Source organism: Actinoallomurus bryophytorum, assembly GCF_006716425.1.
GTDB lineage: Bacteria > Actinomycetota > Actinomycetes > Streptosporangiales > Streptosporangiaceae > Actinoallomurus > Actinoallomurus bryophytorum.
The window spans coordinates 7,010,318-7,125,660 of record NZ_VFOZ01000001.1 but is presented as its reverse complement, the minus strand read 5'-3'; the positions used below and the strand labels follow the sequence as shown (position 1 = coordinate 7,125,660).

Genomic DNA, 115,343 nt, shown 5'->3' with positions numbered 1-115,343 from the left:
GACGCCTTCGCCGCGGTCGACTACTTCGAGGATTCCGGAATGCCCTTCATCGTCGCGGTCAACGGCTTCGACGGCGTGTTCACCCACACTCCCGAAGATGTGCGGGACGCGCTCACGATCGGCCCGGACGTACCGATCGTGACCTGCGACGCGCGGAGACGCGACTCCGCCAAGGCGACGCTCATCACGCTCATCGAACGCGCCCTGTCGATGAGCGACATCCCCGTCGACCGCTGAGGCTCACCCGCGTCAGCCGGGGACGTCCAGCGCACCGGCCGGCTCCGGGTCGGGCCCGCGCGTGCCCGGAGCGGGCGTAAACCGGCCACAACGGGACACATTTCTTGCGGAATGTGCGAATCGATTGTCATCCGCGACGTTTGTGTCCGCGTCCCAACAGCAGATGAACGGGACGGGGACAACAATGAAACGAACGGTCGTACTCGCCACCGCGGCGCTGGTCGTCACCGTACCTCCGGTGGCGGCGCACGCCGCGGTCAAGAAGGCCAAGCCTCCACTCAGCTGCGAGACGCGGACGTTCACATCCACCTCAGGGGCGAAGTTCAACGACCCCGAGGATCCCGGCGCCCAGATGGCGATCATGGGACCGATCATCGCCTCGATCGACGGCGCGGGCTGCGGGCAGACGGTACGGGTCGCCATGTTCAGCATCAGCGACGGCGAGCCGGGGCCCGCCTTCGCCGCCGCCCTGGTCGCCGCGCACCAGCGCGGCGTCATCGTCAAGGTCCTCATGGACCGGCACTCCGACAACGCGACGTGGCAGTCACTGGTGGCGGAACTGGGCAACGACCCCAGGGCCGCGAGCTTCGCCGCGCTGTGCCCGGGCGGCTGCCTGTCGCACTACACCGGGTCCTACCTGCACGCCAAGTACTACATGTTCAGCGGCGGAGGTGACGCGAACAAGACCGTCACGGTCAGCAGCGCCAACCCGAGCGACGCCCAGGCCTCCACCGCCTGGAACAGCAGCCAGACGGTCAAGGGCAACGTCGCGTTCTACGACTCGTACGTGAAGTACTTCACCGCGATGGCCAAGGGCGCGGTCAACGGGCCCGGCCCGCTGTCGCCGGGCTACTACGACACGGCGAACGGGGTGGGCGCCCGCAAGCTGTCGCCGCCCGCCTACCAGTGGCCCAGGACGCGGAGCAGGAGCGACGCCTGGATCGACCTCCTCAACAAGGTCAAAGCGCCGGCCGAGGTCAACATCGCGATGTTCCAGTGGACGGCGCACGGGTCGCCGGGTGGCGCGAACTACCTCCAGCTGCCCAAGAAGCTGGTCAGCCTGGCCGGCACAGGCGTCAAGGTCCACATCCTGATGACCGCGAGCCAGGTCGACGACAGCGTCCAGGCGTACGTGACGGCGCACCCGAAGAACATCGACGTGCACGACACCAGCAAGGGGCAGGACGCCAACGGCAACGCCCTGCACTACACCCACGACAAGTACATGACCATCAGTGGCACCTACGCCGGCGTCCAGAACGCGAAGGTCGTGGTCGTGGGGTCCGCGAACTGGACGATCAACGCCTCGTGGCACAACGACGAGACCGACGTCGAACTGACCGGCTCCGCCGCCTACGACGGATTCCTGGCGGACTGGCAGCGCCAGTACGACCGCTGCTGTGGCACCACGACGCTGAGGCTCAAGGCGGAGCAGCGTGCCGAGGGAACGGCACGGGAGATCCCGGTCGACCCCGGACAGGTCCTCGAGTAGGGGCGGCCCGGCACGCGAAGAACCCGCCCTCAAGATCGGTAAGTCACCGTCGATGGCGGCCAAGAGTCAGGACAATGCACGAGGCGTCCGGCAAAGGTCGCTTAGGTCGGCGAAGGACTTACCTTGGATGACGTGTGGCCGTACCTGCGGCGCCGTGTCGTCGCGGTGCTGCTCGCCGTCGTGTTCGCCGTGGCGGGAACGGTGGGTCTGGCCACGGCCGACCGCGGCATCGAGCGGCGATCCGCCGTGGTGGACGGGGTGCCGCTGGAGGTGAGCCGGCCCGCCAACGCGACCGGCCGCCTCCCCGCCGTGGTGGTCGCGCACGGCCTCGCCGCCAGCAGGCAGCTCATGCGGGGTTTCGCGGACACGCTGACGCGCCGGGGGTATGCGGTCGAGCTGGTGGACCTCACCGGCCACGGCGCCAGTACGCGGCGGCTGCCCGGTGCGGGAGACGGGCAGGCCGCCGAGGCACGGCTCGACCGCGACCTGGATGTCGCCGTCGGTCATCTGCGGGCCATGCCCTGGGTGGACGGCGAGCGGATCGGCCTCATCGGTCACTCGATGGGCGCCGCCGCGGTCGTACGGTATGCCACCGCACACCCCGCCATCCTCGCCACCGTGGCGATCTCCCAGGGCCCGATGGAACTGACCGCCTCCGCCTCCCGCCCTCGCGACCTGCTCCTGCTCGCCGGTGGCCTGGAGTTCGCCGGCTACCGCGACGGCGCCGCCGGCGCGCTGCGGGCCGCCTATCCGCAGGGCCGCATGGGAGTGACGTACGGAGACCCGCGAGCCGGCACCGCCCGCCGCGCGGTCCTGGTCGGCGGCGTCGAACACGTCGGCGTCCTCTTCAGCCCGCGTACCCACCGTGAGGTCGGGGCCTGGCTCGACGCGTCCCTCGACCATCCGGCCTCGGGCTCTCCGGGCATCCATCCCGTACAGCGCGCCGCGTCGGCGATGCTGCTGCACGCGGCGGCGCTGCTGAGCTTCGGCGCGATCGCCTCCGCGGTTCTGGGACGGCCGTCAGGGCCGGAGCGCGAGGGCCGCCGGGTCCCTCTTCCACTCGCGCTCGGCGTCCCCGCGGTCGCCGTCGTGGTGGCCGTGGTCGTGATGGGGCTGATCCCGCGGGGCTGGCTGCCACTCGCGGTGGCGGGCCCGGTCGCCGGGTTCTTCGGCGTCATCGGCGTCATCGGCCTGGCCGCCGTACGGCTCACCGGGCGGCGGCCGGGCTCCTCGTACCGCGACGGGCGATCGCGGATCGTGGCCGCCGTGGTCCTGGTGGCGTTGACGGTGGTGTCCTTCGCCGTACCGGCCCAGCTGGGCTGGGCACACGCCGTTCCCGTCGGCCCGCGCGCCTGGGCCCTCATCCCGATCGTCGCGTGCGCCGCGGTGTTCTTCGGCGGAGTCGAGGCACTGTGCGACGGGTACGGCCCGCTCGCCGCGACGGCGATCCACGCCTGGATCGCGGCGGGGGCCCTGGCGGGCCTCTGCGCGGCCGTCCTCCTCGGCACCGCTTCGTCGTTCGTCCTGCTGGTGGCGCCGTTGCTCGCCGCCCTGCTGGTCTGGCAGGGCGTACAGGCGTCGGCCCTGCGTGCGCTCCGGGCACCGGCATGGCTGACCGCCGTCGTCGGCGGCGTGCTGCTGGCCTGGCCCATCGCCGTGACCATGCCGATCGCGTGAGCGCACACCCGAGGGCCTTCTGACGCGCATCGCGCCAGAAGGCCCTCGGCCGTCTCACATCAGCGTCCTTCTCAGTGGGCCGAGAAGGTGAAGGTCGTGGCCGTCTGGTAGGTCTGACCGGGCCGGAGCACGGTGGACGGGAAGTTGGGCTGGTTGGGTGAGTCGGGGAAGTGCTGGGTCTCCAGCGCGAGTCCGTCGCCCTGCCGGTACTGGTGGCCGCTGGTGCCGTACAGCGTGCCGTCGAGGAAGTTCCCCGAGTAGAACTGGATGCCCGGCTGGTCGGTGGAGATGCTCAGCACCCGGCCGCTGTCCGGATCGGTGACGCGTGCGGCCAGGCGGAAGCCCGAGCCGTCCAGCACCCAGTTGTGGTCATAGCCCTGGCCGAACGCGAGCTGCTGGAAGTTGTCGCGGATCCGCGCGCCGACCGGCGTCGGTCGCCGGAAGTCCATCGGCGTGCCGGCGACCGGTGCGATCTGCCCGGTCGGGATGAGGGTGGAGTCCACCGGTGTGTAGTGGCTCGCGTTGAGCTGCAGCCGGTCTCCGTAGATGCCGCCCGTGCCCTCGCCGGCCAGGTTCCAGTAGGAGTGGTTGGTGAGGTTGACGACCGTGGGCTTGTCGGTGGTGGCCCGGTAGTCGACGCGCAGCGTACGCGCGCTCAGCGAGTACGTCACGGACGTCTTGAGAGTGCCGGGGTAGCCCATCTCGCCGTCCGGGCTCGTGTAGTCGAGCCGCAGCGAGACTCCGTCGCCGGTCTTGGCGGGCGTGGCGGTCCAGACCTTGGTGTCGAAGCCCTTCGTGCCGCCGTGCAGGCTGTTCGGGTCGTTGTTGATCGGAAGGTGGTACGTCTTGCCGTCGAGCGTGAACGTGCCCTTGGCGATCCGGTTGCCGTACCGGCCGATCAGCGCGCCGAAGTACGGGCCGGGGTTGTTCTTGTCGACGTAGCCGGCCAGATCGGGGAACCCGAGGACGACGTCGGCCTGGTGACCATGCCGGTCCGGCGCGTCGAGCTGCTGCACGATCCCGCCGTACGTGATGATCCGGGCGCGGAGCACACCGCTGGTCAGGGTGTAGCGCCAGACCTGGGTGCCGTCGGCGAGTGTGCCGAACAGGTCCTTGGTGATGTCCGGTCTGGGCGCCGCCTCGACGGCGGGCGTCGAGAGCGAGGTCATCAACCCGGCCATGGCGGCTAAGCCGATGAGCCGGGCCTTCATTGAGCGGATGAGCATGCTCGGTCCTTTCTCGGGCTATGCATCACAGGGATGCGCATCCGCCGCCCGCCCCCGATCGGGCGGTATCCGTCCTGCCGTGGTCGCGGCGTGGTCTTGGTGCCGCCGAGGTGTTCGATATTTCGAACAATGTTCGAGATCTGCGCCCTGAAGGTAAAGTCCGCCGTAGTGCCTGTCAAGAACCCGCCGTGCGGTCGTGAAACCCGCGCCTCTGCCCACGGGCCCCTTCCGCGTTCGACCGCGCCCCCGCATCCGCGCAGACGCATTCGTTTGGGGCTGGCCCTCGCCGGCGCCTCTATCCGTGCCTTTGCCGGGACAATTTTCCGCTGGCAATAAATGGCGCGAAAGGCGCAGCGATAAGGGCAATTCGTACAGTCGTCGCAGTCCGTCAGCCCTCTGGCGGCGGCCAGTGAAGATCCATTTTTGATGTCGGCCAAAATCACTACATTTCGGTCATCCCTGAGTTCGGGGCTGGTGATGCCGACTCGCGAAGTTTTACGCTCGGCACTCAATCAACTTTGGAGCGTAAGCATGATCGCGAATATCGGACAACGTCATGCTGGGCCATCTCCCGCCTCTGCTCGCTTTTTTCGCAATTCTCGGTGACCGCAGCACCGTCATCCGTACGGAATCGGTCGCCCTCTGATAACCGAGCCAGACGATGTTCGCCGCCTCGGCTGAAAGTGATCCACCGCTGAACCGCGCCTTTACGGCGCGCCTCCGACCCGCCCAGCACGAGGGATGGGCGCTCGGGTTCTGGTCCCCTCGCAGGAGTCCAACGGAGGACTACATGCAGAACAAGACCGTGATCGTGATCGGTGCCACCACCATGGCGGTCGTAGTGCTCGGCTTCGTGGCGGTGTTCATGGCCATCAGCGCCGGGGCCGACCGCAGGGTCGCTCCGATCGCTCCCGTCGCCCAGACCAGCCAGGCGGCCACACCATCGCCCACGAAGACGACCAAGCCGCGGCCCCGTGTCACCGTCACCAAGCACGAGATCGTCCCCAGGACCGTCGTCCGCCCGCACTACTACTACGGGGGCGCCGATGAGGAGTTCCTGTCCGCCATCGCCCGGGACGGCATCTCAGCACCGGACGACTGGGCGATCGACGCCGGCCGCACGACCTGTGGAGCCGGCTACGACTACGCCTATCAGTACCTGACCGACGGAGGCATCTACAGCTACCACGTCCAGACCTTCCTCGACGACTGGCTCAGCACGCATGGGGGCTGCTAGGGCGCGTCGCCCGGGATCGGTGGCGTGTCGTCGACCTGTCGATGGCGAGGTCAGCCCGGCCGGACGCTCCTGCCGCTCGCGGCGAGGAACTCCTCGACGTCGAGTGTGGCATGGGAGATCAGCCGGTAGCGCCGCACCATCGCCTCGTAGGCGTCCTCGCCACCGATCGCGGCCGTGGCGTCCGTGAACGTCGTCACGTGGTAGCCGCGCTCCATCGCACTGCGCACCGTCGACTCCACGCACAGGGTGCCGATCATCCCGCCGACCGCGACGTACTCGACGCCGTGCTGACGTAGCTGGACGTCGAGGTCGGTGTTCGCCATCACGTCGATGTTCTTGTGCGGGACGATCGTGATCTCGCCGGGGCGCGGGCCCAGCCGGGGGTGGAAATCAGCGCCCCAGCTGCCGGCCTCGAACATGCGCTTCTCGTACATCTCCTGATGGATGCCGGATAGATGCCTCCAGGTCGTGAAGTCCTCTTCGGTGTAGGACATCGGGCAGAAAAAGACCGGCATCCGTCGTTCGCGTGCCCCCGCGAGCAGGCGTCCGAGATTCTCCAGAACGCCGATCCGCGCGAACTCGTCCTTGAAGAGTGGGTATCCTTTTCCGCCCTCGGAGAAGATATCGTTCACGGTGTCGATCAGGACCAGGCCCGTGGTTTCCGGTTCATAAATCACGCTCGACATGGAGTAGGTCCCTTCTGGGGGACGACACTTGCGAGCTCTTATAATGCGCCGATGTACACAGCCGCGGATACCTCATGAGATAGCGCGTCCAATAGCCCTATCCTCACGTACTCACAGTACGCGCGGCACTGTTCACGGCTTCGGCTCACCCCTGGCGAGCGACGGCACGCGGAGCGTGTTTCACTGAAGTCATGAAGGTTGGTGTCACGACGTTCATCACGGACGAGGGCATCCGGCCTGTGCCGCTCGCCAGGGCGTTGGAGGAGCGCGGTTTCGACTCGCTCTTCCTGCACGAGCACAGCCACGTCCCGGTGAAGCGAGAGACGCCGTTCCTCATGGGCGGCGAACTGCCCAGGGTGTACTACCGCACGCTCGACCCGTTCGTCGCGCTGACGGCGGCCGCGACGGAGACCGACGACCTGCTGCTGGGAACCGGGATAGCCCTGCTGGCCCAGCGCGACGTGATCCACACCGCCAAGGAGGTCGCCAGCCTGGACCTGCTGTCCAGCGGCCGAGTGATCTTCGGCGTGGGCACGGGCTGGAACCATGAGGAGATGCGCAATCACGGCACGGATCCCCGCACACGGGGGACGCTGCTGAACGAACGGCTGGCCGCGATCAAGGAAATCTGGGCCAGGGACGAGGCCGAGTTCCACGGCGAGTACGTCGACTTCGACCCGATCTTCTCCTGGCCCAAGCCGGTACAGCAGCCACATCCGCCCCTCTACATCGGCGGTGACGGCAAGGCGGCGCTGACCAGGGTGGCCGCACACGGTGATGGTTGGATGCCGCACTCGGTCGACGACCCGGCCCAGGCGCGGCCCCAGCTGAACCGGCTGACCGAGGTAGCCGGGAAGGTGCCGGTCATCGTGGCGTCCGTGCCACCCCGCTCCGAACTCATCACCGCCTACGCGGACGCGGGAGCCGACCGCCTGGCACTTTCGCTGCCGACCGAACCGGAGGCCGAGACTCTACGCCTGCTGGACACGTTCGCCACGCTCACCGACGACTACCGGTAGCCACGCTGCGACGGGTCGCCTACGGGAGGTATCACCTGGTTGATGCGGAGATCACGACTGGTCACACGTCCGCTCCCTTGAGGCGATAACGACACCTTTGAACGTGTCCATGATCTTCTGTACGTTGCCGATGTACGCGACGCCATCGGGTGCACGCGTCTCTCGAACGGCAGGAGCGGGCGCAAGTGGCGGTCATCGCGGGTGTTCTGGTCGGCGTGGTGGCGGCGCTGCACGTCTGCTTCCTGGTCTTGGAGATGTTCCTTTGGCAGCGCCCGCGCGGTCGCTCCGCGTTCGGCCTGGACGAGGAGTCGGCACGGATCACCGCCCCGCTGGCCGCCAACCAGGGGCTCTACAACGGCTTCCTCGCCGCCGGTCTGGTCTGGGGCCTCATCGCCACCGGCTCGACAGGATTCCAGGCCAAGGTCTTCTTCCTGTGCTGCGTCATCGTGGCAGGGGTGTACGGGACCGCGACCGCCTCCCGCAAAATCCTCTACGTCCAGGCCGTCCCCGGCGCGCTGGCACTGGCTGCGGTACTGATCGCCGGATGATACCGGCCGAATGCGACGAGGATAAGTCGGCCTTTAGCCGGGCTCTTGCAGGCCGGCTGCTCCAGATCACCGCACTCCTCACTGCATGAAATGACGTTAGGGCGAACCGCGGACACCCCGCGGTACGAGCTGGGGAGTCCATGCGGGCTACTCGACGAGCGTGGAAGAGTCCGATGTCATGTCCGACCTGCGGAGCCAGATACTGCCCGCGATCACCGCGCTGTCCGGAGTAGCGATGACCTTCGGCGGCACGACGCTTCTGGAACAACAGAAGTGGCGGCGCTCTCGCCGCGTCGACCTGGCGGTACGCGCCCTGGACGTCTTCACTGACCTGCTCCGGAACCTGAACGACATCGTTTGGACGCGCAATTGGCGGCGTTGCACCCCCTCATCGCCGATGTCGACCACGCCATCAAGGCCGAGGAGAGCGTCGCCACTACACGCGGCCATGACCTCGTGGAGCCGCCCAAGCGCTCATGCAGCTACGCGACTCGGTCGTTTCACATCTCCGGAGACCTGAAGCCCTACGCATCGAGCGCCGAACCCCTACCGCACAGCCGTAAACGGCTCGCTCTTCTGACGGAGACCGGCGCCACTCGGCGCATCCGGTGGCGATGTCCGCCCGCCGTTCGCTCGACACGGCGTAGGTGGCCTTTGAATCGCCACCGGCCCAGCCGCCAAATGCATCGGCCCCCGTCCTTTGAAAGGACGAGGGCCTTGCCCTGCCATGAGTGGCGCGAGCCGGACTTGAACCGGCGACCTCTGGGTTATGAGCCCAGCGAGCTACCGAACTGCTCCACCGCGCAGGAGCACGCTACATGATCACGACACGTACCGCGAACGCCACGGGGCCGCGGACCTACTAGCAGGAAGCTAGAGGCCATCCCCGCCGAACCGGCTGTTCGCCACCCCGCCCACCTACTGAAAACCTGCGGCTGGCCAGCAGTCCGCGCTTCCCTGGAAAGCCTCGTCACAGCGGCCGTGAGGTGGTAGCCGGTGTACGAACAGCGCCGCGAACTCTTCATCCGACCCCAGCCCGTTGGGGGGCGTGGGGGCGGAGCCCCTCACATCGGGGGGTCCGGGGGGGCGCTCCCCCGGGCTAGATCTTCCTGAGGATTCTTCCGCCGAGACGGAGCCAGGCGACCTCTCCGCCATCGCGGATGAAGCGGACGAGGAGGCCGTGCTCGCCGCGCCCCTCGTCGGGACCGACGAACCGCACGCGTCCCGTGTCGGCGCCGGCCAGCACCACACCGTCACCGACGGCGTCGACCCGGATCTCGTCCACCTCGTCGGTGTAGACGCCGAGGTGGGCGCGCGCGTCCGGTGCCCGGACGTAGGCGGGTCGCGGGTCGGCGGGCAGGCCGAGCGCGGCATCGGTCGCCGCCGCGAGAGCCGGCCCGGCGAGCTCGGAGTTGGCGAGGACCACGAACGCCCGCCCGCTGTCCGGAAGGACGGTCAGGTTCGCGGCGTAACCGCGGGTGAGACCCGCATGCCCGACCGCCCGGCCTCCGCCGGGCAGGTCGCGGATGTTCCAGGCGACACCCACGTGCTCACCGGCGCCCACGCCGTCGGCGAGCGGCTCTCAGCTCGGCCGCGGCTCGGCCGTGATGTGCCGGACGAACGCGAGCAGATCCCGCGCCGTGGTCATCAGCCCGCCCGCACCGTTGCGAGCCCGCGACCGCCCCCAGGGCCGTACGACCCGCGACGGCGTGCCGTCGTGGCCGAGCGCGACCGGATGGGTGATCGCCTCGTCGGTGAAGAACGTCGAGCGCCGCATGCCCGCCGGCTCGAACACGAGACGACGCGCGGTGTGCTCGTACGGCTCGCCCGCCACGAGCTAGGCGATGCGGGCCAGGATGACGAAGCCCGCGTTGTACCCGTAGAAGCGGCGCAGCGGGAAGAGCTGCGGAGCGTCGGCCAGGTCCGTCACCGCCCGTGCGAGCGCGCCGTCGTCCAGTTCGCCGGCCGGCCGGGCCATGGCGTGGTCGGGCGCGAAACCGGCTCGGTGCGTGAGGAGATCGCGTACGGTGACCCGCTCGGCGACCGCCGGATCGGCCAGCCGGAAGTCCGGCAGATGGTCGCGTACGGCGGTGTCGATACCGACCCCCAGACGGACGAGCAGAGTGCCGGTGCCCAGCTTGCCGATGGAGGCGACGCGGAACAGCGTGTCCTCGTCGACCGGGACGGGGTCCTCGACACTGCGAACGCCGTACGAGGCGTAGCTCTCCTCCTCACCGTCGAGCGATCCGGTACAGACACCTGGCGCCACGTCGTGGAGTCGGCTCTCCATGCCGAGCATCTCAGGAGCCCGGCGACCGGCCGCCGTCGGTAGCGGTGACGACCGTCGCCGGAAAAATGGCCAGGTCGGGTCAGGAAACGCATTCTCGCTTTTCTCCCTGTTCTAATTTCGGTGCGCGAGAGCGCGAATAAGTGTTCTGCCGCGAATGGATCGGCGAGGAGGGCAGTGATGGCATTGAGCCGTCATGACCAGGGGAGATTCTGTTCGTTCAGGCGGAAGCGGCGGTCGACGCGTCTCGCGACGGTCATCGGCTCGGTCGTGGCATTACTGCTGTCCAGTGCCGGTGCGCACGCGGTCGCGGACGGGCGCTCGTCGCTCGCGGCCCAGGCCGTGGGGCAACAGTTCTACGCCCTGGACTGGAACATCGCGGGTGCGACGACGCACGACGGCAATCCGAACCAGCCGAACAATTATGGCTCGCTCGCCGTCGTCGACCGGCTCGCGAGCTTCGCGTCGGCCTGGCGGCCATCGGTCATCTCGGTGAATGAGGCGTGCGACAGCCAGATCGACTATCTGCGGGAAAGGCTCGCGGACGCCGGCATCCAGGTGCAGGCCTGGAAGTTCAACCAGACCCAGCTCTCACCGGCATGTGTGCTCAGCGGTGGATCGTACGCGGGGAACGCCCTGCTCAGCATGGTGCCGGCAAGTGACCCGGCCGACATCTACTTCGATGAGGACACCGGCCACATCGTCAGCGGCCGTACCAGCCGCGGCGGTGCGTGCATGACGCTCCACCTCACTCAGAACGTCCGGACCTGTTCTTTCCACCTGGCGCAGAGCCATCCCGCCGCGGTCATCGAGGCGCAGCAGTTCGTCGCGACCTACGGCAGTGACATCGCCGCCCATCCGTACCTGCTTCTCGGCGATTTCAACGCCACTCCGAACGAGCTGCTCGGGACCATGTACGACCCGAGCGCCGGCGGTTCCGGGCCGTTCTACGAGGCCGACATGGATTCGCCGAACCATGGCATTCCCACCGAGGCCGGAGGAAAGCTCGATTATGCCTTCGTGAGCAGTGGCCACTTCGCACGGAACGCGCTCGGAACGGCGATCGTGGATCCGGGCATCTGCCGGGTCGAGAACGCCTTCGAACCCCCCTGGTGGGTCCTCTATCCCCATCCCTGCTCGGACCACAAGGCCATTGTCGCGAGCGTGACTCTCGGCGGGAGCGGTCTGGGTAACGCCGGCAGCAGATGACGGCACCACCGGCCGACCACGCGAACGGCCCTCGGATACCGACCGATGGACGTTGCCCATAGACCTTCGGCCGCTGCCGGCGTCGTCGCCGGGCGGGCAGGCTCGATCCCATGCTCAAGCGTTGCCTGCCCGCCATCGCGCTGTTTCTCCTCGCCCCGGCCGTGGGGGAACTGCTGCTCGGCAATCTCGCCTTCTCCCAGCTGCCGCTGTTCCTGCCGGTGCTCGCTCCGATGTACGGCGGGGGCGCCCTGCTCATCCGTGAGGTGACCCGCCGTGCCGGGCGCGGGCCGGTGACCATGCTCATCCTCGGCGTCGCGTACGGGCTGGTAGAGGAGGGGCTGGCGGACCAGATGCTGTTCAACCACTTCTACGCCGGACACGACGAGATGGGCGCCACCTACATCCCCGCCCTGGGCATGGGCGGCTGGCTGACCATCGGCGTCTTGACGATGCACGCAGTCTGGAGCACCAACGCCGGTATCGCCCTGGTCGAGGCGCTGTTCCCCGAGCGAGCCGAGACGCCGTGGCTGGGCCGTACCGGTCTCGGCGTCACAGCCGCGATCTTCACCCTGGGCACGGCCGTGGTCATGTGGGGCAGCTACAACGACGAGCACTTCTTCGCCCGGCCCGGGCAACTCATCGCCACGGTCGTCGCGATCGTGGCACTCGTCGCCGTGGCCTTCCGTGTCAGGCCGCGAGCCCTCCTCGACGGCGCTGCCCCGAGACCGTGGGTCGTCGGCGTGGTCGCCTTCGCGGCGGCGAGCCTGTTCCTGAACACGGCCGACCTCCCCGGCTGGTGGAGCGTCGCGGCGGCCACCGCACTGCTGGTCGTCACGGTCACCGTGACGAGCCGCTGGTGCCGGCGGCGCGGATGGGGCCGCGGTCATCGGCTCGGGCTGGCCGCGGGTGCCATCCTGACCTACGCCTGGGTCGGTTTCGGCATGACCCCGGAGACCGCCGCGAAGACGACCGGGGACTACGTCGTGAACGTCGTGCTGGCCCTCGGGTCCGTCGCTCTGATCGCACTGGCGGCGAGGCGGCTGCACGGGTTCCGGCCGCCGCTCGCGGCCGACGAGGAGAAGGCCGAGGTCCGATTCTGAGTAGAGCCGGCCACCAGCTCGCTCGGGTTCGTCACCGGGGGCAGATGGCGACGTTAATCTGCCTGGCCGCGGCCCGCCACGAGGTGCTATGCGCGGCTGGATGGGACGTCGAGGCCGACGGTCTCATGGGTGCGTCCCCCGTCACGGTGGTGGTCAAGGCCGGTGCGCACGCACGGTGCTGCGCGCGCTGCGGTTCCTCGGCTTCGGCGAGCGGGCGGTCGTCACTGTCGCGTGCGACGACCAGGACAACGTGCGGCTCGACGTGCTCGAGCAGGCGCTCGGCGCGATCAACGGCCCGACGATTGTGGTGGTGGAGTGCGGCAACGTCAACACCGGCGCCTTCGACGACTTTGCCGCGGGGGCCGACCTGATCGACGCGCATCGGGCGGCCGGCAGTCCGGCCTGGGTCCACGTCGACGGGGCGGTGATGCTCCTGGCCGCCGCCTCTCCGGCCATGGCCGGTCAGGTGGCCGGGCTCGACCGGCTCGACTCCTGGTCGACTCCTGGTCGACCGACGGGCACAAGCTCCTCAACGCCTACGACTGCGGCATCGCGATCTGCCGCAACGCGGCCGCTCATCGCACCGCGATGAGCACGCACGCCGCCTACCTCGAACAGGGGACGGGCGCCCGTGACCCGATGGACTGGGGCCCGGAGTTCTCCCGCCGCACCCGCGGAGTGGGGGTCTACGCGACGCTGCGGTCGCTGGGACGTGACGGTGTCGCCGAGCTGGTCGAGCGGACCGTACGGCTCGCCCGTCGTCTCGCCGACGCGCTCGCGGCGAGTGGCCGGGCGGAGATCGTCTCATGCGCATCTCGGTGTCGGACTGGGCCAGCGACGAGGACGACATCGACATCGTTGTCCGAGGAGACCCTGCGCTCCCTGTGGGAACGCCTCGACGAACTCGAGCACGCCCTCGCCTCCCTCACCTATGAGCTGTCGCCCGGCGTCATCCAAGGAGACCCGCAGCACGGAAATGCGTTGTTCGACGGCGACCGGACAGTTCTTTGTGACTGGGACAACATCACGATCGGCCAACGGAGTGGGATCTGGTGACCATCGAGGTGCACTGCCGACGGTTCGGGTACGGAAGACGGCACTACGAGGAATTCGCCGAGGCGTACGGGTGGGACGTCACCCGGTGGAGCGGATATCCCATCATCCGCGACCTTCGAGAACTCCGCATGATCGCCACGAACGCAAGGAAGGCCACCTACGAGCCCGGCAAGGCCGCTGAGATCATGCGCCGCGTGCGCGGATTCAACGCCAGGGAACTCCAGCGACAGTGGAACATCCTGTAACCAGAGCTCCCTAACAGGTCGTAACAGAAAGATCAGCGGATGAGTCTGCGCCAGCAGATGATGGCGGCGCCGAGGGTGAGGAAGGCTTCGTGGATGTCGTCGCGGATTCCAGCGGATGCGCAGGCGCCGGAACCAGTGCAGCAGGGCGATGGTGCGTTCGACGACGTAGCGGTGGGTGCACAGGCCGGACCCGTGTGGTGTGCCGCGGCGGGCGATCACGGGTTTGATGCCCTTGGCCCGCACCAGACGCCGGTACTTGTCGTGGTCATACCCGCGGTCGGCCAGCAGCTCACCGGGACGCTGCCGGGGCCGTCCCACTCGTCCGCGTACGGGTGGGATCTTCTCGATCAGGGGCATGAGCTGGGTGACGTCGGTGCGGTTGCCGCCGGTCACCGACACCGCCAGTGGGGTGCCGTGCCCATCGGTCAGGACATGATGCTTCGAGCCCGTTCGCGCCCTGTCGTCCGGGCTCGGCCCGGTTTTGGGCCGCCCTTGAGCGCCCGTACGTGCGAACCGTCGATCACCGCCCGCGACCAGTCCAGATGGCCGGCCGCGTGCAACTCGGCCAGCAACTCCTGGTGCAGCCGATCCCACACCCCGGCCTCGTGCCAGTCCCGCAACCTGCGCCAGCACGTCATACCAGAGCCGAACCCCACCTCCTGGGGCAAGAACTTCCACCGGATCCCGGTATGCAGCACGAACAAGATCCCGCACAGCACCTTACGATCATCCAGCCGCTTACGCCCCGGATACCGGCTCCGCCGCTCGACCTTGGGCAACAGCGGCTCGACCCGCTCCCACAAGCTGTCGGGCACGATCCACGGTGGATCCTCACCTTCCTCACGCCGGTGATCAACTCACCGGCGCCCAGCCCTATTCCAAGATCATTTTGTTACGACCTCTAAGGGCGCCGAGACCATGAACACCATCTTCAACAAGCAAGCACAGTCCGCGTGACGGTAGCTCCCGGTTTGGCTCCCGCCGACCCCTCAAAGATCAAAAAGGGCTCCGGATCCAAGATCCGAAACCCTCTGAACTGCTCTCACACGGGTGGGCGATACTGGGTTCGAACCAGTGACCTCTTCGGTGTGAACGAAGCGCTCTCCCACTGAGCTAATCGCCCCGGACGGGTTGCCCCGTCGCCAGCACAGATTAGCGCATCCCAACCCCTCTTCGCGCGCCGGCAGAGGCGAGGAGGCGGCGTCAGAACGGCAGGTTCAGGCCGAACACCGCGAGGTACACGATCACCCCTGCCGCGATCACCAGGCCCGCGGCCACGGCCAGGATCGTGTTGCGGCGGCGGGTCTCAGGGTTCAGGGCCTTGTCCTTGGCCTTGTTCGCCTTGTCCTTCGCCCAGACCAGCGCCGCCTTCGCCCAGGCGAACTCCGTGGCCAAGATGGCGAAGCCGACGAAGATCGCGGCCCAGCCGGGGCCTGGCAGTACAAGCATCGCGACGCCTGCGAGCAGTACGGCCATACCCACCGTGAACACCGCGATACGCCATGCATTGTTCAACAATGTGTTCCGTCGGACGCGCTCGCGCCACCTCGTCAAGTGCTCAGACACGCCTCGACCCTAGCCCGCTCCGCATCGACCTTAGCCCGCTCCGCTTCCACGCAGGTCAGAGCGGGTATCAGGACGGTGAGGCCGGTCAGATCGGGTTCGGGGGGCGGAATGTTCTTAGGAGTTTTCGCAGTTACGGGTCATAGACCGAAGGGGACACCCGTTGGAGGGAGCGACGTCCTCACCGAGTGCCCGCGATGCGGGTCCGACGCCTGAAGGAATGGCCCGATGAACAGCAGCAGCACCGTCTCGGCCGAGGTCGGCCTTCGGCTCGTCGTTCCCGACCGTACGACGGTCCCGCTGCTCGCAACGCTGGAGTACGCCGCCGACGATCCCTATGCCATCCGTGTCGCCTTCCACGTCGGCGACGACGATCCGGTGGAGTGGATCTTTGCTCGCGAGCTGCTGACCGTCGGTGTCGTGCGCCGGGTCGGGGACGGGGACGTTCAGGTGTGGCCCGCGGACGATGTCGCGGAGCGCGCGCTCAACCTGTCTCTTTCGTCACCCTTTGGTACCGCGCACTTCGAGGCTCCGCTCACGCCCCTGACCGACTTCCTCAACCGTACGTACGAGATCGTGGCCGCAGGCCGGGAATCGGACTTCATAGACATCGAGGCGGAACTCGACGACCTGCTCTGGCACTCCTGACGTAAAGCTCTGCCACTCCTGACGTAAAAGACGTCAAAGACCGTACGGCCCCGTGCCAAGCGCCTCCCAGCGCTGGCCCACACCCAGGCGCGGGGCCGTACGCCCCGATCACGGGTCGAGGTCGGCCGCTCCCCGTGAGGCGAAGACCTCGATGGCCTTGCGCGTGACAGGGCCCGGGGCGGCCGGGAAGACGGCGCCGTCCACCGCCCGGATCGGCTGTACGTCTCGGGTCGTCGAGGTCAGGAACGCCTCATCCGCCTCGGCGAACGCCGGAAGCGGCACGTCCACCTCCTCCCCGCCCACCCACTCCAGCACCAGCGCACGCGTGATGCCGGCCAGGCAGCCCGAGGACAGCGGCGGAGTGATCAGCCGGCCGCCGCGGACGAGGAAGACGTTCGAGCCGGTGCCCTCGCACAGGTTGCCGGCCAGGTTGCCGAAGATGGCCTCGGCGCCGCCGCGCGAATGGGCGTACTCGAGGGCCTTGGCGTTGTCGCCGTACGACGTCGTCTTCAGGCCCGACAGGGCCCCGCGCTCGTTGCGCGGCCATGGCACCACGGAGACGTCACCGGTGGCCGGGAAGGGCTGCTGTGACGCGGCGGCGACGATCGCGGTCGAACCGGAGGTGCCGCGGTCCGAGCCCAGCGGGCCGACGCCGCTGGTGTAGGTGATGCGGATCCGGGCGAGATCCCAGGCAGGGGCGGCGGCGAGCACGTCGAGCGTGCCCTGCCGGATGGCCTCCAGGTCCGGCGAGGGCAGGCCCAGCCCGGCCGCCGAGACGGCCAGGCGGTCGAGATGGCGGGTCAGCGCGAACGCCTCGCCGCGTACGGCCTTGATCGTCTCGAACACGCCGTCGCCCACGAGGATTCCGTGGTCGAACACGGACACCCGTGCGTCCTCGGGCGCGTGCAGCGCCCCGTTGATCCATACCGGACCCGAACTCATCGCGAAGCTACCTCCAATAGCCGAGCCGCCTTCAGCTCGGTCTCCCGCCATTCGCGCAGGGGGTCAGAATGCCACGTGATGCCCGCCCCGGTGCCGAACCTGAGCAGATCGTCCTCAGCCCAGAAAGTCCGGATACCGACGGCGAGAGCGCCACGCCGGGACTCCGCGTCCACCCAGCCGATGGCACCACAGTACGGCCCGCGCGGCACCGGTTCGAGTTCATTGAGAAGGGTCAGGGCACTCGACTTGGGCGCCCCGGTGATCGACCCGGGCGGAAACGTCGCGGCGATGAGCTCCGGCCAGCCGGCACCGTGCGGCAGGCGGGCCCGTACGGTCGACACGAGATGCACCAGGCCCGGATGCTCCTCCAGCTCGCACAGCGCCGGTACCGCGACCGAGCCGACCTCGGCGACCCTGCCCAGGTCGTTGCGGACCAGGTCGACGATCATGACGTTCTCGGCGCGGTCCTTCGGCAGCAGGTCCGACGGGGTACGGCCGGTGCCCTTGATCGGCCGGGACTCCACGATGTCACCGTCCCGCGAGAGGTAAAGCTCTGGCGAAGCCGAGGCGATCTGCATGCCCGGTAGCCGCATGACCGCGCCGTACGGTGCCGGGTTGCCGGCGGCCAGGGCGTTCCCGAGGCCGAGCAGGTCGGCTCCGGGCAGCGGCGCGGACATGACGCGGCACAGGTTGGCCTGGTACACCGTTCCCTCGGCGATCGCGGCGCGGATCGTCTCGACGCCCGAGACGTACGCCGAACGGTCGAGCGAGCTGGTCCAGGCGCTGCGCGAGGGCCCCCGCCAGGGCGCGTACGGGAGTGGCGCCCTGCGTACGTCGCCGAACCGGGCGCAGGTGATCTTGCCTTCGTAGGTGATCACGACGGCCCAGAACCCCGTGGAGTCCAGCGCGGTGAGGTCGCTGGTCACGTCGGTCAGGTCGGTCGCCAGCACTCCCCCGGCATGGGCGAACATGACACCAGTCTGCCGGTCACCAGGTGTCGAGCGGAATCCGGCGTTCCCCTCGCGGTGCGTCGCGGAGCGCCGTGGTGATCCAGTGACGGGTGGCGGCCGGGTCGATCACGTCGTCGATCTCGTAGACGGTCGCCGCGGACAGCGCCTTGCCGCGCTCGTAGGAGCGCGCGACGAGCTCGTCGAACAGCGCGTCCGGGTCCTCGGCCGCCGCCAGCTCCTTGCGGTACCCCAGCCGTACGGCGCCCTCCAGGCCCATGCCGCCCAGCTCTCCGGTCGGCCAGGCCACGGTCGCCACCGGCACCTTGAGGCTGCCGCCGCCCATGGCCTGCGCGCCCAGGCCGTACGCCTTGCGAAGGATGACCATGACGAGAGGGACGCTCAGGTTCGCCCCGATCACGAACATGCGGGAGAAATGGCGTACGGTCGCGGTCTCCTCGGCGTCGGGGCCGACCATGAAGCCCGGTGTGTCGCACAGCGACACCAGGGGCAGCCCGAAGGCGTCGCAGAGCCGCATGAAACGGGCGGCCTTGTCCGCGTCGTCGGCGTCGATCGCCCCGCCGAGGTGGGCGGGGCTGTTGGCGATCAGGCCCATCGGCACGCCCTCGATCCGGACCAGCGCCGTGACGATCCCCGCGCCGAACGCCCGCCGAAGTTCGAGCACCGAGCCCGTGTCGGCGATCGTCTCGATCACCGTGCGTACGTCGTAGACCCGTTTGCGGTCCTCGGGGACGAGGTCGCGCAGAAGATCCTGGTCGGCGCTCTCCCAGTCCTCAATCGAGCCCTGGAAATAGGCGAGGTACCGCTTGGCCACGCGTACGGCCTCGGCCTCCCCGGCGACGGGGACGTCCACGACGCCGTTCGGCACCTGGACCGACATCGGCCCGACCTCCTCCGGCGCGAAGACCCCGAGGCCACCACCCTCGATCATCGCCGGGCCGCCCATGCCGATGTTGGAGTCCTCGGTGGCGATGACGACGTCGCAGCAGCCGAGAAGAGCGGCGTTGCCGGCGAAGCAGCGTCCCGAGGCGATGCCGACGAGGGGCACCTGTCCGCTGAGCCGCGCGAACAGGTGGAACGCCATCGTGTCCAGGCCGGAGACCGAGGTCGTGTCGGTGTCGCCGGGACGTCCGCCGCCGCCCTCGGCGAACAGGACGACGGGCAGCCGCCGGCGTTCGGCGAGCTCGAGCATCCGGTCCTTCTTGTAGTGGTTCATGGCGCCCTGGGTGCCGGCCAGGACGGTGTAGTCGTAGGCCATGACGACGGCGGGGCGGCCGTTCACGTCCCCGACCCCGGCGACCATGCCGTCGGCGGGGGTCCGCTCGATCAGGTCCTCCATCGACCGCCGTGCGCGCTGGGCAGCGATGGTCAGCGCGCCGTACTCGGTGAACGTCTCGCACAGGTCGGCGATGTTCTCCCGCGCCGTACGGTGCCCGGTGTCGCGCCGGCGTCGTACGGCGTCCGGGCGCGCGGCGTCCAGGCCGATCTCGTGGCGGCGCAGCACCTCGGCCAGGTCGGCACGCTCCCCCGGCGCGGCGTCCGCCGGGGCGGCGGCGGGGGCGACGTCGCCCTCCTCGAGGGACAGCAGGACCTCGTCCTCGCCGACGACCTCGCCCGCGGCGGTCGCGACCTCACCCACGACCCCGGCGACCGGCGCCACGACCACGTACTCCATCTTCATCGATTCCAGTACGAGCAGTGGCGTTCCGGCCGGAACGGACTGGCCCGTCGCCACGTCGATACTGACGACGATGCCTTGTACGGGTGCCGTCACAGGGGTGGTGTCCATGCGCTGCAACCTCTCTCTGATGTCAGGCACACGTACTACCATCAACGGGGCACAACCCCGCCGCCCCGTGCCCCGAACGACCAAGAAGGGACCGCATGATCGACCAGGTCCCCGGCTACCGCATCCTGGAGCGGGCGGGCGAAGGCGGATTCAGCGTCGTCTACCGCGCCCACCAGCAACGTCTCGACCGCGTCGTCGCGTTGAAGGTGCTGTCCGTCGACGCGGTGGACGGCGACACGATGCGCAGGTTCGAGCGCGAGTGTCAGATCACCGGCCGGCTCACCGCCCACCCCAACGTCGTCACGGTCCTCGACACCGGGATTACCAGCGCGGGCCGGCCCTACATCTCGATGGACTACTTCGAGCGCGGATCGCTGCGCGACCGGCTGTCCCGCGAGGGCCCGCTGCCGGTGCCGGACGTGCTGCGGATCGGGGTGAAGATCGCGGGCGCGCTCGCGGCCACGCACGAGGCCGAGGTGCTGCACCGCGACGTCAAACCGCAGAACATCCTGGTCTCCCGGTACGGCGAGCCGGCGCTGGCCGACTTCGGCGTCGCGCGGCTCGTCGACTCCTCCGAGGCCACCCACACCAACGCGTTCACGCCACATCACGCCGCACCCGAGATCGTCAACGGTGAGGCGCCGGGCGTGGCATCCGACATCTACGCGCTGGCCTCGTCGATGTACCAGCTCCTGGCGGGCACTCCGGCGTTCCGTGCGCGTTCGGGCAGCGGGATCGGCCCGCTGATGATGCGCATCCTCAAGGAGCCACCGCCGCCGATCCAGCGGCCTGACCTGCCGCCCCAGGTCTTCGACGTCATCACGAAGGCGATGGCCAAGGCCCCGGGCGACCGTTATCCGAGCGCGATCGCGTTCGCCACCCGCCTGCAGCACCTCCAGATGGAGCTCCGGCTGCCGGTGACCGAGCTCGCCGGCAGTGACTCCATGCCCGGCCCTCCGGTGCCGCCGTCCCCGGAGGTCGACCACTCAGGCTTCACCGGTCCCGGCTTCGACCGGCTGGTCGAGTCGTTCGACCCTCGTCTGCCGGCCGGGCATCCTGACGCCGCGGCGATGCCGGCGCCCCCGCAGGGCTTTCCGCCGCTACCACCGGACACACGTCCCACGGCGCCGCGCCCGGTGTCGCAGACGACGGCTCCTCCGGCGGCACGGCGGCCCGGCACCGGGCCGCGTGAGCGAACGCCGGGCAGGCCGCCCGAGACCGTCGAGCCCGACCCGCGGCCCGCCGCGCCGCCGACGGACGGAGGGGGCCGCCGCACCGGCCTCATCGTCGGGATGGTCGCCGTCGTCTTCCTCGGCACGACCGCCGGCGTCGGCGGCATCCTCCTTCTCGGCGGCGAGGGCGGCGGCAAGCCCACCCCGGGGCCCACCTCGGCGGCGCCGACGTCCCCCAGTGCGGCGCCCACCGCCTCCGTCCCCGCCTCGGTCATGCGCGCCGCGAGGCCGAGAAACGTGCGCGCGGTCGCTCGAGGCCCCCTGGTCAGCCTGCGGTGGACGCTGGCACCGGACAACAACAACCCGGTCTGGGTGCAGCAGAACGACGAGACGGGCCCGCAGAACCCGCAGGGGCTCCCGCCGCGCACCATGCACACGACGGTCAGCGGCCTGGACCCGGCGAAGGGCTACTGCTTCACGGTCGGCTCGTTCGTCGCCATGGGCCAGCCCGCGACGATCTCCTGGGCCAAGCCGGTCTGCATCCGGGGTGCCACGGTCCAGTAGGAGGGCCTCAGCGCTGGGCGCGCAGGCCGCGCGGATGCAGCCGGCGGCCGATCCGCCGCATCGGGCCGGCGGCGCCCGCGACGAGACTGCCGATCTGGTCGGTGTGCCGCCAGGCGACCTCGGCGGCGAACAGGTCCGGCGGTGCCCCGGCGTACTCCGCACGGTTGACCAGGTCGGCCAGGGGCCGCAGGTAGGGCTCGGTGCCACCCACCGTACGCGCGCCGAAGCCCGCGACCTCGTGTGCGGTCAGTGCGGTCGCGGTCGGCAGGCCCACCGCGTGCAGCGTCTCGACGGTCTGTTCCCAGGCTCCCGCGATCCGGTCCGCGGGCGTGGCCCCGGTCCGCCTGCGGCGCCGCCTCAGCACGGGCAGGATCAGCACGGCCACCAGGTAGACCACCGGGATGAGCCCGGCCGCCGCCAAGGCGTACACCCACCACGGCGTCGGGTGGTGCGGCGGCGTCTTGACGGCGGGCGGCTGCGGAGGCGGCGGTTTGGCACCGCTGCCGGCGCCGTTGCCCTTGTTCTTGGACGCGGCGTTCTTCTGTGCCGCCTCCAGCTTCTGCTGCGTGTCCCCCGCCGGTACGGAACCGGACTGCTGTGAGCGCCCCTCCTGCTCCGGCGTCGGGTAGAACGGCACCCAGCCGAGACCGGCGAAGTCCACCTCGGGCCAGACCAGCACGTCACCGGAGCGCACCTGGAACATGCCGTTCCCGCCGACACCGGGACGGAAGCCGACGACCACCCGGGTGGGCAGCCCCACCGAACGCGCCAGGACGGCGTACGCGGTGGCGAACTGCTCCGACGTGCCCCGTTTCGTCCGGTTGAGGAAGTAGCTCAGATCCGCATAGTTGTGGCCGGACAGGCCGGCCACGTCGTACTTGGCCGCCGTACGCAGGTAGTCGGCGAGTGCCGCCGCCTGCTGGAAGCCGGTGCTCTGGCCCCGTGTCACCTGCTCGGCGAGCTTCTGGAAGGCCGGGACCTGGGCGTTGCTCGCGGTCGTTCCCGGCGACTCCGGCAGGGCGGTGGCGGCCTGCGCCTCGGCGTCGCGTGCGGGCTCGGCCGCGGCGAGCTCGTCGGCGTCGTAGTCGCGCGCCGTCGAGACGACGGAGTACGCCTGGCCGGGGCGCAACTGCCGCGCCGAGGTGAGCACGCCGTTGACGGGGTCGACCGTGACACCCAGACCAGTGATCGTCCGGGGCCGGTCCGCGGCCGGCACCCAGACGCCCGGCAGGTTCTGGATCGTGAAGCGCTGGTCGACGCGGGAACCGGCCGCGCGCCCCTTCGCGTACTCGGCCTCCGGTATCCGGTTGCCGGCCGGGACGTACTTCGCGCCGGAGGTCCAGTTGGTGCCGTCGAACCGGTCGAGCACGGCAAGCCGCCAGTTCTCCGGCGCGGTCGTGTGCACGGTGAACATCTGCTGGTCCGGTGTCTGCAGCCATGCCGAGACGCGGTCGAGGGGGCTGATGCTGTCCCGCTGCTGCGGCGGCGGCGCCTCGACGGACGTCCTCGGGTCGTACGGCGTGCCCGCGACCGGCAGGACCGGACCCGCGTACACGGCGACCAGCGCCACGGCGGACGCCATGGCCATCCCGGCCGGCACCCGGCCCACTCGCCCGGCGCCCCGTACGACCACGAGCATGGCGGTGAGGCCGACCAGGCCCGCGGCGACCGGCAGGTTCGACCCGGGACCGCCCACGCCGAGCAGCAGCGCGACGCCGAAGACGGCCACGGCGGGAAGGGCCGGTAGCGCCTTCGTCCTGGACCGCAGTACGGCCTCGGCTCCGGCGACGCCCGCGAACCAGATCAGAACGTGCGGAAGGACGAGCAGCTCGGGCCGGCCCGGGGCGGGCGTGAGCGTGGTGAGGGTGGCCTTCCAGGAGTTCCGGAGGGATCCGCCGATGACCCCGAAGTCGCCGTGGAAGAGGGTCAGGCCGACGACGAGCGCCCAGCCGGCGACCGTCGAGACGATCGAGAGCCACAGCGGCAGGGTACGGCGCCGCGGCCAGGACACCAGTGCCGACAGGACCACCGGGGCCACGGCCGCGACAACGGCGACCGGGCCGATGTCGCCCAGCACGAAGACCCGGTGGAAGCCGAGCCCGGCGACGGCCGCGAGTGCCGCCACGCCGCTGAGCGCGAAGGCCAGCCGTACGGTGGAGACCCTCTCGCGGCGCGGGGCGGGACGCCGCTTCTCCGCGGGAGGGGCGGCCGCCGGCTGCGGGTTTTTGCCGTTCTGGTCGGTGGCTGCGGGGTCCGGGGGGACCGTCGGTGCGGCGGCGGTTCCGTTCTCCTGAGCGGGGTCGCTGCCGTTCTGGTCGGTGAGGGGTGCGTCCGCGGGGTCCGGGGGGACTGTCGGCGGGGCGGCGGTTCCGTTCCCCTGAGCGGGGTCGGGGTGTTCCGGCTGGAGGGGTTCGGGGTCCGGCCGTTCCGGCGGCGTGGTCATCGGATCGCCCCCGCCCATGCGGCGCGCAGCTCGTCCAGGTTCGCCATCTCGATCAGCGCGATCCCGGGGAGTCCCGGCCCGGGGGCCTCCGGGCGGATCCGGATGCACACGACCCGGTCGAAGCGGCGCCGCAGCGTACCCGCGCGCGAGATCTGCCCCCGCGCTCCGGTGAGGACCACCAGCGACCCGCCCGCGCGTACCCGCCGGGCGACGTCGAGCGCCTCGTGGGGTACGTCGTGCGCGGTCAGGCGTGCCAGGCGGTCCAGGATCAGCTCGATGTCGTGCGCGCCGCCGCGGGTCTCCACGAGCGGGCCGTCGCCGGTCACGACGCGTACGGGGAAGCTCCTCGCGGCGGCACCGGCCGCGACCGAGGCGGCGGCGTCGACCGCGAGCTCGAAGTCGTCCGCGTCCGGGTAGGCGTTCTCATTCGTGTCGATCACGATGGTCGTCTGCGGCAGGCTCGCGTCGACGAGCTGGCGGACCATGAGCGTGCCCGTACGCGCGCTCGACCGCCAGTGGATGTAGCGCAGGTCATCGCCGACGACGTACTCCCGCAGCGCGTGGAAGGTCACGGTGCCGGCCGGGGCGGTGTCGGTGGTCGGGCCCTCCAGGTGGTGGTTGCGGCCGGACGGCAGCAGCGGGAGCACGACGGTGCGCGGGCGTACGAGCAGCGTCTGCCGGTCGCCGTACTCGCGTACCCGTCGCGCCAGGCCGAACGGGTCCGCGCGTACGAGGCGCAGCGGGCCGACCGCGATCTCCCCGCGCCGTTCGGTGGGCAGGGAGTAGGTCACCGACTCGGTACGGTCCGGGCGCAGGCCGGGCAGCTCGACGTCGATCTCCCCCGCCCCGCACGCGTCGTGGGCGCGCATCCCGGAGCGCCGGAGCCGTCCGGTGTTGGTGACGTACAGGACGCCTCTCGCCGACTCACCGCGCGCGACCTTGAGCGGCGTGATCTCCCGCCGTACGGTGAGGCGGGGCCGTGGCAGCGTCCACAGCAGCGCGATCACCACGGACACCACGCCACCGGCCGCCAGGACGACCGGCTCGGGATATCCGAGCCAGGCGCCGGCGGCGTACAGCACCACCGATACGGCCGCGATTCCCCAGCCGAGCCGCGTCAGCACGTTCAGACCCCGGCCGCCTGAGGGACGGGGACCCGGCCGAGCGCCTCGGCGACGAGCTCGGCGGGGCCACGCCCGCGCAGCTCCGCCTCGGGCGTGAGTATGAGCCGGTGCGCGATGACGTGTGTCGCGAGGGCCTTGACGTCTTCCGGCACGACGAAGGAACGGCCGGCCGCCGCGGCGCGTACGCGCACCGCCCGCAGCAGCGCGAGGCTGGCCCGCGGGCTGGCACCCAGGCGGATGTCGGGGTGCTGACGCGTGCTCGCGACGATGTGCACGATGTAGTCGTACAACGGCGGCGCGACGTGGATGCGCCCGGCAAAGTCGATCATGTTCTTGATGTCCTCGCGGCCCGCGACCTTGGACAGCTGGTCGACCATCGGCCCGGTCGGCATGCCGGCCAGCACCGCGACCTCGGAGCCGTGGTCCGGATAGCCCATCGAGATCTTCATCAGGAACCGGTCGAGCTGCGCCTCGGGCAGCGGGTACGTGCCGTCCATGTCGACGGGGTTCTGCGTCGCGATCACCATGAACGGCCGTGGCACCGGCTGCGGCCGCCCGTCCACGGTCACCCGCCGCTCCTCCATGACCTCCAGCAGCGCCGACTGCGTCTTGGGCGAGCCACGGTTGATCTCGTCGGCGACGACGATGTTCGCGAAGATCGGGCCCGGGTGGAACTCGAACTTGCTGGTCGCCTGGTTGAAGATCGAGACACCGGTGACGTCGGAGGGCAGCAGATCGGGCGTGAACTGGATACGCGTCCACTGCGCGTCCACACTCGCCGCGACCGTACGCGCGAGCGTGGTCTTGCCCGTTCCCGGCACGTCCTCCAGGAGAAGGTGACCCTCGCTGAGCAGGCACAACATGGCCAGCTCGACGTTCTCCCGCTTGCCGCGGATGACCCGCTCGATGTTGCCGACCAACGCGCCGAACAACCGGGCGAACCGGCCCGCCAAAGCCTCCGCGTCAGGTGCCCCGTACACCTCCGCCGTCATCAACACTCCCAGATGGTCGGACCGGCCAGCTCCTGCCACGGGCTGTGCGGCGTGTCGGGCAGGTAGCCGATCATGTAGCCAGTGTGACCGCCGTGGGTCAGGTAGTCATAGAGCTTGCCGCTGAACGCCGCCTTGCCGTTGGGGTGGTCGTACTGCGCGCCCATTTTCTGGCATTTGACCTGGACTGACTGTGAGTTGGCGTTCACGATCGTCTCGACCTTGGCGCTGTCCGCATCAGCCTGCGAGTAGATGTAGCTCTCATCCACGGTGTTACCGCCGTTGTGGATGCCGTAGGTCGCCGTCGGCCCGACAAGACTTACGGTCCTGCTTGCCGTCTTGGACCCGGCGGGATTGCGGGCCGTCACCTGGATCGTGTACGTGCCGTTCTTGGAGATCTGGGAGAACGTCACCGACGTCGCGGTGCCATTGTTCGACGCCTGCTTCGGCCCGGTCACCTGCACCTCGTACGTGACCTGCGTGGCCCCGCTGTCGGGTGGCGCCTGCCAGTTGACCCTCGCACCTTGCTGCGTGGCGGTACCCGTGACGCCACCCGGCGCGTCCGGACCCGTACAGGACATGGTCTCCGGGGTGTAACCGGAATCGATCTCGGATGCGTGGTCCTGGTTCTGGTACATGGCGGCGACCGCGAAGCGGTACGAATCGCCACAGGTTCCACCGCTGACGGTGAAGGTGTAGTTGGGCCCGTTCGCGTCGATCTGTTGCGGATCCGCGGTCAGGCCCACCGGCATGAGGAGCTTGTAGCCCGTCGTCTTGCCCCCGCCGCCCGGCTGGAAGTCGACCTTGATGGTGCCGTCGGGCTGCGGCGTCGCCCGCAGGTCGGTCGGCGGGTTCGGCGGCGTGACCTTGGGCGGGTCGGGCTTGTGCGTGACGGGGGGCAGCTTGGGCGGCGCGGGCAGGCGCGGGTGGCTGCCGCCACCGCCGGGCCGTGGCTTGCCGCGGTCGCCGCCTGGGGTGCCCACCTTCGGGATGGGGTTGTTCTGGCTGCCGGGTACGTCCGGGGAGTACTTCTGGATCGGCTTGTGGCCGCCGGACCCGTCGACCACGACGGCCTTGGCGCTGTCGGGACCGTTGACCCACAGCAACCCGTCCTTGACGAACGCATCGAGCTGGCCGGGGTGCCCGGTCACCGGGACCTGCTGCTCCATGCGGTTGTTCGCGGAGTCGTAGACCAGCAGGCTGCCCGCACTCTGGTCGGGGATGTAGACGCGCTGCCCGAGTGCCTGCGGAGCGGCCAGCTTGTGGTGCGGCGGCAGCTTCAGCGCGACGCTGCTCAGGGAACCGTTGCCGGAGTTGAGCACGATCAGCTGCCCGCCGGCGAGCAGGGGGACGAGCTGGCCGTCGGTGCTGGCGGGCGCGAGCACCGTGCCCTTGGCCGCCCGTGCGACGGATGAGGGCAGGCGCACCTTCGCCTGGGTGCCTCCCGCTCCAAGGATCACGGCCTGTGCCGCGGTGAAGTCGGTGATCACGGCAGAACCGGCCGCGATGGTGAGTGCGAGGTCGTCGCCGGCCTGGCCGATGCCGATCGGCCGCGCGGCCTGCCCGGCGCGTACGGGCGCGGCCTGTCCGTCGGCGGGCACCGGGACCCAGAGGACGGAGGCGGCGTCGATGGCGGAGGCGCCCAGCGGACCGGTGAGGCTGAGCGGACCGCCGATCGTCGCGAGCGTCATCGGGTCGAGCCGCTGAACGCTGCCCTTCTGCTGGTCCAGCGCGTACGCCGAGCCGGAGCCGGAGACGACCTGCATGCCCGCGGCGGAGCGGTAGGTGGCGCCCTGGACGACGTTGAGGTGGGCCGGGTCGACCCGGCTGACCACGCCGGTGACCTCGTCGACGATGAGAACGACGCCGCCCTGCTGGATCACCTTCATCGGGTGGCCGGTCGAGCCGGACAGCGTGACCTTGCCGTCCACCTTCCCGGACAGCCCGTTGACGTGGACCAGCTCACCCTTCTTGGTCGAGCTGAGCCAGCCCCCGACATCCGCGAGGTGGTACTTCGCGCTGGCCATTCCAACCCCGAACACCACGGCGGCGGCACAGAGCACACCGACGACGGCTATCGCGATATGGCCGGTCAGCCGGTCACGACGGAAGAACCTGCGCTCCCCGTTCACCGTTATATACACCTCCGCGTCGCGCATCGGCCCGTCGATGACGCAAGGGTCACCTTAATATGTCCTAGCGACTCAAATGTCGCGAGCGCCCAATTGGTGACACACTTCTCTGACCAGCGACGCAGCGTGACCGAAAAGGGCCTCCAACACTTCTCTCTGCTTTCGCGGGGAGCGGTGCCCGTACGGCGTTCGCCCCTGCTTCGACACCGCTTTCGACGTACGACATCGAGCGTCCGGTTCCACGTCGGATGTCATATTTCCTGACTACTTCCACGGGAAGCCGAAGACGCCGACGAGGCCTGCCGCGTCCCCTTACCTGTGAGCAGGGAGGGAACGCACTCACGGTCGTGTGGAGGGCACCGTTCGGACACGGTCGTCGTTCGGGCGCGGGCGGCAGTCGGGCGCGGGCGGCAGTCGGGCGCGGGCGGCAGTCGGTCCAGTCCGCCCGGCGAACCTCCGCTGCGAGGTGCGTACGGCCGCGACATGGCACACCTCCCCTCACCTAGCACCTACCGTGTGCGGAGTCACTCGGTACGCGCGTCTGCGGAGGCGCTCGTCGGCTAGATGAGTCCACGGCCCCGGCATCGCCCCGAGGTGGTCGCACCACCGCGACTCCGAACCGGGTTCGCCCGACTGCCCGGCCTGAGCGCTTTGATCACGCGGCCATCTCGACGCCTCGACAGCCGGCACCAGCCCCCGCATATGGACACTCACCATGCCCCGCCGACGAGCTTCCCAGGCGTGAACGTGCGGTAGCCGCACTCCCCCGGTCCCCGTCGAACGGAGCCGCAAGTCGCCGCGCTGACACGGTCGGCCGCGAGTACGGTCACCGGAACGACCTCGGAGCCACAGGCTTCGGACAAGCCACGACGTTACGCCCACGATGTTCAGACGGGCGCCGAACGACCGTCACCGCGGCGCCACGACAGGCGTTACCGAGTTGGGGGTTGGGCTGAGTATCCGCTAGTGTTTGGGAGGTCGCCGGAGGGCATGAGCCCCCTGGTAGCACGCGGACGTGGCTCAGCTGGTAGAGCATCACCTTGCCAAGGTGAGGGTCGCGGGTTCGAATCCCGTCGTCCGCTCGGAGAGGTCTTGTCGAAGACCTCACTCGGTGGAGTGGCCGAGAGGCGAGGCAACGGCCTGCAAAGCCGTGTACACGGGTTCAAATCCCGTCTCCACCTCTGAAGCACTCAGCTTCATGAGGGCGATTAGCTCAGTGGGAGAGCGCTACCTTGACACGGTAGAGGTCACTGGTTCAATCCCAGTATCGCCCACCACATCTCCCCAGGTCAGACCGTGTGTCTGGTCTGGGGATTCGTCGTTTCGGTGCAGTTCGGCGCACGGTCGGGAGCAAATCGGGAGCAGACTGCTCCACGGGGCCCGGGACACAACCCATTCGTGGGTTTGTGGTCACCGGGAGCAGCTGCTCCCGGCCCAGGATCTCTCGGCTGCGTGCATGGGTTGCGGTCATGCCCGGACGCGTTCACTGGGTGAGTTTGGTCCTGTGGGGCTCGAAAACTTCGATCAAGGCTGGCGACCTGCGGCGTTACCGCACGATCATTACAGCCCGTACGGGAGGATCAGCGCTTGTGCTGGCCTCATTCCTATACAAGTCGATCATCCGGTTCGCTCAATTCGTGATTCTGGGGTTTCGCGCCGACGTCGACAAAGAGGTGGAGATCCTGGTTCTTCGCCATCAGCTTGCAGTGCTGCGCCGGCAGGTCGGCAAGGTCAGGACCGAGCCAGCCGATCGGGCCGTGCTCGCGTTGCTGTCCCGGTTACTGTCCCGCGCACGCTGGCCGACGTTCTTTGTGACACCGGCAACGCTCCTGCGCTGGCACAGAGATGCGGTCCGGCGAAAGTGGACCTACCCGCCTCGTCATGGTGGGCGACCGCCGGTAGCCGCCGAGATCCGGGCGCTGGTTCTGCAGCTGGCGACCGAGAATCCCTGCTGGGGGCATCGCCGCATCCACGGAGAACTCCTCGGACTGGGTTACAAGGTCGCCCCCAGTACCGTGTGGCTGATCTTGAAGCGAGCCGGGATCGATCCAGCACCTCGCCGGACCGGCCCGACCTGGACTCAGTTTCTCTCCGCACAGGCCAAGAGCATGCTGGCCTGTGATTTCTTCACGGTCGACACGGTGTTCCTCAAAAGGATCTACGTGTTGTTCTTCATCGAAATCGCCAGCCGCCGAGTCCACCTCGCCGGCCTCACGACCAACCCGAACGGCGCGTGGGTGATTCAACAAGCCCGGAATCTACTCATGGACCTGGACGAGCGTGCTATCCGGCTGCGGTTCCTCATCCGCGACCGGGACGCCAAGTTCACCGCCAGCTTCGATGACGTGTTCACCTCGGCCGGCATCAAAATCATCAAGACGCCGCCGCAAGCACCGCGGGCGAACGCGATCGCCGAACGCTGGGTGGGCACCGCCCGCCGCGAATGCACCGACCGAATGCTGATCTTCGGCGAACGCCACCTGCGGGCCGTGCTCACCGAATACAGCCGGCATTACAACCAGCACCGCCCCCACCGATCGCTCCGACAAATCGCACCAGAACCTCGCCCCTGCGTGGTCGACATCCAACCCGCACGCGTCACCCGCCAGAAGATCCTCGGCGGCCTGATCAACGAATACTCGCAGGTCGCGTAGCGGAATCAGAGTTTTCGAGCCCCACACCGTCCGCCGCCACCGCCAATCACCGACCCAGACCAGATCTCGGATCTGGAAATACGGCGGCACCAATGTCTGGGTGGAATCCTCCACGAGTACAAGCATGCCGCCTGAGCAGCACGGATGAGGTTTTCGGCAAGCGCAGCGCTGGCTTGCGTAAACCGCTTCGAGGCTTACCTAGCAAGCCTCTTGAGTTCTTCAACCACCAAAAAAAGCGCCTCAACATAAGTACGATACTCGCCAACGAGTTGAACATCCTGAGTTGTTTTAGGGTGCACAAAATTGAGCGATCGTCGCAACTCATCTACTTTGACTATAATTTCATCTAGATCTGATATTTCTCGCGGGGATATATCGCGACTGTAAACACGCGAGGCCCATCCGGCAATATCGCCATCTATGGTAAGAAGCTCAGAATTCCAGTCTTTCAGCTCCTCCAGTAGTGGATAGTCTGGATATGGCATAGCACGAAACGCTAGCCAGGCACGCCCAAAGGCGGAAGTATTAGTCATGCCAGGTCACAATTTTCCCATCTGGAGTATAGATCCCTTCACCTCCACGCAATCCACCTCTGATCTTGATTCCCTCCCGACCATCCCATAGCTTCCACGGAACACGGTTCGGGGAATCCTGCGGTGTACGATCCCAGAGAGATTTGGCTTCTTGGGTATACTCCGCAAAACTTCTTCCCTTTCCATGCTTATCAAGGTGATAGTTGGCGGAGTCTTCAACGGTCCGCGATCTACCTCTATCCCAATGCTGCAGCGCATCGGCATCGGTCCCACAAAGTTCATTGTGGACGAGGACCGGTGTCGCCCCTACTTCCACGTAGAAGGTGTGAAGCTTGGCGATGGTAAGGTCGCGTACTACTGGATGGCTAGGGTAGCGGGTTGCCGCTACAACTTGAACTGGCCCACCGGAGGGGGTTCGAAGCGCTGTCCGGGGGGCGAGTTGGTCCGCGCGGGTCCAGGCGTGGCGAGCCGGGTCCCAGAACTTGTGGTGTTCGGTGGCGATGATGATGCCGGTGTGATGGCCTCGTTTACCGTCCGTGTCGATAGTGATCTTGATGAGGCCGGTGTAGTTGGTTCCACCGAATGCCGCCAGGACGGGCTCGGGACGAGTTTTCCCTGTTTTGGGGTCGGTCGCCAGAACCTTGTCGCCTGGTTTGATTTTTTCGATTGGTTTGTGTTTGCCGTTGGCGAGGCGTACCTGGGTTCCGGCGACGAAACTGTTACATGCGCGTCTGAGTAGTTTGAATGCTTTACTGGCTTTGATGAATTCTTTGACGCTGGTGAATAGTTCGCTGGCCAGCCCCCAGAGACGTTTGCCAAGCTTAAATCCTTTCGCCAACCTCCATGGCGCACCGTATTTTGCCAGAACTTTACCGATGAGGCCGCCGACCGAGGAGCTGAGAACGTTGATGGCGGTATTGACGCAGGCTCCCGTGTCTCCGTGTACGAAGCAGTTGAAGCCGTCGGTGATGCCGAGTTCTTCCGAAAGGATTCGGAGCAGGCCCATGGCGGCGTTGCGGATCTGGGCTTTCGCTGCGGCGAGTTTTGCCTTTGCCGCGGCGGCTGCAGCCGCCGCCGCGTCGTCGTTACTACTGCTACCGCCGCTGCCTTTGGGTGTGGGGGGTTTGCCGGACGGAAGGCCGGAACAGTCGAGGTATGAACAGGGGTTGATTATCTGGGGTATCAGCCCGGTGGGGTCGCTGAATGTGGCGGGGTTGTTACGGGCGTAGCTGTAGGGGTTGCGTTGTTGTGGGTCGTCGAGTTTTTGGAGTGGGTCGGGGCTGATGAAGCGCGCGGCGGTGGGGTCGTAGTAGCGGGCGCCGATCTGGTCGAGCCCGGTTCCTGAGTCTTCGACGTGATTCAGGAATCCGTGTTCGGTGGCGGTGATGTCGTCGCGGTCGCCGCGGTGGGCTCCGTAGGGGGTGTAGCGCTGCCGGTGGGCGGCGCCGGTCCAGCCCTCGATGGCGATTTGCGCGGAGCCTTGGGTGTCGGCCAACAGCCAGGTCGGGGCGGCATCGCCGGTCTTGCGGAGGGCGACGGTGGCATCACCGGAGGTGTAGTAGCGGGTGGCGGTCACCGTGCTTCCGGTGGCCTGCAGTTCCATCCCGTCCAGGTACAAGGTGGTGCTGGTGGGGTCTTTGCGGAGCAGCCGGTTGCCGTCGGTGTCGTAGATGTAGCTGGTGGCCTGACCGCCGGTGGTGGTCTTGGACAGTTGAGCGAGTTCGTTCCACTCCAGGCCAGTGCTGACACCGCCGATGGTGCGGGTTTTCTGGTTACCGGCGGCATCGTAGGTGTAGGTGTCGGCTCCGCCCGTGCTGGTGGTGATGGAGGTCTGGGCGTTGGGGTGGGCGACGCCGGCGCCTGGTGTGGCGTAGAAGTAGGTCTTGGTGACCCCGTCGTCGGCGAAGGTCTTGATGTTGCCGAGCCGGTCGTAGGTCCACGCCTGCTTGTACGGATCGGGGCCTTCGTTGTTGGCGGCACTCGAGCCGGTTGAGCAGGTGTTGGTGGTGGTCCAGGCATCCTTCAGCCGGTCCCAGCCGTCATAGCCAAAGCACTGGTGCTGCGGTTTGGCCACCCCGCCCACCACGGTGGTGCGATCGACCAGATCGGTGAGATTGTCGTTCAGGTCGTAGCTGTAGCCGTCGTCTTGGACCGTGGTCGGGGTGGGCGTGTCCGCGCCGGAAGTGGTGGTGAGAGTTTTGGGCAGGTACCGGTCCCAGGTGTAGTCGTAGGCGCGGGTGATGCCCCCGGCCGGGCCATAGGAGCGGCCAGCGATGTTGCGAGCGCCGATGTTGTAGGCCGTGGATTTGACGTAGGTGTAGCCGTCGGACCAGTCGCTGGTCAGCGTGTTTGGTAGGCCGAGGTCGTTGTAAGTGGTGGTCACCTTCTCGGCGGGCAGTCCTCCGGCACCCGGGTAGGTGATCGAGGCGGGTGCGCCGCCGGTGGTGTAGGTGTAGGCGTAGTCGTAGGTGTTGGCCAGGGCGCCTTCGCTGCCGGGGATGGTGATGCGTTTGCCGGTGGGCCGGTATCCGTCGTCGTAGCCGAGGATCTGGCTGGTGTAGGCGTTCCCGTCCGAGTAGCGGGTGGCGGAGGTGAGCTGGCCTTTGGCGAGGGTGTCGTAGGTGAACGCGGCGAGCCGGGTGCCGGTGTTCTCCTCCCCGGCCCAGACGTCGGTTTGGCGGTCCAAGCTGTCGTAGGAGTAAGTGATCTTCTGCCCGCGCGGGTCCGTGGCGGACTTCATCCGCCCGGCCAGGTCATAGGTCGTCGTCGCGGACCCGGAATCAGGGTCGTTCTCGCTGATCCGGCGATCCAGCAGATCATAGGAGTAGCCGGTGACGTTCCCCGACGCGTCGGTGATTCCGGTCAGGTTCCCGACCTTGTCGTAGGTGTAGGAGGTGTCGTAGGTGGCGCCATCGGACCCGAACTCCCGGACCTTCGTCGTATTCCCGGCCACATCCGTCCAGTACGTGCGCTGTGAGCCCTGAGGCGGAGTGACGGTGTAGGAGTCCCCTGCGTATGCGGTGGTGGTGTGCCGCCACATCGTCCCGTTGCGATAGGCCTTCACATCCACGGGGCGTTGCATCGGGTCGTAGTCGGTGGCGGTGAACGACGGGATCTGCGCGTAGTCCACCGCGACCATGCCCGCCCCGGCGGCACCGGTGTCGTCCTGGTACGGCAGTGAGGTTCCGAACACCAGGCCCCGGGAGTCGTAGACGGTCGACACCAGCGACCGGCTGGAACTCGTGCCCTTTTCCTGGGTCTGGCGCACCCGGCCGAGCCCGTCGTTGTAGGCGTAGCTGGTCAGGTAGGTGGTGCCGTCCTGGAGCTGTGAGGTGCTCACGCGCATCGGCCCAGTCGGCTGGGACCCGCCGGCCTGCCCCGGTATCAGGTAAGCGAACTGGTACGACGGGGTGTGGGCCGCATCGCCCGGCAGGGTCACGGAGGTGATGCGCCGGATGTCGTCGTAGGCGAGCGTGGCGGTCTTGCCGTTGACATCGATCGTCTGGTTCGGTTGCCCATCGGCGCGTGAGGGATAGGTGGTCGTCGTGCCGCCGAGCGGATGGGTCTCGGCGACCGTCAGCGGCCAGTTCACCGCCGGGGAATAGGTCGTGGTGCTGGTCCGGGCAGCGATCTGCGCCGATGTGGCGGCCGGGTCGTGCGGAGCCGAATCCGTCAGCACCCGGCCGTAGTCGTCATACGTCGCATCGCTGACAGAGTAATGGGAGGCGTCCGCCCACGTTTGTGTCTGCGTGGCGTTCCCATCATGGATCCCGGCGTCATTCGCCGCCGCGCTCGTAGCGCCGTCATAGTAGGTGACCGTTTTGGAGAGCAGGGTGTCGGTGGCATCGCAGTCGTCGCCGGCCCGGGTTTCGGCGCTGTCGGTGAAGTCCCACAGGTAGAAGTCGGCGTCGTCGCGGACGGCGTAGCCGAACTTGGTGCAGGTGTTGTCGGAGACTCCTAGTTCGCCGTAGTCATCAATCTGCAGGGGCGCGCCGTAGTAGTCGCTGTAGCGGGTGTGGGATTCGACCTGCCGGAAGGTGCCGTCAGTGAGTTTGGTGCGGCCGTAGGCGCCGGTCTGGCGGGCCAGGTAGGCGTTGTGCGCGCCGGGCCCATCCCAGGTGTCGCGGTAGTAGGTCGCCCAGTCGAACCGCTGAGAGGCGATCTCGGCATAAGTGCGGTTGGCCGGATCAGCATCCCATGCGCTCGTCATCCGCCAGTGACGCTCTTGGACCTTGTTGCCGCGCAACGCCAGATGATCGGTGTGATCGATGCTCTCGTAGTCGGTGCGGACCGCCGTCTTGTGGGTTCCGTCGTCGTTGGGGTCGTTGTCCAACCCCTGAAAGTACGTGGTCGTGGCCACCGACAGTTCGTCAGGGTTGGCGGTGTCGTTGCCCTCGATCGTGCGGACCGCTCCGTAGCCGCGCCAGTCGTTCCAGTCCCAGGCCGTCTGCGGCTGTTCGTAGTCGCGGTTGTGACCCCATCCGGGTTTGGACAGGTCGTATTCATACCGGGTGACCTTGGTAGCGGCACCCGTCACGTTGTCGACCTCATCGACGCGTTTGAGGAGGAACTTGTGCCAGGCGGCGTGCTGTTCGGCGCCGCCTTCGGGTTTGTACCGGGAGGGGAAGCAGTCTTCCTTGTTGTTGTCCCAGTTGTTCTCTTTGTTGTTCTTCCAGGTGGTGAAGCCGGCGTCGCCGGGGTTTGGGCAGGGGTTCTGTCGGCCGAGCGTGACGTTGATCTGCCCGCCCATACCGTTCAGCACCGTGCCGATCCGCGGCATCCACATGCGGGCCTGGCCGGCGGATTCGTTGTAGTCGACGCGGTTCCACTTCCACTGTTCTTCGACGTTGAAGTTGACCACCGGCAGGGCGACCTCATCGACGTCATCGCCGAACGCGCCGACGAGACGGATGTGATCAAGCCACAGCACGGCGTCGGTGGTCCCGGTCGGGTTGGCGTATTTGAACCGCAGGAAGATCTTCGAAACGTTGTCCCAGTCCGCCGCCCCGGTGTCGTTCAGCGCTCGCGTATAGGTCGTGATCTTATCCAGCCGGTACGTCGAGAAAAACGTCGGTGAGTACTTGGAGCAGGATGAGGACGAGCACATCTGATCGACCGGGACATCCGGATAAGAATCAGGGCTCGAACTGAACCCCGGACACACCTCTGACGAGTACGGGTCGTTGTAGGGGTCGTCTTTTACAGTGCGCTCGACACACCGGTTCACGACCGTGAAATGCACCCACCCGGTGAGCTGGTCATCCGCGGCGTTCGTGTTCGAACCGTAGTACATGTCCTCCAGATAGCCGCCGCGGTCGTAGGAGTGAATGTTGCCCGAGGCGAACCGCTTATAGTTATTGACCTCATTCACCCAGTAGTAGTACTGGCTGTTCTCGTTACGGTCGATGACCCGGTCGAGATTCCACCGCCACGTCTGATTCCTCGACTCCGGAGCCACGTCGTTGTGCGGCTCCCCCGCATCGTCCCCAACGACCGGCACCACCCAGTTCGAATGCGTCGAACGCGTGGCCCCGTCCGCGCCCGGGCCCTCCCCGTAGCCCATCCAGTATTGGGTGCCATCCCCAAGGGTGATTCGCCACCACTCGTGGGTCTCATCGGCGTTATGGCCATCGAAGCGATGCTCGATCCGCCATTCGGGGTGGTCGACGACCTTGTAATCCCCGCCTGCGGTCTTGACCATCTCCCCGCCCTGACCGGCCACCGAGATCACATACGAGGCGCCGTCCGCGGCGTTGGTGCCCGACTCGCCGTCATGCTTATCCGGGGACTCCCAGCACAGATCACCCCACGTGTCGTGCCCGTCATCGGCGCACGAGCGGTACTTACGCTCGATGTACCCGACACCCAGCTCCCAGCCCATTCCCACCCAGGACGCCTGAGTGTTGGTGCCGGCCGTACGGCCATCCACCGATCCCGAGTCGTAGGAGAACGCCAATGACGGTGCGGAACCGCCTACTGAGGGCGGGGTCGGCACGGGATAGGAGTAGGTGAAACTCCCTGTCCCGCCCCCGGATGCCCATTTGCCGGAGGGGCTCAGATCGGTGGCGCGGTAGTCACCCGCCGATCCTGAGGCCGAGGTCGTCAGCGCGTATACCGCACCCGTACCCTCGCCGTCGGCGGCCCGCTGCTGGGCGGCTTCGGTGGTCAGGCCAGAGACCGGTGCTCCGGTGTCCACATCCGCGCTGATCACGCCACGATTCAGATCATTGACCACACTTTCGACCTGCAGCGGCGCCGCGCTGCAACGCGGTTCGGCCGGAGTGGTGACCGCGCACCCGGGCAGCCGCACCAGCTGCAGCCGGTCGGCGAAGTTACCCGCGAACGCGTGCCGGAACCCCGAATAATCCAGACTCACCCGCACCGGCCCGTCAGCGGCCAGCCCATCGCTGCGGGAGATCCGGAACGCGTATCCGACTCCGCCCACCGCTTTGACCCAGTCCTGGCCGAGCATCTCCATCCGAACCCGGCGCGGTGGATCCTGAACGGCCTCCCCATCGGCCCTAGCCGAGGCGGCCTTACTCTGCGACGTCTGACCCTGCACCCGCATCGCACCCTGCGCGGCCGCAATGGTCACCGGCAGACTCCCCACCCGGGCCGGCTGCCCTCCGCTCACATCCACCTCAGCGGTACCCGCGCCCGGAAATGTGGGCTTGCGCTTGGCCACCTGCCCCGGATTCAAGGTGTACGCGTCGATCGGATCCGGTGACGGCGAACGCTCCGTCACCGCCTTACCGTGAACCACAGGCTCTTTCTCGCGCGCCGCCGTATCAGCTCGCGCCGGTGAGGGCACCTGCACCGCCACCAACGCCACCAACACCGCGACCGCCGCAACGATCGCCACCAGGCAACGAGACCGGCCAAACGACACGAGCCACCTCCGCGCGCCGAGACGCCGGCCCCCGCAGGCGTATTCGTGATCAACACAAGAGGTAACACCGCGACCTTTACCGGCACAATGTCCAGGTTTGGCCTCCGCTTTACGTTTCCTACTTGCTTCGTTCTCGAGCCCGCATGCCGGCCGACTGCTCCGGGCGCACCTCCGGGCGACTACGGAAAGCGAAAATGGCACGCCCAGCGACCTGAGCATGCCGATCCATGCTCTCCCTCACGCCGAGGCTCACGGCCGTCAAAGCCCCAAGCCAGCTACCGCGGAGCGATCGAATCGTTGTCACCGCGAGCCGGGAGTGATCTATGTCACCTTGCCGGATGTTGTACTCCGGGTGACGATCCGGGCGACCTCGTGCCGTGTATCAGGCGAAGGGAAACCCGTTGCGCCGACTCCTACGCACCATCACCAGCGCCCTGGCCACCACTGCGATCCTGCTGGCCATCGCCTGGCCGGGCGCAGCACAAGCCCCGACACCAGCGACCGCGCACAAGCAGGCGCCACAGACCCAGGCGGCCACACGCAACGAGCAGAGCTACGCCTACGGCTCCCACGTACGGCAAAAACTCGATGCCTACTGGTACAGCTCCAGCACCACCCAGCCCGCCGTCGTGATCCTGCACGGCGGCTACTGGTACGAAGACACCAGCTGGGTCACCTGGTCCCGCTACTTCACCGACCACGGCTACGCCGCCTTCTCCGCCGACTACCGCCTCGACTTCGACGCAGGATGGCCCGCCCAGCGCACCGACGCACTGGCCGCCATCGACTACGTCAAAGCCCACGCCACGACCTTCGATATCGACCCCAACCGCATCATCGTCCTGGGATCCTCAGCGGGCGGGCACCTGGCCACCGTCGTCGGCACCTATGGCGCCGCCGGCGCCCGCGTCAAAGGCATCGTCGCCCTCTCCCCCGTCGCCTCCCCCTATCGCGCATGGAACGACGGCAACCACGAAGACAGCACCGCGGCCGAACGCAAACTCCGCGACAACGCCGCGATCCTCGCCCGCTGCTACCCCGACCCCGACGACCTCGACACCACCATGCACCCATCCTGCTGGGACACCTGGAAAGACATGGTCGCCAAAAACCGAGCCTCCGGCGCCGACGACGCCCCCATGTACCTCATCCACTCCGAAAACGACTTCGTCCCCGTCACCCACTCCACCGACCTCGAAACAGCCGAAGAGACCGCCCACGACATGCCGAGCAACGGCATCACCGTACAAACCGTCCCCGGCTCATCCGCCCACGGCGGAGCCCTCCTCGACGAACCCGGCATAATCGACTCCATCCTCACCTGGATGAACCAACACGTCTAAGGTCGGCGGGGTTCATCTGACGCCGCAGCACAGCTCGTCATCACACCAGGGCGGGCACTGCCTCGCTGACAACGGACCGCAAACCGACGAAGCGCCTCCCCTGGCCGCCGTCCGGCTCGAAAACCCACCTGTGCCGCTCGAATATTGGATTCGAATGCTGACCGGCAGGTTCAGACGGGAGGCAGTCTGGGCATTTCGTGGGCACTCGATCGGCACACCCCTACCGGTCGCGTGCCCACGTTCTGTCCCCGCCCGAGAGCCGGCCCTAGGACAAAACTGTGTCCGGCTCCGGATGAACTCCGCCGCCAAAGCGAACGAGTTCGGGCGATCGGATCGATAGAGCCAAACCTCCACACGGGGGAATGCGAATCATGCAGAACGTCGTCTCAGGCCCCGAAGAACGCCTATAACAAACCGCGCTCCCCCGGGTTCGCTGCTCCCGCTGCTCCCGCCCGGAGCGGGGGCCACGGGAGCAGACATGGTTCCCGAACCGTCCCGAACAAGCGCCAACTAACATCGACGTACGGCGCTGACCTGCGACGCCTCGAAAAACTGCAGGTCAGCAATTGATCGGCACGACCTTGACACGGTAGAGGTCACTGGTTCAATCCCAGTATCGCCCACCAGGTTTCACCTGGTCAGCAACCCGGACACCAGATGTGGTGGCCGGGATTTGATCGTCTGACCATTAATTGACCGTGGCCCATGTTACGACGCCGTCGCCCGACTGATGTCGGCGCGAGTCCGGGCGAACGCCTCGAGTGCCGTCTCATCAGCATCCGGCAAAATGTGCAGGTAACGTTCGGTAGCACGCAGACCAGCATGGCCGAGACGTTCCCGGACGGTCTGCCGGTCCGCTCCCCCTGCCGGCATCCAGGATGCATGAGCGTGTCGCAGGTCCCGGGCTCGGACCCTTCGATCGATACCAGCCGCCATGGTCGCAGGATCCCGGATCTGCCGTCGAAGCCGCCCGAGATCATGCCTAGGGTCGCGGTGGCGCGGTCAACCCGGCCCACCATCGTTAGCACCACCCCGGCGGCCAGGCTGAACGCGACAGTCAGCGCCGTGACGGCGGCCAGCAGGACGGCCGTTCCGCGCCGCGTGGTGCAGCGCCACGACTCAGGGAGGCGCCGATCACCATGCCGAGCACCGCGTGACAGCCGCGGTTGATCCGAGACGGGACCTGATCGACCACGAGCCCGCTCATCGCACCGCGAACCCGACGGTCAGCGGCAAGCAAATGTAAGGCGGCACGACGGATTCGGCGACCTCGCCGGCCACGGAGACCATGAGGGCGACGGCCACCCATGTCCAACACCGATGCGACGAGAATCGTGTGATCGGTGCGGATTCGGCCCTGCGCGCCCGCTGGGCGTATCGGCTTCACCCGACCGTCGTACGCTGGCACTATGCGGATCGATGACCGGTATCCACTGGTCGAGGCAAGGCCCCGATGAAAGTCCGGCGCCCCCGTGCACGGATCACTCACGATAGGTTCGCCCGGGCCGTCCGCGCCATCGTCGAGCCCCTCCGCCGACGCGTGACGAGCGCGGAGTGGGAGCCTGAGTCCGACGAGCCCGAGGGCCCGCAGGGCGAGGTTGGCGGCGAAGACGCCTTTGAGTCCTTGCTGGCGGCTCTGGAGTTCTGCCAGATCCAGGTCAGGAATCTCGCGGACGAGCAGGTGGCGGTCCGCCGGATGGCGATGCTGGCCGCCCAGGAGGCACCGCCGGAGAAGATCTTCCGCGCGGTGTCCCGCGAGATCGGCGAGCTTCTCGGGACCGACTACGTGGTCATCAACCGCTACGAGCCGGATGACACCACCGCGTCGGTCGGCCACTGGAGCCGTCCGAGCAGCCCCGACGTCATGCCGCCGCTGGCCGGACACTGGCCGATCGAGAACGGATCCGCGACCGAGATCGTGGCTCGGACCGGCGAGCCGGCGCGGATCGCCGACTACACCCACGCCGAGACCGAGATGGGTGAATGGGCGCGCGAGCGCGGCCTCAGGTCCGTCGTCGCCTGCCCCGTCATGGTCAAGGGGCGGGTTTGGGGGATGATCGCCTCTCTCAGCACCGAAGCGCAGCCCGAGGACACTGAGGCGCGCATGCTCCAGCTCGGTGTGTTCGCCAGCGCCGCCATCGACAACGCCGAGATCGGTGCCGAGCTGCACGCCTCCCGTGCCCGCGTCATCGCGGCCTCCGACGCGACCCGCCGCCGCATCGAACGCAATCTTCACGACGGGGTGCAGCAGCGGCTCATCTCCCTCGGGCTTCAGCTACGCACGGCGGAGGCGTGCCTCGAACCCGGGCAGGACGTGCTCAGGAATCAGCTGGCCCGGACCACTCAGGGTCTGACGGACGTCCTGGAGGACCTGCGCGAGATCTCGCGCGGGCTCCACCCGGCGTCGCTCTCGCGTGGTGGGCTGCGGCCCGCCCTCAAGTCACTGGCGCGCCGTTTCGCGATACCGGTCGAGCTCAACGTGAGCATCGACGGGCGCCTGCCCGAGCCCATCGAGGTGGCGGTCTACTACATCGTGTCCGAAGCACTGACCAACGTGCTCAGACACGCGCACGCGAACAGCGTCCGTGTCGACCTGTCCATAGACCGGGGAGCGGTACGTGTCTCGGTCTACGACGACGGAATCGGCGGCACCGAGCTCGGCGGCGGATCAGGGCTCATCGGCCTGAAAGACCGGACCGAGGCCCTGGGCGGAACGTTCCAGCTCGAGAGCCCCCCGGGCGAGGGCACGTCGCTGCTGCTCAAGATCCCGCTGCCCGACTGAGGCTCGCGGCCGCCCGCCACTCCGGTGCGAGCACCGACCAGACCTCCGCGCCGGCCCGCCGTCCCGGTGCAGGTAGCTCCCGGAGCACGCCGTCCGTTCGCATTCCGAGCCGCCGGGCCACGGCGATCCTGGCCTCGTTCGCCATCATGACTCCGGCAGCAGTGCATGGTAGTCCGGTGGCAGCTGGACGGTGACGTCGAAGTACTCGTCGTCCCCTACCGCCTCGCGCAACGTGGCGAAGACCGCGCGGGCGTACTCACGTGCCTCGAACGGGTCCACGCCCGCCAGCTCGGCGATGCGGTCCACGAACCGGTCCAGCGGCATCCGTCGCGCGGTCCCGCCGCTCGTGACACGGCCGCGTCTGAGTAAATCGTGCAGCGCGACCGGAAGCCGCGAGATCAGGTCGTCCACCTCGCCGCCGGCGATGCGTTCGGCGAGCGCCTCCAGTACGGCCTCAGTGGCGCGGCGGGCCTCGTCGGCGTCGAGGCCGGCGCGTTCGGCGACCTTGGCCAGGAAGTCTTCGGCCGCCATGACGCGGAAGAACCTGCTCTGGGCCTCGGCGACCAGCGGCGCGAAGCCCCGGGGCAGTTCGGCGGCCATATCGGCGATCTCGTCGCGGCTGACCGCCCTCCCGAGCGCGGAGAAGACGGCGTGCGCGTGCCGCTCGGCAGTCTCGATGTCAACACCCTCGCGCTCGGCGACGCGGCGCAGGAACTCATCGATGTCGAAGCCTTCGGCGGCGCGTTGGGTGTAGAGCCAGGGCTTCATCTCCGCGGGAAGCTGTTCGAGGAGGTCGCGAGCCTGCCCGGGTGACAGGCGCTCGGCCAGCGTCATCAGGGTCGCCCGCGCGGCGCGTTCGGCCAGGTCGCCTTCGATGCCGCCTTCGCGCTGCGTGGCCTGGATGAACTCACGGTAGTCCACGGTCACTCCTCCCCGCTCAGGAGCCGGCCTCGGCGGCGTGCGACGAAGGACCACACTCCCACGAGCGTGTTTTCGGGCAACCGATCAGGGACCGCGCGTAACCGATGCCCAGCGGACTCGCATCGGCCGGCTCTCCTCAGCGGGTGGAGGTCAGTGGCCCTTGCCCTCACGGATCGCCGCGGCGATGCCGTCCAGAGCCGTCGCGACGGCGAGCGTCGCCTCGGCCTGCGCGGCCAGGAGCTTCTCGCTGCTCACCCTCGGGTCCAGGGTGAGCGCCTCGGAGACGAACAGGCGGGCGGCGCTCACATGATCCGCAACTGTTTCCATGCCTGGGACGCTATTCGCCGCGGGCCGGCGCGACATCCCTAATTCGGGTAGTGAACCCGGAGCCGGCAGGGTCAAGAAACGGTCCAGTGCGGCGCGAGGGCCGGTGGCGGGAACGATGAAGGGAAAGTCCCGAGCCGGAGGTGACTGCGATGACGATGCTGATCGAGACCGCCGTGGAACGCTACAGGTTCGTCTGCGGGCGCTGCGGGCACTCCTGGACGGCGGACTATGACGTGCAGTACGTGAGCGACGACGTCGGCGCGACGTTCGCCTTCTACCGGCTCGACGGTAGTCCGGTTCTGCCCCCCACCGGCGGTGAGATCATCTGTCCCAACTGCGGCGCCATGGGCGTCACGGCAATCCCCGAAGGGCGCCGCGACAGCCCGCCCGCGCGCTTGGACAGCGACCAGCCGCGCCGGCGGGTCACGACCAGCCCGGAACAGCGCCGTGCGTCGGTTCCGCACCTGTCGGCGGCGGGCGAGCGTGACGACGGCCCTGTGATGTGATGGAGGATCGCGAGCCTCGACCAGGTCTCCGCCGGCCGGGCCGTAGTCGGGATCGGGGCCGGTAGGAACCTTGAGGAGATGCGGAACCACGGCACCGACCCGAAGACCCGGATGGCGCTGCTGCGTGAGCGTGTGCAGGCGATGAAGGAGATCTGGACCAAGGACCAGGCCGAGTACCACGGGACGTTCGTGAACTTCGACCCGATCTTCTGCTGGCCCAAGCCCGTACAGCGCCCGCATCCGCCGATCGTCGTGGGTGGCAACGGGCCGAAGGCGCTTGACCGCACGCTGGAGTACGGCGACGGCTGGATCCGCGCCTCGTCGGCGAACTGGGCATCGACCAGTACGTCGTAGCGGTCGGCCACGATCGCGGGAACCGCGGCGAACGACTGCCGCTGCCACACTCGTGCGACCGCCGCCCAGATCAGGCCCAGCACGATGCCGAGCCCGACCGCGTAGAGCACCGATGCCGGGGTCCACGGGCTGACGATCAGGAACACCAGTCCGACCAGGAGGCCGATCCATCCGCCGGTTACCGCTCCGGTCACGAGTGCCCGGCCCTCCTCGTCAACGGTCAGGCGATCCAGACGCCGCCCTCCTGGCGCGCGTACACGGAGTGTGTGATGGTCTTACGGTGCGTAAGTATCTGCTGGTAGGAGTGCCGGGAAGCGGTAAGAGCACCCACACCGCCATGCTGACCCGCGACCTCGACCTCGTGCGGATCAGCGCCGGGGACATCCTCCGGTGGCATGTCGGCCACCACACCAAGATCGGCGCACGCGTGCGGCAGGCCATGGCGGCCGGTCGGCTCGTCGACGAGTCCCTCGTGGAAGGAGTCATGCGTGAGCGCCTGGAGCAGCACGACTGGAACCACGGGTTCGTCCTCGACGGGTTCCCGCGGAACCAGCGGCAGGCGGAGTTCTTCCTGGAGCGGTACGACCTCGACGCCGTCATCTGCCTCGACGTGCCCGACGCGCAGGCTCGCGACCGGGCGCTGTCGCGACGGATGTGCGGTGACTGCGGCCTCGACTACAACCTCATCGGGGGCCGGCCCCGCTGCGAGGGCGTCTGCGACTCCTGCGGTAGCCACCTCGAGACGCGGGAGGACGACACCCCCGAGGTGCTCACTGCCCGGATCGAGGACCACCGGGAGAGCATCGCCGCGCTGCTCGACCGGCTCCGGCGCAAGGCTCCGGTCTTCGTCGTCGACGCGAGCCGCGATCCGGAGACGGTCCAGGAGGAGATCCGTACCCTCCTGGGGCTCCCCTCGCACCGTTTCGGCCGTCAGCAAGGCGGGGATCAGCCCTAAATAGGCATAGTCAGGGGGGAATCATGCCTTATCAATCGGTCAATCCTTACAGTGGTGAGGTCGTCGCCACATTCGCGGAGATCACCGACGCGGAACTCGAGAACGCCCTGTCACGTGCCCGGTCGACGTACGAGGAGTGGCGTCGGCGGAGCTTCGACGAACGAGCGGCCGTCACCAGGCGTGCGGCCCGGATCCTGCGTGAGCGGCGGGACGAGTTCGCCCGTCTGATGACCCTGGAGATGGGAAAGCTGATCGGCGAGAGCGTCGAAGAGGTGCTCCTGAGTGCGGACATCTTCGACTACTACGCCGACAACGCCGAGGACTTCCTCAAGCCGGTCCCGATCGACACGCGTGAGGGCGAGGCGGTCGTCGTCAGCAGCCCACTGGGTGTCCTGTTCGGGGTGCAGCCGTGGAACTTCCCGTACTACCAGCTGGCGCGGTTCGCGGTTCCCAACGTGATGGCGGGCAACGTCGTCATGGTCAAACACGCGTCGAGCGTTCCCCGGTCCGCACTGGCCTTCGAGGACCTCTACCGCCAGGCCGGTGCGCCCGACGGCGTCTACACCAACCTTTTCGTCACCAAGGAGCAGGTCGGGAAGGTGATCGACGATCCGCGCGTGATGGGAGTGGCGCTGACCGGCAGCGAACAGGCGGGCAGTGTCGTCGCCACGCGCGCCGGCCAAGCGATCAAGAAGACCACCCTCGAACTGGGCGGCAGCGACCCGCTGATCGTCATGCCCGACGCCGATCTGGGTCCGACGGTCCACTGGGCCGTGTGGGGCCGCCTCAACAACTGCGGGCAGTGCTGCGTGGCCACCAAACGGCTCCTCATCCACGAGCAGATCGCCGACAAGTTCCTCGAGGAGTTCGGCGCGGCCCTGAGCGGGCTGGTCGCCGGCGACCCCATGGACGAGCGGACCACGCTGCCGCCGATGTCGTCCCAGTCGGCCGCCGACCACCTTAAGGCGCAGGTGGCCCAGGCGGTCGAGTACGGTGCCCAGGCGACCGAGGTCGGCCCGCCCGTGCCGGAGACCGGAGCGTTCGTCCGGCCGACGATCCTCACCGACGTGAGCCGTGACAACCCGGTCTACGGCCAGGAGCTCTTCGGCCCGGTCGCGATGTTCTTCAGTGTCCGCGACGAGGATCAGGCGATCGCCATCGCCAACGACACCGGCTTCGGGCTCGGTGGCGCGGTCTTCACCTCCGACATCGAGCATGGCAAGGAGATCGCCCACCGCATCGAGAGCGGCATGGTCTTCATCAACCATCCCACCTGGACCGCGCCCGAGCTGCCGTTCGGTGGCATCAAGCGGTCCGGTTACGGGCGGGAGCTGTCCTGGCTCGGCATCCAGGAGTTCGTCAACAAGAAGCTGATCGACGTCGTTCCGCTCGACGCCACGCCGTGAGAATGACCGGTCACGAGCGCTACCAAGGTTGAGGATGCGCCGGGCCGGGCGGACAGAGAGTGTCGTTGTAGGAGCACGTATCGAGCTTGGTACACCACGGCCACGGGCGGCCGTCCCGCTATCGCGTCCGACTCCGTCCGCGGCGTTGACCACGGACCGGAACACGGGGGGTGTGATGGCGCAGGACACGAGGGTTCACCCGGAGGCGGCGGTCCGGTGCGCGAACTGCGGGAAGCAGAACCGCGTGCCCACGGCCGCCGAGGGCGTGCCGCGGTGCGGCAACTGCCACGAACCGCTGCCCTGGATCGTCGAGGCCGACGACGACACGTTCGCCGACGTCGCCGAGCGCGCGTCGATCCCCGTACTGGTGGATCTGTGGGCGCAGTGGTGTGGTCCGTGTCGTCAGGTGACCCCCGCGCTGGAGCAGGTCGCGCGGGACCTTGCCGGCCGGTTGAAGCTGGTCGAGGTCAACATCGACCTCTCCCCGAAGACGCAGGCGCGCTTCGACGTACAGGCGGTGCCGACGCTGCTGCTGATGCGCGGCGGGAAGGTGCTCGACCGGCAGGCTGGAGCGGCGCCGGCCGCGGCGCTGCGCGCGTGGGTGGAGAAGGCCCTTGCAAGAGACACCTGACCTGCACGGCGCGTACCCACGCCTCGACGCCGGCGAGATCGACCGGCTCGCGGAGTACGGCACCCGCCGCCCGACCCGTTCCGACGAGACCCTCGTACGCGAGGGCGACCATGACTACGACTTCTATGTCGTCACCGCCGGCACGGTGGCGGTGCTGGAGAGCGGCGAGGTCATCCGGGTGCACGGCAGGGGCCGGTTCATCGGCGAGCTCGGCCAGCTCACCGGCCAGCCCGCGTTCTTCACCGCCGTCGCGCAGGAACCCGGCGAGGTGGTGCAGGTGCCGATCGCCCTCCTGCGCGAGCTGATCGCCGCCGAACCGTGGTTCGGCGACATGGTCCTGCGCGCCTATCTCGTACGCCGGTCGTTGCTGATCGAACTCGGCGCCGGACTCCGGATCATCGGTTCCCGGTTCTCCACGGACACCCGGCGTCTGCGTGACTTCGCCGCCCGCAACCGCCTGCCGTACCGATGGATCGACCTGGAAGAGGACCGGGAGGCCGAGTCGCTGCTGTGCCAGCTGGGCATCCCGCCCCACGACACGCCGGTGGTGATCCTCTTCGGCGACCAGGTGCTGCGCAATCCTAGCAACGCCGAGCTGGCCCTGGTCACCGGACTGCCCGTCCCCGACCAGACCACCGAGGAGGAGGTCTGTGACCTGATCGTGGTCGGCGCCGGGCCGGCCGGGCTCGCGGCCGCGGTCTACGGTGCGTCCGAGGGCCTGGACACGATCCTGTTCGACGCGATCGCGACCGGCGGCCAGGCCGGCACATCGTCCCGCATCGAGAACTATCTCGGCTTTCCGGGCGGCATCTCCGGTGGTGAGCTGGCCGAACGGGCGGTCATCCAGTGCCGCAAGTTCGGTGCCCGGCTCGGTGTCCCGGTCGAGACGACCGCGCTGGAGAGCAACGACGGGTCGTACGCCGTCCGGCGCGCCGACGGTGGTTGTGTCCGAGCCCGGTCCGTCGTGATCGCGACCGGTGCCCGGTACCGACGGCTGGCCGTACCGGGCCTGGATCGGTTCGAGGGCCAGGGTGTCTACTACGCGGCGACCGAGGTGGAGGCGCGGGCCTGCCGGAAGCGGCCGGTGGCGATCGTCGGCGGCGGCAACTCCGCCGGTCAGGCGGCGCTGTTCCTGTCCGGGCACGCGGCGGTGGTCCGTCTCTTCATCCGCGGCGGTGATCTCGCCGAGAGCATGTCCCGGTACCTCATCGACCGGATCGAGCGGAACAAGGCGGTGGAGGTCTACCTGCACACGCAAGTGTGTGAGCTGCTTGGTGACCGCGCGCTGGAGAAGATCGTCGTCCTGGACGGCCGTACCGGCGGGCGGCGCGCCTTCGAGACCAACGACCTGTTCGTGTTCATCGGCGCGGATCCGTGCGTCGCCTGGCTGGCCGGCAATGTCGACCTCGACGAGAAGGGCTACGTCCGCACGGGCCACGGTGACGCGCTCCCTCTGGAGACCAACCTGGCCGGCGTGTTCGCCGTCGGCGATGTGCGCAGCGGCTCGGTCAAACGCGTCGCCTCCGCGGTGGGCGAGGGCTCGATGGCGGTACGGCTTGTGCACGAGCACCTGGCGCGCTGACGCCCCGTCGGATTGCGGAATGCGGGACGAGTACGCGGCCGGTAAGGCTCGACAAGAGGAGGCGGTCCCATGCGACCGAGTGCGGTGGCCCGGTTCCAGCGGCTCTTCCGGGCCGCGGCCGGCGTCGACGTCGACAAGAACGACCTCAAGCGCTACGACGACTTCATCGACCGGAAGATCTACGACCTGCTCCTGATCGGCCAGGCTCACGCCAAGGCGAACGCTCGGGACGTCATCCAGTCCTCCGACCTGCCGGTCACCAAGGGACTTCAGGAGTCCATCCACGCTTTCCGAAAGCTCGACGAGGAGATCGAGCTGAGGCCCATTCTGGAGGAGCTGGCCAAGCGGCCGCCGCTCGACCTGGCACTCGCAGAGGAGACCGGGCAGGCGCTGCCGGAGATCGCCGGTGGGCTGACGCTCGCGCTCGCGCGCGCCTTCACGATCATCGAGCCGGAGCGGAGAAACCCCCAGACGGACCAGTGGGTGAGGGTGACCGCCCTCTTCGATCTTCTGTTGTGATCCCGGAAGCGTCGGCGATGGCAAAAATTCGCCAGAACTGGCAGATGTGAGGATGCGCCGGACGCCCACGGCGACAAACGTCGTATCGGTAGAGGGTTTCATTCCCTGGAAATTCGTGACCTAGGAGCTATGGACCTAGGAAATGAGAAATACGGCGCGGCTACGCCGTAGGGGCGCTTCGAGTACCACGTCTACCTGCCTCGGTGACATCGACACTGACGCCGTACGGGCGGAGCTGCCCGAGACGAACCAACATCCAGATCGCGGACTGATCGGGGTCATCCCGGCGTCCGCGGCGGGCGCCGTGATCCGGCCGATCGTTACGGAGGTAGGTCATGCCGAAGGCTGCGGGGATTGATCTAGGAACGACGAATTCGGTGATCGCGGCGATGGTGGATGGCCATCCGGCCGTGGTGCCGAACAGTGAGGGGTCACGGACGACGCCGTCGGTGGTGGCGTTCACTCCTGAAGGTGAGCGTCTCGTTGGGCAGTTGGCACGGCGTCAGGCGATCTTGAACCCGAAGGGGACGATCTATTCGGCGAAGCGGTTCATCGGGCGGCGGTTCGACGAGGTGTCCAGTGAGTTGACCGCGGTGACGTTCGATGTGGTACCTGACTCGGACGGCGCCGTGCGGTTCTCGGTGAAGGGAAAGCTGTACGCGCCGGAGGAGATCTCGGCGTTGATCTTGCGGAAGCTGGCCGACGACGCGGGCAAGTTCCTGGGTGAGCGGGTGACCGAGGCGGTCATCACGGTTCCGGCGTACTTCAACGACGCGCAGCGGCATGCGACGCGGGACGCGGGGCGGATCGCGGGGCTGGAGGTGCTGCGGATCATCAACGAGCCCACCGCGGCCGCGCTGGCGTACGGGATGGACAAGAAGGGCAACGAGACGGTTCTGGTGTTCGATCTGGGCGGCGGCACCTTCGACGTGTCGATCCTGGATGTCGGGGACGGTGTGGTGGAGGTCCGGGCGACCTCTGGTGACGGGCATCTGGGCGGGGACGACTTCGACCGGCGAATCGTGGACCATCTGGCCGAGGAGTTCCAGCGCGACACCGGCATCGACCTGCGCCAGGACCCCCAGGCGTTGCAGCGGTTGTTCGAGGCGGCCGAGAAGGCGAAGGTGGAGCTGTCCTCGGTGACCCAGACCACGATCAACCTTCCCTTCATCACCGCCGACGCCTCCGGACCCCAGCATCTGAACACCACGTTGATGCGCTCGACGTTCGAGCAGTTGATCTCGGATCTGCTGGAGCGGTGTGAGGGGCCGCTCCGCCAGGCGATGGGGGATGCGAAGATCACCGCCGATGACATCGACGAGGTGATCCTGGTCGGGGGCTCCACCCGGATCCCGGCGGTCCAGGCCCTGGTGCGGCGGTTGACCGGTGGCAAGGAACCGAACATGACCGTCAACCCCGATGAGGTCGTCGCGATCGGCGCGGCGATCCAGGCCGGGGTGCTCAAGGGCGAGGTCGAAGATGTCGTCCTGCTCGACGTCACACCGCTGTCACTGGGACTGGAGACGTTGGGCGGGGTGATGACCAAGACCATCGAGCGCAACACCACGATCCCGGCCCGCCGCAGCGAGACCTTCTCCACCGCCGATGACAACCAGACCGCGGTGGACGTGGTGGTGCTGCAGGGAGAGCGCGAACGCGCGGCGGACAACCGGACACTGGGGCGGTTCCGGTTGGAGAACATCCGGCCCGCCCCTCGGGGGGAGCCGCAGGTCGAGGTGACCTTCGACGTGGACGCGAACGGGATCTTGAACGTTTCGGCGAAGGACAAGGACACCGGGGCCGAGCAGGCGATCACGATCAGCGAGAGCACGAATCTCGATCAGAGCGAGATCGAGCGGATGATCCGGGACGCCGAGCAGCACAGCAGCGAGGACGCGCGGGTGCGGGAGGCGATCGATGCGCGTAACGCGCTGGACTCGGTGGCCTACCAGGTTGAAAAGCGCCTGAACGAGCTCGGTGACCGTGTTGCCGAGCATGAGGGGGCGCGGGCGCAGATGCTGGTCAACGACGCCCGCCAGGCGGTCAAGGAAGAAGCGCCGATCGACCGGATCCGGTCCCTGACCGCCGAGCTTCAGCAGGTCTACCACGGGCTCACCGCCGCCGCCGGCGCAGGCGGGCCCGAAGGCACTGGCGCGTCTGGTGGGCCCGGTAGGCCCGGTGGGCCCGGTGGGCCCGGTGGTGGACCGCAGCAGCCTCCGCCCGGTGGCGAGGACGTGATCGACGCGGAGTTCACCACTGATGAGTGACATGCGCAACGGCGGCCCCGGCAAGGGAGCACCCTCGCCGCAGGAACCGCGCGCGTGGCCAGACGAACTGGGCGGCCGGCCTGCCCAGCCGCAGGCCGGCGAGCCGCGCGAAGGCCCCCGGCCCGCTCAGGCGGAAGGCGACCGGTCCGGCCGGGCAGAACCCGGTGCGGAGGACGCGGCATCGAGGATTTCTGAGTTGGAGGATCGGTGGCGGCGGGCGTTGGCAGATCTGGACAACTGCCGTAAACGTGCGGTGCGTGCGCTGGAGGAGGAGCGCGGTGCTGAACGTGCGCGGGCTTCGGCGCAGTGGCTGCCGGTCCTGGACAACCTCGAACGTGCTCTGGAACACGCTGAGGCCGAGCCCGGGTCGGTGGTCCAGGGGGTGGCCTCGGTACTGGAGCAGGCTCGTGAGGTGATCGGCCGGTTGGGGTTCCCGCGTCAAGACGATGAGGGCGCCGCGTTCGACCCGTTCCGGCACGAGGCCGTCAGTACTGTGGCCGGCGCGGACGCGGCAGAGGGCACGGTCGTACGGGTGCTGTCGCCTGCCTACGGCGTGGGTGAACGGCAGTTGCGGCCGGCGCAGGTGGTGGTGGCCAAGGGGTCAGGCGATGGCGCCGCCCCGTGACTTCTACGCCGACCTGGGGGTCTCGCGGACGGCGAGCCAGGAGGAGATCCAGCGCGCCTACCGCAAACTCGCCCGCAAACTCCACCCCGACGTGAACAAAGCCCCTGAAGCCGAAGAACGCTTCAAGGATGTTTCCGAGGCCTACGCGGTGCTGTCCGACCCCGAGCAGCGTAAACGCTACGACGCGTTCGGCGCGGACTTCCGCCGCGTCCCCGAAGACGTCGACCCCGACACCTGGTCCCGTGCGGGTGCGGGTGGCGCCGGGGGTGGGGGCTTCGGGGGCTTTGAAGGAGGCGTCGGGGGCATCGATTTCGAGGACCTGTTCGGCGATGTGTTCGCCCGACGCCGGCACGGTCCCGGGGCGGGCCGGCGCAGCGGCGGTTGGGGCTCCATGCCCGGCGCGGACCAAGAAGCCCAGGTCGAATTGTCGGTGGAGGAGGCCTACCACGGCACCCGCCGCAAACTCACTCTCTCCGGCCCCGAAGGCACCCGCACCGTCGAGGTCGACATCCCGGCCGGCGTCACCGACGGCCAGCGCATCCGCCTGGCCGGCCAAGGCGCCCGCGGCACCGACGGCGGGCGATCCGGAGACCTGTACCTGGTGGTCTCCATCCGCCCCGACGACCGCTACCGCGTCGAAGGCCGGAACATCTTCACCCGCCTCCCCGTCACCCCCTGGGAAGCCGCGCTCGGCACCACCGTCGCGCTGGAGACCCCCGGCGGGGAGACCAAGGTCAAGGTCCCGCCCGGGACCTCCTCGGGCCGCCGGCTACGGCTGCGCGGACGCGGCCTGCCCAACCCCCGCGGACAACCCGGCGACCTGTACGCCGAAGTCCAGATCATGGTCCCGCCCAAGCTGAGCGACCAGGAACGACGGCTGTTCGAGCAACTCGCCGCCACCTCCACCTACAACCCCAGGGAACGGCCATGACACACGCACTCATGCGCCCACTACGCCTCGACCTGGACACCTTCGCCTGCCTGTGCGGCACCCACCCGGAACTCATCCGCCGCCTTGTCGCACTCGACCTCATCCACGCCGAACACGACACCCACGGCGCCCTGTGGTTCATGCCCGCACAAATCGCCGAAGTCGGCCGCATCCGCCGACTCCGCTCCACCCTCCCTCTCAACTACGCCTCACTCGGGCTTGTATGCGACCTGCTCGACCGCATCGCCGCACTGGAGTCCGCCATGCAGCATCGTTCGAGACGTCTGGGAGACCGATCATGGACATCAACAAGCTGACCGAGAAGTCGCAGCAGGCCCTCAAGTCCGCGCAGACCCATGCGGTGGAGAGGGGGCACAGTGACGTCGACGCCGAGCACCTGACCATGGCGCTGCTCGACCAGCCGGACGGTCTGGCACATCGCCTGCTCGAGCAGGCCAATGTCGATCCCAGTCTGCTGCGGACCGAGATGGAGAACCAGCTCGGCAGACGGCCCCGGGTCGCGGGACCGGGAGCTGCCCCCGAGCAGGTGCACGTCACGCCGAGGCTCGGACGGGTGCTGGAGAAGGCGTTCGAGGAGGCACAGCGGCTCAAGGATGACTACGTCTCCGTCGAGCATCTGCTGATGGCGTTGATCGACGAAAGCGTCATCACCGGGGTGCCAAGGGAGAAGTTCCTCGAGGCCGTCACGGCCGTACGAGGGAACCAGCGGGTGACCTCCTCCAACCCGGAGGCGGCCTACGAGGCACTGGAGAAGTACGGACGAGACCTGGTCGCCGAGGCGCGCGAGGGCAAACTCGACCCGGTCATCGGACGCGACACCGAGATCCGGCGCGTCATCCAGATCCTGTCCCGCAAGACCAAGAACAACCCGGTGCTGGTCGGCGATCCTGGCGTCGGCAAGACCGCCATCGTCGAGGGGCTCGCCCAGCGCATCGAACGCGGCGACGTACCCGAAGGGCTCCGCGGAAAGACCGTCTTCAACCTCGACCTGGGCGCGCTGGTCGCGGGCGCGAAATACCGCGGCGAGTTCGAAGAACGCATGCAGGCGGTGCTGGCCGAGGTCAAGGCCTCCGCCGGGGGGATCCTGCTGTTCGTCGACGAGCTGCACAATGTCGTCGGCGCCGGCGCCACCGAAGGCTCGATGGACGCGGGCAACATGCTCAAGCCCATGCTCGCGCGCGGCGAGCTCCACATGATCGGCGCCACGACCCTGCAGGAGTACCGCAAGCACATCGAGAAGGACGCCGCGCTCGAACGCCGCTTCCAGCCCGTCATGGTGGACGAGCCATCGGTCGAAGACGCCATCTCGATCCTGCGTGGCCTGCGTGAACGCCTCGAGGTCTTCCACGGCGTCAAGATCCAGGACTCCGCCATCGTGGCCGCCGCCGTCCTCAGCCACCGCTACATCGCCGACCGGTTCCTGCCCGACAAGGCCATCGACCTGGTCGACGAGGCATGCGCCAAACTCCGCACCGAGATCGACTCGATGCCCGCCGAGCTCGACGAGCTCACCCGCCGGGTCACCCGTCTGGAGATCGAGGCGGCGGCGCTGGAGAAGGAAGAGGATCCGGCGAGCCGGGCACGGCTGGAGGAACTGCGCCGGGAGCTGTCCGAGCTGCGCTCTCAGGCGGACGCCATGCGGACGCAGTGGGAGGCCGAACGGCACACTCTGCGGCGACTCCAGGAGCTACGGCAGGAGATCGAGCAGGTCCGCCGCGACGCCGACCAGGCCGAACGCGAGTACGACCTCAACCGGGCCGCCGAGCTACGCCACGGCCTGCTGCCCGAACTCGAACGCCGCCTGAATGCCGAAGAGGAACGGCTGCTCAGCAAACAGGGCGAGAACCGGCTGCTGCGCGAGGTGGTCACCGAGGATGAGATCGCCGCGATCGTCGCGCGCTGGACGGGCATCCCTGTCAGCCGCCTCAAGGAAGGCGAGCGGGAGAAGCTGCTGCGACTCGAGCAGATCCTGCATGAGCGGGTCATCGGCCAGGACGAGGCCGTACGGCTCGTCACCGACGCGATCATCCGCGCCCGTTCGGGGATCAAGGACCCGCGCCGGCCGATCGGCTCGTTCATCTTCCTCGGTCCCACCGGCGTGGGCAAGACGGAGCTGGCCAAGGCACTCGCCGAAGCACTGTTCGACACCGAGGACAACATGGTGCGCCTCGACATGAGCGAGTACCAGGAGCGGCACACGGTCAGCCGCCTCGTCGGCGCGCCGCCGGGCTACATCGGCTACGAGGAAGGCGGCCAGCTTACGGAGGCGGTCCGCCGCAAGCCGTACTCCGTCGTGCTGTTCGACGAGATCGAGAAGGCCCACACCGACGTCTTCAACACGCTGCTGCAGGTGCTCGACGACGGCCGCCTCACCGACGCGCAGGGGCGTACGGTCGACTTCCGCAACGCGATTCTGATCATGACCTCGAACATCGGCTCGGACCTGCTGCTGGAGGGCGTGACGCCCGATGGAGAGATCAAGCCTGACGTCCGGGACGGGGTCATGCGCGCGCTGCAGATGCATTTCCGGCCCGAGTTCCTCAACCGGGTGGACGACATCGTGCTGTTCAGGTCGCTGACCCAAGCCGAGCTCGAGCAGGTCGTCGACCTGATTTTCAACGACGTGCGTGAACGCCTGGCCGAGCGCCGTATGACGCTGGAGGTCGGCCCGGAGGCCCGGGCGTTCATCGCTCGCGAGGGCTTCGACCCTGTCTACGGGGCCCGGCCGCTGCGCCGCTTCATCGCCCGTGAGGTGGAGACCCGCATCGGGCGTGCCTTGCTCACCGGCGAAATCCAGGACGGCGCGGTCATCCGGGTCGAGCTGGAGAACGACCGGCTCGTCGTCCGGCACGAGAACCCGCCGGAGGCGACGGAGACCACCGCGGCATGAGCCGGACCGGTCGCCATGTGACGACCCCGCGGAGCCGGATCGGCTCTGCGGGGGCTGGTCATTCAGCGCGTTGTTGCAGGTCAGCTGGAGTTCGGGTGAAGGACGACCTTCGTCCAGCCGTTGTCGCGGCGATCGAAGTGCTCATAGCCCTCCGGCGCCTGGTCCAACGGCAGCTCGTGCGACACGATCCACGACGGCTTGGCCTGGCCCGTACGGATGAGGCGCATCAGCTCGCGGTTGTAGGCCTTGACGTTGCACTGGCCGTTTCCGATGCTCTGCCCCTTGAACCAGAACAGACCGTAGTCGAAGGCGACCTCGCCCTCCTTGTACAACGGGTCGGGGCTCTGCGGGTCCTGCGGTACGAACACCCCGACAACACCGATGGAGCCGGCGAAGCGTACCGATCTGACCAGGTTGTTCAAGGTCATGTTCGGATGCTCGTGCCCCTGCGGGTCGTGAGCCTGGTAACCGACGCACTCGCAACCCCGATCGACTCCGGCGCCGTCGGTCCGGTCGAGGATCTGGTCGACGGGCGAGCCCTTCGAGTCGTCGATGGGAATGGCACCGATCTCCTCCGCGAGCCGGAGGCGGTCCGGGTGCCGGTCGACGACGAAGACCTTGCTGGCGCTCTTGAGCTTGGCGGACAGCGCCGCCATCAGGCCGACCGGCCCGGCGCCGTAGATGGCGACCGTCTCCCCCGCACGCAGGCCCGCGAGCTGCGTAGCGTGCCAACCCGTCGGGAAGATGTCGGACAGCATGACGTAGTCGGTCTGCCGCTCCTCCGCCTCCGGCGGCAGGACGAGGCAGTTGAAGTCGGCGTAGGGAACGCGGAGCAGCTCGGCCTGCCCGCCGTTGTAGGGCCCCATGTCCGCGAAGCCGTACGCGGCCCCCGCCACATTCGGATCCGGGTTCGCGATGAGGCAGAAAGCGGTGAGCCCGTTCTCACAGTTCTCACAGAAGCCACAGCTGATGTTGAAGGGCATGCAGACCAGATCGCCGACCTTGACCCGATCCACCGCCTCACCGACCTCCACCACCTCACCCAGGTTCTCGTGGCCGAGCACGCGACCGGTCTCCAGGTCCGTACGGCCTTCGTACATGTGCAGGTCAGAGCCGCAGATATTGGTGGTGGTTATCTTCACCAGCGCGTCCGTCGGCCGTTCGATCCTCGCGTCCGGCACATCCTCGACCCTCACCGTTCGCGGCCCTTCGTACACCACGCCTCTCATAGCGAAACCTCGATCCCCTCGATTAGTGAAAAGCGGCCAGAAGCCGCACGTCATCGAGCACCCCGCCGGAAAACAATCCCCGCAGACATATCCCCCTTTTTCGAGTTTCTCATCCATACAGCCCATGTCAACATAGCGACGGATTATTTACTCTTTCCACCAGGACGTACTTTCCATTAACGCGCGACCCAACGAGAACAGCGGCGTCGCCGGTAAACGCGCGTGGCGTGCACACCCGATCCAGGAAGTGAGGGAATAGTCCGCCCAGGTAACTTTCCCTGGCTAACCAATTTACTGCGCGCGAGTCGCCACGCCGTGGACGGGATCGGGTAATGCCCGGAACGGGCTGGCCTGATTCAGGGCCCGATGCGGACGGCGTTCATTAAAGTAGCTTTCGTATTTCGGCGAGGACTTTGCGCAGGTGGCGTTCGTTCATAATGAGGATCCGGTCGAGAATCTCGCGGCCCAGCGTGCTTTCATCCCTCCACGCTGACGCCGGCCGTCGCGAGGACCACCGCGACCGAGACGCAGTAGATCTTGTCTCCGTGCTCGGTCGTGCTGTAGCTGCTGTCGCGCCAGGTGGACTCGGCCTGACTTGAGCCGGGTTCGAGCAGCTTGTACTCGTCCGGGCTCCACCGGCCCACAGGCGGCTGGTCGACGTCGGGCAGATCCGGCAGCCCCGGCAGCCCTGGCAGCCCCGGCAGGCCGATGCCGGACGGCGAGAGGTGCGCCGGCCGGGGAGCGAAGGCGGCCCAGTGCGGAGTGCCGTCGTCGCCGGTGGCCGGGGCGATCGTGATCGGCCGGCCGGCCCCCTCGGTGGTCACGGTGCCGTCCGGTTCGATGATGCCGAGTTCGAGCCCTAGATAGGGACCGGTCAGGAGCCGGGCGAACCGATCGCCGCGGGGATCGGCGGGATCCCGCATCGCGTCGACGACCGCCTCGCTGCTCACCGCGGGCGCCGGGGACGGCTCGCCCGCGGGCGGAGGCTCTTCGGCCTCGTTCCGGTCCGGGCCGAGCTGGATCTGGTGCATCCGCGCCCAGGTGGCGGCGTCCAGGACGTCGGGGCGATCGCGGAACAGCGTGGCCAGGGTGTCCTGGAGCCCGGCCGGAGTGTTGACGTAGGTGTCGCGGTCCGCCAGGAGCCCGCCCCCGGCGGCGGCCAGAACGGCGCTGTAGAACGAGCCCGGACCGGGTTCGGTGGGCTGGATCAGCAGGTCCTCGGCCTCGGCGGTCCGCAGCTGTTCCGCGCCCAGCGAGGCGAGCGTGCCGGTGGTGGCGTTCCCGGCCGTCGCCTCGTGACCGGCTGGCAGGACGACGTCGTCGAACGGCCGCGTGCCCTCGGCATGCTCGGTCTCGGGCACCAGCGCGGCCCAGTCTGCGGACGCTCCGGTCTGCGCACCGGTGCGCGCAAGGACAAGCCGCCTGCCGTCCGGGGCGCCATAGTGATCGATCCGCCCGTCCTCGGCGACGACGACCAGGCTCAGATCGGCGAGTTCGGCCAGCAGCTCCGGTGCCACCCGGGCGGTGATCTGTTCCCAGTGACCGGGCCGGGCGACGGCGGTGGCGATGTAGTCCCAGGCCGCTCCGGATTCGACGTGCTCATCGATCTGCCGGTACAGCGTCCGCCGGTCGACGGCTTCCGGGTCCTGGCCGAAGAAGTCCTCGACGATGCGCTCTCCGGCCTCGAAGACGTAGGCGGTGTGAATGAACGGCCGGTCCCGTAGCCCGGTTGAGGCCGCGCTGTCCCGTACGTGCCGGGCCAGCGCCTCGCGCAGCACCACGGCGTCGGCCACGTCGGCGGCGTTCACGGTGAGCCGGCCGCCGGCGGCGGCGATCACCGCGGCGAAGAAGGAGTTCAGGCCCGGTGGGACGGCGACGAACCGGGCCCGATGCTCGTGCGCCCATTCGTACTGGCGCCGGCTCACCGCCGGCGGCACCGTCTCCATGCCGGTCCCCGCGGGCGCCTCTTCCGTCTCCGCCGGGAGTGGCACCGCCACCGCGGTGCCGTCGGCGGGCAGGAACGGGCTGCCGAGCACTTCGGCGGGCAGCGGGCGCCCGTCGGGGCCGAGGACCAGGGCGAGGCCGTCCGCCGGAACGGCCATCGAGGCGATCAGTGCGGGCGTGGGCGCCACCACCCTCGCCGCCTCCGGCTCACCCGGATCGAACTCGACGATCCGCAGACCGCTCGTCGTGTCGACCAGCACCCGCACAAGCCGCCCGCCGATGACGAAGGCCGCGCCTCCGGCGGGGACCACGCCGGCCAGCTCGGACAGGGACGGCACCACGACCCATTCGGTGGCGGGCACTCCCGGCCCGGACCCGCCCTCGCCGGCGGGGCGGATGCCGCCGGCGGCACCTGGGTACAGGGCGCCGAGCAGTTCGACGGCGAAACTCAGCTCCGCGCCCGTACGAGCACCGTCCCCGCCGGGCCATGCCTGCGACAGCGACCCGCCCAGCTCGGCGACCAGGGTGGTGAGCCGGCCCGGTTCCCACTGCCCCGCGAGACCGGCGGCACCGGGTACGTCATCCACACCCGGGCGCCCTTGCGCAGGCCACAGGGCCCGGACCTTCCTCAGCCGGACCAGGATCGGGTCGGTCTCGTACGCCTCAGCGAGCGTGCCGGGTACGGACATGGTCGCGGCCGTGTCGTCGATCGCCCTCTTACGGACATCGATCGCCTGGGCCAACCGCACCAGCAAGGGGTCGGCCAGGCTCGGCGCGTCGAGAGCCGAGCCCACCGCGAACCGCGTGGCCGCCGGGGGCAGCCCCACCCAGTGCCGTGTCCCGTGTCCGGGCTCGGCCGCCACCGGCGCGACGTAGACCGGACGGCCGCGCCCGTACCTGCCGACCACGCCGCTCGGGTCGACCACCCGGACGCCGAGGCCGACCAGGTTCAGGAAGAACGGCGCGAGCTCGTCGGCGAGTCCCGGCCAAAAGTCCGGGTCGGCGATGCTCTGGATGATGTCGCGCAACGCCTCGCCGCCGTCGATCCGCTGATCGGTCAGCTCGGCGAGCTCCCCTTCGTCCTGTCCGGTGGAGGAGTCCAGGCGTGCGCGCTCCCGGTACTTCTCCGCGTAGATCGTGTGCACGACCGACCACAGGTCGACATCGGTGCCCCTGGCCTTGTCGATCTCCTCGACCAACAGGGCTCGCAGCTGCGTCGCATCGCCGACGAACGTCCCGTCGCCGGCGACGAACCCACCGCCCGTGGCCTGAAGCACCGCGTTGTAGAACCGGTCGCGGTCGGCGGGCACGTCGGCGAACCGCCTCCTGTGACGCCGCACCCAGTCCGCCAGCCGGGCGCTCACCCCCACCGGGACCGGACCCGGCGTGGGTTCCCCCGGCCCGTCCGCGGCCGTCCCGGCGAAGTGGTGGGCCGGATCCTCCTCACTCCACCCGCCGGCCACCACGGCCGGACGGGTGCCGGCGCCCTGTCCTCGCGGCGCCGTCACCGGCGCGAGCGCCACCCAGGCGTCCCCGGGCAGGTCTTCCCTGGCCACGAGCGCGAGAGTGATCGGATCGCCGTCGCCGTAGGAGGTCGCGCCACCATCCGCCGTGACGACGCGAACGTCGACGCCGAGGTAGCGGTGTGCGAGCAGCGGCCACAGGCCGCCGGCCAGCGCGCTCCCACGGCGGGGGTCCTGGACGTCGGCGATGAGCCTCTGCCAGACGTCGCCGTCGTCCGGCCGTTCGGGGGCTTGCCCGGTCCGGGCTCCGTCACCGGCCGCCGCCTCGGCGCGCGCGTACTCCGCGACGATCGACGTCCAGTCTCCGGAATCTGTCAGGGTGACGTCGGAGCGCATCCGCCGCACCAGTTCGCGTCGCAGCTCGCCTGCGTCCCCGAACAGCAAGGGCACGGCTGAAGCGCGTCCGGCGGCGACCAGCGCGTCGAAGAACTCGCCACCGCCGCGACGCGGGCCGGCGAATCTCATCCCGGTGTCCGCGGCCCAGGCCACCTGGCCGCCGGACAGACCGCCGAACACCGAATCCGAGGCGGCCGGCGGCCCGGCCCAGCCCGGCGTCTCCCCGGGGCCCATGGCCTCGATGAGCACGGCTGACGGGGAGCCCGGTCCGTACGCGGTCATCCGCCCGTCGGCCGCCACGGCGAGCAGGCTCAGGCCGAGGTACTCGCTGATCAGAGGCGGGGCGACGAGATCGGCCAGCTCGTCCCAGTACCCGGGGCGCGACACGGCCGCCACCACCTGCTGCCAGGCCTGGCCGCCGTCGATCTGCGCCTCGATCTGCCGTGCCTGCTCCGGCGACAACTCACCACCGCCGAACCGCCCGAATACCCTCGCGCGGACGGCGGAGACGTATCCCGTCACCACCTGTGGCCACTGGCGAATACCCCCCTCCGGGGGATTGCCCGCCATCCGCTCCCCGAGGAGGCGACGCAACGCAGCGGCGTCGCCAAGGGCCTGCGGCTCACCGCCCACGGTGACCCAGCCACGGTTCGCCGACAGCACCGCCTCGTACAGGGAGCCTGGTTCGGCCGTGTCGAACCGCAGTCCCCACGACCGCGCCCACCGCACCGGGGCCCAGCCCACGCCGGCGGGCGTACCGCCCAGGCCGAACCCGGGCCGGTCCGCCGTCGGGCCGCCGGCGGGATGCGGGTCACGCGACGCGGGCGTGACCGGGACGGCGTCGGACGGCGTGGACAGGTCCTCGCGCTGAGCGAACAGCTCCTGGTGACGCGCGCCGTACTTCAGGTGCGGTGACGGGTCGACCAGCGCCTCCACCGTGGTCGCCGCCGTCTCCACCTCTTCGGCCGGCAGCATCGCACGACCGGACGGGTCGACGACGATCGCCCGCGCCCCGGTGGACACGGGGAGGGCCCGGTCCAGCATCCGGTACAGCTCGTCCACGGTCCGCGGCCGGTCGCGCGCCGGTTCGACGGGCCGTACCCGGTCCCCCGCGGGGTTCTGGGTCTCGATGTGGAACACCGTCCCGCCCTCGTTGCGCAGGACGAACCCATGCCGATTCGTCCGCTCTGACGGCGACCTTGACGACGGCGACCTTGACGACGGCGACTCTGGCGGCGACATCAGCACGAACGCCGCCGCACCGGAACCGAGTTCCTCGAGACGCCGGATCACGGTGTCGAGCGAGTGCCCGACCGGCTGCCAGGCGCCGCCGAGGGCGTTGGCGAGGGCGTCCTGCGGCCGCGACAGGTGGAGGGCGAAATCGTCGCGTACGACGGAGGGGCGGCCGAAGAGATCGGCGCGCACGGACTCCATCCGGACGACGCAGTCGGCGGCGTCGCCGTCGTACGGCGCGAGCGCCGCGGCGAGCCGGCTCTCCAGTCTCGTGCGGAGCTGGGAAACGTGTGATGTCGCACCCGGTACCGGCTCGGCAGGTGGACCTTCATCGTCTCGGGCGGACGGGGGCGCGAAATCGAGATTGAGAATCGGCACCCCTCTCGAGCCGCCGCCCGGCCCGCCGCTCGATCGCGTGACCGGTTTCCGCGGCGCACCGGGCGCCGGGTCCCCGATCTCCAGCACCGAGGCCGACCGGCGAGGCCGGCGTGCCGCGCGCTCGTCGAGTTCCGGCGGCGTACGCCGGACGGCCGGCGGTGGGTCGGCCGTCTCCGTCGCGGAGGCCTGCGTGACCGCGTCGACGTCCGCGCCCGTCACCAGGTGGCGGTTCACCGAGCCGTCGGGGTCACGCACCAGCAACTCGACCGGGACGCCGATGTCGGCCGTGAGCCGCCGTGCCGTCGTGGTGGCGGCCGGCAGATGGTCGGCGCGTGACCACAGGCGCAGAGCCCCGGCGGCGTCCAGTGCCGCCGGGCCACCGGCACGCTCGACGACCTGCGGGATGGCCTCGGCCGGGAGGGTGCCGTCCTGCGCCCATTCGGCGGGAAGCTGATCGTCACCGAGCGGGGGCCGGTCCAGGGGCAGGTCCGGGTTCTCGTCGAGAAGCCGTGCCACGACAGTGGCCGGCAGCGTGCCCACGAAGCCGCCGAGGGTCGTGACGGTGACGCCGTGACCGTGCGGACCGGTGATGTGGTAGCCCGCGTCGAAGACGTAGTAGTCGAGGTCGCCGGCGCGCGTCAGCCACCGGGCCCGGTCCGTTACGAGCTGCGCGGTCAGGTGCTCGTCGTCCGCAAGCGGGATGCTGTACGTACCGGCCAGCAGTGCGGCGATGTTGGCGCGCAGGTTGCGCTCGCTCAGGGCGATGTCGAGGGTATGTCCGTTCTGGGTGCCCGCCGCGAACGCCTTCACGACCGGCTCGACACCGCGCGCCACCGCCTGCTGATCGACACGGCGCCACGGGATCGCCGCGAGCGGGGCCCACAGTGGCAGCGTCTCGGCTCCCGGCATCGACAGCGCCCGCACGTACTCGGCCAGCGCCGTCGCCAGCGTCGAAGGAGCGGGTGCCGGCGTGCGTGCGACGACCGGTGGAGGTGCCATGGACGGCGTGGCGCCGGCGGCCGGGAACGGCGGAGCCGTCGCCGTGGTGAGGTGCGCGGGCACGAGAACCGCCGCCTCGCCGACCGTGTTCAGCGTCCCCGCCGAGGGCCGGTCTGCTGGGAACAGACGCTGCCATCTCCGCCGGCTCTCGCCTCCGGGCAGCACCTCCACCAGCGTTGGAACGGCCTTCAGCGCCTGCCCGGCCCGGCGGGTGAGCTCCTCCGGCGTGTACCGGTGGAAGATCTCGACCTGGTAGTCGACCTTGTGCGTGAACTCCTGCGCGGTGTCCTGCCCGCCGGTCGTCAGCTTGACGTCGGGCCGGGGCCGGCGATATTCGACCGACGTCTCCCGTGCGGTGACCCGGATCCCGGTGTGCACCGTGCCGGTCGTCCGCGGGGACGTGTTCATGTGGTCCCAGACGCCGTACGTCCTCCAGTACCTGGCCGGGACGGCGAAGATCTGACGGATGCCGCCGCGGCGTGCGGTGCCGTACTGGGCACGGATCGCCTCTTCGGAGAACGCCGCGTCCACCGCGCGCGAGAGTTCGGGATCGGCGCTTCGGCCGAGGTTCCCGATGATGGCGCCGAGCACCTCGCCGGCGTTGAGGTTCTCCACGTACGCGGCCGCCAGCGCGAGGTCCTCATTGAGATAGGCGCGCTCGCCCTGAGCGGAGGGCAGGTCATCGCGGGCGGGGACCGGCAGGCCGTGGTCGGCCGCGCGGACGTACGGCACGAGGATCTCCATGCCACGGTCGATCTTCACGTGCTGGGTGACCGTGTACGTCAGCGGCGTGGGCGCGCCCCGGCGCTTCTTGCGCAGCACCTTGGCCGCAGGCCGCTCCGGGAGCCTGCGCGGGCGACGCCAGCGGCGGTAGTCGATCGTGTACACCGGGTCGAAACCGACCAGCTCGCCGTCCCCGCTGTAGGTGCCCAGGTGGGGATCCAGGCCACCGCCGGAGACGTCGTTCGCCTCGCCGAAGCGCGGGTCGGCCTCGGTGTACTGCTCCGGGGTGCCGCGTTCGACCGTCTTCTCGTGGCGGGCGTTGAAGGTCCGCATCCGGATGCGGACCTCCTGCTGCCACCCGTTGCCGACCGGTGGCAGCGGAACCACCAGGCCTCTCGTGCGCATCATCGTCGGCGCGTTCGCCTCCAGGAACGCCCGCGTGCCGGTGCTCAGGATCCGCTCCGCCACGCGGTACCTGCCATTGGACGGCACGATCTTGGCGAGCACCTGCTGGAACGCGTCCGCGTTCGCGCCCGCCCACGACACCTGGTTGTCCTGCGCCACCATCTCGGCGAGCAACGTCGATATCTCAGCGGCACCGATGAGGCCGACCTGGATGCCGGACAGCCCCTTCGTGGTCAGGTCGAACGTCTCACCCGTCTCCTCCCCTGGCCGGGCGGCCAGCCGCCCGATGCCATCATCGTCCAGCGGACCGTCGCGCACCGTGAGCCGGCCGACCTCGAGGAGTTCGTCCGCGGGCACCGGCTCGTCCGGCAGGTACGCGTCGGGGACCGTGACGGCGGTCCAGTATCCGTCCCCGGACAGCTCCTGTACCTGGGCGGCGACCACCCCTTCCGAGGGCCGCCGGGTCGTGACGCTCAGCCTGTAGGCGGTCTCGTACTCGAACCGGGTGACGCCGCGTCGGTGCTCCTCGCCGCCCTCGGCCACCGGCTCCGGGTCCAGAGCGCGCAGCTCGGCGTCCAGCACGACGGTGAAGACGTGGCCGCCGACCTCGAACTCGTGGGCGACACCGCCGTCTAGGAGCTCCGGGTACGCGCCGCGCAGCCCCGGCACTCCGAACTTCTCGGCCAGCACCTGGGTGTGGTGCTGGCGCTCGGCCGCCGAGAGCGCATCCGTGACACCCGCCGAGCGCATCTGGTGCGCCAGCGCGTTACGCACCCCCGGGTACACCTCTTCCAAACCGGCCGTCTCACGCACGGTCCCGCGCCCCAGCCCCATCCGGGCGGCCAGCACCTTCGGCTCGCGAGGGTCCACCACGTGATGCCACGGCCGGAGCGGACCGTGGACCGAGCCCCGCCCGTCGATGACGAACCGTTGCTCCGGCGGTATGACCCGCGCACCGTCACTCTCCGCGTCTCCGGCCGCGACCCGCCGTCCGTCGGCGGTCACCACCTGGATCTCCGGATTTTCCCTCAGCATGGTGAGGGCACGGAACAGCGGATCCGCGTCGTCGCCGGCAGACTCGCTCCACTGCCGGCCAAGCGCGTCGGCGAGCTGGACCTGCGGCACGCCGCCGTCCGCGACGAAGTCGGCGAGGACGTCCAGGCGGGCGGCCCGCAGCGCCTCATCCAGCCCCTGGTTCTCCGCCCCCATCGCGGGCCGCTGCTCCCCTGCGGCACCCGGCGCCCCGTCCGCGGCCGCGTGCTCACCGCGGTCCTCCGCCACCACAGGCGGCGACGCGGCGGCGGGGTTGGAGATGTACGCGCGCGGCTCGCGGTCGGCTTCCCCCTGCCCCATGAACAGGGCGCCGATGATCTGGGCCTGATCGTCCATGACGTACCGCCAGGGAGCGTGGCCGGATCCCCCGGGCGGCGAGATGATTTTTGAGCGCTCCTCGCCCATCAGAACCCAACTGACGTTGCCGTATCCCATCAATGCCTGCCAAGGCTTCGGCAGCATGGGATGCGGGCGCCGATGGATCGCCGGAGGCAGGGCGATCTGGATCGGCCCGAGGTCGGCCAACCGCAACATGTCGTCGACGTCGAGCACGCCGTGCTCCTGGAACGGCGCCGACAGAGTGTTCCAGCCGAATCCGTCCCTGAGCCGCTTGGTGAACCTACGCGGGCTCCGCGGGTCCTGCGGGTGCTGCGGATCCTGCGGGTCGTGCGGGTTCCATGCCGGCAGTTCGGGCATCGGCTCCGGCCGGCCGGCCGGTTCCTCGAACCCACCGTCGGCCACCTGCCCGGAGCCGGTGGGCTCCCCGCCGAGCGCCCGGCGTTCGAACTCCACGGCGTGCTCACGGCCGATGGCCAGCTCGCCGAGGACCGGTCCGGTGACGGACAGCTCGCCCAGGTCGGACCGGAGGACGACCGTCATGGAGAACTCGGTCCGGTAGCGGACCAGATGGTCCTTACGCATGATCGCGTTCGTCATGCCCGTGTCCGCGACGTCGTTGCGGATCAGCACCTCCTGCTCGGTCGTCGTCACATAGCGCACCTTGTGCGGCGTGCCGCTGACCTCCAGATGCCCACGGAACGACGACCAGCGGGACAGTTTCTCACTGAGCAGGTCCGACACCCAGCTGTCGGTAAGCCACCACTGGCCGCGGTCCTTCAGCATCTTCTCGTTGAGGTGCTCCTCGGCGATCTCCTGGCGGATCTCATCCACGGCCTCGGCCGGCAGACCGAGCTCCTTGTCCAACTCCTCGGCCAGCGCGTCCAGCAGCTCCGCCGGGGCCACTGCGCTGACCGCGTAGTCCAGCCCCTGCAGCACCGACGGCTCGACCACCGTTACGGTCGGGCGCTCGCCCTGGCGGGGACCATCCTCCACGGCCGGCGACTCGGCGGCCGGATGCTCCTCCTGGCCGGGACCGTCCTCCGCAACCGGCGACTCGGCGGTCGAACGCGCGTCCTGGCGGGGACCATCGTCCGCAGCCGACAACTCGGCGGGCGAGGTGTACACCGTCGGAAACTCCAGCCGTGCCCTGCCGGGCAGCACGAGGTCGCCCTTCGCCTCGCGATTCACCGTCGCCGCGACCCGGATCCGCGCGGTGTAGGCGTGGGTGGCGTCGGCGATGACCCGGTTGCCCGCCTGCACCTCCATCGCGATGCTGCGCCCGGACGAGTACCCGTGCTCCACGTCGATCCGCACCGACGGCGAGGCGTACGACAAGCCACCGTGCATGGCCGCCGCGACGAAACGCAGCGGCTCCGACCCGCCGCCCCCCGCGGTCCGGAGATCGTACGGCTCGGCCGGCTCCGGCGGCGCGTAGTCCAGCTTCTCGGCGGAGAAGGCCAGCTTGACCCGCTTGCCGTCCGCGACGATCAGCTTGCCGTGAAGCAGCAGGCGCTCCCACGTCCTGGGATCGTCGTTCCCCAGCACCTCGACGACCTGCCCGCGCACCGTCGCGGCCGTCGCCTCCTTCATTCCGGCAGTGACGCCGGTGATCCATTGGTCCACGTCCTGGTCGAGCCCGCCGGCCGGCCCGGACTTGCGCGACACCTCGGTCATCGACGACACACCGCCGTCACCGAACCCGCCTCGGCCCACGTACCACGGCGGCAGCGGCGCTTCCTCCGTCGCGACTGTCGCGACTGTCGCGTCGAAGTCCGCGGCCCCGAAGAACTTGGAGCGTGCAGGCTGCCCGTCACGGGTGACCGTCGCCGCGGCGGCGTGTGTGATGGCCTGTGTGGTGGCGTCATAGTGGGTGCCGTTGTAGGTCAGCGTGATTTCGCGTCGCCCGTCTCCGACCGGGTAGTCACCACCATTCGGGTTGATGACGTGGATGCGCAGGCCGAACGCCAGGGCGGCCAGGACCGGGGTGATGTCACCACCGACGTTGTTCCACGACATCGGTTGTTCGATCTGCCTGATGACTGTCTCCCAGTCTTCCGCGGTGACCGGGCGGATGGACTGCGTGATCAGGTCCTCAGGGACGAAACGCCTACCGTCGTTCGGCTCCTGTTGAGCCATCTGCACGGCCTGCTCGCTGGAGTAACCGTTCTGCTCGTAGTCCCAAGTGGCCACCAAGATCCTGGCGCGTTCTTCAGCGAGGGATCGCTCGGCCTGCTGACTCAGCCTGGTGCGTAGTTCCGTTACCCGGGCGTCCCTGGCTCTGTCTCCCGCTGCTCTGTCTTGGTACCGGAGTAGACCGGCCAGATACCGGCGTAGCTCTGTCGGGGTCATGTGCTGTGGCACGGGCGATCCGTCCGCGGTCAGCAGCGAGCCGAAGAAACAATCCCCATCCCCGGCCACCCGCACCTGCCGCAGCCCCAAGCCGGTCAGGGCCTCCCCCAGCGACCTGAACACCTTCTTCGGAGGCTCGATCCGCGAGGCCGGCATGGTGGCGTCCCAATGGGTGCCGGTGTAGATCAGCGTGATTTCGTTTCCGTCTTCCTTGGCAGCCGGCTGGAAACGGCCGTTCTCGAGGTCGATGAGGTTGACGCGCAGGTGGAACTCCAGGTCGGCCAGGACCGGGGCGATCTCACCGAGGAGGTCGTTCCACGCCCCTGGGGTTTCGAGCTGGTCGGCGAGCGCCCGCCACTCGTCCTCTTTGACCGCGGCGCGGTACTGAGAGATCTGCTCCTCGTCGACATCGTGCGCGGCCGGCGAGATCCCGGCGCGTTGTTCGGCGAAGAACCTTATGGCGTGGTAATCCACAGCCTCGCGCAGGTCCTGTCTGCGAGGGTTCCGCAGTTGATCGGCCAGATGCCGGCGTACGTCCGCCGGGTCCTTCAGGAGCGATGGCAACGGCGACCCGTCCGCGGTCAGCAGCGAGTTGAAGAAACTGTCCCCATCCAAAGCCACCCCTACCCGCCGCAACCGCAAGCGGGTCAGCGCTTCTTCCAGCGACGCGAACGTCGACGGCCCCTGGGGCGTGCCGGCCATCCTCGAAGACTCCGCCTCATCTTGACCCGGGCGCTGATCACCGGGCCGCGAAGGACCTGTCCTCCTCTCCGGCCGTTGGGACTGGTCACCATCGGCGGGAGCGGCCGAGGAATCCGGCTTCGGCGCCACCGAAACGGTCGGCGGCGGCTGGGTCAGGGCCGACTCGGCGATCACGAACGTGTACCCAGGCTCGCTCACCAGCGAGTACACCGATCGCGGCGGCTCGATGGTCACCTCCGGGAGGTGCGGCGAGTAGATCAGGAAATCCCCTGAACCTGTCACCACCGCCGCGCCGGTCAACACCGGCCCGGAGAACCAGATCCGTGTGTCCGCAGGAAGGTTCATCGGCAGTGTTGTCGCTCGCCGGACGAGCCTGCGGAGGCGGTCGGTCAGGAAACCGTCGGCTCGCGTGGCCTCATCGGTGCCCTGGCCGAAGCCGAAGAAGTCTGCCGCGTCGGCCAGGTCCTGCGAGAGGTCGCGGACCGTGACCGCGCGTTCCGGCACGTCGTGGGTCAGCCAGTGCAGCGGCGCGTACGCCGACATCGGGCCGACCGCCGTCAGCGTCTGGGACCCATGCCGCTCGATCCGATGGGCGCCGTTGCCGTCCTCGTACAGATACGCGTTCATGACGTCCAGGCCGACGGGTGCCGGCGTGTCCGCAGGCCGCGTGCCGCTCGGCTGCTGTCTCATCGAGCGGACGGTGGCCTCGTACAGATCCTTGAACGCGTACAGCTCCGGGAACGCTGACTTGATCTCCGTGTCCACGTCCAACTGCTCGCCGCTCGAGGCCAACGCCAGGAAGGTGCCGCTCCGCGCGCTCGTCTGCGGCCTCATCACCTCACCGGACGGGACCTCCTCCCACTGGACCTGCCCGTTTTGGTGGAACGCGATGAATCGCTGGTCCGGCCCTGTCGTCGTCACTATCGCCAGCGAACCGGGGCCGGCGCCGCGCAGCCGTCTCTCCAGCTCTGCGATCGAGTCTTCCGTCACTCGTGACGGCCACCTACCGACTTGTGACGGCCAGCTACGGGAGGACCGCTGAGCCCGAAGCGATTCGGCGACGTTCAGCTCATCCCTGAGGGACTGCACGAGCTGCCTGATCCGGATGGCGCGCGCCGCATGGTCGGTGCCGCCCGCCGCCTCCACCAGTTCCTCGCCCAGCTGATCGAGGCGGTTCTCGCCCCCGTGTGCCTCCGTCACGGGCTGGGCGAGCTCGTCGTCCTCTCTCCTCAGACCTTCGAGACGGTGCTCGAGGCCCGACAGCTCTTCGAGAAGGCGGTCGTGTTCGTCTTGCTCTTGAGGCGCAGCCTGCTGTTCAAGCGCAGCCCGCTCTTCAAGCACATCGGCGATGTGGCCGCGAACCCGGTCCCGCTGCGCCGTGAGTCGTCGCGAGAACTCTTGGGCGGTGCGGGCGCGGAGCAGCAGCTCCGGTAGGTCCGGATTCAGGTCCGCCAACAGCGTGCGATGGCGGTCGATCTCCCACCGCAACGCCTGTTCGAACGTCTGCTGGCGGAGCCAGGACGTCTGGTAGATCCGTCCCAAGGCCGGTTCGACGCCGAAGGCATCGACGTGGTGGCGAAGCCCTTCCGGCAGCAGCCCGACCTCCTGCGCCACATCGGCGGGCAGTAGCTCATTTTCGAAGACCAGCGGGACGTTCCCGGGGGCGGCGGGATGCGCGTGCCCGGTGACGGGGTGGAACACGTGCACCCGCCTGTCCGGACCGACCCACCTGCGACGTTGCCCCGTGTTGCCGGTGCCCATGATGTCCAGTTGCACATATACGTTGAGTTCGTGCGCGAGGTCCCGGGCCAGGAACTCCGCGTACGACTGCGACGCGCCGTGCTCGTCCGGCTGGTAGGTCACAGCGAGGGAGGGCCGCCTCAGAGACGGCCGGCCCATGAGCTGCGGGCCGAGCCGGTCACGGATCTGCTGTGCCACGAACTGGTACAGGGGCGTGGCGCCCAACTCCGTCCGTCCCGCCTGCGCTATGAGCGGATTGAGGTCGATCGGCGCCCCCTCCGGATCCGGCCACGCCGTCGGTCTCGGGCCCACGCCGGCCTGCTCCGCCGTCCTGGCGAGCTGAGCGCGTATCTCCTCGATCTGCGCCCGGCCCAGCACGGCGTACACGTCACCGTTGATGGGGGCGCTGTGGTAAGTCCCCCGGTACGACCGCTTACGCAGCCGCCACAGGTGGTGCCGGTACTTCTCGGCCTGCAGGTGGAACTGACCACGCATCCGGACCATGACGACCGGGAACAGTTCCTTGACGTGCTGTTCCCTGCGGTAATTCTGGGAGTCGCCGGAGGCCTGGGCGGCGGCGGTGGTCCGGGTCACCGTGGCCGAGCCTCCGCCGGAGTGCGGCGGGTCGTGCGGCTGCATCGTGCCGGAGGGTGCTCCGGAGAGCTCAACGGTCGGCCGCCAGTGGTCGGAGGTGGTACTGACGGTGGTACCGCTCTGGTGCTTGGAGTAGCGGCCGGCGCCGGTGCCGGTGGGGACCGCCCCGATCTCCTGAAGATCGAAAAGGTCGCCGGCCAGCCACAGCGTGACCCGGTCGGAGGAGTGGCCGGGGATGAACAGGTGCTCGCCGACCTTGTAGCGGCCACCGGTCGCCTTGACCAGGTGGTTTCTCAGGTGGGTACGCGAAAGCCGGGTCGGCAGCGACAGGGTCGAGCGAGTGGTGACGTCGGCGGCATCGCGGCCGAAGACCCGGGCGAGCAGCCTGATGGCCTCGGGCAGCGCGTCATCCAGGAGCGTGCCGGCGACATAGGCGTTGCCGGGCAGCTTCGGCAGCGGGATGAGGTTGCGCACCCCGGTCGCCCTGCGCAACACGCCCGCCTCGGCGAGGGCGCGCGGCACTTCCAGCTCGAGCGTGCCGGGCTCGCGGCGGGGCGGAGGGGCGGCGTTGTGGTGCGTCCAGCGGTCCAACCAGCGCATGAGCCGGTTGTTCAGCCACCGACCGGACGTTTCCAGCCGCCGTACCTCCACGGACAGCTCGTGCCGGAGCCGCACCTGATAGTGCCCGGTCCAGTCGTACATGGTCTGTTCGGCTGTCGCCTGCTCCGCGTGGGTCGCGGACCCGTGGTGGCCCCCGGCCACGCGTAGGGCTGGGCCGGCCGAGCCGGTCGGCGGCGGGTCGGTCGGACTGTCGTTGGCATCGGCAGCGAGCCCGATGCCCAGCTTGGGGAGAGTGAGCGAGTACGAGGCGTCCCGCGACCGCGTCGCGGACGTGTGTTCGTAGGCGTGCCCGTAGTTCTCGTTGCCGGTGTTCGACACGAGCCTGTGCACCACCGGGTCGGAGGTGAGCACATATCTCAGCGTGATCTTGACGACGTCGTGCAAGACCCCTTTGCTCTGATTGACCAGGTAGAACTCCTGGCCGTTCGGAGACAGCGCGTCCTCGAGCAGGCCATGGTCACGTCCTTGGGCCACCACGGCCTGCATCGAGTCGATGCCGTCCTGCAACCTACCGACCACCCGGCCGTCGCCGTTCCAGAGCTCCAGATCGGCCGCCAGCAACCCCGGCGCCGCCCGGTCGATCTCCTGTTTGACGATCTGAAGCGTCGATGGGGCGTTGTCGTAGGTCAGGTCGTATACGCCGTGTTGCCCCAGGAGCCTGTTCCTCATGTCGGCGCGGGTCAGGTACTCCGGCAGCTGGATGTTCCGGAACTCGCTCGGCCGATCCGCCAGCGCGTGGCCGAACGTGTTGTTGAAGGCCTGCTTCGTGGTGGGGTCCACGATCGGCAGTGCACCTCCCGCGTGCAGCCAGGCCAGTCTCCGCGCCAGCCCGTCGCGGTCGGCGCCCAGCCCGGTCAAAGGCGCCGCGAGCCCCGGCGTCTCCCTCTTCCAGCGCATGAGGATCCTGGCGACGACGTCGCCGCCCAGCCGCAGGGGCGCCTCGACCACGGCGCCCGGCTCATAGCCCTTCGCCCAGCGCTCCAGCGCGTCGGCGAGTTGCGCGTCCGAGACCGGCAGATGGTCGTCGGCGTACAGGGTCAGCGCCTCCGGCTCGGCGAGGAGGTACATCATCGTGCGTTCATTGACCTGCCGTGACTCGTACCGAGTCGAGCGCGGCACCACCTTGCCGACCTTGATCAACTTGCCGGTGACGGTGAAGTCGATCGTGGTCTCGTACAGATACGCGCGGTTGAAGTTGAGCTGGAGCAGTTCCGTACCGCCGGTACGCCCGTTGGTGTGCGACCGGTTCCACCCCAGGTGCCGGTTGAGGTCGACCTCGCCGGCCACGCTCGCGTGCCCGGAATCCCCGCCGAACGCGAGGTCAGGCAGGTCGAGGGTGAGGCCGAACGAGCGGGAGTCGGTCGTGAACGCCTGGGCCAGCCAGAGCTTGATCAAGCCGATGACGAACTTGTCCTTTGTGGCATCGACGAACGTCGATGCGCCCATCGTGCCGCCGATGTCCAACGCCCCCAGGGTGTCGCGGAAGATCCCGGGCTTGAACGGCAGGTCGGTGGTGTACTGGTTGTTGAGAATCTCCTTCAGGTGCGCGCGCAGCTGGGTCGTGCCGGCGAGCGAGTCGAGTATCTGGTCGGCGGCACCGGCCGGGCCGCTCAGCTCCTTGAACGCGGCGGTCGCCGCCGCACGCATGCCGCTGAAGTCCGCGAAGTAGGGGACGGCCTGCTTGAGCACCTCGGGCGGTGTCCGCCGCCCCCTGGACGTCGGGCCGGGCGTGGTCTCCGTGCCGAGTTGCATCAGGCGCGCCAGGGCGGTCTGCCCGGGAATCGTGATCGGATCGGGGTTGCGCGTGCGGGGCTTGATCTCCCCCTGGAGCCCGGCGTGCTGGAACTCGACCGTTACCACATAGTCGCTGGTCAGCTCCCACTCGTCGACGATGCCCGGATATTCCAGCAACTCGGGACGGTTGGTGAGGAAGTTGACCGCGTCGGTCGCGCCGACGGTCTTCTGCCACTCCACCCCCACCAGACCGTTCTTGAAGAAACTGCGAAGCGCCTTGAACTTGCCCCCGACCGCCAGCTTGCGGCTGCCGCTCGTCGACTGCCCGGCGGTGTCCATGCCCATCGCCAGGTTGACCGTGTGGTACTGGTCGGTGCTGCGGAGGAATCTCGGTGGCGCGGCGTTCAGCGCCTTGATCGTGATCTTCGCGGAGTCGACGTCGAAGTCCATCTTGACGGCGCCCTTTCGCGCGCGCAGCGTGAGGGAAAAGCCGTCCTGGTGGATCTGGTCGTAGTACGAGTCCAAGCCGCGTTGGGAGACCAGCTTCTCCAACTGCACCAGGTTGTCGAGGTTGCTGTCCTGCAGGTTGCCGTGCTCCCACCAAGGTCGGCCGGCGAACTTGTCGAGCTCGTCCTCGGGCAGAAAGTTTTTCTCGATCAGGTGCGGTTTGATCTGGCGCAGGATGTCGTTGACCGTCGTCTCCGGCACCGAGACCAGCCCCATACCGACGCCCTTCCCGAACCGCAACTGCGGCGGGGCGTTCTTTGTGGGCGGGTCGCCGGGTCGCTGTCCGGTGCCACGCACCGCCTCCCGTTCGTACGGCACCTCGCTCTTGTTGCCTGGGTCCTGCTTCAGCGCGTTCTTGTCCACCGGGAAGCCGTACTCGAACGCCGCCGGCTCCGGCAGCCGCAGGAGTGCCCGCCCCTTGACGACACCGGTCACGCGCGGTGCCCACCTGTCGTCGTTCGCATCGCGCCGGACCATGGTGACGGCCCGGTAGGCGAACTCCGCCTGGTAGCCCGCGGTCTGGCCGGTGAAGCGCGGCACGACCACCCACAGACCGGTCCGTCCGGCCGTGTTCGCGTCCGAGTTCGACCAGGTCACCCCCGCGGAGAGGCTGACGCCGAGGCCCAGGCCTTCGACCAGCGGGGGCGACACGTCGAGCTCGGCAGAGCCGGACAGGGTGGTGCTGTGCGATATCGTGTGGCCGCCGCTCGCACCGTCGATCGCGGTCCGCACGTCCTCCAGGTGCGCCTTGTCACTGGTCGCCCCGGCTCGCTGCGGCTTCGGCAGGCGATCCGCGTGCACCTCCACCGACGCCACCGTACGGCCACGTCGCATGCCCAACGACCAGCCCCGTCGCTTGCCCTTCCACTCGTGCAGATCGAACCAGTAGCCATGCTGATCGTTGACGGCTTGGTCCAGATTGGCGTTCAGGTTCCACACCTGGTGCATGAGCTCGGCGCGGATGAGGGACCCGACCGGCAGCCTCACGCCCTGTTGCTCGAGGTTGTCCACGATCCGGTCGTACAACTTGGGCAGATTGGTCAGCCCCGACGCGTAGTAGGTCGACGGAAGCCGGTCGTACTTCACTTTGTCGGCCGGGGCGGCGGGGCCGGCCGTGGCGGGGCCGGCGGTCGGCGTCGGGGGATCGACGGCGGTGACCTGCTCGGGTGCCTTCTCCAGATAGTGCTCGGGAATCCACAGCTCCAGCCTCCCCGCAGCCGTGTTCTGAGCTGTTGCAAGCGTCTGCCGCCCGACCCCTGCCCAGTTCTCCTGGCGGGTTCGGAGCTTGAACGACCAGTTCGCCTTGAGCGCGACCAGGGTCGACTCGACCCGGTTGCTCTCGACGTGGCCGATCTCGGCGTCGGCGGCGTGCGTGGTGCTCCGGGTGGACCGGTTGACGGTACCGGACAGGCCCGCTCCCACCTTGAGGACCTGGAAGACGGTCGGGGTCAGGCCGATGCCGAACGACAGCGCCGCCGAGCCCTGCACGCCGCTCGTCGTCCCGGAGTACGTCTGGGCGTGCGTGCCGATGGCGTAGACCGAGCTCATGTTCTCGACGGCGAGATGGGTCTTGTCCCCATCGGCCGAACTCTCCGGGTTCGGCACCTTCTTCTCGTCGCTCGGGTAGAGCGAGATCAGCACCTCGGCCGGACCGAGCTGTACGAGCAGCCCGCTGTTACCTTGCCAGTCGGGCCCGTCCAGCACGTACTGGTAGTTGCTGAGCAGGCGGGCCGGCAGGTCCGCCCAGACGTCGTCCTCCACCAGCATGCGTGCGTCTCGGACAACTTGCTTGAGTCTGTCGATCAGCCGCGGAACGTCCGGCAGGCCGGCCCTGGGCGTACCGATGGAAAGGACCGAACGGTCGAAGACCCACCCGGTCGGCCCGGTCGGCCCGGGCGCGCCGCCCGCCGGTGCCGGTTGCGGGGGAACGGTCGGCTGGCCGGCCCCGGGCCCTCCGGTCGGATGGGGCGTGGCGTCGTCCGGCCCATCCTCCTCCGATGTGGTCGATGATGGCGGTGCGGTCGGTCGCGAACCGGCCGCCTCCTGCGTGAAGATCGCCAGTTCTTCCTCGAAGGCCTCGCTGCCCGGAAGCCCCGCGACGTACATCCGGAACCGCATGTCGGCCGACCGCGGGTTCGGGCCGGCGGACCTGACGGACCGCAACATCCCGGCGTCCCCGTCGAACCGCACGTCATCCGGGGCGGCCATCACCGCGACGTTGAGCCGCCGCGACAGCGGTCCCGCCAGGGCACTTCCCCCCGACATCGCCAGGATCAGCGGCCGGCCGGGTGCCTTGGCGGCGATGACGTCGGCCAGATCGATCCCCTGTGCGCCGGCCATGACCCTGCCGTTCCGCACGGCGCCGAACACGACGACCGTGTCGTCCGGGGGGTTCAGCCGGGCCAGCAGGTCATCATTGACCGGCTGCACGTCGTCCGGGGCGCCGGGCAGCCAGATCCCCACGAGTCGCTCGGCGGCGTCGAAGCCGAGCTGAACACGGTCCAGTATGTTCCCGCCCGGCGCCTCCTCCGGAGGTGCGGTGTCGTGGACGATCTGGTGGGCGATGGCGTAGGGCCGAGCGGTCATGCTCGCCGGGTAGGCGTCGTTCGACTCCAGCGCCGTGACCGCGGCGGCGACACGGGCGGCGTCGACCGGGTCGCCGGTCCAGTCCAGGGCCGGCTCATGTTGCAGGGTGTCGTTGACCCTGAAGACCATGTCGACGTCGCCCAGCTCGCGGATCGCGCCGCGCAGCCTCTGCAGTGGCTCCTCCACGTGCAGGGGGTCATGGGGGGCCTGTTCGGTACGGCGCAGCTGGGCCTGTTCGGTACGGTGAACGAGCTCCCCCAGCGTCTCGGCGACCAGTCCGGCGTGCACCGCCTTGTCGTCGAGATAGTCATGAAGGCGTTCCAGGAGTTCGACGGAGATGTCCTCCCTGACGATGACCTCACCCACCACGGCGGAGCGCAGCACCGGATCCCTGGCCTGAATCTCATCCAGCGCGTTGAGCGTGCGCCGCACCACCGGATCCTCGACCGTGTTCAGCCTCGTCGCCATCTCCCTCCGGTCGGAGATTCTTGCCGGATCGTCGTGTTCAGGCTCCAGGATCGCGAGAGCGGACTCGTAGTTCTGCTCGGCCTGCTCCTGCAGAGTGGTGTAGGTGTCGAATACACTCTCGAAGTCGTCGGCGTCCGGGTGGTAGTGCCGCAATTCCAGCAGCACCAGCGGGGCCTTCAAGTTGCCATCCGCGGTGTCGAGCTCAGAGAAGTGAGTGGTGACGCCGAGGGCCTGGTCCTGGTCGATGACCTTATTCGGCGGGACGGGCAATAGGGCATTGTCGAGGTACTCGCCGATTGTGGCGTTACTCGTGGCAAGACCGCCCTGCGTCATCACCGTGTCGGGCAGATCCGGCTTTTCGCCTCGCGCCACGCGAAGAAGCGCCGCCCGAATATCCGCCGCTTTGCTGTGCAGAAATTCCTGGATCGAGACAGGCAGCTTGTTCCGCCATGTCGCCAGATCGGTACGGAGAGTGACGGCAGTGCGGTCCTTGATCAGGCCCCTGTCGTCGGGACTTGGCGGGAAGAGCGCTGTGACCTGGGTGTACACCACTGCCAGGAAGAACCTGAGCATGGAGACATCCTTGTCGTCCAGCAGGTCGACGGTCGTCCGCGAATGCGATTGCGGTTGACCGAGATAAGAAAGGACCATTTCGTCGGCGAACTGGATACCGTCGGTAATCCGCCGCTTCGGTCGCCGAGAAGGCGTGTTGTCTCGGACATGTTTGAGGAAAGATGTTCCGCTTTCGAGTGCGACTCCCACGGTGTAGTGCACGTGGAGCGGGGTGCTTGGAGCGTCTTGCCGGGAATCCGGGAAGAGAAAAGCACCCTCGGCATCCCCGGAGTAGTTGAACTGGTCCTTGGGGAACACCTCCTCGATGGGGGTGCCTTCCGCGGGTATGTTCATCCGGGACCGGACATCATTCATGTTCTGGAAGATCGCGTCCGCGTTCTGCCGGTGTTCTTCTCCGGGCAGTACCGCTATCGGGTTGGTGACGATCTCCAGGATCGACCACGAGGTCTGGTTGTCATGCTTCAGTTCCTTGCCGGCCTGCCGAAGATGTTCCCTTGACACGTAGTGGGTGTCGTCCGTCGCCACATAGGCGTTGTGCCGGTCAAGGACCACCTTGAACGTGCCGTCGCGCGCGGTGATCTCGAAACCGCCTTCCGACTCGGCCGCGTCGGACACGTCCTCGCGAAGCGTGACGACCTCCGGAAGCTCCACCTGGAGGGTGAGCGCGCCGACGCGGGGATCGCCGGGGTCGGTAAGGGCTTGGGCGGTCGACGCGAACGGCCTTGGAGTCCCTTCCGGCTCAACCCGTGTCGTGCCGTCGGGGTTGATGGTCAGGGCGCGGGCGTCGACGAGGGCGGGCATCCCGGTCCCAGGCCTGTCCGCGTCGTCCGGGATCGGGGTGACCCGTAGGTCGTTCCTGGCGCGGGGATCGAACACCTGCACGCCCGCGGCGGTGTCGATGAGGGCGACCGCGTGGTTGCGGTCGCTGGGCCGGCCGATGACCACGACGGTCACACCGCCGGAGGGCACCTGACCGGCAAGCGCGTTCCACGAGGTGGCCGCACTCCACCGGGACGGGGGGAGGTTCAGGTATCTCGGGGCGGCGGCGGATCCGATCGCCATGTCATCGACGGTCTGGACGGGCCTGATGCCCTCCGGCCGCCACTGCCGGACGAGTTCGGTGACGAGGTTCAGGCAGATCTGGACCTCGTCCGCCGGCAGGCTCTCGCCGAACGTCGCCACCTTGCCGACCAGCCGGTTCAGCCCGGCGGCCGAGAGCCGATCCGGGGCGGTCCGGCCGTCGCGGCTGCCCCCGCCCGCAGAATCGCGGTCACCTATGAGCCCCGTCTCGCCGGTCGCCGGGTGGGCGACCGACGCGGTGGTTTCGGCCTCCACGGCGGGCTTACCGAACCAGTGGGTCGGGCTCTCTGAGACCGCGTCCGCCGGGGCCGACACCAGAAGCCCGACACCCCTCGGAATCGTCAGCCGACGTGGCCGTTCTCCTGCCTCGGCGCCGTCTCCCGTCGTGTAGCGGAACTCGTACGATGCGTCGACGCGCTCCCGTACGAAGCCGGTACCTTTCTTCTCGGCAACGGCGTGCAGGAAGACGGTGACCTCCTGCGGCGTACCGTCGGCGGCGGGTGGCAACGGAATCGTCAGGCCGTCCTCGCCGAGCATCAGGTCGGCGTGCGACTCGAGGGCGACCGCGGTGCCGAAGCGGACGACCTGCGCCGCGATCTCGCTGGGCGGACCGGCCGGGGCGATCTCCCTGATCACCTGCTGGAACGGGTCGCGACTCTCCCACCTGGGCGCGATGCCGTTGGGCCCGGCCACCATCTGGGCGAGCAGCGCCGAGATCTGGCCGGTGTCGTTCAAGTAAAGCTGGACATCGGACAAGTCCGCCCTGCGCAGGTCGAACTTTGTCACGGCCGCGTTCGAGGTGAACCCTTCGGCCTCGCGGGGATCGTCGACGAGGGCGACCTGCACGCAGGAGGGATGCACTGCCGTACCGCTCCGGCTCGACGTGCGCCATACACGATTGACCATTGCGATCTCCTATCGGATGCCCATGTCGATGGGGGCGACCTCGACGCAGTACACGCCCTTGCTGAACGAGGACTTCTGCCAGCTACGACCCGCCCCCGACGGGGTCGCCCGCACCGGCTCGTACGGACCCTTGGCCGTGCCCTGAGCGTCGATGAGGAACCGTGCGTCGGCCGGACGCGATGCCGGTCCCGGCCCCGACTCCCCCACGACCCCAGCGGGTACCGCGACCAAATGGCCGCCCGCGTCGACCACCTCGGCCCCAGGCGAACCGATCAGCCTCTCGACCGCCCGGCCCAGCACGCCATCCGCCTCACCCACCGAATCCAGCCGGCGCTCCAACCCCTCGGTGAGCTGGACCTGCGGCACACCCCCGGCCTCCAGATGAGCCGCGACCGGCTCCAGCCCGGCCGTACGCAGGAGCGCCACCAGACTCGGATCGCGGTCCGGGTGTCCGACCTCCGGGGCTCTCCCGAACGGCCGTGGGCCGCCCGGTGGCGACTCGCCCGTACGGCGCCGCGTGCCCAGCGTGTCCGCCAGCGACGACGACACCGCACGGGCGTGCCCCGGCCCGCCCTCGCGCAACGCGCCGGCGACCAGCAGGAAAACGCCGTCTTGGACCGCCCGTCGCTCGTCCCGTACGGGCCCTGTGTCCACTTCGGGCGGCTCGTGATCGAGCGCGACGATGATCCCCGCCTCCGCGAGCAGGACTCTCCTGTCCTGCTCCGGCAGATCGGCCAGCGTGGCGTCTGCCGCCTGGACCGAGGCCCAGAAGTCATCGGGCGAGGACGATCCGGGCCTTGCGGCCCCAGAGGACGCGGGCGTCGGGCCGGGCGGGCCGGGCCACGTGCCGGGGAGGAGGAGCGCGAGGTCCTCGCCGGCCTCACGGGAGCCGTGGGCGGCCTGCGTCTCGGCGGCGACGAGGAGCCTGACCTCGTCCGGCAGGTCTCCGGCCGGCAGATCCAGGTTCGCGACGATCTCGTCGGCCTGCGCCGGCGGCGATGACATGGCGCCGAGTGCCTGCTGCAGCACCGCTTCCGCCCACCGCAGGGCTCCGTCGAACAGAAGCGCGGTGACCACTGGGAACACCCGCGTGCCGGCCGGAAGCGCGCCGCCGTCCGCGTCCACGGGCGCGGCATCGTCTTCGGTTTCGATGAACGGCGGACTCACCGCGAGCGTGGCGGCGAGCGCATGTGCTGCCTCGTGCCCTTCGTCGGCGAGCGCCGCGGCGACGAGCAGCCGCAGCCGGAAGATGCGATCCAGGTAGGCTGCGAGCCCGATGACGCCGTCGAGCCCCTCGAACCCGGCCGTCTCGCGCAGGATCGTCTCAGCGTCCGCCCACACCCGGGTCGCATTCTCCGGATCCAGGTCCTCGGTGATCGCGAGCGCTCGGCGGATGGTCAACTCGCGTGCCAGGTCCGAGCCGGCCGCCTCTCCGTTCCGGGCGATCTCGGCGGCCACGAGCAGGCGCAGCCGGTCCGCCGCGGACACCGCGCCTTCGGTGTCCGTGACCGACGTGACCAGGCCGGCGACGTCCGCGACGATCGCCGAGGCGGTGTACATCACGCGCGTGTAGCGGGCCAGCGGCAGCTTGCCGAGCGTGACGCGCGCGCCCTCGACACCGGCCCTGGTGGACGCGTCGCCGGCACCGTCCGGCGACGGATGCCCGTCGGCGCGTGCCGGGGCGCCATCCTGCGGACGCGGAGCCGTGATCGACGGACGCACGTCGGCCGGTCCGGGGACCACCAACGGGTCAGCCGATCCCGGCTGCGCGTGCAGGTCAAGCGTGGGCCGTCGCGGGTCGGCGCTGGTGTCGGGAGTGTCGTTGGCCGGGGTGCCGTTGCCCGGGGTGCCGTTGCCCGGGGTGCCGTTGCCCGGGGTGCCGTTGCCCGGGGTGCCGTTGCCCGGGGTGCCGTCGGCCGGGGTGCCGTCGGCCGGGGTGCCGTTGCCCGGGGTGCCGTTGCCCGTAGTGCCGTTGGCCGGGGTGGTGGTGCCCGGGCCGCCTCCCGCCTGTCCCGCGTTCGCCCGCGAATCGGTCGTGGGGGACACCGGAGTGTCGGCCGCCGAGGCGGACCCCGTGGACGGATCGTCTCGCGACGAGCCGGGGGTGTCGGGGAGGGCCTGCTGTTCCTGCTGCGACACGGCGGCGGGCGAGTCTCGGTCCGGCTCTGGCGCGGGGGGTTCGGTGGACGAGGCGGACGGCTCCGGGACGTGTCCCGCCGGCGGCCGGCTACCGGCCGTGGTGCCGGAGGAAGGCACGGGCGGGACGGTGCCCACCGGATCACCGATGTTCAGCGGCGGGACGCTCATCGCGGCGGTTCCCGTGTTGGTGTCCGCACGGAACGGCTCGGGAAGCGGGGTTTCCGGATTCGTAGCCGTACCGATCCGTGGCGCCGGCGCGTTCCCGTCGCCGACCCCTGACGTGGTGCCGCCGGCGTTCGCTCCGGAGAACGGTACGGCGCCGAGCGTGCCCGAAACCGTGCCGATCACGGAACTGCCGATCACGGAACCGCCGGAACCCAGCGGTCCCGTACCCGGCAGGTGAGGAGCCTGCTCGGCCGGAGTGGCGCCCTCGGCGCCGTCGCGACCACCGGTCGTGCCGCCCTCGGTGACGGAGGTGTCGTGGGGCGTTCGGCCGTCCGGTTGCGAGGTGTCGTCCTTCGGTGCGGCCGTGCCGCTCTCATGCGGAGTGACGCCATCCGGCGTGTGCACACCCGGCCGGCCGTCGACGTCCTCGGGCCGCCGGACGTCCGTCTTGGCGGATTCGCTGATGTTGGGAGAGTCGATACCGCTGTGCTCCCCTTGTCCCTGGGGATCGCCTTCGACACCCGCGGGATCGTCCCCGCGAGCGGTGACGGTGGGCGTTTCATCGCTGTCTCCACCCGACGGCTTCCTCGTCGGCTCCGGCCTGGGCTTCTCGAGCGTCAGGACGGTGGTACCCCGACCGGACGCCGGTTCGGCGCCGGCGCCACCGCCCGAAGGCTTCGGCGTGCTCTCGCCGGAGCCGGGCGCGGAGTCCTCGTCGCCGGACGACCGGCCCTGGTTACCGGACCCCGCGTCGTCGCGTTCCGATCCGGCTCCGCTGTGCCCGGCCTCGGTCTTCGGCTGGTTCGTCGGGTCAGGCCGGTTGTGCGGCGTCTTCATGGCCCGTTCGAACGCGGCCTGGGTAATCCGGTCCGTCAGCTCCCCATGCGCCTTCGCGACACCCGCGGGCCCCTCATCACGGTGAGCATTCGCGAACTTCCCCGCCCACTCATTCGCCTCGTGATCGCTCAGCCCACCATCGTGCGCGATATCCCGAGCCGTCTCTCCCACCTGCTCAGGAGTACGAGTAGGCAACGGATCATCGTGACTCAACGCACTGTCACGGCCCACACCCCTCGGCTGATCCGTCGGATCCGGACGAAGACCATGCGGCGTCTTCATGGCCCGCTCGACCGCAGCCTGCGTAATCCGGTCCGCCAACTCCTCGTGCACCTTCGCGACACCCGCCGGACCCTCATCACGATGAGCATCCGCGAACTTCCCCGCCCACTCATTCGCCTCGTGATCGCCCAGCCCACCATCATGCGCGGTATCCCGAGCCGTCTCTCCCACCTGCTCAGGAGTACGGGTCGGCAACGGATCATCATGACCGGACCGAGCGCTGTCCCGTCCAATGCCGGGCCCCGGCTCGTCCGTCGGATCCGGACGAGGACCATGCGGCGTCTTCATGGCCCGTTCGAACGCGGCCTGGGTAATCCGGTCCGTCAGCTCCCCATGCGCCTTCGCGACACCCGCGGGCCCCTCATCACGATGAGCATCCGCGAACTTCCCCGCCCACTCATTCGCCTCATCCTGACCCAAACCACCATTACGCGCGATATCCCGAGCCGTCTCTCCCACCTGCTCAGGAGTACGAGTAGGCAACGGATCATCGTGACTCAACGCACTGTCACGACCCACACCCCTCGGCTGATCCGTCGGATCCGGACGAAGACCATGCGGCGTCTTCATGGCCCGCTCGAACGCGGCCTGCGTAATCCGGTCCGTCAGCTCCTCGTGCACCTTCGCGACACCGGCCGGCCCCTCATCACGGTGAGCATTCGCGAACTTCCCTGCCCACTCATTCGCCTCGTGATCGCTCAGCCCACCATCGTGCGCGATATCCCGAGCCGTCTCTCCCACCTGCTCAGGAGTACGAGTAGGCAACGGATCATCGTGACTCAACGCACTATCACGACCCACACCCCTCGGCTGATCCGTCGGATCCGGACGAAGACCATGCGGCGTCTTCATGGCCCGCTCGACCGCGGCCTGCGTAATCCGGTCCGCCAACTCCTCGTGCACCTTCGCGACACCCGCGGGCCCCTCATCACGATGAGCATTCGCGAACTTCCCCGCCCACTCATTCGCCTCGTGATCGCTCAGCCCACCATCGTGCGCGATATCCCGAGCCGTCTCCCCGACCTGTTCCGGAGTACGCGAATACCGGTTCGGTTCGGCACCACCGGGTATGCGCACGCCGGGATGCTCGGACGTGCCCTGGGGGCCGGCGCCTACGTCCTCACGCAGAAGGTTCGGCCGATCGGGCGACTCCCCTGAGGTCGCGCGCTCGTCCTCGGACGAGCCGCCGTGCTCGGAGACCTTCCCGTTCGACGGGCTCTTCGCGCCGTTCGCGCCGCCGGCAGGCTTCTCACTCGAACGGACGCCGCCGGAGTCGCCGGCCGACGTCTGGCCCGGGCGCCGCGAGGAGTCCGCATTCGCCGGGTCGTGGACCGATTCGTCGTCCGACGGTACGGAGCTCCGGCGGTTCGACGCACCCTCGTTGCCCGTGACCACCTCGGTGTTGGACTTCTGGGTGGCCGGGTTGGACGGATCACCCTGACGGTCGCCGTTCCCGGTGGAAGTGCGATTCTCGGTCTGCTGGTTCGGACCGGACTTCGACGTGTCGTTTCGCCCGCCATTCCCGGTGAAAGTACGATCCTGACCGGACTGACCCGGACCGGGCCTCGACGTATCGCTCCGCCCACCGTTCCCGGTGGACACATCGGTGTTCGGCCTCTGGGTGGCCGGGTTGGACGGATCACTCTGGTGATCGCCGTTTCCCGTGAAGGCATCGTTGTTGGACTTCTGGGTGGCCGGGTTCGACGGATCGCCTTGGTGATCGCCGTTCCCGGTGAAGACGTCGTTGTTCGACTTCTGGGTGGCCGGGTTGGACGGGTCGCTCTGGCGGTTGCCGTTCCCGGTGGACACATCGTTGTTCGACTTCTGGGTGGCCGGGTTGGACGGATCGCCCTGGCGGTCGCCGTTCCCGGTGAAGGTGCGGTTCTCGGTGGGCTGGTTCGGGCCGGGCCTCGGTGTGTCGCTTCGGCCGCCGTTGCCGCCGCTGGTGTACGGATCGTTGTGGGAGGACAACGTTGTCGGATTGGGCACGCCTTCCTTGGCGTTGTTGCCGTTACCCGAGAACGGATCACTCGCGGACTTCGTCACGTTCGGATTCGCGACATCGCTGTTCGGCTTGGCACCGACATCGGTCACCGTGTCGTTCTTCGACGCGTTGACATCCACCTTCGGCGGACCGGTCACACCGTCCTTGCCGCCGTTGACGCTCCCGGGGGTGGTCTGCGGAGTGTTGTTCGGCGTCTTGACCCCGTTCGCCCCGGGATCGGGAACCTTGCCCGTGACCTTCGGAGCGCCCTTGGGCGTGTTCTCCAACCCATCGAACCCACGGAAAGCCAAACCACCAAAGGCACCCATCCCCATATTGATGCCTTCTTGATCCCAATCGATATGGAAAGGCAACCCCGTCGCCGCACTACCGATCGCCTGACCCAGCGCATCCACCCCAAGAGTCGACGCCGCACCACTCACCGCGGAACCCGTGTAATCGACGATCACACCAAGAGGGCCGAGCTTGCTCATGATCTGATCGATCACACTGACAAGACGGGCCAGAACCTGGCCAAGGACCTCCATCAACCCGACCAAGATCCCAGGCAGGATCAGGCCGATCACCCCGGCCAGAAACCCGAACATCGACACGATGATGTTCTTCACAGCCTCCTGATGCGCCTTGTGATTCGCCTCAATGAGCTGCTCGGCGTAATAATTGATCGCCCCACCGATCTGATACGCACTATCACGAGAAGCCCGAATCATCTCCGCGATATGACCAGTGAAGACATACTTGGCCGCCGTCCCCGCGACACTGTTCCACTCCATATCCAGATACACCGCATCAGTCACCGGAAGCAGAAACTTCTCCTCCAGCGCATCCCCCATCGCGATCCACTGATTGCCCAACGCGATGATCTGATCCGCATCCACACCAAGAAAATCAAGAAAATCCGGCATCAGACCGACCCCCTCGACACCGAGAGGAACGGCCGACGCACCATGCCGGGCGGGCACGACCGCACGGCGAATGACGCGCCGAGCTCACGCCATATCATCGTCACGGGAACCCGCATCACGATCAGCTCCTATCGATCCTCGTCCAGCACGGTCTGGATCACCTGCGCCGGCCTGTCGCGTCGTACGAGAGCGGCCCGTCCCGGCGGCCGCTGGACGGCACGCTGATCGCCGAGCAGCACGCCCTCCCGGTGGTCGCCGGACATCACCAGGCCCGGCGCACCGAGCTCGCGCAATCTGCTGATCAGCGGATCGGACATCAGGGAGCGGGAGCTACCGCCGACACGCCGCGCCAGCACCAGGTGGAAGCCGACGTCGCGGGCCTGGGTCAGATAGTCGGCCAGCGGCGCCAGTGGCCCCCGCGACGCGGTTCCGCAGACGAGGTCGTAGTCATCCACGACGAGGTAAATCTCCGGGCCGGTCCACCAGCTGCGTTCTCGCAGGTCCTGCAGAGAGACGTCCGGCGGAGGGAGGCGTTCCTTGAGCTTGCCGACGAGCTGCTCCACGTACACGGAGGCGTACTCGACGTCTCCGGCCCGCCCGCCGACGTACGGGTCGGGTACCGCGTCGAGGAGGCCGCGCCGGTAGTCCACGACGATGAACCGCACGTCGTACGCCGACTTACGCTCGATCAGGCCGCGCATCCACGCGCGCAGGAACGATGTCTTGCCGGCTCCGGAGTCGCCGAACACGAGGAAGTGCGGCTCGCCGGCGGACAGGTCCAGCTCGACCGGCGCGAGGTCCACTTCTCGCAGTCCGATCGGCACCCCGCCGGGCGTGGGCTCGTGGCCGGCGCCGCCACTCGCCGCGGCGCGGGCGGCGGCCTGCAGGTCGGCGAGCGTCACCTCCTTCGGCAGGATCCGCAGGCGCGGTGCGTGTTCGCCCGGCCAGGAAGCGGCGATCTCGACGACCAACGCTTCCTGTGCCTTGCCGAGGTTGTCGGTGGCCGGGACGCCGTCCATCCGCGGCAGTGCCGCGTGGTAGATCAGCCCCGGCGCCGTGATGCCCCGGCCCGGTGTGACCGTGCGCAGCAGCTTGGCGGCCTGCCGGTTCACCTCGGATTCGGCGGGCTCGTTCAGCCGCAGCTCGATCCGGCCGCGGATGTTGTCGCGCAGGTTGGTCCGGATCTCCGGCCACCGGTTGGCGGTCAGGATCAGGTGCACGCCGACGCCCAGGCCTCGCGAGGAGATGTCCACCACCAACGCGTCGAAGCTCTCGTCCGCCGCACGTACGGCGGCCCAGTTGTCGATCGCCAGGACGACGTCGGCGGTGCTTATCCCGGTGGGCAGACCGCCCTCGTCCCGCAGCCGGCGGAGGTCGTTGGCCGAGGAGATGCCGAGTTGCTCGAACAGTCGTTCCCGTGCGCCGACGAGCTGGTGCACCTCCGAGAGCGCACGACGGGTGCGCTCCTCGTCATGACGTCCGGTCACACCCCTGACGTGCGGTGCGTCCTGCAGACTCTGCAGCCCGCCTCCGCCGTGGTCCACACAGTAGAACTGCAGTTCGTCTGGGGTGTGGGTGAGCATCGCGGCGATCAGCGCGGTGCGCAGCGCGGTGCTCTTGCCGGTCTGCGGCGCGCCGACCAGCGCCAGGTGACCGTGGGCACCGGCCAGCTCGAGGATCAGCGGATACTGGGTCTGCCGTGCCGGGAGGTCGACGACGCCGATCGGGAAGCTGAGCTGTCCCTGTGGCCAGTTCGTCGCCTGGAGCCCTCGCGTGGACCCCTCGGCGTCGGCGGTGCCGAAGATCGCGTCGAGCGTGATGTGCTCCGGCAGAGGTGGCAGCCATACCTGGTGCACCGACGAGCCGTACCTGCGCACCTGGTCGACCGCGACGTGCATCTCGGTGCGCTCCCCCGCCGCCGCGCGGGGTGCGAGCGGCTCGGATTGGTCCGCCGTGGACTCGTCTCGTCCCTGGTACGGGGTGCGGAACGTGAAGGGGACCGGCGGAAGCCAGGGCGTGGCGCTCACCTCCTCCTCGTCCGGCTCGCGGTACGGGGCGGAGACGTGTGCCACGCGGAACCGCTCGTACAACGACTCGTCGACCTTCAGGTACGCCGACCCGGGGATGGACGGCAGCCGGTAGGCATCCGGGGTGCCGATCACCGCGCGGCTCTCGGCGGCGCTGAAGGTGCGCAGGCAGATCCGGTACGACAGGTGCGACTCCAGGCCCCGCAGCCGCCCCTCTTCCAGCCGTTGTGTGGCCAGCAGCAGGTGCATGCCCAGGCTCCGGCCGACCCGGCCGATCTGCACGAAAAGGTCGATGAAGTCCGGGCGCTGTGACAGCAGCTCGCCGAACTCGTCCACCACGATCAGCAGGTACGGCAGCGGCTCGAGCGGGCGGCCATGGACGTCGGTCCCCCCGGCGGCCTGCCGTATCTGGTAGTCGCGCAGCGAGTCCACGTTCCCGGCGTCGCGCAGGATGCGCTGGCGGCGCTGCTGCTCACCGTGCAGCGCGGCCCGCATGCGGTCCACGAGCGCGAGGTCGTCGGCGAGGTTGGTGATCAGGCCGGCCACGTGCGGCAGGTCGGTGACGCCCGCGAACGTCGCGCCGCCCTTGAAGTCCACCAGCACGAAGCTCAGCAGCTCCGGCGAGTGCCGCATCGTCAGGCCGGTCACCAGGGTGCGCAGTAACTCGCTCTTGCCGGATCCGGTCGCGCCGACGACCAGCCCGTGCGGGCCGATGCCGCCCTGCGCGGACTCCTTCAGGTCCAGGTTCAGGTACTCGCCGTCACCGGTCACGCCGATCGGCATCCGCAACAACGCGTCATCGTCCGGGGCCTGCCACCGCGTCCGCGGATCGTACGTCGCCAGGTCCGCGACACCGAGCATTTCCGGCAGCGACACGGTACGGGACAGCACCTGATCCCGCTCGCCGGAGAGACGGAGCGGAGCCAGGAACCGGGCGATCTGCGCGCACAGCACCTGATCCGCCCGATCCGCCGTAGCGTCCTCGATGATGCTGTGCAGCGACGGGTTGCGGCTGGTCAGCACGAGGCCGCCCGATTCGTCGACGCGCGCCCGCACGTCCACCCGCCCAGGCTCTTCCTTCTCCCTGCCGACCAGGCAGACGACCACCACACCGGTGTCCGGCCCGGCCTCCGACAGCAGGCGCGCCACCAACGGTGTACGCGCCCAGTCCGCGTCCGGCCGGTATCCGTCCAGCACGACGACCAGCCGGCAGCGCGGACCGGTGTCGCGCAGAACACCCATCCGGGTCGCACGCTCCGCCCGCTCCTGCTGCGCCTGTGTCAGCTGGTCCTCCAGATAGTCGGCCAGCCCGTCGAGTTCCGCGGCAACCAGCGGCACCACGCCGGCCTCGGCCCCCCGCGCCTCCCGATCGTGCGTGTGCGGAAGCCATTTGGCCCATTCCCAGTCCGGTGCGCCGTTGGCGCACACGGCCACCGCGACGTCGTCCGGCGCGTGCAGCGCCGCGAGCTGGCTGAGCAGCGCGCGGGCCGCGGCCCGTGTCTGTTCGGCCGGGCCGAGCAGGCTCACCACGCCGGACCGCCCGAGATCCAGCCAGGCCGGCTGGCCGCCCACCGTTTCGTTGGCCGCGACCACCTCCTGGGCCGCGCGCTGTGACTGCTTGTCGTACTCGGCCATCGGGTCGCTGCGTCCGCTTTCCTTGATCTGCAGGGCGTGCGGGCCGTAGCCGACGCCGAGCCGCAGTTTCAGGAAGTCATCATCGGTCGGCCGCCGCTCCCACACGCGCCGGCGGCCCGCGGCGATCGCCAGCAGCCGCTCCGGGCTCGGATGGGCGAACGCGCTCGCCACCCGCTGCATGTTCGCGACGCCACGGGCCTGCCGGCGGATGTCCGCGAGGTGCTCGTTGAAGCGGTCGCGCAGCCGTTCGCGGGTGCGGCGGTTCGTGCTGCGGAGCTGCCAGCGGACGGCGACCGTGACGCCGACGGAGACCACCACGAACGAGATCCCGAGGACGACCAGCCACGGCTTGCCGTACGTCACCATGTAGGCCGCCATGCTGACGCTGCTCAGCAGCGGCAGCAGGATGAACAGCCAAGTGGAGGCGTTGTTGTTCTGCGGAGCCTGCGGCGCGGCCGCCAGGGTGACGCGTTGTTCCGGAACCGCCGGCGGCATGGTGCGGGCGGGCCGGTGGAAGGCGATCCTGCTCATCTGACCGTCACCACGTCTCGGTGATGGCGGTCAGGTTGAGGTCGGTGATGCTCGGCGGCGCGGACGTCGGTGTGCTGCTGTCGCCACCGGCGGCCAGGTGGTCGCCGAACTGCTGGAAGAACTGCACCAGCGCGTCCTCGGCTTTCGCGAAATCGCCGCGGGTCGTGAGCAGGCCGTTCACGATGGCGTTGAGCACACCCGTCTCCGGATGGTCGTTGCTGCCGAACAGCTCCTTCATCACCAGTTCCCAGCGGTCGCCGAAGTCCTTCGCCTCGTCGGCCGTCTTGCCGGCCCAGCCCAGTTGCAGGGCCGAGAGCGTCGTCTCGATGTGCTCCAGTGAATCCACGACGTCCTTGGCGAGCGTCTCCAGGTCGTCGGCTCGTGCCTTGATCCCGTCCGGGTCGACGTAGAGGATGGCCGCGTCGTAGTCGATCGGCATGAGGTCGTGAGTCCTTTCGGGCGGCGCTGCGGTGTCGGCCTACGGCCATGGACGGCAGGGCGTGCTGTTCCCGCCTATGGCTGTGCGGGGATCTGCGGCTGTGCGGGGATCTGCGGATCGAGCGGGCGGGAGGGGATTGTGGGGATCGCCGCTTCCGAACCGACGGGCCGAAGGGCTTCGGTGGCGGGCCGAAGGGGTTCGGCGCCGAGCCTGAGCGACATCTTTTCGGTCCCACCTGACCCGCCGGTGTCGTCGTTCTTGTCATTGTTGCCACCTGGAATGTCCGACCGGAGGTTGTTCGTGTTCGCCAGTTCGGCCGCGTGGTAGTTGTCGTAGGCCTGCTGCATCCGCCGGACCGTCTCCTGGAGCAGCTCGAGCAGGTCACGTTGCACCCGGGTGAACCATTGCTGGATCTCCTCGAAAGAAAGTTCCGAGGGGGTATTCCAATACGCCTTGATCTGGGAGAACTGCCCGGCGATCTGGTTCATGTAGCCATCGATCAGCCCGGATTCATTGGTGACGGTGCCGATGGCCTGATGCAGCTGCTGTAGGTCGACTTTGAACTCCGACCAGGTCATATCGGCCATTACGCCTGCCTTCCGTCGTCATGTTGTGCGCAAGAAGTGTCAAAAGCCGCCGAGTCATGGCATTCTGGGATCTGAGGACACCTGTCGGCAGATGGGATGCCGGCACCGTTCCACGAGAGACGGGAGTCACGATGGGCGCGGATGACCCGAAGTACGGACCGGGCTTCGACCCGAACGCGGGCGGAGGAGGGCAGGAGGATCCGGATGCCGGGAAGGACCTCAGCTACCTGGTCCCCCACCTTCAGATCGTCTGGTCCGGGCCCCCGACGTTCAACGCGGACCCGCCGAACGTCGGGGACGGCGGGGACGGCGGGGACGGCGACAAGGACGTCCCTCCCTGCGGCCCGATCCAGGTCAACCTGGCGACCGTGCGCGGCGCCGAACAGCGGATGCTGGGATGCGGCCAGAACATGGTCTTCGACTACGAGTTCCTGCGCGGCCGGGTGATGGCCCTGAAAGACACCGTCTTCGGGCAGAACGCGACCGTCACGCAGGTCACCGGAGGCCAGAGCGGAGTCAGCGGCAACAGCTACAACGGCTCCGGTGCCGGGACGCGGGACGAGGAGATCGTCCCCAGCCCCATCCGCGAGGGCGCGAACAAGTTCGCCTCCGAGATCAATCCCGCGCAGGAGAAGGTGCTCTGGCAGATCGCCAACACGGTGGAGCTGCTCGGGCAGTACATCGCCGCGGTGAACCGCGCCGGCCAGACCTACGGCCGCGCCGACCGGCTGTCCACCTTCCCCGGCCCGCCGAGCGACCCCACCTGACCGCGGACCGCGCCCTGCGCGCGCCGGGCACCCCCGGGCGATCATGCCGGCCCCTGCGGCAGGTCGTCCGGGCGGACCTCGGTCAGGTCGTCCGGGCCGGGGGCCGCCATTTCCGAGACCCGGGCCGCCTGGCGTTCGGTCATCCGCTGGAAGACCTGCCGGGCGGTGCGCCCGTTGCCGAACCGCTCGCCCCGTGGGAAGGCGTCGAAATACTCCAGCAGCCCCTCACGGGTCCCGTCGCTCAGCCCGTAGTCGTGCTGCCCCGCCTGCTGCTCCACGATCCGGACCAGCTCCTCGGAGGCGTAGTCCTCGAAGGTCAGGGTCCGGGTGAACCGTGATGCCAGGCCGGGGTTGGAGTCGATGAACCGCTCCATCTCGCCGGGATAGCCGGCCGCGATCACGACGACCTCCTCGCGGTGGTCCTCCATGAGTTTGACCAGCGTCGAGATGGCCTCCTGGCCGAAGTCGCCGCCGTGACCGTACGGCACGAGTGAGTACGCCTCGTCGATGAACAGCACACCGCCGAGCGCACGGCGGAACACCGCCTGCGTCTTGGGCGCCGTGTGGCCGACGTACTCGCCGACCAGGTCCCCGCGGTCGGTCTCGACCAGATGCCCGCGCTCCAGCAACCCGAGCGCGGCGAGGATGCGCCCGTACAGCCGGGCGACCGTCGTCTTGCCGGTGCCGGGGTTGCCGGCGAAGACCAGGTGCCGGGACAGCGGCGGCGGCGACAGCCCGACCTCCTGGCGCCGCTTGACCATCTGCATGAGCTTGGCGAGTGCGCCGACCTCCTGCTTGACGCGGTCGAGGCCGACGAGCCGGTCCAGCTCTGCCAGCAGGTCCGCCAGGCTCTCCTTCGACTCCTCGTCCGCCTTCTCCGAGGGGCCGCCGGCGGCGCCACCTCCGGCCGCACGGGCGAGCGTCGCCTTCCTGCCACCGCTCGCCTGCGGCATGGTGGTGTTGACCACCTCGCTGCTCCAGCACTCTTCGAACACCGGCACGGCGCCGTCGGCGAGCGACAGGTCGTCCTTGGTGTCGTGCACGAAGCACCGCCGCAGAGTGGGTGCCGCATCGGCACTCACGTAGATCGCAGGGAACCCGGTGTCGGAGATGTCGCAGTCCTCGAAGACCCCGGACCCGCCGTCGGCGTACAGCCCGTTCTTCTTCGATCGGGTGACGGTGACGTTCCGGACGCGTGGGCGCGCGCCGCTCCAGACGACGAGCGCGCTTCCCTCGGTGTCGGTGATCTCGACGTCCTCGATCCAGGCCTCGCTGCGCTCATCCAGGAACACGCCGGCCGAGCCGGTACGCCCGACGCTCCCACCGCGGATGAGGACGCCGGTGTCCGGCCCGACCTCGATGCCGGTACGGGACGCGGCGGAGAACACGCAACGGTCGATGAGCGGGCGATGCCGGGTGATGATCTTGATGCCGTCGGTGACGTCGCTGACGCGGCAGTCGCGCAGCACCGCGTCCGCGTCCTCCACACTCACCCCCGCCATCCGGGTCTGCTCGATCTCGACCCGCTCGGCCAGCACGTCGGCCTGCTGATGAACCCGGATGCCGTGCTCGGGCGTCTCGCGGACGCGGCAGTCCTGAAGGGTGGCGCGCGCGGCGCCACCGAGATGGACGGCCGTGAACGTCGTACGGGACACCTCGCAGTCGGTCAGCGTCACGACACCATCGCCACTGCAGTGCACACCGTTCGCCGCCGCGCGGGTCAGCACGGTCTGGCGGGCCTGAACCCGGGCGGACTCCATGACGACCAGCGCCGTACCCTCCGCGTCGGCCACGCGGACGCCGTCCAGATCCACCCGGCAGGCGCCGGCGACCAGCACCCCGGCCGCCTTCGTCTCGCGGAGTTGACAGTCCTTCAGCAGGACGCCGGAGTCGCCGCGGACGAGCACCCCCTCGGCGGCGGTACGCGCGATCTCGCATCCGTCCAGTCGAATGCGGGCTTCGTCCTGACCGGCCGCGGCGCCCCCGGCGTGGCCGCTCTCCGGCGCCTCGGGCGGAAGCGACCGGGCCGCGCTGTCCGCCCACCGCGCCAGCCCCTCGATCCGTACGCCCTGTGCGCCCGTGTCGTGCAGGCGGCATCCGCGCAGCACAGGCCGGGCCGGTGCCTCGACCAGCACTGCGGCGTCGCCGGATCGGCTCAACTCGCAGTCGGTGAAGACCCCGCCGTCGGCACCGCCCAGGCGCAGCGCGTTGCCCCGCACCCGCTTCACCGTCGTACGCGCGCACTCGACCCGGGCGGAGTCGTCGAGCCGGAGGCCGTCGCCCGCCACGGACGACACGGTGCAGTCCTCGATGAGCCCCCGGCTGCTCCCCGTCAGGTAGACGCCCGCGTACGCCGCGTCGCGTACGTCGCATCCGCGCAGCGTGGCCCGCGCGTCGCCGGTGACCTCGACACGGCCGGCGATCTCGCACCCCTCCAGTACGGGAGAGCCGCCGCGCAGCAGCACGGCCACCTCCTCGCCCGCAGGTGCCTCGACCGCGATGTCCCGTACGGTCGTCGCGCAGGAGTGCAGCGTGATGGCGGGCCTGCGCGGGGGCCTGATCCGTACCGTGCCCGGCCCCTTCGCCGCCACGAGGGTCACGTCCCGGTCGACGACGACCGCCTCCTGATAGACACCGGGCTGCACAGAGACGACGGCCCCCTCGGCCGCCGCCTGCACGGCCGCGCCGATCGTCCGGTGCGCGCCCCACCCCGCGGGTGCGACCCGCTGCGAGCCCGGCTTCATCGCGCCGTCCACGGGCGTGCACTCATCCGTCGACCCTCCTCGTACGTCGCCACCGCCGAACCGGCGGCGCCCGGCGGTACACCGCCATGGCGGGGCTTGATCCGTGCCGGCATCTGCTCAGAGCCGCCCGCCGATCTCCGCGAGCTGCGAGAAGACGCCGAAGACGCCCACCGCCAGCGGCACCGAGACCACCGAAAGCACAGCGCCCGCCGTGACCAGCCAGGACGGGCGTTCGTCGAACGTCTCGGCCGGCTGTGCCGCCAGGACGAACCCGATGGCGAGGACGACGACGGCAGCGCCCCACGTGATCAGGACGGGCGCCGGCGCCGTCACGTACAGCAGGGAGACGGGGTCCTGGATCGCCAGGGCGACCAGGCCGGCCGCCCCGGCCGCGATGCCGGGTATGACCGCCACCGGGACGATGCTCTGGCCTGCCTGCGCCAGCAGGGCGAGGCTCAGGCACAACGCCAGCCCGACGGCGAACGGGTCGTCTGACGCCGCCAGCACCAGCAAGGAGCCGACCGAGACCAGCGAGGAAGCCACCGCGAGGGCGATCAGCACGCGGCGGCCACGGCTCATGGCGTCCGCGATCTCCGTGGACGGATCGGGCGACGCACCGGCGTTCGGACGCGCGGGAACCAGGGTGACCAGGCGCCCGGAGGCGGTGGGTGCGGCACTCAGCGTCATGAGCGCGACCACGCCGGCGACGGCCATGCTCTCGACGAGATCGGCGTGCAGGGCGGCGAGCAGGGCGGTCACCGGGAGCGCCACCCCGGCGAGCAGGCCCACGGTCAGCGTTGCCTCGTGCGGCATGGCCAGCGCGGCGGCGAGGGCACCGACAGCGGTCCCGATGGTGACCGTGAACATCGCCGCACCGGCGCCGTCCCTGGCCGCCGGCAGAGCGTAGCCGGCCAGCGCCAGGATCGGGCACGCGGACAGCGCCACGACGATCCGAAGCGACAAGGGCACGGCCCAGCCACGGCGCGTGGCGAGCCCCGCCAGCAGCGCGAGGCCGAAGCCGGCCAGGATGGCGACCAGGCCGGTCAGCGGAGCGTCCGGCTGCTGGAGGACCAATACCGCCAGCGTCGCCAGGAATCCGCCGAGGCCGACGCCGATGACGGTCATCGCGCGGTGACGCGTGTTCCAGCGGTCCCACCGCCCAGCCGTCTCCTCGACGAGCTCCTCGATGTCCGTGACGAGCGGCCCGTCGGCCTCGCCTTCGAGCACATCTCTCAGGTAGAGCGTCGCGCCGTCCACCACCTGCGCCTCGAGCAGCGACATGGTGACCGGGAGCGGCCGGGCCCCGGCGGAGGCGAGCGACCATGAGGCCGGGAACGTCTCGTCGGTCTCCTGGCCGCAGAGCCGGCCGAGGGTCGAGACGTACTCGGCGATCGGGGCACGCGCCGGCACGGCGAGGTCGACACGCCGCCGCAGGCCGACCACCGTGATCCGGCACCGTTCATCGTCCACTTCGGACTCCTCGCATCATGCTCACTCGGCACCGCCGCCGCTGGTCAGTGCTGCCATGTCCGGATGTTCGACCACTCGGCGTCGGAGTAGTTGCCCCAGTTGACGTTCATCGCCTGGGCGATCTGACCGAGCACACCGTCCGGGCCGAACAGGCCCTCGGCGGCGATGTTCCACTCCTGCTGCAGGCCCTGGTAGTAGTCGGCGGCCTGGCTCTGCGTCCACGCCTCGGCGAGCGGGGCGAGTTGCGCCTTCAACCGGGTCAGGTCGTCGGCGCAGGTGGTGGCCTGGGTGTTCAGCCAGGCTCCGGCGCCTTCCAGGCCGGAGCCGACGTAGATGGGGGTGCCGTCGATGTCAGCCACGAAGACTCCTTATGTGCGAGGGATGGCCGAGGCGCTGCGCCGCGGCGTGGAGGCGGACTCGCCCGCATCGCACCGGTGGCCGGCTCACGACAGGGCCGCGGGCGGAATCGTGCGGCCGCCCGCTGGGAGCGCGGCGTCGAGCGAACTGAGGTTGTTGATGTTGGTCTGCTCGGACTCGGTGTAATTCACGTAGTTGCCGCGCAGGCCGGAGCCGATATCGGTCAGGCTGTCGTGCAGCATCTTGGCGTAGATGTCGTACTCGGCCATCAGCGTCTGGAACGTGTTGAACGCGATGCCCTGCCAGGACGCTTCGAGGTTCACCACGTAGGCCCGAACCTGTCCGAGAATGGCGTCGATCTCCGCAGCGGTGTTGTCGGTACTGGTCGCGGCGTTGGAGAGGTACTCCGGCGTGACTCGGTAGTTCACGCCGCCCACGTTCACGCTGGGATCGTTCGTGGCCATTGCGTCCACCTTTCTTTGGGACGATTTCCGGCGCTCATGTCACCCTGTATGCCATTTCTGGTTGGAGGTTCCACCGCACCCCCATATCTGAAGCGGGCTGCCGTTCCCGGTCTGCTGTTCCTTCACATCAACGCATTTGTCCGCCGCCGTGTTGACCAGGTCATGGGACGCCTTGAGGACAAAATGCTGCGACGCGCCGCCCTTGCAGGACTTCAACTCGACCGGAGCGCCGTTGCCCTTCCCTGCCGCCGTCATGCACTTGCCCATCGAGCGGACGGTGTGGTCCGGATAGAACGCCCACTGCTTCCAGCGGACGAGCGGATCGCAGTCCCAGATCTGTACGGGAATGCCGGTCTGGCCTTCATTGGTGACGTCGATGCATTTCCCTGAGGCGTAACTGATGATCCTCGTCTCCGGGACCGCCAATACCGCCCGGTTCGCCGCCGCCGGATGCCGGCCGGTGGACTTTTTCGGGGCGTTGCGCTTGCTCTGCCCGCCACCGGAGCCGCCCCCTGTCTTCACGGACTTCTTCGGTGCTTTGGATGGAGAAACGGCCCTCAGGGAAGGCGACACGACCGGGCTCGGCGACCGGGGTGCGGGCGTGCCCTGCGACCGCTTCGCGGCCACGTTCGCCGCCTTGGGCGCACTCTTGTGCGCGAGCAACGCTCCGACGCCCAGGGCCAGGGCACAGGTCACGACGACGATGAAGCCCGCGGTGACGATTCGGCCGGCCATGGTCCCCTTGTCACCGGCCCTGCGGACACTCGCGGTCAGCGCCCGCGCGAGCTTCGGCCGCGCCGACCCGTCCGGTCGTTCCGGCCGGTCCGATGCCGGTTCGTTCACTGTTCCGGTCCTCCTCGGCGAGAGCAGAGAGGGGCGCGCTTGCCGGCGCCACAATCTATCTGACGTCGGACACTATCAGATGGTTCCCGTCCTCAGATGATTCGATAAGGCGAGCAGGGCCGTTCGGAATCAAGGTTGGGATGGCTCGGCCGCGATGCGTCGCAGGCGGCCCGGCCGGGCGTCCCGCGTCGCTCTGGCATCGCGTTCGGCCGGACCTCGGCACGACCGTCGACCGCCTTGCAAAGGCCTCATCGACCAGCCGGGCGCGGTCGGGAACGCGGGCTCTCTGGCGGAACCCGCCTACATCAGGTGGCCGCCGCCACCTTTCTCTCCAGAAGGCGGGGTGATCACGCCATGTTGACCGACGGTACGCATGCCTCGTGCATGACCCCTCTGACCAGCAGCATCGCGTGCTCGACGATCTGTTCCCGGGAGAGTTTGAGCGACTTGGTCAACCACTCCATGAACAGGCCGTTCAAGCCGACGACGAGCGCCATGGCAAGAACTTTCCGGTCAAGGTCACTGTCGGCACGGAGCGGAGGGAGCACCTCGGCCACCACGCTCGCATAGGCTCGCACGCCACGTTGACGGTGTTCTTCCACCAGCGGCCCGGCACCGAATACCTCGAGTATTTTCACGCGACCGACCCGAGGATCGTCCTCCAGCCCGCGCACGATCGCGTCGATCAGCTGACGGAGTCGCTCCACGGGCGGTGCCGCCGGGTCCATCGCGCCGACGGCCGCGGCGAACTCCGCGTCGTGGACCTTGTCGTGCACGGCGACGAGCAACTCTTCCATGCTCGCGAAGCTCTCGGTGAAGTATCGATCCTGAAGGCCGGCGCTACGCAGCAGGGCCCGCATGGACGTCGCCTGATAGCCCTGGGTGCCGAAAAGCTCAAGTGCGGTGTCGATCAGTCGCGCCCGTCTCTCGGCACGACGCTGCTCACCGCTCTTACCGCCGTAGTCTCTCATCGCAGGATCACGTTACTAAACGAGACAGGCCAGGGCCTTGCCGCGCCCACTTGCCGCCCTCCGAGAGGCCGACGACGAGGCCCCGGAAACCAGGCCAGTCAAATGACTGAACCGGCTGACGGCATGCGGGCCTACCGTCAGGTGAGTGTTGACAGTCATCCGGGTTCGGTGAGCAGCACGGAGGGGTTCATGGTGAACGTTGAGACGGTGCCCGGTTCCGTACCGGTCGACGAGTTGAAAGACGGTCCTGCAGCACGAGCACGTTTCGCCATGACGGAGAACCCTCGGCGCCGTTTCACGCGCCGGCCACAGAACTGACCGACGGACCCGTCGTCGGCCACGCGTCCTGCCCGGCGTCGAGCGGACTCCCCCCTGGTGATTTCCGGGGGGATGAGACGAAGAGGAGACCAACGTGGACTTCGATCTGCCGGAGACCGCCACCGATGTCCGCGACGGCATACTCAAGATCGGCATGCGATACGGGCCACAGTATTGGGACCGCTGCGACGCCGACGAATGCTGGCCCCAGGAGATCTGGCAAGAACTCATCGACGGTGGCTGGGCCACCCCCGAACGATATAGCGGAGCAGGACAGGGCCTGCTCGAACTCGCCGTTGCCGCCGAGGCACTGGCCGCCTCCGGTGCCGGGTCCGCCGGCGCCCTCCTCTACCTGCTCACGCCCGCCTTCGGTGCTCTCACCATCGCGCGCCACGGCACACCTGAGCAAAAGGACGCGCTGCTTTCCGGGCCGGCCGCCGGGGAGTTGGAGACCTGTCTCGCCCTGAACGGCGAGGAGTCCGGCAGTGATGTCTTCGATGGCCATACGCTGGCCCGCCGCAGCGGCGGTGACTTCATCGTCACCGGCGGGAAAACGTGGATCACCGGTGTCGAACGCACCCGCTACATGATCCTCGCCACGCGGACGGCACCGGTCACCAAAGTCATACCGCGCGGTTCGGATCTGACCGTCCTCCTCATCGACGTCGAAGAAGCGGTCGCCGCAGGCACGCTCAGCTATGAGCCCATCGCGAAACTGGGTAACAACACCGCCGCCTCCAGCACCGTCTTCTTCGAGGAGCTACGCGTACCCGCCACCAATGTCATCGGCGCCGTCGGCAATGGCTCCGCCGTCCTGTCGGACATCCTCAATTCCCAACGGATCATCAGCGCGGCAGGCGCCGCCGGAAGTGCCGACCTCGCCTTGGAGACGGCCTGCGACCACTCCCTCCAACGCGCCCCGCTCGGCCACGTCATCGGCGCCCGGCAAGGCATCGCGCGCCCCCTCGCCCGCATCAAGGCGCAAACCGAGCTCGTCCGCCTCATGACCTACAAGGCGGCATGGATGTGGGACCACCACCGCCCTTGCGGTTCAGAGGCCGGCATCGCCAACCTCAGCGCCGCCGACACGGCGTGGCAGGCCACAGATCTCATGTTCCAGCTCCATGGCGCCAACGCCTACGCCCGACGCACGACCGCAGCCCGTCTCCACCGCGACGCCCAGGCCGGCAGGACCATCCCCGGCACCGAAGAACTCAGCCTCCCCCACATCGGACAGCACCGCCTCGGCCTCAGCGACCCGCACTCCCCCTCCTTGGCTCCGGCTGTCGCGTTCTGACGTCGATGTCACCGTCCGGCTGAAGAGGCTCATGACCATCCGCTCCACCAGCTCGCGGATCCGCGGGCGACCAGGCTGGGTCCGTTTGTAGGTCAAGCGCCGCTTCACAAGGTCGGCGTGCCAGCGAAGCACGGTGCCAGGTGTGACGAACAAGCCGAACCAGCCGGGATCGGGGTAACAACCGTGTCAGCGCCGCGATCACCGCCCGATCGGCCAACGACGGCCGAGGACGTGCGACCTGACGACACAGCACCGCCACTGATGCCGCAGGACCAAAATCTCAGGCTCCCCGCATGGCCCGCGCTCGGGGCTACGCGGTCAGGGCTGCAGCGCTATCAGTATGAGCGACGTCGCGCAGATGACCAACCACAGAATGGCCACGATGGCTGCGGGGGCCACGCCGCGGATCCGCTGAGGCGGAGGTCCGAGAGCGCCACCGATCCCGAACCACAGCGACGGCCCGTACTCCAGCTCGACCGTCTGGCGTGGCGCGATCGCGATCGCGAGTTCGGCCGCAGCCCGCGGCCTCAGAACGCCGCCGCGGCCGCTGCGCGGCCGAGGCTCCCAGACGCGCAGACGGTGATGGCCCGGCGGGACGCCGACCGCGATCACGCCGTTCTGCCACTCCGCGAGAACGTCCCTGGCATTGATCTGGATGCTCGCCCTCTCCCAAAGACTCGGCAAGCGCGACGGTTGCCGGATTCGCACGATGATCGACGCCTCATCAGGGTCGACGGGCACGCTGTGGCCCGACCGGTCCGGCAGGGCCGGCCGGCCGTGACCATCGCCGGGCGGCTGTGCCACATCGGTGCGCCACGCGGGCTGCCCGGGAGCATTCGGAGTCGTCATCGCCGAATTGTAAGCGGAGCGTCGGTGCCCGGGCAGGAGTTACCGTCAGCGGCGTCGACGCCGTTCCGGGCAATCGGTCCGAAGCGTCTTCGCGGCACTGGACGAGTAGTTCCGAAGTGCACCGGCACACCAGCTACCACCATCGGTGACAACGATCGTCCATCTGTCTGGATCAGCGGCGGTGAGCCAGAACAGCGTGTCACCGTTCTGCGTCGCTCCCCAGGGATACAGTCCACCGGGCTCAGGGTGGTAGGGATACGGCTCCGCCTGGACCTCATCACCGGAGTCATCCGCCGGAAAGATGAACCCATATTTGTCGGTGAGCACACGTAGCAGATCGATACCACATCTGGAGTCGTCTAGCTTGACCGCTATGTTTGCCGGAATACCAGCATGGTCGACCCCCATGAAGGCATCGATCTCGAGCAACCCATATCGACCGCAAAGAGCTTTGTAGTCAGCGGGAAACGCAGCCCTGAAATTCGTTCGAACAGCCATCGTCGTCATTGTTGTCGACCGGTATTCCGCCTCGGCCACCTGTGGCGGGGTTCGCGAAGGGGAGGATGATCGGCCCGGGATCAGTGGCGTGATGGGCCGCTGCGTCGCCAACGTACAGCCCCTCCAGGCACTGGGCGCCGTCCCGGAGGGGCTGGTACGGACCTACGGTCAGCCGGCGGGCCAGGGTGTACTGCTGAGGTTCACCATCGAGGGGCCCTTGCCGGGGACGTTCGTGCACGCGTGGTTCTTGGAGCCTGTGGGCGAGGCGTACACCTTCGTCAGGCAGGCGCCGAGGGCGAGCTGGCCGAAGTAGTTGGGATGGATCGACTCCTGGGCCTGCCCCTGGTTCCCCGCCAGGGTGAGGAAGCGCACCCACTCGGCGTCCTTGCCGAGCAGCGGGTTGCTCTGTGAGTTCTCAAATTCCGCCTGCTTGGCGGACTTGGCGCAGACCTCGTGCCCGGCGAGGAGGTTGCGCAGCTCGAGGTAGTCGATGCCGGCGGTCTGGGCGATGTCCTTGAGCATCGCGGAGATCTGCGGCAGGACGGTGTCGCGCGCCCAGTTGGAGTCGTCGTTCCACATCGGGCAGCCACCCTTGCTCCAGCGGATTTGGCGCTCCGGGCTGTACCGGTTGTCCAGGCCCGCCGGGATCGGTGTGGGGTAGGACTGGAGCACGAACCGGTACGAACCGTCCGCGTATCCGCTGGCGGTCATCGTCTGGCGTACCTGCTGGACGACCTTCTCGATGTTGGGCCGGGCCTCGGCCAGACCCGCTTGGAAGGTGGGGCCCTGGTCTTTGTTGCAGTGCTTGTCCTCGTCCCTTCCGAGGATGAAGTCCGCCACGCACGCCTGGAGCACCGAGGCGAAGCCCAGGTCGTTGCCGCCGATGGACACGACGACGAGCTTGACGCGGTCCCGCTGGGCGATCCGGCGGAGCTGGTCGATCTGCGGGGGTTCGCCGAGGTAGTACTGGCCTCCCGCCGCCGTCGGGAGCAGGTTGATGGTCCGCGCGCCGGAGCACGCCACGTTGAGCCGCAGTCCCACGTCGATCACGGCGCTGCGGATCTCGGCGGAGTCCGAGCGGTTACAGCCGTTGTCGAAGCTCTCCCCGTAGACGCGTGTTCCGTCGTGGTCGCAGTTCGAGCCGTTGGCGTTGCAGTTGATCGCGGCGCGGTCGGTGCCCCAGCGGTCGCCGACGATGTTGATCGGCGCGGCGTTGCCCTGCCACCGGCCGGCCTCCCCGGAGATGTAGCTGTCCCCGAGGGACACGATGGCGGTCTGGTTCGCGGGTGGGTTGACCACGGCGATGCCCCAGGGCTGGCGGCCGGCGGCCGTCTCGGTGAGCACGGTGTTCGTCGTGAGGTCGATCGTCTCCACCGTGTCCAGGATGGTGTTGGTGACGTACAGGCGGTCGAGCGTCGGGCTGACCGCCACCTCGCCGAGATTGCCGGTGAGCGCGATGGTGGCCGTGACCGTGTTGGTGCTGGTGTCGATCACCGAGATGTCGTGGGAGTCAACGTTGGAGACGTAGGCGCGAGTGCCGTCCGCGCTGAGCGCCACTGAGCGCGGGTTATCGCCGACGCGGATGGAGGCGGTGACCTTGTCGGTGACGGTACTGATCACGAACAGTTTGCCCGCGACGTCACTGACGGCGTAGAGGCGGTTGCCGCCGGGGCTGACCGCCAGTCCCCAGCTCGGCGAGTTCCCCGCGCCGAGCGCGATGGTGCCGGTCACTTGGCCGGTGGCCGTGTCGATCACCGAGATGCTGTTCGCGGTGCGGTTCCCGACATAGGCACGAGAGCCGTCGGGGTCGAACGCGACCGAGTACGGCTGGGTGCCGTCACCGAGGCCGATGGTGGCGGTGACGGTGTGGCTCGCGGTATCGATCACTGACACGGTGTTCGACCCGGCGTTCGCGACGTACACGTGCGCACCGTCCGGAGTGACGGCCAGGGCCTCCGGGTCGGTTCCGACCGCGATGGTGACCGGCGCCGTCTCGTTGACGAGGTCGACCACCGAGACGGTGTTGCCGAGGACGTTGTTCGTGTACGCGCGGGCCCCGTCCGGAGAGACCACGACATGGTTCGGATGCCGGCCGACCGCGATGTTGCTGGTCGAGGCATCGCCCTGGTCGACGGCCAACAGGGTGTTCGAGAGAGGGTTGGTGACGTAGAGGAAGTCGGCGGGCGACGGGTCCGCCGCCGCCCGTACGTGCGCCACCGGCGCCGCTACGACGCTCCCCAGGACCAGCGCCACGACGGATGCCAACGCCACCATGCGCTGCCGCGCACCACCGCGTAATGCCGTGACTCTCGACCACGCTGCCACCATCGGGACTCCCATCCACCGGATCAGAAACGTCCCCAATGTAGGCCGGAGCCGGAACTCCGCCCGCCCCGCCGACGCGGCCGAACGAGGTCAGCGGGAAGACCTTGACGCCACCGGTGCGTTGGGCTGGGGTCGCAACGCCGCGACCGTCAGCCGGGGACCGTCCTGGCGTGCACGTCACGAACGGCTCGCCCACGCCAGGGACCGCGGAACCGCCCCCGCGCGGGCGGTGGCCGTTGTGGTGGATCAGGTATTCGGGAGGTTGCGGGCCTGCTGTACCGCCCAGGAACCGGTCGGCGGCGAGCTCACCCCGGCCACGGTGTAGGCCTTGGCGGTGAGGAACCGCCGCCACGTCGGCGCGGCCCTTCGGGGCGCGAGGTCGATGCCGGCGGCGCTGTTGACGGTGCCGACGGGGGGTGCTTACGTGTAACTAGTTACTGCAACTAGTTACACACCCCCTGAGGACGACCGATATCAAGAGATCGCACTATGCGGCACTCGCGCGCTGCCGAGGCACCCCGGTCCCTCACCAACGAGAACGGAGCACAGATCACCATGGCCGAGCACGTAGTTGTCATCGGCGCCGGCGTCTACGGCGCGGCGGTGGCCGCCTCGCTGACGCGGCGAGGTGCCCGCGTCACCGTCGTGGACGCCGGCGCACCGGGAGGCGGCACCTCCGGTGCGACGTTCTCGTGGACCAACTCCTGCGGCAAGCAGCCGCAGGCGTACCACGATCTGAGTGTCGCGGCCATGGAGGCCCACCGCAGGCTGGCAGAGGCGATATCCGGCAGCGACTGGTACCACGAGGGCGGCAACCTGGAATGGGCCGACGGCCATGCCGGGCAGGAGCAGCTGCGGCGGAAGGTCGCCGGTGTCCTCGACTACGGCTACGACGCACGCTGGCTCGGCCGGGCCGATGTCCTGCGCATGGAGCCCGACATCGAGCCTGCCGAGCTGACCGCGGAGGAGTTCGCCTACTTCCCACGCGAGGGCTGGATCGAGCCGACCCGCCTGATCGGCCGGCTGCTCTCCACCGCGGTCTCCGGTGGCACCGAAGTGGTGCGTGACGACGCCGTCATCGGCCTGACGGTCACCGCAGGCACCGTACGCGCCGTCCGGCTCGCCTCTGGCCGGACTCTCCCCGTGGACGCGGTGGTCAACTGCGCCGGGCCTCAGGCCGCTGCGATCGCCGGGCTCGCCGGGCTCGCGCTGCCGATGCGCAACACCCGTGGCGTGCTCGTCTACACCTCGCCGGTCGCGGTCTCGGTGGCGCACGTCATCCATGCCCCGCACGTCCACCTGCGCCCGGACGGCGCCGGCCGGCTGCTGCTGCACACGCATGAGATCGACGACGCGGCGTACGAGTCCGAGGACGGGGAGATCGCCGTCCCGGAGGCGGCGGTCGAGAAGGTCCTCGAAGCGGGGCGGGCCCTCTACCCGGGGATCCGCGCCGCGACGGTGGAGAGCGTACGGGTGGGTGAACGGCCCATCCCCGGCGACGGACTGCCCGTCCTGGGCCGGGTGGTGGAACTGCCCAACTTCCACTTCGCCGTCTCGCACAGCGGCGCGACCCTCAGCGTGCACGCGGGCGACCTCGTCGCCGCCGAGGCGCTCGGCGAGGACCACGAAGACGCGCTCGCGCCGTTCCGGTTCGAACGGCTCGCCGCGGCGAAGGAGGAACGATGAACGCGATCGTCCTGCATGGCTGCGACCTGGCCGACGGCCAGGGCAAAGCCCTGCGACACGGGGTCGACATCGTCGTCGACGGGGACGCCGTCCGCGAGATCGTCCCCTCGCGGGCCGTCGCCACGTACGGGCCGGCGAACGAGATCGTCGATGCGAGCGGCATGCTCGTGCTCCCCGGTCTGATCAACAACCACACCCACGGCACCGCGTACGGGCCGCTGTTCCCCAGCGGCCACGAAGCCCTCCGGCGCGAGCAGGTACTGGCCAACCTCGACCGGCACCTGCTGGAGGGAACGACGACGGTTCTGTGTGTGGACGGCTTCGTCACCGCCGAGGCACTCGCCCGTACCGATGAGGCGCACCCGGTCAACGTCATCCTCGCCTCGTGCAACACCCCGGCGTGCCTGGAGGCGGCGACCGTCGCCGACGGCAGTGGTCTCACCGAGGCCAGCCGCGCGTTCACCGCCCGACGCGCGGTGGACGCCGGAGCGGTCGCGCTCGGCGAGATCGGGGCCGGGCACACCCTCGGCGGGGGCGGGGCAAGCTACATGTACATCCCGGCCGAGATCGAGAGACGTACCGGGATCGGGGTCACGCCCCGGCAGGCGGACGCGCTGAAGGTCGCGGTGCTGGGCCGGCGCATCTCGGCGTCGTCATTCGATCCGGACGCCGTCGAGGAGGCACTGGCCGCAGCGGGGCTGGCGGGCAAGTTGTCGGTCCCGGACACCCGTGAGCTCGTCTCGCACATCGTGTTGCCCGCCTTCGACATCGCCCTGCGCGGGCTCGCCGAGGCGGCCGGGCAGGCACGCCAGGCGGGCATCCCGGTGCTGGTGCACAACGCGGCGGCATCGATGACCCAGGTCGCCGCCATCGCCAAGACCGACGTGGCACTGATCGCCGGGCACTCCAACCACTCGAGCTTCGAGCCGCGCGAGGCCCTCGAACACGCCGAACGCCTCAAAGAGCTGGGCGCCATCGTGGACGTCTCCACACTGGACACCTTCGGCGCCCAGCGGCTCACCAGGGGGCCGGAACTTCTCTACGCGATGTTCTCCGCAGGAGTCGTCGACACGATCTCGACCGACTACGCGGGCGGCCACCACGACCCGATCCTGCTGGCGATCGACCGCGCCACCAAGGCAGGCGTCGTCGGCCTTCCGGCCGCGGTCGCGATGGCGACCGCCAACGTCGCGGACGCCATCCCCGGCATCGCACCCCGGCGGGGCCGCGTCGTACCGGGTGCGCTCGCCGACCTGGTGATGACCGACCCGGCGGCGCTCCATCAGGTCGGAGCCGTCATGATCAGCGGGAAGATCGTTGTCCGAGACGGCCGGCGCGTCACCGCCTGACCGACACACTCTGAGGGCTCGGGGAAGAATGGCGAAGAGAGCAACCATCGGCGACGTCGCCGCGACCGCCGGTGTGTCGACGGCCACGGTGTCACGAGTGCTCAACGGGGGCACCGTCGCCGCGGCCACCGCCGCCCGGGTATGGGACGCCGTCGCACGTCTCGAGTACACGCCGAACGCGCTCACCAAGAGCATCTTCGCCGGACACTCCAGCACGATCGGAGTGGTCATCGACGACCTCAGCAGCCCCTTCTACCTTGACCTGATACGCGGCATCGACGAGGTGGCGGCCGCCAACGACAGTCTCGTCATGTTCGCCAGCACCTTCCGCCAGGCGGACCGCGAGGTCGCCCAGGTGCGGGCGATGGACGAGCAGCGCGTACGCGGGCTGATCGTGACGACGGGCGAGGCGACCGACGGCCGCACCCGCCGGATGGCCGAAGGCGGCACACCGTGCGTGATCATCGCTCGCACCGTGGAGGACCCACCGTCTGGCATGCACTCGATCAGCCTCGACAACCTCCAGGCCGGTCGGCTGGCAGCCGCACACCTGGTCGAATGCGGGCGGTCCTCCGTCGGTGTCCTCATCTCCCAGAACCGATCCTCCCAAAGCCGGCCCTCCCAGACCGAGCGCACGGCCGGGCTACGGCACGGGCTCGCCGAACGCGGCCTGCCGTTGCCCGAGGGCGCGGTGGCCACCGCGACGACGGAGAGCGACGTCGGCGACGCCATCGACTCACTCCTTGCCCACGTCCGCGACAGCGGCAAGCCGCTGGATGCGATCGTCTGTATGACCGGACGCCTGACGGTCGCGGCCCACTCGGCACTGGCCGCTCGCGGCATCACCATCCCCGACGACATCGCGTTCCTCACCATGGACGAGTTCGCCTGGGCCGCCACGCTCGGGATCACCGTCATCGCCCAGCCGTCGTATCTCATGGGCCGGCGGGCCGCCGAACTCGTCGTCGAACGCCCCACCACACCGGTCCAGCTCGTCTTCGAAGCGACGCTGCTCGCCCGCACCTCGTGCGGCGAGCAGCACACCGGCCTGCGGTGACCTCCGGCCGCGCTCGCGCACCGATGAGTAGAACGGACCTCTCCTTTACGGTGAAAGGTAAATGGGCGAATATGGATGGATGATAAAGGTAAAAGCGGCTGGGCTCACTCTGGGGACCGGGCTGGCGCTGCTCTTTCCGGGATCAGCTTGCGATCAACAGGTGTCGAGTTGTGCGCCGCCTTTGCTTGAGGTGGACGCTGGGGCCGTCTCAGGAAAGGTCGGCGGATGCGCCGGTCGTTATTCTTCTTTGGGTGCGGCAAAAATCAAGGTCGGCGCAGTGATCAAGGTCAGCATTTACCATACCCTCAAGACGAGCGAGGCGACCTTGCCGTACAGCACCGATCCCAGTGTCGTCGGCTCTCCCTCACGCTCGCCGGACGGGCGGAGTGTGCGATTCCGCGCCGTCGCGCCGGGCACAGCCGGCCTCGTGGTGCCTACCATGCTGTGCCCGGCGCAGGATTCCGCCGGAACGGCCACACCATCAGCGTCGGCGGACCCCTCGGAGCCCGTTGCGCTCTGTCAGATCCTGCGGGTCGACGTCGAACCGATCTCCCGCAATCAGTCAAACGAGTAATCGGCGGGATTGGCGGTTGGATCTGCCTCGTACCTGTCCGATCAAAGTGCGTGCGCCGCGAGCATGCGCCCCTTGTCCATGTATGGTCTTTCAGCGTGCGCACGCGAAATGCGATCGTCGTCGGTTCGGGTCCCAATGGCCTTTCCGCCGCGGTGACGCTGGCGCAGGCGGGGCTGCGCGTGACGGTGTTCGAGGCGGCCGACTCGCCAGGCGGCGGTGCACGGTCTGGAGAGGTCACGCTTCCTGGCCTCGTGCACGACCTCTGCTCTGCCGTTCATCCGTTCGCGGCCGCGTCGCCCTTCCTGTCATCGCTGCCCCTTGAGGAGTTCGGGCTCAAGTGGCGCTTCGCGAAACTGGACGCGGCACATCCGCTCGATGACGGCTCGGCCGCGCTGCTGTACCGCTCGATTGCGGCAACGGCAGCGGCGCTTGGGCCCGACGGCCCGCGTTGGCGGTCGTTGTTCGAACCGTTGGCCGTCCGCGCCGACGACCTCGTCGGCGACGTCCTCGGTCCGATCCTGCGAATGCCGTCACATCCGCTGATGATGCTCCGGTTCGGCCTGAGGGCCGCGTGGCCGGCGACGACGCTCGGTCGCTACTTCCGTCACGAGCCGGCGCGCGCGCTCTTCGCCGGTTGTGCGGCGCACATCTTCCGCCCGCTCAACCGAGTCGCCACCTCGTCGGTCGGGACCATGATGATCACGGCGGGCCACCGCTACGGCTGGCCGGTCGCCGAAGGCGGATCGTCGGCCATTACCAACGCGCTGGCCGGCCTGCTCGAGTCACTCGGCGGCGTGGTGGTCACCGGAACGCGCGTAAGCCGGCTGAGCGATCTGCCCAGCCACGACATCGCGATCTTCGACGTCGGTCCGGCGGCGTTCGCCGACATCGCGGGTGGCAAACTGGCGCCGCGACGGTCTCGTGCGTACCGGCGGTTCCGCTACGGAGCGGCGGCCTTCAAGCTCGACCTGGCCGTTCGTGGCGGCATCCCGTGGAGTGCCGAACACGTAGGTCAGGCCGGGACTGTCCACTTGGGCGGTTCGGCGGCCGAGATCGCCGCGGCCGAGCGGCTCGTGGGCCGTGGCATCATGCCCGAGCGGCCGTTCGTCCTGGTGGCCCAGCAGCACGTCGCCGATCCGGGTCGCGCGGTCGGCGACATCTGTCCCGTCTACGCCTACGCCCACGTGCCACACGGCCATCGCGAGGACGCGACCGCGGCGATCGTGGGGCAGATCGAACGATTCGCGCCCGGTTTCACCGGCCGGATCCTGCGGGTGCACGCCAGTTCACCTGGCGACTTCGAGCGCGGCAACCCGAACTACGTAGGCGGTGACATCGTCGGCGGCTCGAACACGTTGCGGGGCCTCGTCGGCCGCCCGGTCATCGCACGCGACAACTACGCCACGTCGATCCCGGGCGTCTACTTGTGTTCTTCGTCGACACCACCCGGAGCAGGAACGCACGGCATGTGCGGTCATCTTGCGGCGAGGTCGGCGCTCGCGCACCTCCGCTGATCGAGCCTGGGCGCCTACGAGTGGAGCGTCGGCGTGGAGACGACTAGACATTTTTCTGATATGTCTGGCCGCAACTCGACATGTCGGAGATTCGCATGGGGTTCCTCAAGCAAGATGCGCCTGTCCTCGACTACGAGGAATGGAGCAAGGGCACCCGTGCGGAGAAGATCCGGCCCATGGCCCGGCACTGGGCCGAGGTCGGATTCGGCACGCCGATGGTGCTCCACCTGTTCTACCTGGTGAAGATCCTGGCGTACGTCCTCGTGGCCTGGCTGATCGTGATCGGCACCGATGGCATCGACGGCTTGACCCGCGTAAAGGACTGGTACGCCGAGCCGATCGTCCTCCAGAAGGTCGTGCTCTTCACCATGCTGTTCGAGGTGGTCGGTCTCGGCTGCGGGTTCGGACCGCTGAACAACCGATTCGTCCCCCCGATGGGCTCGATCCTCTACTGGCTCCGTCCGGGGACGATCCGCCTGCCACCGTGGCCCGGCCGCGTCCCGCTGACCAAGGGCGACACCCGTACGCGGCTGGACGCGCTGCTGTACGGCGCCCTCGTGGCGGCCCTGGTCGTCGCGCTCTTCTCGGGCGGCACCGGGCCGATGCCCGAGCTGGGTTCGTCCATCGGCGTACTGCCCATGTGGCAGATCTGGACGATTCTGGGCCTGCTCGCGGTGCTGGGCCTGCGCGACAAGGTGATCTTCCTGGCCGCCCGCGGGGAGGTCTACGGGGCCTTCACCGTGGCGTTCCTGTTCGCCGGCCGGTCGGGGCTCGACATGATCCTCGCGGCCAAGCTCGTATGCGCGGGGATCTGGCTCGGCGCCGCGACGTCCAAGCTCAACAAGCATTTCCCGTTCGTCATCTCGACGATGATGAGCAACAACCCGGTTCTGCGCCCGCGCTGGATCAAGCGCAGGTTCTTCGAGAGCTTCCCGGACGACCTCCGGCCCGGCCGGCCGTCGCGGTTCCTCGCGCACTTCTCCACCGCCGTCGAAGGGCTCGTGCCTCTGGTGCTGTTCTTCAGTCACGGCGGCTGGCCTACGGCGGTGGCGGCGACCCTCATGCTGTGCTTCCACTTCGGAATCCTGTCGTCCATCCCGATGGGCGTGCCGCTGGAGTGGAACATCTTCATGATGTTCAGCGTCCTGGCTCTGTTCGTCGGACACGACAAGGTCGGCCTGGGCGACATGACCACGCCGTTGCCGCTGCTGCTGTTCGCGGTGATCGCGGGCACCGTGGTCCTGGGCAACCTGTTCCCGCGCAAGATCTCGTTCCTGCCCGGCATGCGCTACTACGCCGGCAACTGGGACACCACACTGTGGTGCGTCAAGCCGTCCGCGGCGGCGAAGATCGAGAACGGCATCGTCTCGATCGCCAGCATGCCGCAGGCCCAGATGGAGAGGTTCTACGGCAGCCCGGAGACCGCGGAGATGTACCTCTACATGGGCTACGCGTTCCGCTCGTTCAACAGCCACGGCCGCGCGATGTTCTCACTTGCCCACCGCGCCATGGCCGGGCACGACGAGGACGAGTACGTGCTGATCGACGGCGAACGCATCTGCAGCACCGCGATCGGATGGAACTTCGGCGACGGCCACCTGCACAACGAACAGCTGATCGCGGCCCTTCAGCGACGGTGCGACTTCGAGCCGGGAGAGGTGCGCGTCGTGCTCATCGACGCCCAGCCGATTCACCGCCGGCACCAGGAGTACCGGCTCGTCGACGCCGCGACCGGCGAGTTCGAGCGCGGACACGTGCGCGTGGCGGACATGGTGACCCGTCAGCCCTGGGACGACACCACACCGGTGCATCTCAACGAGCGAGCGCGCCGCCGAGGCGACGGGCGAGCAGGCCGAGCAGGATGGTCATGACGACACCGATCACCGTCAGGCCGACGGTGTCGGGCGTGCTGTGGGTGTTCGCGACGACGCCGAACACGGTGTGGGCGATGAGCGCACCGGAGACGACGGCCAGCCGGTGCGTGTCCGTCCAGCCCGCGGCGGCCGTCCAGCGCCACACCGCGACACCTGCTCCCACCGCCAGCGCGGCCGCGGCGAGCATCGGGAAAATAACCCGGTCGCCGTGCGTGAACGCCGGATGCCGCGCCCCCGCGAACGGGTACAGCAGGCCGAGGAACCCGAACGCGGCGACCGCGCTCATCACCCCGGCGACGGCGGGCCGCGGCAGTGCGACGGCAGGCCGTACGCGGACGGGGCCGCGCCGCGGCAGGACCCGCAGGGCGACCACGCTCAGCACGACCACCAGCACGACGATCGTGATCAGCGCGGTACCCGGCATCACGTAACCGGGGTCCTCGGACGGCGGTTACCGACACGCGCAGGAGCGCGACGCCGAGCACCGCGACGATCGCCGTGCTGATGAGGCCACCCCGGCGCAGGTACGGCGCGGGGCCGACAGCGGGGAACAGCGATTCGACCAGCGCGATCGGGATGACGACGCTGAAGACCACGTGGTAGGGCAGATTGAGTTCGGTGTAGGCCGTGTTGACCCCGAGCAACCGCGGCGCCCAGCCGGCCGCCCCGTACAGGTGGGGGCTGGTCAGGCTCTGCAGCGCCAGCCCCTCCTCGATGAGGCCGTACACCAGGCCCATCAGCAGGAGGCTCGCCCGGCCGCCGCCGGTCCGACGGACCAGTTCGCGGATCAGCAGCACGCCGGCGCCGTAGATCGGCACGTACAGCAGGACCAGCCAGGCCATCTTCAGCTTGACCGTGCCGAGCGTGAGTTCGGCGGCGGCCGGGGCGATGAGCATGAGGGCGAACGCGGCCCGGCGCGCGCCGGGCCGGCGTGGCCGTGCCGGGCCGCGCGCGAACCCGGTACGCATCGGTCTGCGGTTCACGGCGACGGCCAGCGCCACCAGGAGCAGAAACTGCGCGCCCTGCACCACGCGCAGCGGATGCCGTGGCGGAACAGCAGGGTGAGCCCCGCGAAGATGAGGCTGAGCGCGAGGTTGGCGAACAGCAGGATCAGCACGAGCCGTACCGCCCCCCGCGCGGGCCGCCCGGTCGCCGGACTCGCCGGACTCGCCGGACTCGCCGATGACGTCATGCGTCCGACGGTAGGGAGCGGGCCCGTCCCGCCGCCTCCGTCCGCCGTCTGGTCCTGCGGGTGCGACTTCAGGTGGAGGGGCGGGGGCGTACCAGTCCGAGGTCGTAGGCGGCCACCACCGCGTGCACGCGGTCCGGGACGTTCAGCTTGCGCAGGATCGACGACACGTGCGTCTTCACGGTCGCCTCGGTCACCACCAGCCGCCGGGCGATCTCCGCGTTCGACGCCGCCCGCGCCACCAGGGTGAGGACCTCGAACTCGCGGTCGGTGAGCTCGGCCAGCTCGGCGGGGCGTACCGGGTCGTCGTCGAGGGTCGGCACGAAGCGGTCCAGCAGCCGGCGGGTCACGGTCGGGGCGAGCAGCGCCTCGCCGCCCGCGACCACGCGGATCGCCTCGGCCAGCTCGTTCGGGCGCACGTCCTTGAGCAGGAACCCGCTGGCGCCCGCGCGCAGCGCCGCGTACATCGGCTCGTCCAGGTCGAACGTGGTCAAGATGATGACCTTCGGCGGGTGCTCGGCCGCGGTCAGCCGCCGCGTCGCCTCGATCCCGTTGGTGCCCGGCATCCGCACGTCCATCAGCACCACATCCGGCCGCAGTCGCACGGCGAGCCGTACGGCCTCCTCGCCGTCGCCGGCCTCCCCCACCACCTCCAGGTCGTCGCGAGTGTCAATGATCATGCAGAACCCGGCGCGTACCAGGTCCTGGTCGTCGGCGACCAGCACGCGGATCGTCATACGGGCTCCTCCAGCGGAAGGCGGGCGCGGACCCTGAACCCGCCGGCCGGGGCAGGTCCCGCCTCGACCGACCCGCCGAGCAGGGCCGCGCGCTCACGCATGCCGGTGATGCCGTGCCCGCCACCGAGGTCGGCGAACCTGCCGCCGCCTCTCCCGTCGTCGTGGATCTCCACCGTCAGCTCTCCGTCCGCGACCCCGATGTTCACCCGTGCGGTACCGGCGCGGGCGTGCCGTACGACGTTGGTGAGGGATTCCTGCACGATCCGGTACGCCGACAGCTCGACACCCGGCGAAAGGGTCGCCGCGTCCAGTCCCTCTTGCCGGATCACCACTTCCAGACCGGCGGCGGCCAAGGGCTCCGCCAGCGCGGGCAGGTCCGACAGGCCGGGCTGTGGTT

At 68.8% G+C, this 115,343-nt stretch carries 71 protein-coding genes, 5 tRNA genes and 2 pseudogenes (2 of these 78 running past the window's edge); 38 read left to right on the top strand and 40 right to left on the bottom strand.

The annotated features are described in order from the left end of the window. The 3 genes from FB559_RS32970 to FB559_RS32960 all read left to right on the top strand — a co-directional run. A protein-coding gene (locus FB559_RS32970) for a GTP-binding protein (protein WP_141960846.1) crosses the window boundary here: on the top strand, window positions 1–237 show its end. It extends 318 nt beyond the left edge of the window; the window shows 237 of its 555 coding nt (coding positions 319–555); its start codon lies off the left edge, out of view; the stop codon is at window positions 235–237. 184 nt (window positions 238–421) lie between these two features. Continuing rightward, window positions 422–1,729, top strand: a complete 1,308-nt coding sequence (locus tag FB559_RS32965) for a phospholipase D-like domain-containing protein (protein WP_141960845.1) — start codon at window positions 422–424, stop codon at window positions 1,727–1,729. A 132-nt stretch (window positions 1,730–1,861) separates the two neighbouring features. Beyond that, complete coding sequence (locus FB559_RS32960; protein ID WP_246122634.1) at window positions 1,862–3,406, top strand: alpha/beta hydrolase; 1,545 nt, start codon at window positions 1,862–1,864, stop codon at window positions 3,404–3,406. Between the two features lie 71 nt (window positions 3,407–3,477). Here FB559_RS32960 and FB559_RS32955 read toward each other — a convergent pair whose 3' ends face one another. Continuing rightward, a complete protein-coding gene (locus FB559_RS32955; protein WP_246122274.1) occupies window positions 3,478–4,632 on the bottom strand; it encodes an aldose epimerase family protein in 1,155 nt (384 codons plus the stop codon). A 790-nt stretch (window positions 4,633–5,422) separates the two neighbouring features. Between FB559_RS32955 and FB559_RS32950 the strand changes: the two genes are divergently transcribed. Further along, window positions 5,423–5,869 carry a hypothetical protein gene (locus tag FB559_RS32950; protein WP_141960843.1) on the top strand — a complete coding sequence of 149 codons (447 nt, stop codon included), beginning with the start codon at window positions 5,423–5,425 and terminating at the stop codon, window positions 5,867–5,869. 50 nt (window positions 5,870–5,919) lie between these two features. On the opposite strand, the gene FB559_RS32945 is transcribed toward FB559_RS32950, so the two are convergent. Further along, window positions 5,920–6,555, bottom strand: a complete 636-nt coding sequence (locus FB559_RS32945; protein ID WP_141960842.1) for a cysteine hydrolase family protein — start codon at window positions 6,553–6,555, stop codon at window positions 5,920–5,922. Between the two features lie 191 nt (window positions 6,556–6,746). Here FB559_RS32945 and FB559_RS32940 point away from each other — a divergent pair, with 191 nt between their 5' ends. Continuing rightward, window positions 6,747–7,574: an LLM class F420-dependent oxidoreductase gene (locus FB559_RS32940; protein ID WP_141960841.1), complete on the top strand. Its 828-nt coding sequence runs from the start codon at window positions 6,747–6,749 to the stop codon at window positions 7,572–7,574. A 185-nt stretch (window positions 7,575–7,759) separates the two neighbouring features. Continuing rightward, window positions 7,760–8,122, top strand: coding sequence for a DUF1304 domain-containing protein (locus FB559_RS32935; RefSeq protein WP_141960840.1), 363 nt, complete (start codon window positions 7,760–7,762; stop codon window positions 8,120–8,122). 732 nt (window positions 8,123–8,854) lie between these two features. Here FB559_RS32935 and FB559_RS32930 read toward each other — a convergent pair. Continuing rightward, window positions 8,855–8,928: transfer RNA gene (locus tag FB559_RS32930), tRNA-Met, on the bottom strand. A 293-nt stretch (window positions 8,929–9,221) separates the two neighbouring features. Further along, a pseudogene (locus FB559_RS45855) lies at window positions 9,222–10,412 on the bottom strand (serine hydrolase domain-containing protein). Between the two features lie 177 nt (window positions 10,413–10,589). On the opposite strand from FB559_RS45855, the gene FB559_RS32910 reads away from it, so the two are divergent. The 5 genes from FB559_RS32910 (at window position 10,590) to FB559_RS32890 (ending at window position 14,019) form a co-directional block, all read left to right on the top strand. Beyond that, window positions 10,590–11,618 carry an endonuclease/exonuclease/phosphatase family protein gene (locus FB559_RS32910; RefSeq protein WP_141960836.1) on the top strand — a complete coding sequence of 343 codons (1,029 nt, stop codon included), beginning with the start codon at window positions 10,590–10,592 and terminating at the stop codon, window positions 11,616–11,618. Window positions 11,619–11,728: 110 nt separating this feature from the next. Further along, on the top strand, window positions 11,729–12,718 hold the full coding sequence (locus FB559_RS32905; protein ID WP_141960835.1) for a hypothetical protein: 990 nt from the start codon (window positions 11,729–11,731) through the stop codon (window positions 12,716–12,718). A gap of 175 nt (window positions 12,719–12,893) precedes the next feature. After that, window positions 12,894–13,310, top strand: a complete 417-nt coding sequence (locus tag FB559_RS45850; RefSeq protein ID WP_141960834.1) for a pyridoxal-dependent decarboxylase — start codon at window positions 12,894–12,896, stop codon at window positions 13,308–13,310. Continuing rightward, complete coding sequence (locus FB559_RS44235) at window positions 13,211–13,774, top strand: pyridoxal-dependent decarboxylase (protein ID WP_246122632.1); 564 nt, start codon at window positions 13,211–13,213, stop codon at window positions 13,772–13,774. Before FB559_RS45850 ends, FB559_RS44235 begins: the two co-directional genes overlap by 100 nt. Continuing rightward, the gene (locus FB559_RS32890) at window positions 13,771–14,019 is read left to right on the top strand and encodes a hypothetical protein (protein ID WP_141960832.1); all 249 of its coding nucleotides are present in this window, start codon (window positions 13,771–13,773) and stop codon (window positions 14,017–14,019) included. The genes FB559_RS44235 and FB559_RS32890 overlap by 4 nt, the downstream gene beginning before the upstream one ends. A gap of 165 nt (window positions 14,020–14,184) precedes the next feature. Here FB559_RS32890 and FB559_RS46910 read toward each other — a convergent pair. The 4 genes and pseudogenes from FB559_RS46910 to FB559_RS32875 all read right to left on the bottom strand — a co-directional run. Beyond that, window positions 14,185–14,448: pseudogene (locus FB559_RS46910) on the bottom strand (transposase); the annotation flags it as partial. Beyond that, the gene (locus FB559_RS46905) at window positions 14,445–14,834 is read right to left on the bottom strand and encodes an IS5 family transposase (RefSeq protein WP_425455095.1); all 390 of its coding nucleotides are present in this window, start codon (window positions 14,832–14,834) and stop codon (window positions 14,445–14,447) included. The gene FB559_RS46905 and the pseudogene FB559_RS46910, both read right to left, overlap by 4 nt. 236 nt (window positions 14,835–15,070) lie before the next feature. Then, a tRNA-Val gene (locus tag FB559_RS32880) sits at window positions 15,071–15,142 on the bottom strand. 80 nt (window positions 15,143–15,222) lie between these two features. Then, complete coding sequence (locus tag FB559_RS32875; RefSeq protein WP_141960831.1) at window positions 15,223–15,585, bottom strand: TIGR02611 family protein; 363 nt, start codon at window positions 15,583–15,585, stop codon at window positions 15,223–15,225. A gap of 225 nt (window positions 15,586–15,810) precedes the next feature. Here FB559_RS32875 and FB559_RS32870 point away from each other — a divergent pair, with 225 nt between their 5' ends. Beyond that, complete coding sequence (locus tag FB559_RS32870) at window positions 15,811–16,230, top strand: SsgA family sporulation/cell division regulator (protein WP_141960830.1); 420 nt, start codon at window positions 15,811–15,813, stop codon at window positions 16,228–16,230. A gap of 108 nt (window positions 16,231–16,338) precedes the next feature. On the opposite strand, the gene FB559_RS32865 is transcribed toward FB559_RS32870, so the two are convergent. The 3 genes from FB559_RS32865 to FB559_RS32855 are packed head-to-tail and all read right to left on the bottom strand — an operon-like array spanning window position 16,339 to window position 19,929. Continuing rightward, complete coding sequence (locus FB559_RS32865; RefSeq protein ID WP_141960829.1) at window positions 16,339–17,172, bottom strand: aminotransferase class IV; 834 nt, start codon at window positions 17,170–17,172, stop codon at window positions 16,339–16,341. After that, complete coding sequence (locus tag FB559_RS32860) at window positions 17,169–18,143, bottom strand: chorismate-binding protein (protein ID WP_141960828.1); 975 nt, start codon at window positions 18,141–18,143, stop codon at window positions 17,169–17,171. Before FB559_RS32860 ends, FB559_RS32865 begins: the two co-directional genes overlap by 4 nt. A gap of 16 nt (window positions 18,144–18,159) precedes the next feature. After that, window positions 18,160–19,929 carry a carboxyl transferase domain-containing protein gene (locus FB559_RS32855; protein WP_246122270.1) on the bottom strand — a complete coding sequence of 590 codons (1,770 nt, stop codon included), beginning with the start codon at window positions 19,927–19,929 and terminating at the stop codon, window positions 18,160–18,162. A 95-nt stretch (window positions 19,930–20,024) separates the two neighbouring features. Here FB559_RS32855 and FB559_RS32850 point away from each other — a divergent pair, with 95 nt between their 5' ends. Next, a complete protein-coding gene (locus FB559_RS32850; RefSeq protein WP_141960826.1) occupies window positions 20,025–21,665 on the top strand; it encodes a serine/threonine-protein kinase in 1,641 nt (546 codons plus the stop codon). Window positions 21,666–21,672: 7 nt separating this feature from the next. Here the strand turns inward: FB559_RS32850 and FB559_RS32845 are convergent, their stop codons facing one another. The 4 genes from FB559_RS32845 to FB559_RS32830 are packed head-to-tail and all read right to left on the bottom strand — an operon-like array spanning window position 21,673 to window position 28,380. Then, window positions 21,673–24,108 (bottom strand): transglutaminase TgpA family protein, encoded by a 2,436-nt coding sequence (locus FB559_RS32845; protein ID WP_185792514.1) that lies wholly within the window; start codon window positions 24,106–24,108, stop codon window positions 21,673–21,675. Further along, window positions 24,105–25,232, bottom strand: coding sequence for a DUF58 domain-containing protein (locus FB559_RS32840; RefSeq protein ID WP_141960824.1), 1,128 nt, complete (start codon window positions 25,230–25,232; stop codon window positions 24,105–24,107). Before FB559_RS32840 ends, FB559_RS32845 begins: the two co-directional genes overlap by 4 nt. 2 nt (window positions 25,233–25,234) lie before the next feature. Then, complete coding sequence (locus FB559_RS32835) at window positions 25,235–26,224, bottom strand: AAA family ATPase (RefSeq protein WP_141960823.1); 990 nt, start codon at window positions 26,222–26,224, stop codon at window positions 25,235–25,237. Next, window positions 26,224–28,380 carry a fibronectin type III domain-containing protein gene (locus FB559_RS32830; protein WP_141960822.1) on the bottom strand — a complete coding sequence of 719 codons (2,157 nt, stop codon included), beginning with the start codon at window positions 28,378–28,380 and terminating at the stop codon, window positions 26,224–26,226. Before FB559_RS32830 ends, FB559_RS32835 begins: the two co-directional genes overlap by 1 nt. 982 nt (window positions 28,381–29,362) lie before the next feature. Between FB559_RS32830 and FB559_RS32825 the strand changes: the two genes are divergently transcribed. From FB559_RS32825 to FB559_RS32810, 4 genes are all read left to right on the top strand, one after another. Next, a tRNA-Gly gene (locus tag FB559_RS32825) sits at window positions 29,363–29,435 on the top strand. A gap of 28 nt (window positions 29,436–29,463) precedes the next feature. Then, a tRNA-Cys gene (locus tag FB559_RS32820) sits at window positions 29,464–29,534 on the top strand. 21 nt (window positions 29,535–29,555) lie between these two features. Next, a tRNA-Val gene (locus FB559_RS32815) sits at window positions 29,556–29,630 on the top strand. Between the two features lie 312 nt (window positions 29,631–29,942). Next, window positions 29,943–31,007: an integrase core domain-containing protein gene (locus FB559_RS32810; protein ID WP_141960821.1), complete on the top strand. Its 1,065-nt coding sequence runs from the start codon at window positions 29,943–29,945 to the stop codon at window positions 31,005–31,007. 194 nt (window positions 31,008–31,201) lie between these two features. On the opposite strand, the gene FB559_RS32800 is transcribed toward FB559_RS32810, so the two are convergent. Both FB559_RS32800 and FB559_RS32795 read right to left on the bottom strand, forming a co-directional pair. Next, the gene (locus FB559_RS32800; protein ID WP_141960820.1) at window positions 31,202–31,540 is read right to left on the bottom strand and encodes a hypothetical protein; all 339 of its coding nucleotides are present in this window, start codon (window positions 31,538–31,540) and stop codon (window positions 31,202–31,204) included. Then, window positions 31,533–38,402 (bottom strand): RHS repeat-associated core domain-containing protein, encoded by a 6,870-nt coding sequence (locus tag FB559_RS32795; RefSeq protein WP_141960819.1) that lies wholly within the window; start codon window positions 38,400–38,402, stop codon window positions 31,533–31,535. Before FB559_RS32795 ends, FB559_RS32800 begins: the two co-directional genes overlap by 8 nt. A gap of 428 nt (window positions 38,403–38,830) precedes the next feature. On the opposite strand from FB559_RS32795, the gene FB559_RS32790 reads away from it, so the two are divergent. Further along, a complete protein-coding gene (locus tag FB559_RS32790) occupies window positions 38,831–39,772 on the top strand; it encodes an alpha/beta hydrolase (protein ID WP_221640291.1) in 942 nt (313 codons plus the stop codon). 708 nt (window positions 39,773–40,480) lie between these two features. Here FB559_RS32790 and FB559_RS32780 read toward each other — a convergent pair. Beyond that, window positions 40,481–40,708, bottom strand: a complete 228-nt coding sequence (locus tag FB559_RS32780; RefSeq protein ID WP_141960818.1) for a tyrosine-type recombinase/integrase — start codon at window positions 40,706–40,708, stop codon at window positions 40,481–40,483. A 604-nt stretch (window positions 40,709–41,312) separates the two neighbouring features. Between FB559_RS32780 and FB559_RS32775 the strand changes: the two genes are divergently transcribed. Then, the gene (locus tag FB559_RS32775) at window positions 41,313–42,554 is read left to right on the top strand and encodes a GAF domain-containing sensor histidine kinase (RefSeq protein ID WP_185792513.1); all 1,242 of its coding nucleotides are present in this window, start codon (window positions 41,313–41,315) and stop codon (window positions 42,552–42,554) included. A 144-nt stretch (window positions 42,555–42,698) separates the two neighbouring features. On the opposite strand, the gene FB559_RS32765 is transcribed toward FB559_RS32775, so the two are convergent. Both FB559_RS32765 and FB559_RS44230 read right to left on the bottom strand, forming a co-directional pair. Further along, window positions 42,699–43,475: a DUF2267 domain-containing protein gene (locus FB559_RS32765; protein ID WP_185792512.1), complete on the bottom strand. Its 777-nt coding sequence runs from the start codon at window positions 43,473–43,475 to the stop codon at window positions 42,699–42,701. Window positions 43,476–43,625: 150 nt separating this feature from the next. Then, entirely contained in the window at window positions 43,626–43,802 is a 177-nt protein-coding gene (locus FB559_RS44230) for a hypothetical protein (protein ID WP_185792511.1), read from the bottom strand. Window positions 43,803–43,951: 149 nt separating this feature from the next. Here FB559_RS44230 and FB559_RS32760 point away from each other — a divergent pair, with 149 nt between their 5' ends. The 7 genes from FB559_RS32760 to FB559_RS32730 all read left to right on the top strand — a co-directional run bounded on the left by FB559_RS32760 (window position 43,952) and on the right by FB559_RS32730 (window position 49,755). Next, on the top strand, window positions 43,952–44,308 hold the full coding sequence (locus FB559_RS32760) for a hypothetical protein (protein ID WP_141960815.1): 357 nt from the start codon (window positions 43,952–43,954) through the stop codon (window positions 44,306–44,308). Window positions 44,309–44,314: 6 nt separating this feature from the next. Beyond that, on the top strand, window positions 44,315–44,662 hold the full coding sequence (locus FB559_RS32755) for an LLM class flavin-dependent oxidoreductase (RefSeq protein WP_141960814.1): 348 nt from the start codon (window positions 44,315–44,317) through the stop codon (window positions 44,660–44,662). A 280-nt stretch (window positions 44,663–44,942) separates the two neighbouring features. Continuing rightward, window positions 44,943–45,617 (top strand): adenylate kinase family protein, encoded by a 675-nt coding sequence (locus tag FB559_RS32750; protein ID WP_141960813.1) that lies wholly within the window; start codon window positions 44,943–44,945, stop codon window positions 45,615–45,617. A gap of 23 nt (window positions 45,618–45,640) precedes the next feature. Continuing rightward, window positions 45,641–47,023 (top strand): NAD-dependent succinate-semialdehyde dehydrogenase, encoded by a 1,383-nt coding sequence (locus FB559_RS32745; protein ID WP_141960812.1) that lies wholly within the window; start codon window positions 45,641–45,643, stop codon window positions 47,021–47,023. A 175-nt stretch (window positions 47,024–47,198) separates the two neighbouring features. Further along, a complete protein-coding gene (locus FB559_RS32740) occupies window positions 47,199–47,654 on the top strand; it encodes a thioredoxin family protein (RefSeq protein WP_141960811.1) in 456 nt (151 codons plus the stop codon). Continuing rightward, complete coding sequence (locus tag FB559_RS32735) at window positions 47,638–49,236, top strand: FAD-dependent oxidoreductase (RefSeq protein WP_221640290.1); 1,599 nt, start codon at window positions 47,638–47,640, stop codon at window positions 49,234–49,236. Before FB559_RS32740 ends, FB559_RS32735 begins: the two co-directional genes overlap by 17 nt. A gap of 69 nt (window positions 49,237–49,305) precedes the next feature. Then, window positions 49,306–49,755, top strand: a complete 450-nt coding sequence (locus FB559_RS32730; RefSeq protein WP_141960809.1) for a DUF1931 family protein — start codon at window positions 49,306–49,308, stop codon at window positions 49,753–49,755. A gap of 160 nt (window positions 49,756–49,915) precedes the next feature. On the opposite strand, the gene FB559_RS45845 is transcribed toward FB559_RS32730, so the two are convergent. Continuing rightward, window positions 49,916–50,218, bottom strand: coding sequence for a hypothetical protein (locus tag FB559_RS45845; RefSeq protein ID WP_246122646.1), 303 nt, complete (start codon window positions 50,216–50,218; stop codon window positions 49,916–49,918). On the opposite strand from FB559_RS45845, the gene dnaK reads away from it, so the two are divergent. The 5 genes from dnaK to clpB are packed head-to-tail and all read left to right on the top strand — an operon-like array spanning window position 50,145 to window position 56,489. Then, window positions 50,145–52,022, top strand: a complete 1,878-nt coding sequence (gene dnaK / locus FB559_RS32725; protein ID WP_246122620.1) for a molecular chaperone DnaK — start codon at window positions 50,145–50,147, stop codon at window positions 52,020–52,022. The genes FB559_RS45845 and dnaK overlap by 74 nt on opposite strands. Continuing rightward, window positions 52,015–52,647 carry a nucleotide exchange factor GrpE gene (locus tag FB559_RS32720; protein ID WP_141960807.1) on the top strand — a complete coding sequence of 211 codons (633 nt, stop codon included), beginning with the start codon at window positions 52,015–52,017 and terminating at the stop codon, window positions 52,645–52,647. The genes dnaK and FB559_RS32720 overlap by 8 nt, the downstream gene beginning before the upstream one ends. Beyond that, window positions 52,631–53,578: a DnaJ C-terminal domain-containing protein gene (locus tag FB559_RS32715; protein WP_141960806.1), complete on the top strand. Its 948-nt coding sequence runs from the start codon at window positions 52,631–52,633 to the stop codon at window positions 53,576–53,578. Before FB559_RS32720 ends, FB559_RS32715 begins: the two co-directional genes overlap by 17 nt. Continuing rightward, entirely contained in the window at window positions 53,575–53,895 is a 321-nt protein-coding gene (locus FB559_RS32710) for a chaperone modulator CbpM (protein WP_141960805.1), read from the top strand. Before FB559_RS32715 ends, FB559_RS32710 begins: the two co-directional genes overlap by 4 nt. Then, entirely contained in the window at window positions 53,877–56,489 is a 2,613-nt protein-coding gene (gene clpB, locus FB559_RS32705; RefSeq protein ID WP_141960804.1) for an ATP-dependent chaperone ClpB, read from the top strand. The genes FB559_RS32710 and clpB overlap by 19 nt, the downstream gene beginning before the upstream one ends. Before the next feature lie 80 nt (window positions 56,490–56,569). On the opposite strand, the gene FB559_RS32700 is transcribed toward clpB, so the two are convergent. The 6 genes from FB559_RS32700 to FB559_RS32675 form a co-directional block, all read right to left on the bottom strand. Further along, complete coding sequence (locus FB559_RS32700) at window positions 56,570–57,718, bottom strand: glutathione-independent formaldehyde dehydrogenase (protein WP_141960803.1); 1,149 nt, start codon at window positions 57,716–57,718, stop codon at window positions 56,570–56,572. A 476-nt stretch (window positions 57,719–58,194) separates the two neighbouring features. Continuing rightward, complete coding sequence (locus FB559_RS32695) at window positions 58,195–80,511, bottom strand: hypothetical protein (RefSeq protein WP_141960802.1); 22,317 nt, start codon at window positions 80,509–80,511, stop codon at window positions 58,195–58,197. Between the two features lie 9 nt (window positions 80,512–80,520). Next, a complete protein-coding gene (locus FB559_RS32690) occupies window positions 80,521–86,844 on the bottom strand; it encodes a hypothetical protein (RefSeq protein ID WP_141960801.1) in 6,324 nt (2,107 codons plus the stop codon). Between the two features lie 128 nt (window positions 86,845–86,972). Next, window positions 86,973–91,037: a type VII secretion protein EccCa gene (gene eccCa, locus FB559_RS32685; protein WP_141960800.1), complete on the bottom strand. Its 4,065-nt coding sequence runs from the start codon at window positions 91,035–91,037 to the stop codon at window positions 86,973–86,975. 7 nt (window positions 91,038–91,044) lie between these two features. Continuing rightward, entirely contained in the window at window positions 91,045–91,476 is a 432-nt protein-coding gene (locus tag FB559_RS32680; RefSeq protein WP_141960799.1) for a WXG100 family type VII secretion target, read from the bottom strand. Between the two features lie 74 nt (window positions 91,477–91,550). Next, on the bottom strand, window positions 91,551–92,063 hold the full coding sequence (locus FB559_RS32675; protein WP_185792510.1) for a WXG100 family type VII secretion target: 513 nt from the start codon (window positions 92,061–92,063) through the stop codon (window positions 91,551–91,553). 131 nt (window positions 92,064–92,194) lie between these two features. Between FB559_RS32675 and FB559_RS32670 the strand changes: the two genes are divergently transcribed. Continuing rightward, window positions 92,195–92,830 (top strand): hypothetical protein, encoded by a 636-nt coding sequence (locus tag FB559_RS32670; protein WP_141960797.1) that lies wholly within the window; start codon window positions 92,195–92,197, stop codon window positions 92,828–92,830. 41 nt (window positions 92,831–92,871) lie between these two features. Here the strand turns inward: FB559_RS32670 and FB559_RS32665 are convergent, their stop codons facing one another. The 6 genes from FB559_RS32665 to FB559_RS32640 form a co-directional block, all read right to left on the bottom strand. Further along, window positions 92,872–95,586, bottom strand: a complete 2,715-nt coding sequence (locus FB559_RS32665; RefSeq protein WP_221640289.1) for a right-handed parallel beta-helix repeat-containing protein — start codon at window positions 95,584–95,586, stop codon at window positions 92,872–92,874. Window positions 95,587–95,691: 105 nt separating this feature from the next. Beyond that, entirely contained in the window at window positions 95,692–97,044 is a 1,353-nt protein-coding gene (gene eccD / locus FB559_RS32660; protein ID WP_141960796.1) for a type VII secretion integral membrane protein EccD, read from the bottom strand. 44 nt (window positions 97,045–97,088) lie between these two features. Next, window positions 97,089–97,403 (bottom strand): WXG100 family type VII secretion target, encoded by a 315-nt coding sequence (locus tag FB559_RS32655; RefSeq protein ID WP_141960795.1) that lies wholly within the window; start codon window positions 97,401–97,403, stop codon window positions 97,089–97,091. An 84-nt stretch (window positions 97,404–97,487) separates the two neighbouring features. Further along, on the bottom strand, window positions 97,488–97,865 hold the full coding sequence (locus FB559_RS32650) for a WXG100 family type VII secretion target (protein WP_141960794.1): 378 nt from the start codon (window positions 97,863–97,865) through the stop codon (window positions 97,488–97,490). A gap of 39 nt (window positions 97,866–97,904) precedes the next feature. Beyond that, window positions 97,905–98,600: an RICIN domain-containing protein gene (locus tag FB559_RS32645; RefSeq protein WP_141960793.1), complete on the bottom strand. Its 696-nt coding sequence runs from the start codon at window positions 98,598–98,600 to the stop codon at window positions 97,905–97,907. A 455-nt stretch (window positions 98,601–99,055) separates the two neighbouring features. After that, a complete protein-coding gene (locus FB559_RS32640) occupies window positions 99,056–99,679 on the bottom strand; it encodes a TetR/AcrR family transcriptional regulator (protein WP_141960792.1) in 624 nt (207 codons plus the stop codon). Window positions 99,680–100,091: 412 nt separating this feature from the next. On the opposite strand from FB559_RS32640, the gene FB559_RS32635 reads away from it, so the two are divergent. Beyond that, entirely contained in the window at window positions 100,092–101,294 is a 1,203-nt protein-coding gene (locus FB559_RS32635) for an acyl-CoA dehydrogenase family protein (RefSeq protein WP_141960791.1), read from the top strand. Window positions 101,295–101,612: 318 nt separating this feature from the next. Here FB559_RS32635 and FB559_RS32630 read toward each other — a convergent pair whose 3' ends face one another. The 3 genes from FB559_RS32630 to FB559_RS32620 form a co-directional block, all read right to left on the bottom strand. Further along, window positions 101,613–102,143, bottom strand: coding sequence for a hypothetical protein (locus FB559_RS32630; protein WP_141960790.1), 531 nt, complete (start codon window positions 102,141–102,143; stop codon window positions 101,613–101,615). 45 nt (window positions 102,144–102,188) lie between these two features. Further along, entirely contained in the window at window positions 102,189–102,680 is a 492-nt protein-coding gene (locus tag FB559_RS32625; protein WP_141960789.1) for a hypothetical protein, read from the bottom strand. 129 nt (window positions 102,681–102,809) lie between these two features. Further along, on the bottom strand, window positions 102,810–104,915 hold the full coding sequence (locus tag FB559_RS32620; RefSeq protein ID WP_141960788.1) for a YVTN family beta-propeller repeat protein: 2,106 nt from the start codon (window positions 104,913–104,915) through the stop codon (window positions 102,810–102,812). Window positions 104,916–105,455: 540 nt separating this feature from the next. On the opposite strand from FB559_RS32620, the gene FB559_RS32615 reads away from it, so the two are divergent. The 5 genes from FB559_RS32615 to FB559_RS32595 all read left to right on the top strand — a co-directional run bounded on the left by FB559_RS32615 (window position 105,456) and on the right by FB559_RS32595 (window position 113,017). Continuing rightward, a complete protein-coding gene (locus tag FB559_RS32615) occupies window positions 105,456–106,652 on the top strand; it encodes an NAD(P)/FAD-dependent oxidoreductase (RefSeq protein WP_221640288.1) in 1,197 nt (398 codons plus the stop codon). Continuing rightward, a complete protein-coding gene (locus tag FB559_RS32610) occupies window positions 106,649–108,001 on the top strand; it encodes an amidohydrolase family protein (protein WP_141960787.1) in 1,353 nt (450 codons plus the stop codon). Before FB559_RS32615 ends, FB559_RS32610 begins: the two co-directional genes overlap by 4 nt. 28 nt (window positions 108,002–108,029) lie before the next feature. Next, window positions 108,030–109,058 (top strand): LacI family DNA-binding transcriptional regulator, encoded by a 1,029-nt coding sequence (locus tag FB559_RS32605; protein WP_141960786.1) that lies wholly within the window; start codon window positions 108,030–108,032, stop codon window positions 109,056–109,058. Window positions 109,059–109,502: 444 nt separating this feature from the next. After that, on the top strand, window positions 109,503–111,146 hold the full coding sequence (locus tag FB559_RS32600) for a phytoene desaturase family protein (RefSeq protein WP_246122268.1): 1,644 nt from the start codon (window positions 109,503–109,505) through the stop codon (window positions 111,144–111,146). Between the two features lie 95 nt (window positions 111,147–111,241). Beyond that, entirely contained in the window at window positions 111,242–113,017 is a 1,776-nt protein-coding gene (locus tag FB559_RS32595) for a DUF3556 domain-containing protein (protein WP_141960784.1), read from the top strand. Here FB559_RS32595 and FB559_RS32590 read toward each other — a convergent pair. The 4 genes from FB559_RS32590 to FB559_RS32575 all read right to left on the bottom strand — a co-directional run. Further along, complete coding sequence (locus FB559_RS32590; protein ID WP_141960783.1) at window positions 112,959–113,444, bottom strand: hypothetical protein; 486 nt, start codon at window positions 113,442–113,444, stop codon at window positions 112,959–112,961. The two genes, FB559_RS32595 and FB559_RS32590, sit on opposite strands and share 59 nt — an antisense overlap. 555 nt (window positions 113,445–113,999) lie before the next feature. Beyond that, window positions 114,000–114,212 carry a hypothetical protein gene (locus tag FB559_RS32585; RefSeq protein WP_141960782.1) on the bottom strand — a complete coding sequence of 71 codons (213 nt, stop codon included), beginning with the start codon at window positions 114,210–114,212 and terminating at the stop codon, window positions 114,000–114,002. A 68-nt stretch (window positions 114,213–114,280) separates the two neighbouring features. Continuing rightward, window positions 114,281–114,946, bottom strand: coding sequence for a response regulator (locus tag FB559_RS32580; protein ID WP_141960781.1), 666 nt, complete (start codon window positions 114,944–114,946; stop codon window positions 114,281–114,283). Further along, window positions 114,943–115,343, bottom strand: partial view of a sensor histidine kinase gene (locus FB559_RS32575; protein WP_141960780.1) — the final stretch only. It continues 724 nt past the right edge of the window; the window shows 401 of its 1,125 coding nt (coding positions 725–1,125); its start codon lies beyond the right edge, outside the window — the gene reads right to left on this strand; it ends in the stop codon at window positions 114,943–114,945. Before FB559_RS32575 ends, FB559_RS32580 begins: the two co-directional genes overlap by 4 nt.

Bases quoted from the DNA above. Each gene is read 5' to 3' on its own strand.
- FB559_RS32965 (WP_141960845.1), top strand. From the start codon at position 422: ATGAAACGAACGGTCGTACTCGCCACCGCGGCGCTGGTCGTCACCGTA.
- FB559_RS32955 (WP_246122274.1), bottom strand. From the start codon at position 4,632: ATGCTCATCCGCTCAATGAAGGCCCGGCTCATCGGCTTAGCCGCCATG.
- FB559_RS32950 (WP_141960843.1), top strand. From the start codon at position 5,423: ATGCAGAACAAGACCGTGATCGTGATCGGTGCCACCACCATGGCGGTC.
- FB559_RS32945 (WP_141960842.1), bottom strand. From the start codon at position 6,555: ATGTCGAGCGTGATTTATGAACCGGAAACCACGGGCCTGGTCCTGATC.
- FB559_RS32940 (WP_141960841.1), top strand. From the start codon at position 6,747: ATGAAGGTTGGTGTCACGACGTTCATCACGGACGAGGGCATCCGGCCT.
- FB559_RS32910 (WP_141960836.1), top strand. From the start codon at position 10,590: ATGGCATTGAGCCGTCATGACCAGGGGAGATTCTGTTCGTTCAGGCGG.
- FB559_RS32905 (WP_141960835.1), top strand. From the start codon at position 11,729: ATGCTCAAGCGTTGCCTGCCCGCCATCGCGCTGTTTCTCCTCGCCCCG.
- FB559_RS32870 (WP_141960830.1), top strand. From the start codon at position 15,811: ATGAACAGCAGCAGCACCGTCTCGGCCGAGGTCGGCCTTCGGCTCGTC.
- FB559_RS32865 (WP_141960829.1), bottom strand. From the start codon at position 17,172: ATGAGTTCGGGTCCGGTATGGATCAACGGGGCGCTGCACGCGCCCGAG.
- FB559_RS32860 (WP_141960828.1), bottom strand. From the start codon at position 18,143: ATGTTCGCCCATGCCGGGGGAGTGCTGGCGACCGACCTGACCGACGTG.
- FB559_RS32855 (WP_246122270.1), bottom strand. From the start codon at position 19,929: ATGGACACCACCCCTGTGACGGCACCCGTACAAGGCATCGTCGTCAGT.
- FB559_RS32850 (WP_141960826.1), top strand. From the start codon at position 20,025: ATGATCGACCAGGTCCCCGGCTACCGCATCCTGGAGCGGGCGGGCGAA.
- FB559_RS32845 (WP_185792514.1), bottom strand. From the start codon at position 24,108: ATGACCACGCCGCCGGAACGGCCGGACCCCGAACCCCTCCAGCCGGAA.
- FB559_RS32835 (WP_141960823.1), bottom strand. From the start codon at position 26,224: ATGACGGCGGAGGTGTACGGGGCACCTGACGCGGAGGCTTTGGCGGGC.
- FB559_RS32830 (WP_141960822.1), bottom strand. From the start codon at position 28,380: ATGCGCGACGCGGAGGTGTATATAACGGTGAACGGGGAGCGCAGGTTC.
- FB559_RS32800 (WP_141960820.1), bottom strand. From the start codon at position 31,540: ATGACTAATACTTCCGCCTTTGGGCGTGCCTGGCTAGCGTTTCGTGCT.
- FB559_RS32780 (WP_141960818.1), bottom strand. From the start codon at position 40,708: ATGGCGGCTGGTATCGATCGAAGGGTCCGAGCCCGGGACCTGCGACAC.
- FB559_RS44230 (WP_185792511.1), bottom strand. From the start codon at position 43,802: ATGGAAACAGTTGCGGATCATGTGAGCGCCGCCCGCCTGTTCGTCTCC.
- FB559_RS32760 (WP_141960815.1), top strand. From the start codon at position 43,952: ATGACGATGCTGATCGAGACCGCCGTGGAACGCTACAGGTTCGTCTGC.
- FB559_RS32745 (WP_141960812.1), top strand. From the start codon at position 45,641: ATGCCTTATCAATCGGTCAATCCTTACAGTGGTGAGGTCGTCGCCACA.
- FB559_RS32740 (WP_141960811.1), top strand. From the start codon at position 47,199: ATGGCGCAGGACACGAGGGTTCACCCGGAGGCGGCGGTCCGGTGCGCG.
- FB559_RS32730 (WP_141960809.1), top strand. From the start codon at position 49,306: ATGCGACCGAGTGCGGTGGCCCGGTTCCAGCGGCTCTTCCGGGCCGCG.
- dnaK (WP_246122620.1), top strand. From the start codon at position 50,145: ATGGTGGATGGCCATCCGGCCGTGGTGCCGAACAGTGAGGGGTCACGG.
- FB559_RS32720 (WP_141960807.1), top strand. From the start codon at position 52,015: ATGAGTGACATGCGCAACGGCGGCCCCGGCAAGGGAGCACCCTCGCCG.
- FB559_RS32715 (WP_141960806.1), top strand. From the start codon at position 52,631: ATGGCGCCGCCCCGTGACTTCTACGCCGACCTGGGGGTCTCGCGGACG.
- FB559_RS32710 (WP_141960805.1), top strand. From the start codon at position 53,575: ATGACACACGCACTCATGCGCCCACTACGCCTCGACCTGGACACCTTC.
- clpB (WP_141960804.1), top strand. From the start codon at position 53,877: ATGGACATCAACAAGCTGACCGAGAAGTCGCAGCAGGCCCTCAAGTCC.
- FB559_RS32700 (WP_141960803.1), bottom strand. From the start codon at position 57,718: ATGAGAGGCGTGGTGTACGAAGGGCCGCGAACGGTGAGGGTCGAGGAT.
- FB559_RS32695 (WP_141960802.1), bottom strand. From the start codon at position 80,511: ATGGTCAATCGTGTATGGCGCACGTCGAGCCGGAGCGGTACGGCAGTG.
- FB559_RS32690 (WP_141960801.1), bottom strand. From the start codon at position 86,844: ATGCCGGATTTTCTTGATTTTCTTGGTGTGGATGCGGATCAGATCATC.
- eccCa (WP_141960800.1), bottom strand. From the start codon at position 91,037: ATGAGCAGGATCGCCTTCCACCGGCCCGCCCGCACCATGCCGCCGGCG.
- FB559_RS32680 (WP_141960799.1), bottom strand. From the start codon at position 91,476: ATGCCGATCGACTACGACGCGGCCATCCTCTACGTCGACCCGGACGGG.
- FB559_RS32675 (WP_185792510.1), bottom strand. From the start codon at position 92,063: ATGGCCGATATGACCTGGTCGGAGTTCAAAGTCGACCTACAGCAGCTG.
- FB559_RS32670 (WP_141960797.1), top strand. From the start codon at position 92,195: ATGGGCGCGGATGACCCGAAGTACGGACCGGGCTTCGACCCGAACGCG.
- FB559_RS32650 (WP_141960794.1), bottom strand. From the start codon at position 97,865: ATGGCCACGAACGATCCCAGCGTGAACGTGGGCGGCGTGAACTACCGA.
- FB559_RS32645 (WP_141960793.1), bottom strand. From the start codon at position 98,600: ATGGCCGGCCGAATCGTCACCGCGGGCTTCATCGTCGTCGTGACCTGT.
- FB559_RS32640 (WP_141960792.1), bottom strand. From the start codon at position 99,679: ATGAGAGACTACGGCGGTAAGAGCGGTGAGCAGCGTCGTGCCGAGAGA.
- FB559_RS32630 (WP_141960790.1), bottom strand. From the start codon at position 102,143: ATGACGACTCCGAATGCTCCCGGGCAGCCCGCGTGGCGCACCGATGTG.
- FB559_RS32620 (WP_141960788.1), bottom strand. From the start codon at position 104,915: ATGGTGGCGTTGGCATCCGTCGTGGCGCTGGTCCTGGGGAGCGTCGTA.
- FB559_RS32615 (WP_221640288.1), top strand. From the start codon at position 105,456: ATGCGGCACTCGCGCGCTGCCGAGGCACCCCGGTCCCTCACCAACGAG.
- FB559_RS32610 (WP_141960787.1), top strand. From the start codon at position 106,649: ATGAACGCGATCGTCCTGCATGGCTGCGACCTGGCCGACGGCCAGGGC.
- FB559_RS32605 (WP_141960786.1), top strand. From the start codon at position 108,030: ATGGCGAAGAGAGCAACCATCGGCGACGTCGCCGCGACCGCCGGTGTG.
- FB559_RS32595 (WP_141960784.1), top strand. From the start codon at position 111,242: ATGGGGTTCCTCAAGCAAGATGCGCCTGTCCTCGACTACGAGGAATGG.
- FB559_RS32590 (WP_141960783.1), bottom strand. From the start codon at position 113,444: ATGCCGGGTACCGCGCTGATCACGATCGTCGTGCTGGTGGTCGTGCTG.
- FB559_RS32585 (WP_141960782.1), bottom strand. From the start codon at position 114,212: ATGACGTCATCGGCGAGTCCGGCGAGTCCGGCGAGTCCGGCGACCGGG.
- FB559_RS32580 (WP_141960781.1), bottom strand. From the start codon at position 114,946: ATGACGATCCGCGTGCTGGTCGCCGACGACCAGGACCTGGTACGCGCC.